The sequence below is a fragment of the Amycolatopsis sp. NPDC104775 genome, assembly GCF_055583325.1.
In genome coordinates this window covers 1855245-1966638 of record NZ_JBVJOE010000001.1, presented here as the reverse complement: position 1 = coordinate 1966638, position 111394 = coordinate 1855245, and the positions used below count along the sequence as shown (strand labels likewise).

The following is a 111394-nucleotide window of genomic DNA, read 5'->3' as shown; positions in this document are numbered from 1 at the left end:
GGGTCGAAACGGTCGCAGCGGAAAATGGAACGGCTGCGCAAGCGGTTCCTCGACGGAGCCGTCGCCAACGGGCTGGACCTGGAGCTGGCGGAGAAGATCTTCCAGAAGCTCAAGGCGTTCGCCAACTTCGGCTTTCCGGAAAGCCATGCGCTGAGCTTCGCGCATCTGGTGTTCGCGAGCGCGTACTTCAAGTACTACCACCCGGACGCGTTCTGCGCGGGCTTGTTGCGGGCGCAGCCGATGGGGTTCTACTCACCGCAGTCGCTGGTGGCGGACGCGCGCCGGCACGGCGTCACCACGCTCGGCCCGGACATCAACCTGAGTCTCCCGCATGCGACCTTGGAAGCGTTGCCGGACAAGGGAAAGCTCCACGCGGTACGCGGCGGCCTCAGCACTGTCCGGATGATCGGCGAAACGCTGGCCAAGGAGATCGTGGCGGAACGGCAAGCGAACGGCCGGTACGAAAGCATGTCCGACCTCGGCAGGCGGGTCCGGCTCACGACGCCGCAGCTGGAAGCGCTGGCCACCGCGGGCGCGTTCAGCGCGTTCGGCCCGGACCGGCGGCAGGCGTTGTGGTCCGCGGGTGCGGTCGCGCAGGACCGGCCGGAGAAACTGCCCGGCACCGGCGTCGGCGTGGACGCGCCGATGCTGCCCGGGATGGACGGGCTCGACCTCGCCGCCGCCGACGTGTGGGCCACCGGGATCTCGCCGGACAGCTATCCGACGGAGTTCATCCGAGACCGGCTCGACGCGCTCGGAGTCGTCACCGCGGACAAACTGCTGGACCGGTCCGACGGGGAGCGAGTGCTCGTCGGGGGAGCGGTCACGCACCGCCAGCGCCCGGCGACCGCTGGCGGGGTCACGTTCCTGAACCTCGAGGACGAGACCGGCATGGTGAACGTGATCTGCACCCTCGGGCTGTGGCAACGGTTCCACCGGATCGCGCGAGGCAGCGCGGCGCTGCTGGTGCACGGGGTGCTCGAAAAAGCGGACGGCGTCGCGAGCGTGCGCGCGCAAAAACTGGAGCAGCTGAGGCTGCGGATCCCCACGAAATCGCGGGACTTCCGATGACCGGCGGACAGTTCGTGGACACACGTCCTCCTGCGGCTCGCAGCCACCCCGTCGAAGAGGCGGCACCGGGGCTGCTGTCATCCTGTCGGGGTGACGGAGACCGGCGAGGACTACACCGAAGCGCGACTTTCCGGCCAGTGGTGGGAAAAACGCCAGTTCGCGGATTGCGATTTCACCGAGGCGGACCTGCGCGACCTGCGCACGCGCGGCTGCACCTTCGACAACTGCGACTTCACCAAGGTCGACCTCGCCGGTTCGCGGCACGACGCGTCGGCGTTCCGCTCGTGCACTTTCGATCGCTCAGTGCTCGCCGACAGCCGCTGGTCGTCGTGCTCGTTGCTTGGTTCGTCCTTTGTGGACTGCCGCTACACCGGGATCGCGCTGACCGAATGCGATCTGTCGCTCGCGTCGTTCGCGCGCGGCCGGCTGCGGAAGCTGGATCTGTCCGGCCTGCGGATGCGGGAAGTGAACCTCAACGAGGCGGATCTGACGGATTCCGACCTGCGCGGCACGGATCTGTCCGGGTCCCGGATGATCGGCACGAAGTTCCCCGGGGCCGACCTTCGCGGCGCGGTGGTCGACGCGAACGGGCTGGTGCAGGCGGATCTGCGCGGCGCGTACGTGGACGTCGAACTGGCGGTGGCGTTCGCCGCGGCCCATGGCCTGGTCGTCAAGTAGCGCGTTTCCGGACAAGGAGAAGGGGCGAAGCCCGCAGGCCCCGCCCCTTCTCCGTGCTCCTGGTGTCCTCAGTCGATCGGCGGTTCGCCCGGGTCGAGTTCGATCAGGTCGCCCTCGGCGAGCAGTTCTTCGATGCTCGCCGGAAGCAGGTACGCCGATCCGCCGCCCGGCTGGTTGAACCACGGGATCGCGACCCCGGCAAGGGTTTCGAGCGGCCGCTGCACGCGGTACACGTGGTAGGGCCGGTTCACCCACTCCGGCACCAGCGAACGCTCCTCGAACGGGGTGCCCGCCGCGTAGGTCAGGTTGCCGTTCGGGCCGCCGAAGCGGTCCAGTTCGCTGCCCGCGGGCAGTTCGCGCAGTTCCTTGCCGCGGAACAGGGTCAGCGGTGGTTCCCCGGACAGCGGCGCGATCGGCCACTGCCCGCTGCCGCCGGTTCCGTTGGCGCGCACCGGTTCCTCGCGCCGCACCGGCGGCTCCCGCCGCGGCGGCGGGCTGACCGGGGGCGCGACCTGGGTGGGCGGTGCGCTGACCGGCGAGGCGATCTGAGTCGGCGGAGCACCCACCGGAGGAGTCACCTGGGTGGGCGGTGCGCTCACCGGTGCCGCGACCTGGGTCGGCGGGGGAGGCGGCGGGGTCTGCCGAGCCGGTGGTTCGTCGTCGGCCAGCAGCTGGTCGGCGGGCGTGAACGCGGTCTGTTCCTGCGACGGCACGTTCTCGCGCGGCCGGACCGGGAACGAGCCCGTCGCGACCTCCGGCGACAACGTCGCCACCACCGGCGGCTTCGGCGCGTCCGCGACTGGCTGCTCAGCCGGTGCGGGGGCTTCCGCCGCGACATACCCGTCGGGGTGGAGCAGCACCTTGCCGAGCATGAACGCCGCGGCGTCCTCGGCGTCGCCGAACACCGCCGGGTTGATCAGCTCGCCGTCGTACCAGCCGACGCGCCAGCCTTCGCCCACCTGCTCGACACTCCACCCGCGTTCGGTGGGGCCGCCGAGCCGGTACGCGGCTTCGGGCACGTTCAGCTCGTCGAGTTTCGCCTGCAGTTCGGCCAGTTCCGGCTGGGCGGGCTGCTCCCGCCGCGCGACCGGGGCCGGTTCCGCCTGCTCCCGGGCCGCGCGCCGCCCGCCGGACGGCGCGGGCACCGGCATCTCCGGCACCGGAAGCCCGCCGGGGATCTCGGACCCCGGCATGATCATCGCGGTGGGCGGGCCCGCGTCGTACTCGGCCCCGCGGCGGTTGTCGTCGTCGTATCCACCGGAGTGCGTGAACAGTTCGGCACGCTGCTCGTCGTCGTCACGGGGCGGTTCGCTGCTGTGCGTGAAGAGCACCGGCTCCTCGTGCTCGGCGTCGACCGGCCGGTGCACGTCGGTGTCGTCCTCGTCGTCCGGATGGCCCGGACCGGCGCCGTTGCGGGAGGGGACGAGGTCGTGGTGGACGTCGGTATGGTCCTCGTCGTCGTAGTGGCCCTCGTCGTAACGCTCGTACTGCGCGCCGTCGAAGTCCTGCTCGAACGGCGGCTCCGCGGGACGCTCCGGCGCGGTGCCATGGCGGCCCTCGGCCTCCTTCTCGCGGCCCCGGCCATGCGCGGCGGCAAGACCCGCCGCGGCCAATCCACCGGCCGCGGCGACTCCGGCCGCAGCCGTGCCGACGTGGCTGCCGTGCTCGTCCGCCTGCTCGGCCGAGCTGTCGGGCTCCGCGCCGCGCCGTCCGCCGTCCTCGGCGTTCAGCCGCACGTCTTCCCGGTGGCTGTCGTCCGCTTCGGCGTCCGGCTGCGCTCGCCGACGGCCGCCCTCTTGATCGCCAGGGCGAGCGTCGTCCGGTGCCGCGCCGCGACGGCCTGCGTCCGGCTCTGCGGTGTGCCGGTTCGAGGCGGCGGGTTCATCGGCGGAGTCGTCCGCGCCGATGAGCCCGTCGGCACCGATGAGGCCATCCGCGCCGACCAGTCCGTCCTCCGCGCTCGGAGCAGCAGGCTGCTCGAACGCCGTGCTCCCGTGCGCGTGCTCGTCGTACCCGTGGGCGTCGTCGTAGTCGGCCGCCGCGGCACGGTCGTCGACGTGATGCGCGGGCTCGTCGTAACCCGCTTGTTCGTGGCCGTGCTGACCGGCGGCTTCGTCGTATCCATGCGGCTCGGCGTAAGTACCGGCCTCGTGGGCGGCGGCGTCCTCGTATCCGTGCTGGTCGGAGTAACCACCCTCGTGGTCGTCGTACTGCTCGGCGTCGTATCCGCGGGCGTCGTGCGAGGCGGATTCGTCGTAGTCGCCGTGGACCGCCGGGTTTCGGTAGCCGTCGTGGCCAGGCTCTTCGTAACCCTCATCGTGCTGGTCGTAGCGCTCGGCGTGGCCTCGCTGGCCTTCCCCGAGGTCTTGCCGGTCGTAGTCCTCGGCGTGGCCGGGCTGGTCATATCCGGCGGCCTGACCGTGCTGGTCGTAGGCGGCGTCGGGGTGAGCCTGCTGGTCGTAGCCGTCGGCGTCGTGCTGGCCGGGTTCGGCGTAACCGGCTTCGTGACCCCGCTCGTCGTAGCCGGACGCGTCGGGGTGCTCGGGGTAACCAGCCTCGTGCGGGTGGCCGGGTTCGGCGTGCGTGCCGTTCACCGCGCCGACGGCTCCGGCTGCTCCTGCTGCGGCAGCGGCTACGCCCAGTCCGTGCGAGCCGCCGGGGCTGTCCGGTCCGGAAACCGGGGCGGAGACGCGCGTGCCCTGCGGACCGCTCGGTGCGCCAGGACCGCCCGCGGAACCCGGAGCAGGCCGTTCGCGATGGTCCGAACCGCCGCGAGCTGGCCCAGCGGGGTCGAAGCGGTCTTCCGAACCGCCGCGGTCGTCGAAGCCGGGTTCGTTCGCCGCGCTGGGCCTGCCGAATTCGTCGGCCGGGTGGAAGTTGTCGGGGGCGTCCGGTCGGCCAGTTGCGTTGGGCCTGCCGGGGTCACGGGGATCGAACTCGTCGGCGGGGGCACGTCGGTCGGGGCCGGGGCCGCCGGGCCTGCCGGAATCGGGGCCGCCGAACTCGTCGGCTGGGTGGAAGTTGTCGGGGGCGTCCGGTCGGCCAGTCGCGTTGGGCCTGCCGGGATCGCGGGGGTCGAAGTCGTCGGGCGAGTGGAAGTTATCGGGGCTGCTCGGCCCACCGGCCGCGCCGAGTGCGGCGGCACCGAGACCGGCTGCGCCGAGTCCCGCTGCTGCGGCTGCGCCAGAACCGGGACCGTCCGCGCCGGGGCCACCGGAGGCAGGCCCGTTGGCATCGAATCCGCCAGCGCCACCGGGACCACCTGGGCCGCCGACGCCGCCGGGACCACCGACGCCGTTGGGGCCGCCAGCGCCAGGCCCGCCTGGTGCACCAGCACCGCCGGGACCACTGGCGTTGCCCGCGCCACTGAGACCGTTAGGCCCACCAGGAGCCCCGGGGCCGCCAGGCCCGCCCGGGCCAGCTGCACCCGGCCCGCCAGGTCCACCAGCCCCCGGCCCTCCAGCCGCACCCGGCCCACCGGGTCCGCCAGCGCCCGGCCCGCCAGGTCCGCCTGGCCCACCAGCACCAGGTCCGCCTCCAGGCGCGGGCCGCTGCTGCGGAGTCTGGCTCCCGCGAGTCAGATACGCCGCCGCGCCCTGCAGGGTCAGCTCGTCCACCTGCGGAAGCTGGAAGCCGTTGGCGCGGATGTGCTCGATCAGATCCGCTTCCGGCGAGACGCCGTACGTGCGGAGGTAGAAGTTCACCGCGGCGGGCCAGATCCAGTGGCCGTCGCTGTGGAAGGCGACCGGCACCGTCGCTTCGGGGGTCTGCGCGAGCCGGTCGATGTCGTAGCCGCGGTCCTGGACCACGACGGGGGCGTGGTCCAGATACTCCAGCAGCCGGTCCTGCTCGTCGACGTCCAGATCGGGACGGTTGATGACCGGGCGGCCCGCCGGGCCGATGGTGTCGAAGATCCGGGCGATGCGGAAGTGCGGTCCGGGCTGTTCCGGGCCGAGGCCGGACATCCGGCGGATCAGCCACTCGGGCACGTTCTCCTCGGTGCGCGGGAACATGCGCAGCTCGTCGGAGTACGCCTGGGGCGGCGGGGCGAGATGCCACGCCGGCTCGTCGCGGTTGTACTCGAGGTTGTAGCTGGAGGGGTGGTCCAGCTGGTAGCGCGCGTTGAACCAGGTGCCGCGGCCGTCGCGGTACATGCCCGCGCGGAGCCTCCCGAACAGGGTCGCGATGTCGTGCGTCGCGATCCATTCCTGGGAGGAGCCGTCCTCGAGCACGATCTCGCCGGTCAGCTCGTGGTACCTGCCGACGGCTCGGTATTCCGCGGAGACTTTGCGCCAGTCGCGGGGGGCGGCGCGCAGCAGGGCCAGTCCGATCTGCTTGACCAGAGTGTCCTGCTCCGTCGCGTTCAGCTGCGTCGTCGGTTGTGCCACAGAGAACATTTTGACTGTTCGCGCGCGCGAACGCACCCCGCATAGGGCTTTTGCCACCCTCGGGCCGGTGGACGTGCCCGCTGACCTCGGCGGACGCGATATGGCACGGGTCACACGCCAGGGTGGGTGGTGCGGTGGAGCCTCCAGCTTAAGACCCGGGACGGCTGTTTCGACGGAAGACGCGCGGGCCGATCGGGTGGTGTCGCGGCCACACAGAGTGCAGAACCCACTCCTGACCGGCGGTCCGCGGCGGCTCTGCGACAATGGCCGCCGTGACGGCGAAGATTCTCGACGGCAAGGCCACGAAGAACGCCATTTTCGCAGAGCTGCGCCCGAGGGTGGCCGCGCTCGCGGAGAAGGGGATCACCCCTGGCCTGGGCACGGTGCTGGTCGGCGACGACCCCGGTTCGCATTCCTACGTGAAGATGAAGCACGCGGACAGCGCGAAGATCGGCGTCAACTCGATCCGCCGCGACCTGCCCGCGGACATCTCGCAGGAGAAGCTCGAAGCCGTCATCGACGAGCTGAACGCCGACCCGGCCTGCCACGGCTACCTCGTCCAGCTGCCGCTGCCGAAGCACCTCGACGCGAACCGCGTCCTGGAGCGCATCGACCCGGAGAAGGACGCCGACGGGCTCGCCCCGATCAGCCTCGGCCGGCTCGTCCTCGGCGAACCGGGAGCGCTGCCGTGCACGCCCTACGGAATCATTGAGCTGCTCAAGCGGCACGGCGTCGAGCTGAACGGCGCGCAGGTCACCGTGGTCGGCCGCGGTATTACCGTCGGCCGCACGCTCGGCCTGCTGCTCACCCGCCGCAGCGAAAACTCCACCGTCACCCTGTGCCACACGGGCACTCGCGACCTTGCCGCCGAGGTGCGCCGCGCGGACATCGTGATCGCCGCGGCGGGCGTGCCCGGGATCATCAAGCCGGACATGGTCAAACCCGGCGCGGCGGTGCTGGACGTCGGCGTCTCGCACGTCGAAGGCAAGCTCACCGGCGACGTCGACCCGGCGGTCGCCGAGGTGGCCGGCTGGCTGTCGCCGAACCCCGGCGGCGTGGGCCCGATGACGCGGGCGATGCTGGTCACCAACGTCGTCGAGGCCGCGGAACGCGCGGCCGCCCGCTGATGGCGATGACCGGGCAACGGCAGCGCAGCGATCGTCCCTGGCTCGTTCACGTGCCGTTCGCGGTGATCATGCTGCTGCTGGTCGTGGCCGTGGTGCGCGCGCTGCAGTACCACTGGCGCGAGGGCGCGGCGCTGGTCGGCGTCGCCCTCTTCGTGGCCGGTGTGCTGCGTGCGGTGCTGCCGGAGGAGCGCGTCGGGCTGCTCGCGATTCGCGGCAAGGCCGTCGACATCCTCACCTACGGCGCGTTGTGCGCCGCGGTGCTCTACATCGCGCTGTCGATCGCCGGCGGCCCGCTCGACGCGTCCTCCTAGGCAAACACTGTCAGGACGCGAGCGCGAGTTCCTTCTCGACCCGCGCCTCGCGCCGGTCCAGCAAGCCGGACACCGCGGCGATCGACACGCCGAGCACGGCCAGCAGCGCGCCGACCCAGTTCGGGGCCAGCAGGCCGAGCCCGCCCGCGATGACCAGGCCGCCGAGGTAGGCGCCGATCGAGTTGGCGATGTTGAACGCCGACTGCACCGCGGCCGAAACCAGCGACGGCGTGCCGCCCGCCTTCTCCATGATCCGCGCCTGCATCATCGGGCCGATCATGAAGCCCGCGACACCCACGAAGAAGATCGTGACGGCCGCACCGACCTTGCCCTGCGCGGTCACGGTGAAGATCGCGAGCACGGTGGCCAGCGCGAGCAGCGCGACGTACAGGCTCGGCATCAGCGCCTTGTCCGCGAGCCGTCCGCCGAGATAGTTGCCGATCGTCATGCCGACGCCGGCCAGCGAAAGCAGCACCGTGACGTTGGCGGGCGAGTATCCGGCGACGTCGGTCAGCATCGGCGCGATGTAGGACATGCAGGCGAACACGCCGCCCAGCCCGAACATCACGATCGCCAGCGCCAGCCACACCTGCGGGCGGCGGAAGGCTCCGAGTTCGCCGCGGATCGACGGGTCGGCCGGGCGGCCCTGGTGCGGCACCAGCTTCGCGATGGCGGCGATCGCGAGCAGGCCGATCACCGCGACCACGCCGAACGTCGCGCGCCAGCCGACCTGCTGGCCGAGCAGCGTGCCGAGCGGGACGCCGATGACGTTCGCCAGCGTCAGGCCCATGAACATCATCGACACGGCCTTCGCGCGCTGCCCCGGCTGCGCGAGGCTGGACGCGACGACCGCGCCCGCTCCGAAGAACGCGCCGTGCGGCAGGCCGGCGAGGAACCGGAACGCGATGCCGAAGTCCTGGTTCGGCGAGAGCGCGAACAGCGCGTTGCCGACCGTGAACAGGCCCATCATCGCCAGCAGCATCGTTTTGCGCGGCAACCGGACGGCCATTGCGGTGAGCAGCGGCGCGCCGATCACGACGCCGAGCGCGTAGGCGGAGATGAAGTAGCCCGCGGACGGGATGTCGATGTGGAAGTCCGCGGCGGTCAGAGGCAGCACACCCATCATCACGAACTCGGTGGTACCGATGCCGAAGGCACCGACGGCGAGCGCGAGCAACGCGACGGGCACGGCTCTCCCTTCCTGAAGAAATCGATTGCTCAGCGCCTGGGACACAGGCTTCTGAAGCGCTTTAGAACGAGGGCAAAAAACTAGACAGCCCCGACGTCGTCGTGCTGTCTCGCTCTAGTGGAACCGATGGAGGGCGGCCTTGTCATCCCGGTATTCGGGTGAGGCCCGCCACGTACCGCGACCGCTCAGCGCGGGGCGGCCAGCACGCCGTCGAGCAGGCCGGGGAACAGCGCGTCGAGATCGTTGCGGCGCAACGAGTTGTACCGGGTGGTGCCTTCCTGGCGGCCGGCGATCACCCCGGCCTGGCGCAGCGTCGCGAGGTGATGGGTGAGTGTGGACTTGGTCACCGGCACCTCGAAACCGCTGCACGAGATCTCCGTTTCGGAGTTCGCCAGCTGCCGGACCATCGCCAGCCGCACCGGGTCGGCCAGTGCGCGCAGCACGGCTTCGACGGTGATCTCGTCGCGCTCGGGATAGGCGAGCGGCGGGAGGGAGGCGTGAGCGGGCATGAGTCCATAGTACGACGGTTCTCGAAATTGTCGTCCGGTCCGTGTACGGTCGTCATCGAACTACGACGTTTGTCGAACTATTCGTTCAGGTCTCATTGGGGGGACATTCATGTCCAGCGTCTCGTCCTCGGCGGCGGCCCGGAACTCGGTGCTGGCGTTCGGGGCCTTCGGCGTCGGCACCAGCGGCTACATCGTGGCCGGGCTGTTGCCAGCGCTGACCTCCGAGCTGCAGATCTCCGCGACGGCCGCGGCGCAGCTCGTCACTTCGTTCGCCATCGCGTACGCGGTCGGCTCGCCGTTGTTCGCCGCCGCCACTGGGCGGTGGGAACGGCGCACGCTGCTGGTCGCCGCGCTCGCCGTGGCCGCGGTCGGAAACATCTTCGCGGCCGTCGCGCCGGGATACGCCACGCTGCTGATCGCGCGGGTCGTCACGGCGATCGGGGCGGCCGTCTACACCCCGGCGGCCACTGCCGTCGCCGCCGAACTGACCACGCCGGAACGTCGCGGGCGAGCTGTTTCGCTGGTCTTCGGCGGTCTCACCATCGCGTTGATCTTCGGTGTCCCGCTGGGCAGCGTGATCTCCCAGCAGTTCGGTTACCAGGGCGCGTTCCTGTTCGTCGGCATCCTCTCGGCGCTCGGCGCGCTCGGGGTGCGGGTCGCGCTGCCGAAGGTCGCGCCGCCGCCGGTCGTCGGGCTCGCCGAGCGGTTCGCCGTCGCGCGGGACAAGCGGGTCGTCGCGCTGCTGGTCACCACCACACTCGCCTGCCTGGCCGCGTTCATGGTCTACACGCTGGTGTCGCCGGTGCTGACCGCCACGGCCGGGGTTTCCGGCGGGACGATCACGGTGCTGCTGTTCTGCTACGGCATCGGCGGCGCGATCGGCAACTTCGCCGGGGGCCGCGCGGCGGACAAGTGGGGACCGCGCAAGCCGCTGCTGATCATCCTCGGCGGGTTCACCGCGGTGATGGTGCTGCTGCCGTTCACCGCGACGACTGTCGTCGGGGCCGGGATCACGTTGTTCGTGTGGGGCTTGGCGAACTGGTCGTTCAGCCCGCCGCTGCAGCACCGGCTCATCGAGCTGTCGCCCGGGCACGCCGGTCTCGCGCTGTCGCTCAACGCGTCGGCGATCTACCTTGGCGTGGGTCTGTCCGGCGTCGTCGGCGGTGCGGTGCTGACCTCGGCCGGGCCGACCGTTCTGCCGGAGATCGCCGCGATCCTGGCCGCCGCGGCGGCGCTGGTGGTCGTGTTCTTCTGGGGCGCGCGGAAGCGGGCTGAGGTCCGCGAGGAGGTCGCGGTCTGAGAAGCTGCCGGACGTGGCGGAGGTACTGGAAACCGTGCCCGGGCGCGGCGGCGAACTGGTGCTGCGGCGCGACGGCGCCGAGTTCGAGGTGATCGAAAACGGGATGTTCCTGATGGACACCCGCAACGGCGAGTCGGAACGGCTGCTCGTGACCGGAGCGGCCGACCGGCTCGCCCCCGGCGCGCGAATGCTGATCGGCGGCCTCGGCGTCGGGTTCTCGCTGCGCGCCGCGCTGGATCATCCTGCGGTCGGCTCGGTGGTGGTCGTCGAACGCGAGCCTGCGGTGATCGCCTGGAACCGCTCCGGTCCGTTGCGCGAAGTCCACGGCGCGGCCTTGGCGGATCCGCGGGTGACGGTGGTCGAGGCGGATCTGCTGGAGTGGCTGCGGACGACCGGCGAGACGTTCGACGCGCTGTGCCTGGACATCGACAACGGTCCAGAGTGGACAGTCACCGAGGGGAATGCCTCGCTGTACGCGGCTTCCGGGTTGGAACGGTTGTCTCGCCTGCTGCGTCCGGGCGGGGTGCTGGCGGTGTGGAGCGCGGGCGCGGCACCGGGGTTCACGGCTCGGTTGCGGGAGAGGTTCGCCGAGGTGGACGTGGTGGAGGTTCCGGTGCCGCGCGGGGAACCGGACGTGGTCTGGTTCGCGCGAGTCAGTTTGCCTTGGCGGCAGCCTTCGCGGCTTTCTTGAACGCGCGCACCTCGCCGAGGGTCTTGGCGTCCGTCACGTCCGCGATGGACCGACGCGAGCCCCGGTCGCCATACGCGCCAGCGGCTTCTCGCCAGCCCTTCGGGGTCACGCCGCGCTGTTTGCCCAGCAATGCCAGGAAGATCTTCGCCTTCTGCTCGCCGAAACCGGGCAGCGCCTTGAGCCGCTTCAACACTTCTTCGCCGTCTGGCTTGGGGCGGCCGTCGAGCCAAATGCCCTCGGTGCGGCCGTCATAGTTTTCGATGATGTGCAGCGCGAGCGCGTGCACCCGGCGCGCCATCGAACCGCCGTAACGGTGGATCGCCGGCGGCACCACGCACATCTCCACGAACGTGTCGACGTCCGTCGCGGCGATCTTGCGCAGGTCGAAGCCGTCCATCCGGTCGGCGATCTTCCGCGGGCCCGCGAAGGCGTGCTCCATCGGGTATTGCTGGTCCAAAAGCATCCCGGTGAGCAGGGCGAACGGGTCGTCGTTGAGCAGCTTGTCGGCCGCCGGGTCGCCGGTCAGGTGCAGTTCGCGCAGCATGGGGTCATCTTCGCACAAACCGCCCGGTCAGCCGCGTGCGAAGCGGGCTGGGGTGGTGCCCAGGTAGCGGCGGAAGTGCCGGGTCAGGTGTGCCTGGTCGGTGAACCCGGCGGTGGTGGCGACGGTCGCGGGAGGGGTGCCGTCGAGCAGGAGGCGGCGGGCGTAGTCGACGCGGCGGCCGGTGACGTACCGGTGCGGCGGCAGTCCGAAGCGGCGGCCGAAGGCGCGGACCAGGTGGACGGGGTGCGCGCCTAGTACTGCGGAGGCGTCGGCGAGCGTCAGCGATTCGGGCAGGCGTTCGTCTAGGAGGTCGCGCAGGTCGTCGGCGAGGCTGCGGTCGGGTGGTGTGGCGTCCGGGCGGCCGAGGTGGGTGCGCAACCGCTGGGCGACCAGGGCGAGGCGGCTTTCGGCTTCCAGCGGTTCGGCGAGCGACTGGTGCAGCTGATGGATTCTGGTGCGCAGCAACGGATCCGGCAGGCTCGGCTGATCGACGGCGGCCCCGATCAGGTCGTCGCCGAGCACGTCGGCGTCGAGGTAGAGCACGCGCTTGCGGAAGCCGTGGCTGGTCGCGGACCGGCCGTCGTGCGCGACGTTCGGCGGGAGCAGCGTGACGGCCGTGCCGAGTGCGCCGTGGTGGTGCCGGTCGAGGTCGTAGCTGATCACGCCGTCGTCGACGATCAGCAGCGTCCAGGTGTCGTGCGTGTGCGCGGGGTAGGCGTGATCGGTGAACTGGGCGTGGAACGCCTCGGCGATCCCAGGCACCGAGGGACGCCAGGCCGACACCGTCATGTTCAAAACGTACAAGACCAGCGCGCGACGCCGAGCCGATGCTGTCTCGCATGAACCGATTCGACACGAAGATCGCCGTGCTGCTGCGAGACGACCTGGCCTCGTGGCAACGGCTGAACGTCACGGCGTTCCTGGTGAGCGGCGTGGCCCACACGACGCCCGAGCTGATCGGCGAGCCCTACCTCGACGCCGACGACACCGAGTACCTGCCGATGTTCCGCCAGCCGGTACTCGTGTTCGCCGGCACCGCCGAGACGCTCGCGCTGGCGCACAGCCGCGCGCTCGCCCGGGATCTGCGCTTCTCGATTTTCACCGACGAGCTGTTCCAGACCGGCAATGACGTCGACAATCGCGCGGCGGTGCGGGCGGTGCCGCGGGAGAAACTGGCGTTGGCGGGGATGGCTGTGCACGGGCCGAAGAACGCGGTGGACAAGATCCTCAAGGGGGCGCGGCTGCACGGCTGAATGGGGGATTTTCCGCCGCGGCGAAGGGAATCCTGCCAAGATCGCAAGCGATCCCAGGGGAGGGAAAAACATGCGAAGAATTTTGGCGGTCGTCGCCGCGGCGGGCATCGCGTGCGGGACGGCGTCGGCCGCATACGCGGACCCGGCGGTCGCGTTCGGCTACAACTCGGACGAAGGCGCGTACCCGTTCCACGGCAGTGCTTCGTGGACAGCCGACGAGGTCACGGTGTGGGAGCACGACGCCGCGGTGAAGGTGAACGCCGAGACACCCGACGGCTGGGACTGGGCTCGGCTCGAACTGAGCGCTCCGGCCGGACAGCAGCTGCATGAGGGAACTTACTCGAACGCCGCTGTCCGGCAGCAGAACGCGCCGCAGCTCGCGACGCCTGGCTTCATCGCGTTTCGCGGAACCCGCGCAGACCCCGTGGGCGCCTGCGCGGCTCCGGACGCGACGGCCGACTTCACCGTCTCCCGCCTCGCCCGCGCGGCCGACGGAGCGGTGACCGACCTCGACGTCACCTTCGTCCTGCACTGCACCTCCGCCGGGGCTACCCGCGGCGAGGCGCACTACCACCGGGTGGCTTAAGCCTCCGCGAACACCGCGAAAACCTGCCGTACCCGGTCGCCCTGATCGAGCGTCACGTGCTGTGCCGTCGCCGAGCTGAACCCGGCGTCGGTGGCCAGTGCGGCGGCTTCCTCCAGGGTGCCGGGGACGCGCAGGTCGCGCGGGATCACCTCGGCGAACTTGCCGGTCGGCTTGAAGCGCTCCGACGACACCATGCTGAACGCCAGCTTGCCGCCCGGGCGCAGGACTCGTCGCCAGTCGGCCAGGGCGCGCGGGCCGAGGAAGTGCAACGCGGACGCGCAGACCACCGCGTCGGCCTCGCCGTCGCCGAGGGGCAGGGGGATCGCGGGGCCGACCTGCCAGGTGATCCGGCCGTCCGGGTCGCGGTCGGCGGACTTGGCGCGGGCGATCTCGATCATCGCGGGGGAGATGTCGATCGCGAACACCGCGGCCGGTTCCAGGCGCAAGGCCGCGAAGGACGCCGCGCCGGTTCCCGCGGCGACGTCGACCAGCAGATCGGGCTTCGGGTCGAGGCCGGCGATCAGCTGCTCGGCCACATACGGATGAAAGGTGTCCTCGTCGTATCCCGCCGCGTCGGCGTCGAAAAGTGTGCTCACCAGGTCACCGTAGTAGGCCTGACCAGTGATTATCCGGGCAAGCGGCGACGGCCGGCGAAACCGAGGTCAGCTCGGTGGTACCAGGACAGCTCGCGGTCGCCCTCGAGCCAGCACAACAGCACGTCGTCGCCGTCGAGCGAGGCCGGGAAGTCCACGAGCAGCGGAGCGAACCCCTTCAGCTCGGCCCCGGTCGCCTGGATCGCGGTCATCAGGTCGTCTAGCCGGGCCTGCGCGGCCTTCCATTCGGGCAGGCCGCCGAGGGTGGTGTCCCGCCCGCCCGGGCGCAGGGACGCGGCGAGCTCGGCGGCGTCGGCGCGGACCCGGATGAGCTCGGCGAGCACGGGAAGCAACCGGGCGAGTTCGGCGCGGGCCTCGGCTACGGTGAACAATCCCATCTGCAAATAGTCTCACCGGCCCCGCGCCGCCTCGCCGCTACCTGCGCCGTCGCGTCAGTGTTGCCGCCAGGCCCGCGCCGACCAGCAGGAATCCGGTGCCGAGCAGCGCGCCGGACACCAGCCAGCCGCCGAATCCGGCCGCCAGTTCGTCGCCCGGCAGCAGGCGCAGCAGGTCGTATCCGGTCCTGGGCGACACGAGCGTGGCCACCCCGGGCAGCACGCCCCAGACCACTCCGCCGACGACCGGCCCGGCCGACGACCACGCGCCGAGCACAGCCACCCCGGCCACCAGCAGAGCGCCGACCGCCATGAGCGTGGTGCCGAGGCTGTCGCCATGTTCGCCGAAGGTCGCGGACACCTGTGCCTGCTGGCGGTAGCCGCCGTAAGCCAGCACGCCGATCGCGACCGGCGTGAGCACGAGGCCGGACAGCCCGCTCAGCACGCGGGCGACGGCGCGGCTGCTCGGCGGAGCTGCCATCGCGGGATAGGGCGCGGGGTACGACATGACGGTGACCTCCCAGGCTGCGGTTACGCGATGGGATGATCGCCGGACCCGTCCGGTTCCCCTGCCCGGGGAGTCCGGATAGTGCCCGGTCGGAGGGCCGGGTCAAGGGTGGTAGAGACTTGATTCCGACCACTTCTGGAACCATCCAGCTCTGTTAAGCAGTACGCTTGTACCGCTATCGGAGAGCGAAGAAGAGAACGCGAAGATCCGCGGAAGGAGCACCGCTGCTCATGGCCAAGATCAAGGTCCAGGGCACCGTTGTCGAACTCGACGGCGACGAGATGACCCGCATCATCTGGCAGTTCATCAAGGACAAGCTGATCCACCCGTACCTGGACGTGAACCTGGACTACTACGACCTGGGCATCGAGGAGCGGGACCGCACCGACGACCAGATCACGATCGACGCCGCCAACGCCATCAAGCAGCACGGCGTCGGCGTCAAGTGCGCCACCATCACGCCGGACGAGGCGCGCGTGGAGGAGTTCGGCCTCAAGAAGATGTGGGTGTCCCCGAACGGGACCATCCGCAACATCCTCGGCGGCGTGATCTTCCGCGAGCCGATCGTCATGCGCAACGTCCCCCGGCTGGTACCCGGCTGGACCAAGCCGATCATCATCGGCCGGCACGCGCACGGCGACCAGTACAAGGCCACCAACTTCAAGGTCCCCGGCCCGGGCACCCTGACGATGACCTACACCCCGGAAGACGGCTCCGAGCCGATGGAGTTCCAGGTCGCGAACTTCCCCGAGGGCGGCGGCGTCGCGATGGGGATGTTCAACTTCCGCAAGTCGATCGAGGACTTCGCGCGCGCGTCGCTGCAGTACGGCCTCGACCGCGAGTACCCGGTCTATCTCTCCACCAAGAACACGATCCTCAAGGCCTACGACGGCATGTTCAAGGACGTGTTCCAGGAGATCTTCGAGACCGAGTTCAAGGCCGACTTCGACGCCAAGGGCATCACCTACGAGCACCGGCTGATCGATGACATGGTCGCCGCGTCGCTCAAGTGGGAGGGCGGCTACGTCTGGGCGTGCAAGAACTACGACGGCGACGTCCAGTCCGACACCGTCGCGCAGGGCTTCGGTTCGCTCGGCCTGATGACCTCGGTGCTGCGCACGCCGGACGGCAAGACCGTCGAGGCCGAGGCCGCGCACGGCACGGTGACCCGGCACTACCGCCAGCACCAGCAGGGCAAGCCGACCTCCACGAACCCGATCGCCTCGATCTACGCGTGGACCCGGGGCCTCGAGCACCGCGGCAAGCTGGACGGCAACTCCGAGCTCATCGGCTTCGCGAACAAGCTGGAGCAGGTCGTCGTCGACACCGTCGAGGGCGGCAAGATGACCAAGGACCTCGCGCTGCTGGTCGGCAAGGACCAGGAATGGCAGACGACCGAGGAGTTCCTCGCGACGCTGGACGAGAACCTGGCCAAGAAGATCGCGCAGGGCTGATCTTTTTTTAGCCGTTTCGAAAGAAGGGCACCTCGGAGGAGTCTTCCGAGGTGCCCTTCTTTTTTGTCACTCTTCGTGTTGTGTCGATGACAGGATTGGCACCTCCGGGTGGAACGGGTGCGGAAACCTGTCCGGGCGCGGTCGGACTGCCTACTCTGGCCGAGGGGTTTTTCGCGACTGAGGAGCGGCCGTGATTCTGGGTTTGCCCAAGAAGACACTGATGATTATCGGCGTCATCGCGGCGGTCGTGGTCATCTACGCGTTCGGTCAGAAAGGCCAGGCCGACGCGCAGGGATCCCCGACCGGCTGCAAGGTCTCGGTGACCGCGGACGTGCTCAACGTGCGGGAAGCCGCCGCGGGCAATGGGAAAGTCGTCGGGAAGTACCTGCACGGCGCGGAATTCGACGCACAACCCGTGGTGCAGAACGGGTTCCGGAAGATCGCCGACGGCAAGTGGGTCGCGGACAGCTTCGTGACGCCGGTGTCCGGAGCCAAGTGCTGAACCCGGTTCGCGCTGACGCCTGGCTGAGGTGCTGAGCGTCCGGCGAGTATCCGCCAGCCCGCGCGAAGTGGCTTGCCGCGCTGGGGTTTCGCGTGGCTGCTGGGTTCGTTGCGTCGTGTGGTTCGCCTGGGACTGAACGGTCACGGAACCTGGCTCGCGGTCGCGTCCGAGGGGGAGCGCAGCCCGGTCGTGGTTCGTCTCATGTGGTGGGACGGCTTAGGTGTGTCCAACCCGGAATGCGGCCGGTTGGATGAGCCGGTGCGTCCGTACGGCTTGGAACGTTCACGATTGCCGGACGCCTTTGTGATGCCGCTCGGCTTGCTCTTTCTGTTTGCCTCGGAGCGAATGCGTTCGGCGGGAAGCCCGGCGATTGTGCGCGGCGGGCGATTATGCGTGATTCAGCATGAGTCCTTCTTCCGCGGCGAGTACTTCCCCGGCGAACTCGGCGCGGGCTTCGGCCACCGAAACCGCTCGGTCGGAACCTGGCCAGAAATGCGTGAGCACCAACGTCCGGACATTCGCCGCGGTGGCGAGCCTGCCTGCTTCCGCGGCGGTCATCAGGTAACGTGGGCCGTCCGGCGGCGCGCCTTGCAGGGTGGCTTCGCAGATCAGGACGTCGGCGTCGCGGGCCAGGTCGGTCAGTTGCGGAGCGGGACCGGTGTCGCCCGTGTAGGCGAGGGTGTAACCGGGTGCGGTGAGCCGGACTCCGTAGTTCGGCACGTGGTGCGGCAGCAGCGCGGTGGTGAGCCGGAACGGGCCGAGGTCGGTCTCCGGGCCGAGATCGTGAAGAGCGAAGATCTCGTCCGGGGCCGGGTTGGGCTCCATCGCGGCGAGCCGGCGCACGGAGCCGGGAGTGCAGTGCAGCGGAAGCCTGCGGTCGGTCGTGTAGTGGCGGGCCCGGCCGAGTGCGCTGACGTCCGCGAGGTGGTCGGGATGTTCGTGCGTCACGACGATCGCGTCGAGCCGGTCGGCGGGGACGTGGCGGAAGAGCTGTGGGGCGGCCGCGTAGCCGAGGTCGATCGCGACGTGGAAGTCCTGGTGGGACAGCAGGAATCCGGCGCAGGCGCGGCCGGGCTCCGGCCACGCGCCGCAGCTGCCGAGGACAGTCAGTCGGGGCATGGCGGTCATTCTGGACCCCGGCGGACCGGCCTTGCCCGGAATTGTCGGACCCGGCGGGTAGCGTGCGCGGGGTGCTGATCGTCTCCACTGTCAACGTCAATGGCCTCCGGGCTGCCGTCAAGAAGGGCTTCGTCGAGTGGCTGGCCGCCACTGAGGCGGATGTCGTCGCGTGCCAGGAAGTGCGGGCCGAGGCCGCGCAGCTGCCCGCGTCCGTCGTCGCGCCGGAGGGGTGGTTCGCCGCGCACGCGCCTTCGGCCGCGAAGGGGCGCAACGGCGTTTCGCTGTACAGCCGGGTCGAGCCGGACGAGGTGCGGACCGGGTTCGGCGAGCCGGAGTTCGAGGACAGCGGCCGGTATCTGGAAATGCACCTGCCCGGCGTGGTGGTGGCGAGCCTGTACCTGCCGAGCGGCGACGTCGGCACCGAGCGGCAGGACGAGAAGGAACGCTTCATGGCCGCGTTCCTGCCGTACCTGGTCGAGCTGCGCGCGAAGGCGGCCGCGGAGGGGCGCGAGGTCGTGGTGGTGGGCGACTGGAACATCGCCTACGACACCGTCGACCTCAAGAACTGGCGTGGCAACCAGAAGAATTCCGGCTTCCTGCCGGAGGAACGCGAGTGGCTCGGCCGCGTCTACGAGGCGGGCTACGTCGACGTCCAGCGCCGTCTCGACCCCGAAGGCCCCGGCCCGTACACGTGGTGGTCCTACCGGGGCAAGGCGTTCGACAACGACTCGGGCTGGCGGATCGACTGCCAGCTGGCGACGCCCGGCCTCGCGGAGAAGGTGAAGTCGGTGGTGGTCGAACGGGCAGAGTCCTACGACCAGCGCTGGTCGGACCACGCGCCGGTCACCGCGACGTACGACGTGCCGTTCCGCGAGTAAGCCCTGATCGTCCTGCTGGTGACCACTGAGTGAAAACCTGCGGAGGGTAGTTCGGCTTTGTGCTGAGGGGTGAGTTTGTCCGGTTCGGCCGGGGCTGAGCACACTGTGCGTGGTTCCGCGCCCGGCGCACGGCGCTGACCACCGACGACACCGAGACAGCAGGGGTGCCCTCGGTTACTCCCCGAGTGGGCGCTAGCCTCGGCACCCGAGTTGATCAGATCCGACAGGTCTTGACACGCTCGGTAGTTTTCTGACCAGTAGCAGGTCGAGGACTCATCCTTACGGGTGAGACGCTCGCTCAGAATAGTCACCTCGCGGGAGGCACTCCGGTGCGCAACCCAGGCCGGTTCGTGACACGGTCCACGCTGGCTTTTGGCCGTCCAGCGCTTCGCTCGTCCGTCGCCCCATCGGTGGTGCCCGGTGCTGGCGCGGCCGAGCGGACCCTGGTCGGCCGCAGCCGTTCCCTAGCGGTCGCGGGCATGCGGGTCCTGACGGTGCTGGCGACGATCCTGGTCACGGCCATGGGCGCGGGTGCGACGGCGTTCGCGGCGGACGGGGTCGTCCGGGCGGAAACGACGTCGACCGGGTTCGGGATGCTCGGTCCGGTCGGGCTGGTCGCGGTGGGCTTCGGCGTCATCGGGATGGCGCTGGGCGTCGTCCGGCAGCGGCGCAAGGCGCGCGCGCAGGCGATCGAGGCGGTGGCTGCCGCCGGGGCCCGGGAAGAGGAGCCGGTCCGGCCGCTGGAACCGGCTCCGGCCGCGCTGAACCTGCGCCAGTCCTAGACGGCTCGCAGGCGGCTGCTCCGGACGAGCCAAGCGGGCTCCGCCACTGCTTCCGCGCTGCCGAATCGACGATCGGCCGCGGCGGTCTGAGTTTCCCACTATCCCCTGACTCCCTCGGGCAATGGCTCCTTCCCGGAAGCAGATACCCGGGCGGGGGCCGTCGAAACGTCCGGTCTGCCCGTCCGCGTCGCCAACCGCGAGGCCCGCGGTGACGCCTCCTTCGCAGCCTGGAAGAATCTCGGCGTGTCCGACGAACAGAACGGGCGCCTGCGGGTGCTTTCCGGGATCCAGCCCACTGCCGACTCCTTCCACCTCGGCAACTACCTCGGTGCCCTGCGCCAATGGGTGCGGCTGCAGGACACCCACGAGACCTTCTACTGCGTCGTCGACCTGCACGCGATCACCGTCGAGCAGGACCCGAAGGTGCTGCTGGAGCGGACGCGACGCTCAGCCGCGCAGCTGCTGGCCATCGGGGTCGACCCGGCGCGCAGCGCGCTGTTCGTGCAGAGCCACGTGCCCGAGCACGCTCAGCTGAGCTGGGTGCTCGAATGCCAGACCGGCTTCGGCGAGGCCGGGCGGATGACCCAGTTCAAGGACAAGGCCGCCAAACAGGGCAGCGACCACGCGAGCGTCGGCCTGTTCACCTACCCGGTGCTGATGGCCGCGGACATCCTGCTCTACCAGACGAACGCGGTGCCGGTCGGCGAGGACCAGCGCCAGCATCTCGAGCTGACTCGCAACCTCGCGCAGCGGTTCAACAGCCGGTTCGGCAAGACGTTCGTCATGCCGGAGCCGTTCATCGTCAAGGACACCGCGAAGATCTACGACCTGCAGGAGCCGACGGCGAAGATGAGCAAGTCGGCGGCGACCGCCAACGGCCTCATCGAACTGCTCGAGGACCCGAAGCGCTCGGCGAAGAAGATCCGTTCCGCGGTCACCGACACCGGCCGCGAGATCCGGTTCGACCGCGAGGAGAAGGCGGGCGTCTCCAACCTGCTCTCGATCTACTCCGCGCTGACCGACCGCACCGTCGCCGACCTCGAAACCGCCTATGAGGGCAAGGGTTACGGCGATCTCAAGAAGGATCTCGCCGAGGTGCTCGTCGACTGGGTCACGCCGCTGCAGGAACGTGTTCAGTCCTATTTGGACGATGTCGCCGAGCTGGACCGGATCCTCGCCGCGGGCGCGCACCGGGCGCGCGAGGTCGCCTCGGCCACGCTCGCGTCGGTCTACGAGCGGATCGGGTTCCTGCCCGCCAGCTGATCGCGACCGGTAACCGGGCGGGCACGCTCGCGTTGCGGCGCCCGGTTGCCGTGGTTAGCGTTTTACGGTGGCGAAAGAGACCGGTGACAAGGAAAAGCTGCTGCCCCGGCTGCGGCGGAAGTACCCGTGGCTGGATCACCTGATCCGCGCCAACGACTCCTTCAACGAAAACTACGGCAACCATTACGCGGCGGCGATCACGTATTTCAGCGTGCTGTCGGTGTTCCCGATCTTCATGGTGGCGTTCGCGGTCGTCGGCATGGTGCTCGGGCACAACGGCGCGGTGATCGACCAGATCACGCACGGGATCGACAGTTCGGTCCCGGAGGGGCTGCGCGGCCTGGTCAAGCAGATCACCGACGCGGCGCTCAAGTCCGGCAGCGGCATCGGGATCTTCGGGCTGTTGCTGGCGGCTTACTCCGGCGTCGGCTGGATGGGCAACCTCCGCGACGCGCTTACCGCGCAGTGGGGGCAGGAGAAGAAGACGGAACCGTTCGTCAACCGGACGATCAAGGACCTGCTGTCGCTGCTCGGGCTCGGGCTCGCGCTGGTCGTGTCGTTCGCGATCACCGCGGCGGGCAGCGGCTTCGGCGAACTGCTGCTGAAACTGGTCGGGCTGGAAGGCCAAGGGTGGGCGAAGTTCCTCCTGCAGCTCGCGACGATCGTGCTCAGCCTGATCGCCAACGCGCTGGTCTTCCTGTGGGTGATCGCCCGGCTGCCGCGGGAGCAGGTCGAGCTGCGCAGCGCGGTCAAGGGCGCGATCATCGCCGCGGTCGGATTCGTGGTCTTGCAGCAGGTGGCGACGGTCTACCTGGCGAGCGTCACGAAGTCCCCGTCGGCAGCGATCTTCGGGCCGGTCATCGGGTTGCTGGTGTTCGCGAACCTGGTGTCGCGGTTCCTGCTGCTGGTGACGGCGTGGACGGCGACCGCACGAGAGAACCAGCGACGCGTGGTCCAGCCGCCTGCTCCGGTGGTGCTGGAGCCCCGGATCACGGTGCAGCACGGGCTGGGGCTCGGCTCCGTGGCGGGCGCGTTCAGTGCTGGCGCGCTGCTGGCCTGGCTAGGCAAACGCAAGAGCTGACACCGAAAAAAGGGCCTCCTTGAGCGAATCAAGGAGGCCCTTTTTTCAATGGCCGCTAAGCGCGGGCGTTGCGCTTGCGCTGATAGCTGATGACGAACCCGGCCACGATGATCAGGAGCACCACCACGGTCAGCACCCAGCCGGTGGTCCCGAACGGGTCCGGCGCCTGTGCCGCCGCGGTGGTCGCGCCCGCCGGCGTGACCTGCTTGTCGGACATCGGGGCGGCGGCGTCGGTGCTCAGCGGCTGGTAGGCGATCTGCCCGACCGGCTGCGCGCCGTTCTTCTCCAGCGCGAAGCCGTAGTCGAGCAGTTTCGCCGCCTGGTCCACCACCTTCGTCGGACGCTGTTCGGCCCGCATCATCACGATCGCGAGGCGGTGCCCGTCGCGTTCCGCGCCGCCGACGTACGTGTGCCGCGCGTCGTCCGTGAAGCCCGTTTTCCCGCCAAGGAAACCGGGATACACCCCGAGCAGCTTGTTGTCGTTGAACACCGGGATCGGCGGTTTCCCGTCGATCGCCGGGATCGTGTACGTCTTCGTCGCGACCGCCTTGGCGAACTCCGGCTGCTTCATCGCGTAGTGGAAGACCAGGCTCAGGTCGTAGGCCGAAGTCGACATGCCCGGTCCGTCGAGGCCCGACGGGGTCGCCGCGCGGGTGTCGGTCGCGCCGATGCGGGTGGCGAGAGCGTTCATCTTGGCGACTGCCGCGTCGACGCCGCCCAGAGCCGTCGCGAAGGCGTGCGCCACGTCGTTGCCCGAGTGCATCAGCAGGCCGTGCAGCAGCTGGTCGACCGTGTAGTGCCCGCCCGCGGCGATGCCGACGCAGGTGCACTCCTGCTCGGCGTCCTCCTTCGTCGGGACGATGACCTGGTCCGGCTTCAGCTCGGTGACCACCACCAGCGCCAGCAGCGTCTTGATCAGCGACGCCGGCCGCTCCCGCGCGTGCGGGTCCTTCGCCGCGACGACCGCGCCGGTGTCGAGATCCTGCAGGACCCACGACGCCGAGGTGTCGCCAGCGGGCAGCGGCGGCGCGCCCGGCGGGAGGATCGGGCCGCAGCCGCCAAGGCGGTCGCCGCCGACCGGCTGAGCGGGCATCGGAAGCGGCGGCGGGACGAGCTGTCCCGGCTTCGGCTTCTCCGAGGTGTCCACCGGCGCCGGCGGCGCGGCGTGCTCGATGCATTGCTCCGCCGCCGCCGGTGCGGCGAGGGCGACGGGCGCGGCGACGGCTACGAGGGCTGCGGCGAGTGTCGCGGCGAACGCTCGCAGCGACCGGGCGAAAGCGGGGTGCACCCACGCAATCTAGCGCCGATGGTCCGGCGGCATACTCGTGACATGCGCATTTCACGAGGTACAGCGATGGCCTTGTTCGCTTTCGGCATCTGGTCCTGGATCATCTGGATCACGTTCGCCAAGAACCTGTGGGCCAGCAACCAGTCGTGGGCGGCCGACGGTTCACCCACCGGGTACTTCATCGTGCACGCGGTGCTGACGGTGGTTTCGTTCGTGCTCGGCACCGCGATCGGGGTGCTCGGCTGGCGCGGCATCCGGGCGACGTCGAAGGAGCGCGCGAACACCTGATCCGGCGAAGCGTCCTTTGGTCGGTGGCGGGGCGCGTCCGGACTGGCTTAGTTTCGGGCGTCCGACCATGGAGGCTGAATGTCCCGTTTACGTCGATTGCTCGTCCCCTTCGCGGTGGCCGGGGTCGCCGCCGGTGCGGTGGCCGTGCCCGCGTCCGCCGCGCCCGCGCCGTCGTGCGACACGACCAGTACGCCCTACACCTACGTCGTGCTCTACCAACCGGGTGAAACACAGCGCTCGGTCGACGCGGAGCTGACCGCCAAATGCGGCAAGCGGATCGCGTACTACCCGGAGATCGGCGTCGCGGTCGCCAGCTCGCGCAACGCGGACTTCGCCGACCGGATCGGGGTGAAGCGGGCGTATTCAGGAGGCAAGGACGTCGCCGCGAAAGCCGCCGCCCGCGCCGGACTTCGCTCGGCGGTCGGGATGCTGGAGCAGACGGAGAGCGTCGCCACCGGTGACGATTTGTCGACTCAGCAATGGGACATGCGGGCGATCCACGCTCCGGAGGCGAACAAGATCAACCCCGGTTCGCGGTCGGTCACCGTCGGAGTGCTGGATTCCGGCATCGACGCCAAACACCCCGCGCTCGCGCACGCGGTAGACCCGCAGTTGTCGACCGGGTGCGTCACCGGCGCTCCGGACGCTTCCGCGTGGACGCCGACGACTTCCGACCACGGCACGCACGTCGCGGGCACCATCGCGGGCAAGGACGCTAAGCGCGGCTTCACCGGCATCGCGCCGGGCGTGCGGCTGGCGTCGGTGAAGGTGGTGAGCGACGGCGGCTACATTTTCCCGGAGTCGGCTGTCTGTGGCTTCGTCTGGGCCGCACAGCACGGTTTCCAGGTGACGAACAACAGCTACTACATCGACCCCGGGATGTTCTACTGCCGCAACGAAGCGGGCGACGCTGCCGCGTACGAAGCCGTACGGCGTGCCGTGACGTACTCGACGCAGCGCGGGACTCTGAATGTCGCTGCGGCGGGCAACTCCGGCTTCGACGTTCGTACGCAGACGGTCGACCCGAACCGTCCACACCAGATTGATTCCTCGTGCGGCATCCTGCCGAAGGCGATCGACGGTGTGGTGACGGTGTCCGCGGTCGGTTACGCCGGGACGAAGGCCTACTACTCCAACTACGGCTCGGTCACCGTCACCGCACCGGGCGGCGATCCCCGGCAGGTTCCGCCTTCCGGCGAGGGCACAGGATGCCCGCTGTCGACGATTTTCAACGGCGCGTACGGGACGAAGTGCGGCACTTCGATGGCCTCACCGCACGTGGCTGGGGTTGCGGCGTTGTTGGCTTCTACGCATCGGAACGCACCGCCGCGCGCTTTGGCGGCTTTGCTTACCGCGAAGGCGGATCCGGTGGCTTGTGATGCGTCGGCGTGCGAGGGGCCGAAGCGGGACAACTCGTATTACGGGCGCGGGCTTGTCAACGCGCTGGACGCGGTTCACTGACGTAGCAACAAAAACGGCCCTCGTCCCGAGTGCTCGGGGCGAGGGCCGCTTTCCTAGCTAAAGATCAGACGCGCTTGAACAGCAGCGCGCGCTTCACTTCCTGGATCGCCTTCGTCACCTGGATGCCGCGCGGGCAGGCGTCGGTGCAGTTGAACGTCGTGCGGCAGCGCCACACGCCTTCGCCGTCGTTCAGGATGTCCAGCCGCTCCTCGGCGCCCTCGTCGCGGGAGTCGAAGATGAAGCGGTGGGCGTTGACGATCGCCGCCGGGCCGAAGTACGAGCCGTCGTTCCAGTACACCGGGCAGGACGACGTGCAGCAGGCGCACAGGATGCACTTGGTGGTGTCGTCGAACCGGTTGCGGTCGGCCTGGGACTGGATCCGCTCGCGGGTCGGCTCGTTGCCGTAGGTGATCAGGTACGGCTTGATCGCCCGGTACGCCTCGAAGAACGGGTCCATGTCGACGTAGAGGTCCTTCAACGTCGTCAGGCCCTTGATCGGGGCGATGGTGATCTCGGTCTTCTTGCCGTTCTTCTCCAGCAGGTCCTTCAACAGCACCTTGCAGGCCAGCCGGTTGATCCCGTTGATCTGCATCGCGTCCGAACCGCACACGCCGTGCGCGCACGAGCGGCGGAAGGCGAACGTGCCGTCGATGTAGTCCTTGACGTAGAACAGCAGGTTCAGCACGCGGTCGGTCGGCTGCGCCGGGACGTCGTAGGTCTCCCAGTGCGGTTCGGAGTCGACCTCCGGGTTGAACCGCAGGATTTTCAGCGCGACCTGGATCGGCGTGTGCTCGTCGGACGCCTTCGAGGAGGGCGCCTCAGGGGTGGCCGTCGTCATCAGTACTTCCGCTCCATCGGTTCGTAGCGGGTGAAGGTGACCGGCTTGTAGTCGAGCCGGATGTCGGCCGACAGCCCCTCGCCCTGCTTGTAGGCCATGGTGTGCCGCATGAAGTTCGTATCGTCGCGGTTCGGGTAGTCCTCGCGGGCGTGGCCGCCGCGGGACTCCTTGCGCGCGATCGCGCCGACGACCAGGACCTCGGCCAGCTCCAGCAGGAAGCCCAGTTCGACAGCCTCGAGCAGGTCGGTGTTGTACCGCTTGCCCTTGTCCGCCACGGTGATCCGCTGGTAGCGCTCCTTGAGCGCCTGGATGTCGGTCAGCGCCTGCTTCAACGTGTCCTCGGTGCGGTACACCGAAGCATGCGAGTCCATCGTCTGCTGCATTTCCTTGCGGATGTCGGCGACGCGCTCGTCGCCGTGCTCCGACAGCAGCAGCTCCAGCTGGTCCTCGACCAGCTGAGTCGGGTTCTCCGGCAGCTCGACGTGGTCGTGCGCCAGCGCGTACTCCGCGGCGGCGATGCCCGCGCGGCGGCCGAACACGTTGATGTCCAGCAGCGAGTTCGTGCCCAGCCGGTTCGAACCGTGCACCGACACGCAGGCCACCTCGCCCGCGGCGTACAGGCCCGGGATGACGTGCTCGTTGTCGCGCAGCGCCTCGCCGTGGACGTTCGTCGGGATGCCGCCCATGACGTAGTGGCACGTCGGGAACACCGGCACCGGCTCCTTGACCGGGTCGACGCCGAGGTAGGTGCGGGAGAACTCGGTGATGTCCGGCAGCTTGGTCTCGAGGACCTCGACCGGGAGGTGGGTCACGTCGAGGACGACGTAGTCCTTGTTCGGCCCGCAGCCGCGGCCCTGCAGCACCTCCTGGACCATCGACCGGGCGACGATGTCGCGCGGCGCGAGGTCCTTGATGGTGGGGGCGTAGCGCTCCATGAACCGCTCGCCGTCGGCGTTGCGGAGGATGCCGCCCTCGCCGCGCACCGCCTCGGAGATCAGGATGCCGAGTCCGGCGAGGCCGGTCGGGTGGAACTGGAAGAACTCCATGTCCTCCAGCGGAAGGCCCTTGCGGAAGATGATGCCGAGGCCGTCGCCGGTGAGGGTGTGCGCGTTCGAGGTGGTCTTGAAGATCTTGCCCGCGCCGCCGGTGGCGAACACGATCGACTTCGCCTGGAACACGTGCAGCTCGCCGGTGGCCAGCTCGTAGGCGACCACGCCGGAGGCGATCGGGTTGCCGTCCTCGCCCTCGGACAGCACCAGGTCGAGCACGTAGAACTCGTTGAAGAACTCGGTGCCGTGCTTGACGCAGTTTTGGTACAGCGTCTGGAGAATCATGTGGCCGGTGCGGTCCGCGGCGTAGCAGGCGCGGCGCACCGCGGCCTTGCCGTGGTCGCGGGTGTGCCCGCCGAACCGGCGCTGGTCGATCTTGCCCTCGGGCGTCCGGTTGAACGGGAGGCCCATCTTCTCCAGGTCGAGGACGGCGTCGATGGCCTCCTTGGCCATGATCTCCGCGGCGTCCTGGTCGACCAGGTAGTCACCGCCCTTGACGGTGTCGAAGGTGTGCCATTCCCAGTTGTCCTCTTCGACGTTCGCCAGCGCGGCGCACATGCCGCCCTGTGCCGCGCCGGTGTGGGACCGGGTCGGGTACAGCTTGGTGAGGACCGCGGTGCGGGCGCGCTGACCGGACTCGATGGCCGCGCGCATGCCGGCGCCGCCCGCGCCGACGATCACCACGTCGTACTTGTGGAACTGCATAGGGAAAGACTCCGCTAGCTAGTGGTGGGTGCGCCCTTAGGAGGCGGGCATCTCGGGGTCGAACGTGAAGATCACCATGGTGCCGACGGCCAGGATGAGCGCCATCGAGACGTAGAGCAGGATCTTCAGCCAGAACCGGGTGGAGTCCTTGCGCGCGTAGTCGTCGATGATCGTGCGCAGGCCGTTGCCGCCGTGGATTTCGGCGAGCCACAGCATCGCGAGGTCCCAGAACTGCCAGAACGGCGAGGCCCAGCGGCCGGCGACGAAGCCCCAGTTGATGCGGTGCACGCCGCCGTCGAGGATGTTCATGATGAACAGGTGGCCCAGCACCAGGATGATCAGCGCGAGCCCGGAAATGCGCATGAACAGCCAGCTGTAGAGCTCGAAGTTGCTGCGCCGGGCGGACGGGCGCCGCGGCGAACGCGGCTTGTCGAGGATCAGAGCGTCGGCCATGGGATCAGGCACCCCCGAAAAGCGTCTCGACGGTGCGCTTCAGCATGAAGAACGCACCCGGAACCATCACGACCACCCACACGACGCCGATGACCCAGAGCATCGTCTTCTGGTACTTCGGGCCCTTGGCCCAGAAGTCGACCAGCAGGACGCGCAGCCCGTTGAGTGCGTGGAACAGCACCGCGCCGACAAGGCCGACCTCGAGCAGGTTCACGATCGGCGTCTTGTACGTCTCGATGACCTGGTCGTAGGTGTTCGGCGACACGCGCACGAGCGCGGTGTCGAGCACGTGCACGAACAGGAAGAAAAAGGTCAGCACGCCGGTGATGCGGTGAAGCACCCAGGACCACATGCCGGGGTCGCCCCGGTAGAAGGTTCCCTGCCGGCGTGAGGCACCCGCCCGATCGCTAGCTCCTGCCCCGCTTTCGGTGGCAGTGCTCGCCGTGGTGGACATCGGTGAACGGCCTCCAACGTCATGACTGTCGTGCCCGGGTGACCGGTGAGGTCCGCACCCGCGGCCGGGGTCGGTCCACTGGGGACAACTCCGGCGACGGTGCCGAGATCAGGGGCCATCGAGCGTGGATGCAGAGGATGCTAGACCCGACCCCAACGCGCGGCTCATCTCCGGGTTCCTCTCTGTGACAGACCAGACACCGGTGACCACGGCAGACCACTCGGACGTGTGGTCTGGAGCACGTCGAAGACGTCTGTGCGAGGAGTTCAGAGGGACTCTGAGTCCGCCAGAGTTCCCTCGCGGGCTCTTCGGGACCACGGTGAGTGAGCGGGGGCGGCCGGGCGGGGCCTGTTGATCACGGTCGGCGCCGGAATGGTCGCGGATCGAGCCTCCGAGTAAACGTTTGTGTTACGTAGCGTGCCGTTCCTATGGCGGTTACCCGGCGGTTGGGTACGGTCTGCCAGTTGAGCCCGGCGACCGTGACCGGGCCGTTCCTGGATCGTCCGCTGGATCAGCGGGGAGGGAGACACACGTTGCGTCGCATGCGTGGAACCGCGCTGGCCGCCGCGACCATGGCCGGGGTGCTTGCTCTGGCCGGGTGCGCGAAGGACACCGGGGGAAGCAACAACAACGCGTCCGGTTCGGACGGCAATTCGGGCTCCAACTGCATCACCGCCCCGAAGCCGCCCGCCGCGCCTGCCGCCGCCACGAGCAGCAGCGCCGCCTCGGGCAAGGTCGACGGCAGCAAGCTCAAGGTCGGCCTGGCCTTCGACGTCGGCGGTCGCGGTGACGCTTCCTTCAACGACGCGGCCGCCGCGGGAACCGACCGGGCGAAGTCCGACCTCGGCGTCCCGACGGTCAACGAGAGCACCGCGAGCGCGAGCGAGAGCGAAGCCGCCAAGCAGCAGCGGCTCGAGCAGATGGCGCAGCAGGGCCTGAACCCGATCGTCGCGGTCGGATTCGCGTACGCGCAGTCGGTGAAGGCCGTCGCCACCAAGTACCCGAACACCAAGTTCGCGATCGTCGACGACGACTCGATCAGCCTGCCGAACGTCACGCCGCTGGTCTTCGCCGAGGAGCAGGGCTCGTTCCTGGCCGGCGTCGCCGCCGCGTACAAGAGCAAGAAGTGCCACGTCGGCTTCGTCGGCGGCGTGAACACCCCGCTGATCCAGAAGTTCGAGGCGGGCTTCCTGCAGGGCGCGAAGGCCGTTTCGAGCAAGATCAAGATCGAGGACGAGTACCTGACGCCGGCCGGCGACTTCTCCGGCTTCCAGGACCCGCCGAAGGGCAACGCGAAGGCGGCGGCCGAGATCTCCCGCGGCGCGGACGTGGTCTACCACGCGGCAGGCGCCTCCGGTAAGGGCGTGTTCGACGCGGCGAAGCAGAACAACGCGCTGGCCATCGGCGTCGACTCCGACCAGTACAACCAGAAGACCGTCGCCGCCGACAAGGACATCATCATCACCTCGATGATCAAGCGCGTCGACGTCGCGGTCTTCGAGTACCTGCAGGCCGTCGCGAAGGGCGACCTGAGCACGGTGCCGAAGCGCTTCGACCTCAAGTCCGACGGTGTCGGCTACTCCACCTCCGGTGGCAAGGTCGACGACATCAAGGACGTGCTCGACGGGTACAAGGCCCAGATCGTCTCCGGCGCCATCACGGTCTCGGACAAGCCGGCCAAGTAACGCTCACGACGCGGCAGGGCTCGGAAGGAATCCTCCTTCCGAGCCCTCACGCGTTTCCGACAGAACGGGATGTCCCCTCCGATGACCGAGATCGAGGCCGAAGCCGTCCCCGACCGGGGCGTGCCGGCCGTCCAGCTGACCGGGATCACCAAACGGTTCCCCGGCGTGGTCGCGAACTCCGACGTCAACCTCACCGTCGCGGCGGGCGAAGTGCACGCGCTGTGCGGGGAGAACGGCGCGGGCAAGTCGACCCTGATGAAGATCCTGTACGGGATGCAGCAGCCCGACGAGGGCAGCATCTCCATCAACGGCGGCGAGGTGAAACTGCGCAATCCGCAGGACGCCATCCGCGCCGGGATCGGCATGGTGCACCAGCACTTCATGCTCGCCGACAACCTGACCGTCGCGGAAAACGTGTTCCTCGGCGCGGAGGCGCTGCACGGCATCGGCCGGGCGGCGCGGGCGCGCTTGGCGGAGCTGTCGAAGCGGACCGGGCTGCACGCGAAGCCGGACGCGCTGCTGGAGGAACTCGGCGTCGCCGACCGGCAGCGCGTCGAGATCGTCAAAGTCCTTTACCGCGGCGCGAAAATCATCATTCTCGACGAGCCGACCGCCGTGCTCGTGCCGCAGGAAGTGGACGCGCTGTTCGCCACCGTCCGCGAGATGCAGGCCGACGGGTACACCTTCCTCTTCATCTCGCACAAGCTCGACGAGGTGCGCGCGATCGCCGACACGGTCACCGTGATCCGGCGCGGCACCACGGTCGGCACCGCGGATCCGAAGAAGATCACCAGCCGTGAACTGGCCGAGATGATGGTCGGCTCGGAGCTGCCGAGCCCGGAGACGCGCGAGTCGACGGTGACCGACCGCGAGGTCCTGCGGGTGCACGAGCTGCGGCTGTCGGCCGAAGGGTCCGAGCGCAACGTGCTCGACCACATTTCCTTCACCGTGCACGCGGGCGAGGTGCTCGGCATCGCGGGCGTCGAGGGCAACGGCCAGACCGAACTGGTCGAGACGATCATGGGGATGCGCAAGGCGAGCGGCGGCCACATCGAGCTGACTCCGCCGGAGGGCGAGACGCGCGACCTGGTCAAAATGGGCACGCTGGCGCGGCGCGAGGCGGGCATCGGCTACATCGCCGAGGACCGCACGCGGCACAGCCTGCTGCTCACGCAGCCGTTGTGGGTCAACCGGATTCTCGGGTACCAGACGCGGGAACCGGTGTCCGGCGGCCAGTTGCTCAACATCGCGGGCGCGCGGGAGGACACCGAGCGGATCGTGCGCGAGTACGACGTCCGCACGCCCGGCATCGACGTCCCGGCCGCCGCGCTGTCCGGCGGGAACCAGCAGAAGCTGATCGTCGGCCGCGAGCTGTCCGGCGACCCGGTGCTGCTGATCGCTTCCCACCCGACGCGCGGGGTCGACGTCGGTGCGCAGGCGTTGATCTGGGAACAGATCCGCCAGGCCCGTGCCGACGGCCTCGCCGTACTGCTGATTTCCGCGGACCTCGACGAGCTGATCGGGCTGTCCGACACCATTCGCGTGATGCTGCGCGGGCGGCTCGTGAGCGAGGCGAACCCGGCCACCGTCACTCCGCAGGAACTCGGTTCCGCCATGACCGGAGCCGAAGAAGGTGAAGACTCATGAGTTCGTGGCGCACGCGGCTTTTGCCGCCTCTGCTCGCGATCGCGTTCGCGGTGATCCTGTCCGCGATCGCGCTCGTCATCTCCGGCGCCGACCCGTTGCAGGCGTACGGGACGATGATCGGCCAGCTGTTCAAGGGTTCCACCGCGGTCGACACGGTGAACCTCGCGACGGTGTACTACCTGTCCGGCCTTGCCGTTGCGATCGGGTTCCAGATGAACCTGTTCAACATCGGCGTCGAGGGCCAGTACCGGTTCGCCGCGGTGGTCGCCGCGATCATCGGCGGGGCACTGCAGCTGCCGCCGGTCATCCACACCATCGTGATCCTGCTGGTGGCCATTGTTTCCGGCGCGCTGTACGCGACGATCCCGGCGGTGCTCAAGGTGACCCGCGGCGTCAGCGAGGTCATCTCGACGATCATGCTGAACTCGATCGTCGCCGGCATCATCGCGTTCCTGATCAACGCCAACCAGTTCGGCGTGCAGACCGGCAACAACATCGGGACCAGGGTGATCGCGCCGTCCGGCCGGATCCCGGGCATCCCGCTCGGCTCGGGCACGCTGTTCGGGTTCGTGTTCATCGCGATCGTGATCGGCGGCGCGTACTGGTTCATGCTGAACCGCACCAGGTTCGGCTTCGAACTGAAGGCGAGCGGCGAGTCCGCGACGGCGGCGGCGGCCGGTGGCGTGAGCGCGAAGAAGATGACGCTCATCGCGATGCTGCTGTCCGGTGCGGTGGCCGGTCTGGTCGCCATGCCGGAACTGCTCGGCCGCGACTACAGCTACGGCATCACCGCGACCCAGATGTACGGCTTCACCGGCATCGCGGTCGCGCTGCTCGGCCGGAACCACCCCGGCGGCATCGCGTTCGGCGCGTTGCTGTGGGCGTTCCTGGACACCTCCGCGGTGTCGCTGGAGCAGATCAACGTGTCCAAGGAAATCGCGACGATCATGCAGGGCGTCATCGTGCTCTCGGTCGTCGTGGCGTACGAGATCGTGCGCCGGGCCGACCTCGCCGCGGAACAGCGCAGGGTGGGCAGGGCGCTCGCGGGCAACGGCCGCAAGGGCGCCTCGGTCTCGGAAGGCGGTGCGGTGTGACCACCACGACGGAGTTCTCCCGGCCGGGCCCGGAATCCGGGACGCCGATGCCGGTCAAGCGCAAGCGGCCGCGGATCCCCGGCTGGCTGCGCGGCGTGATCTGGGCCGTGGTCGCGATCGCGGTCATGTCGACCGCGTCGTACGCCACCGGTGTTTCGGCGCTGACGTCCAGCAACACCGCGTCGACCGCGCTGCGGCTGGCGTTGCCGATCCTGTTGTGTGCGCTGGGCGGTCTCTGGGCCGAGCGCGTGGGCGTGATCAACATCGGCCTCGAAGGCATGATGATCCTCGGCACCTGGGGCGCGGCCTGGGGTGCGTATTACGGCGGCGCGTGGGTCGGCCTGCTGGCCGCGATCGCGTTCGGCGCGCTGGGCGGGCTGCTGCACGCGGTGGCGACGGTGACGTTCAACGTCAACCACATCGTCTCCGGTGTCGCGATCAACCTGCTTGGGCTCGGCGTCGCGAAGTACTTGGCGAACCTCATTTTCGAGCCGCTGTCGGGCAACCCGCGCCAGTCGCCGCCGGTGCCGAAGTTCGACACCTACTCGGCGGCCGGGCTGTCGGACTGGCTGGGGTCGCTGGAAAACCAGCAGCGCGTCGGATTGTCCGATGTCGCGGGCATTCTGCGCGGGCTGGTGACCGGGGTCGCGCCGCTGACCATGATCGCGATCGTGCTGGTCCCGGTGAGCTACTGGGTTCTCTGGCGCACGCGGTTCGGCCTGCGGCTGCGTTCGTGCGGCGAGAACCCGGTCGCGGCGGAGTCGCTCGGCGTGAACGTGTACCGCTACAAGTACGTCGGCGTGCTGATTTCCGGTGGTTTCGCTGGCATGGGCGGTGCCTCGCTGGTGCTGCTCAAGGGCGGCGCGGACTACCTGGAGAACCAGACCAACGGCCGCGGGTACATCGGTCTGGCCGCGATGATTTTCGGCAACTGGCGACCGGGCGGACTGCTCGGCGGTGCGGCGCTGTTCGGGTACTCCGACGGTCTGCAGCTCGCCGGTGGCGGTGACGCGGTGCTGGCGTTGCTGTACGGCGCGGTGATTCTGCTGGCGATCATCGTGATCGTGCAGCTGATCCGGAAGCGCTGGATCGCGGCGGCTCTTGGCGTGATCGGCGCGGGGATTCTGTACGCGATCTACTGGACCAATGACACTCTGCCGAGCGACTTGATCCCGTACACCGCGCACTTCGTGACGCTGATCGTGCTAGCCGTTGCGTCGCAACGACTTCGGCCGCCCAAGGCGGATGGTGCGCAGTACCGGCGAGGTGAGGGCGACTGATGTCCGAAGTGGACTGGGAAGCTTTGCGCGCGGCTGCTGTCGTGGCCGCCTCGCACGCTTACGCGCCTTATTCCGGACTGCACGTCGGTGTCGCGGCCATTGTGGACGATGGTCGGCAGGTGACCGGGTGCAACGTCGAAAACGCTTCGTACGGCTTGGGTTTGTGCGCTGAGTGCACCATGGCCGGACAATTGCGACTGTCCGGCGGCGGCCGGTTGGTCGCGGTCGCTTGCCGCAGCGGCGCGGGTGACCTGCTGATGCCGTGCGGTCGTTGTCGGCAGATTCTCTTTGAACTCGGCGGATCCTCGTGCCTGGTCGACACTCCGCGCGGGGTGCTGCCGATGTCGGAGGTGCTGCCGGACGCGTTCGGGCCGGAGGATCTGCCATGACTTTCACCGCGGTAGACGTCATCCGGACCAAACGCGACGGCGGACGGCTGAGCGATGAACAGATCGACTGGGTCGTCGACGCCTATACCCACGGAGCGGTCGCGGAAGAGCAGATGGCCGCGCTGGCCATGGCGATTTTCTTGCGTGGCATGGACGACGGCGAGATCGCGCGCTGGACCGGCGCGATGATCGACTCGGGTTCGCGGTTGTCGCTGGACGTCGCGCGCCCGACTGTGGACAAGCACTCGACCGGCGGGGTCGGCGACAAGATCACCTTGCCGCTGGCTCCGCTGGTCGCCGCGTGCGGTGCCGCAGTACCTCAGCTGTCCGGTCGCGGCCTTGGCCACACCGGTGGGACGCTGGACAAGCTGGAGTCGATTCCCGGTTGGCGCGCGGCTTTGTCTCTGGACGAGATCGCGGCGCAGCTGAACTCCGTCGGCGCGGTGGTCTGCGCGGCGACCGAGGGGCTGGCTCCGGCGGACAAGAAGCTGTACGCGCTGCGGGATGTCACGTCGACCGTCGAGTCGGTGCCGTTGATCGCCAGCTCGATCATGAGCAAGAAGATCGCCGAGGGTGCTTCGGGGCTCGTGCTGGATGTGAAGGCTGGCTCCGGGGCCTTCATGAAGACCGTGCCCGAGGCGCAGTTGCTCGCGCGGACGCTCGTGGACATCGGAACCGCGCACGGGGTCGCTTGCACGGCGCTGATCACCGACATGAGCACGCCGCTCGGGCGGGCGGTCGGGAACGCGGTCGAGGTCGCGGAGGCAGTTGAGGTCCTTCGCGGCGGTGGCCCGGCGGACGTGGTCTCGTTGACGGTCGCCTTGGCTCGGGAAATGCTGGCGTTGGCGGGCATTTCCGTCGATCCGGCTGAGGTGCTGGCCTCTGGCGAGGCCTACGAGGTGTGGGCTCGGATGATCACTGCCCAGGGCGGGGATCCTTCAGCTGCCCTGCCGCAGCCTTCTTCGGTGCACGTCGTCCCGGCACCTGCTTCGGGGGTGCTGACGTCGCTGGACGCCTACGCGGTGGGCGTCGCGGCTTGGCGGCTCGGGGCTGGCCGGGCGCGGAAGGAAGATCCGGTGCAGGCCGCGGCGGGGATCTTGTGTCACGCGAAGCCTGGTGATCAGGTGGTGGCGGGGGAGCCGTTGCTGGAACTGCACACCGACACTCCGGACGCGATCCCGGCGGCTCTCGCGGCGCTGGAGGGCGGTTTCGAGGTGGGCGCGGAGGCGCCTGCTGCGACGGGGATCGTGCTGGACACTGTTCGGCCCTGAGAGAGTGTTTTGAAACCGCCGTGGTCCGTCGCTGAATCCGTGCGTTTGGCGGCAGCTTGCACGTAACCGCCCGGTGAACGCCGCGCCGCTATCACAGCCAACGCCGACCACACCACCGGGTTTCGAAACACCCTCTGAGGATTTGCCGCGACGGAGCCCCTGCCAGGTTGTCCACACCCTGGCTCAGTTGTGGAGTAGTCGGCCTCTGCGGGCTCGATGCGCCGGTTTCGTCGGGTAGGGCCGGTAGACTGGGCATGGGCAGCCCCCCGAGGAGGGCGGGGGTGGGCTCGGCCGCGGTTGGTGACTTGGAAACGACGAAGCCCCCGTCCAGATTCTCTGGGCGGGGGCTTCGGTCATTCAGCGCTCTCAGTCGGTCGACTCGTCCGCGTCGCCGCCGGCCTTGGCCTTCGCGTCCGCGGCCTTGGGCGCGCGTCCGTTGCGGGAGCTGCGGCGCGGCTGGCGCGGGGCGGGCGGCGGCGGGGCGATCTGCTGCACCGCGGGGCCACCGCCCAGCATCAGTTCCGCGAAGGTCGCCATCGCCTCGTCCAGCTGGCCGCCGATGCGGCGGACCGATTCGTCGTTGCTGCGGCGCACCAGCGAGTCGACCTCGTCGGTGTCCGGCTGCTTCGCCAGCGTGCCCTCGACCTTCGACAGGCCGCTGCGGACCGAGCCGTCCAGGTCGCCGATGCGGCCGGTGACGTCGTCCTCGACCTTGTCGATGCGGGTGGACAGGTCGTCGAGACGCTGGGTGATCGTTTCGAGCTTCGTGCCCACCGAGTCCAGCCGCGCGGCCGGGTCGATCATCTCGCCGGTGTCGGAGACCGCGCTCTTGACGGCGTCGGTCGCGGTGGCGATGCGTTCCTTCGTCGCGCGGTCCAGCTCGTCCACGCGGGAGCGCAGTTCCTGGTCGGTGGTCTCGATCCGCTCGCGCAGCGACGCCTCGGCCATCTCGATCCGGTCGCGGATCGGGCCCTGCGTCGCCTGCGGCAGCGACTCCAGCTTCGCGTCCTGCTTGTCCAGGTGCCCGCCCAGCTCGTCGAGCCTGCGGTGGATGTTCTGCAGCTTGTCCTCGAGCCCGTCCATCCGGCCCGCGACGCCCTCGAACCGTGCCGCCACGCCGTCGAGGCGTCCGTCGAGCTGGGCGAAGGGCTTCGCCAGCTTGTCGACGATGCTCTCCACCGCGTGCGTGAGCGCGGCGATCGCGTTGTCCTGCGATTCCAGCCGCGTCATCGCCTCGTCGAGGCGTTCCGCCAGCACCCCGACCTCGGTCCGGTCCGGCAGTTCCGACAGCCGCTTGCGCACCGCGCCGAGGGAGTCCACCGGGGCGAGCCGGGCGTAGATGTCGTCGAGCGCGTCGAAGATCTGCTGCTGCTCGCTCTCACGAACCTCGGCCGCGCGCACCAGCATGTTGCGCATCCGGTCGAACGACGGTGCGGCAATGTGGTTGTCAGTGGTCACTGCGGTGTCCTTCGTCGGCGGGGAAAATGGAAGGGACTGACCCGAGCTTATCGATGAAGAAAATTGCTGTGCGTATGGCCCCCGGGGAACGCGGATAAGGGGCGCGCCACCCGGATGGCCGATTCCTTGCGCACAGTGCTGAGCAGAGGGTTGTTCCGGTGCTCTCGGTTACGGCCAGGTAGGGGAATGACAGCGAGGCTACCGTTGGAGCATGTCGGACGTAACCCCGTTGAGCGCGGAGATCCTGCGCCGTGCCCCCAAGGTCCTGCTCCACGATCACCTCGACGGCGGCTTGCGCCCGGGGACGGTCGCCGAACTCGCCGAGGATCTCGGCTACCGGGAACTTCCCGCGACGGATCCGGACGAGCTGGGCCGCTGGTTCCGCGCGGCGGCCGACTCCGGTTCGCTCGTGTCGTACCTCGAAACATTCGCCCATACGTGTGGCGTCATGCAAACGGAGGAAGCGCTGGTCAGGGTTGCCGCCGAAGCGGTCGAAGACCTGGCCGCGGACGGGGTGGTCTACGCCGAGCTGCGGTACGCGCCAGAGCTGTTCGTGGAACGCGGCCTGTCACTCGATGCAGTGGTCGAGGCGGTCCAGGAAGGCTTCGCCGAGGGGACGCGGAGGGTAGCCGCGGGCGGCGGCCGGATCCGGGTGCGGACGCTGTTGTGCGGGATGCGCCAGCACGCCCGCGCGCTCGAGATCGCCGAGCTCGCGGTGCGCTACCGCGACGCCGGGGTCGCCGGATTCGACATCGCCGGACCGGAGGACGGATTCCCGCCCACCCGCAATCTGGACGCATTCGACTATTTGCGCCGGAACAATGCGCATTTCACTATTCATGCCGGCGAAGCGTTCGGGCTTCCGTCGATCGGCGAGGCAATCCAGTACTGCGGTGCGGAACGGCTCGGGCACGGCGTCCGGATCATCGACGACATCACCACCGGAGCCGACGGAAATGTCCACCTTGGACGGTTGGCCGCCTACGTAAGGGACCGGCGGATCCCGCTGGAGATCTGCCCGTCGTCGAATGTCCAGACCGGAACCGTGCCGTCGCTGGCCGAACATCCCATCGGCCTGCTCGCCCGGCTGCGCTTCCGCGTCACCGTCAACACCGACAACCGGCTGATGAGCGGCTGCACGATGACCAGTGAATTCGCCGCGCTGGCCGAGACGTTCGGCTTCGGCCTCGACGACTTCCGCTGGTTCACCATCAACGCGATGAAATCCGCGTTCCTCGATTTCGACGAGCGGCTCGAGCTGATCGAGAAGGTCGTCAAACCCGGGTACGCGGCGCTCGGCTGAATCCCGGCGCTCCGGACGCGGCTGCCCCGAAAGGCGGTTGCGTTCGTTAGCCATGCCAACTAACGTTCACCATGTAAGACGTGCTTCTCAAATAATGAGACGGTGGGCGGAATGGCGCAGGTAGAGGCCGGGGAGCAGGTGCGGCAACAAGGCAGTTCGCGACGGTGGCTGATCCTCGCGCTCGGTCTTGCCGCGCAGACCGCCAGCTGCTCGTTCCTTTACGGGCTCCCGTTTCTCGTGCCCGCCATGCGCGAGGCCGACCAGCTGACGCTGGCGCAGGCGGGCACGGTGGTCGCGGCCCCGAGCATCGGCCTGCTGCTGACGCTCATCGCCTGGGGCGCGGCTGCGGACCGTTACGGCGAGCGCCTCATCATGGCGCTGGGCTTGGGCGTATCGGGGCTACTCCTCGTGTATGCCGCCCTCTGGCACCACCCGGTCGGTCTTCTCTTTGGGGTGTTTCTGGTCGCCGGTGCGTGCACGGCCTCGGTGAACGCGGCGAGCGGCCGGGTCGTGATGGGCTGGTTCGCCAAATCCGAGCGCGGCGTCGCGATGGGTATCCGGCAGACGGCGCAGCCGCTCGGCGTCGGAGTGGCCGCGCTCGGGCTGCCGCCGCTGGCCGCGCAGTGGGGATTCCAGGCGGCGATGCTGCTTCCGGCCGCGCTGGCGATCTTGGTGGCGCTGTTGGTCGCGGCGTTCGTCGTGGATCCGCCGCGGCCGCCTCGGCCGGCGAAGGGGGAGCGGCCGCCGTCGCCGTACCGCAAGCCGTGGCTGTGGCGAGTACACGGCGCGAGCGCGCTGTTGGTGGTGCCGCAGTTCGCGGTGTCCGCGTTCGCGCCCGTCTACCTGGTGTCACAGCATCAATGGACCGCCGCGCAGGCCGGGGTGTTCGTCGCGGCGGCTCAGGTGCTTGGCGCGCTCGGACGGCTGGCGTCCGGGTACTGGTCGGACCGGGTCGGCAGCCGGTTGCGGCCGATGCGGCAGCTCGCCGTCGCGAGCGTCGTCGTGATGCTGCTGGTCGCGGTCGGGGACGCGACCTGGCTGTGGCTGGTGCTGGCCGCGCTGGTGCTGGCGGCGGTGATCACGGTGGCGGACAACGGTCTTGGCTTCACCGCGTCGGCCGAGCTGGCAGGCGTCGCGTGGTCGGGGCGGGCGATGGGAACGCAGAACACTGCGCAGAACATCGCCGCGTCGCTGACGCCTCCGTTGCTGGGCTTGGTGATCGGGGACGGCCGCTACGCGCTGGCGTATTGCGTGGCGGCGGTTTTCCCGCTGCTGGCAATAGGGTTGGTGCCGGTGCGGGCGGAGTCCGAAAAGGACTAAGCGCGCAAGCCGTCGAGAAAGAACGCCAAGTGCCGTCGCCAGGTTTCGGGTGATTCGCGGATCAGCTGCGACATCGCGGAGACCAGCGGGGCGAGATCCGCGGGCTCGAAATCAGTGCGCAGCTGACCGGATTCCTTCGCTCGGCCGATAATCCGCGCGGCGTGCTCGAAACCGGCGCGGCACGCGTCTAGCACGGCGGGGCTCAGCGGCATCCGTCGAGCGAGAGCGTCGCTGAGGCCGTGATCCTTGGCCTGCAACGAGAACAGCCCGTCCAGGAATCCAGTGAAACCCTGCCATGGGTCGGGCTCCGCCAGCGCCTTCGCTGCCAGCTCGTCCAGCGCGGCGATTTGCGCGGGCAGGATCGCGTCGATGAAGGCGTCCCGGGTCGGGAAGTGCGCGTACAGCGTGCCGATGCTGACCCCGGCGCTGCGGGCGATCTGCTCCAGCGGGGTGTCGAGGCCGTGCTCGCCGAACGCGCGCGTCGCGGCGGCCAGCAGCTTGTCGCGATTGCGGGCGGCGTCCGCGCGCAACGGCTTCGATCCGGTGGCCATGGGTCCCATCGTACAAAGTCGAGGGTGTCCTCGGCTTTTGTGGTAGCTTGGCGGTCGAAGTCGAGGGCACCCTCGATTTGTCTCTGGGGAAGGAAGCCAAGCCATGACCACTCGCCCGACCGCTGTCGTGCTCGGAGTCGGACCCGGCCTCGGAATGTCGATGGCGCGCCGGTTCGCCGACGAGGGCTACCGCGTCGCGCTCGTTTCGCGTACCGCTGAGCGGCACCCGAGCTATCTGGCTGAACTCGAAAACGCCGAAGCGTTCGTCGGTGATGTCCGCAAGGGGATCGGGGCGACGCTTGACGAAATCACCGAACGGTTCGGCGGTATCGACCTCGCCTACTACGGCCCGGCGGCGATCGAGCCGGACAGCATGCCCACGGACATCGCCGAAACGACCGCGGCGGCCGTCGAGAAGGCGATGAGCTGGGTGTATCCGGCGGTCGAGGTGGTCGGCAAGCTGCTGCCGGGCATGCTGGAGCGCGGCCGCGGCGGATTCCTGTTCGCCGGCGGGCTCAGCGCGGTGCGGCCGATGCCCGCGCTCGGCGCGCTGGCGGTGTCGTCAGCGGCGCTGCGGAACTACGCGCGGACCCTGCACGAGGGGCTGGCCGGAACCGGTGTGTACGCGGGAAGCCTCATCATCGGCGGGCTGATCGAACGCGGCGACATTCACCGGATGGTCGTCGCACAGCGGGAAAAATACGGCGACGCCGGCGGTCACACCCTGGATCCGGATGCGATCGCCGGCGTCGCCTGGAAGATGTTCTCCGCGGGTGACCCGGCCGAGAGCGTGTTCGACGCCCTCTAGCAGGTTCAGACCACTGTGAGGCGGTTCTCGAAGTCCTCCACCAGCTTGCGCCACGCGCTCTGCTCGGCGTCGAACGGAGCGCTCGGCTCGAGCCGGCTCGGGTCCGGCCGCAGCACGAACGACACCAGCCAGCCGAGGCTTTCGTTGGCCGCCAGCGCGGTCTCGACGGTGTCGTCGCCCGCCCATTCGGCGGCGTCGGTGATCAGCTCGACCGCCAGCTCCAGCTGGTTCGGGTCGATCGACTCCGGGCCCTCGGCGATGTCCTCGTCGAGGCCGGGGAACACGTAGGTGTTCTCGGGGTCGACCTCGATCTCCAGCTCGCCCGCCGCGGCCTTCTCGCGCACCTCGTCCCAAGTGGACACCCCGGCGAGGTCGGTGTCGGCGAGCTCGTCGCCCTCCTTGATCGCCTTGAGCAGCGCCTTCGGCGAGCTGAACACGTCGATCTCGCCCTCGTTGCCGAGGAACACCGGCTTGTCGTCGAGGTAGCAGCGCAGCGTGTAGTACTCCGCGCCGGAGGTGACGATCTTGATCGGGTCGATGCCGACCTCGCCCCAGAAGCCGACCGGCTCGTCCTCGGCGTCCTCGTCCTCGGTGTCGACCGCTTCGAGGTCCTCCGGGCCGCCGTCCTCTTCCCCGGCCTCCGCCTCGGCGGACTCCTCGTGGAAGGCGGCCAGCTCTTCGGCGGTCTGCTCCAGCACCGCGGCGTCGACGTCCGGCACCGTCACCAGGTTGTCGATCGCGTCGAGCACGGTGTCCCACTTCTCGGAGACGGCCTTCGACAGGTCGTTCCACAGCGCTTCGCCCTCGCGCCCGGTGAACGGCAGCCGGCCCTGCTCCAGCAGCGAGAAGCCCTCGTAGGCGTCGAGCACCTCGTGCACCTCGTCCAGCTCGCACACGTCGGCGAGCGAACGCACGATGCCGACGATCTCGGCCAGCTCGCCGATCGTCCACGAGTCCGGCTCTTCGGCGACCAGCTCGGGCACGCCGACGAGGTCGTAGGAGTGGTCGTCGTCGGGGATCAGCTCGGGCACGTTCAGCGCGGGCACCGCGTCCCACGCCGGGTGGTCGAGCAGGTCGTGCTGCTCGGACGTGCGCACGAAAGCGGCCAGGTGGGCGGCGTCCGGGAAGGCGTACAGGTCGTCCTCGTCGCCGAGGAACGCTTCCCACTCCTCGCCGTCCTCCCGCCACCGCGGGGCCCAGAGGGTGACCACGTCGCCCTGCGGCAGCCCGAGCTCGATCGGGATGATGTCCTGTGCCATTGCCGAATCCTCCGCGAGTACCGCCCGTGTGCGCGCCCGCCTTTCCGTTCCCCTCCGGCAGCGCGCGGTACCGGAAGCCTACGGGTTAGGGCAAGCACCCGCGATCTCCCCTGCACCTGCGGGCGGGGCCGGGATGGCACGATAGGTGCCGCGATGACTCTTACTGACCTCCTGCCAGCGGATCCCGACGCAGATGCCCTGTTCGAAGCCTTCACGATGTGGACGGCGGAGCGGGGCATCGAGTTGTACCCGGCGCAGGAGGAGGCGGTGATCGAGGTCGTCTCCGGGGCCAACGTCATCCTGTCGACGCCGACCGGATCCGGCAAAAGCCTCGTGGCGGTCGGCGCCCACTTCACCGCGCTCGCGCACGGCAAACGCAGTTTTTACACCGCGCCGATCAAAGCGCTGGTTTCGGAGAAGTTCTTCCAGCTCATCGAGATCTTCGGGGCCGATCAGGTCGGCATGATGACCGGAGATTCGAGCGTCAACGCCGACGCGCCGATCATCTGCTGCACCGCGGAAATCTTGGCGAACATCGCGTTGCGCGACGGCGCCGACGCCCCGGTCGGCCAAGTCGTCGCCGACGAGTTCCACTTCTATTCCGAGCCCGACCGCGGCTGGGCGTGGCAGGTCCCGCTGATCGAGCTGCCGAACGCGCAGTTCGTCCTCATGTCGGCCACGCTCGGCGACGTTTCGTTCTTCGAAAAGGACCTGACCCGGCGGACCGGACGGCCGACCGCGGTGGTCACTTCGGCGCAGCGGCCGGTGCCGCTCACCTTCCGCTACGCGCTCACGCCGCTGCACGAGACGATGTCCGAGCTGCTCAACGGCGGCCAGGCACCGGTGTATGTGGTGCATTTCTCGCAGGCGGCGGCCATCGAACGGGCGCAGACGCTGATGAGCATCAACGTCACGACTCGCGCCGAGAAAGACGCGATCGCCGACCTGCTCGGCGACTTCCGGTTTTCCGCCGGGTTCGGCAAGACGCTCTCGCGGCTCGTGCGGCACGGCATCGGCGTGCACCACGCGGGCATGCTGCCGAAGTACCGCCGCCTGGTCGAAACGCTCGCGCAGTCCGGGCTGCTGAAAGTGATCTGCGGGACGGACACGCTCGGCGTCGGCATCAACGTGCCGATCCGGACCGTGGTGTTCTCGGCGCTGACGAAATACGACGGCGTGCGGCAGCGGCATTTGAAGGCGCGCGAGTTCCACCAGATCGCCGGACGCGCGGGCCGGGCCGGGTACGACACCGATGGGTACGTGGTCGTGCAGGCCCCGGATCACGTGGTGGAGAACGCGAAGGCGCTGGAGAAGGCGGGCGACGACCCGAAGAAGAAAAAGAAGATCGTCCGGAAGAAAGCGCCGGAGGGTTTCGTCAACTGGACCGAAAGCACGTTCGACCGGCTGATCGCGGCCGACCCGGAGCCGCTCACGTCCAGCTTCCAGGTCAGCCACTCGATGCTGCTGAACGTGATTTCCCGGCCGGGCAACGCTTTCGACGCGATGCGGCATCTGCTGGAAGACAACCATTCGGACCGTCCGACACAGCGGAAGCTGATCCTGCGGGCGATCGAAATCTACCGTTCGCTGCTCGCCGCGGGCGTGGTGGAAAAGCTGCCCGAACCGGATGCCGAGGGCCGCATTGTTCGCCTCACGGTGGACCTCCAGTTCGATTTCGCGTTGAATCAGCCGCTTTCGCCGTTCGCGCTGGCGGCCATCGAACTGCTGGACATCGAGTCGCCGTCGTACGCGCTGGACGTAGTGTCCATTGTGGAATCCACAGTAGACAATCCGCGGCCAGTGCTGTCGCAGCAGCAGTTCAAGGCTCGCGGCGAAGCCGTGCAAGCGATGAAGGCCGACGGCATCGAGTACGACGAACGGATGGAGCTTCTCGAATCCGTCACGTACCCGAAACCGTTGGAGGAACTGCTCAACGCGGCGTATCAGTCGTATCGCGCGGGACATCCGTGGGTGGCGGATTACGAGCTCTCGCCCAAGTCGGTCGTGCGCGATATGTACGAGCGCGCGATGAACTTCGTGGAATACGTGGGCTTCTATCAGCTCGCGCGTTCTGAGGGACTGGTGCTGCGCTACCTCGCCGACACCTACGACGCGTTGCGCCACACCGTGCCGGACGAGGCGAAAACCGAGGCGCTGCAGGACCTCATCGAATGGCTCGGCGAACTGGTGCGCCAGGTCGACTCGAGTCTGCTGGACGAGTGGGAAGCCCTGCGGCATCCGGACGAGGAAGGCCCGGTGTCGCACCGGCCGCCGCCCGAGCCGCCCGCGGTTACGCGCAACGAGCGGGCGTTCCGGGTGCTGGTGCGCAACGAGCTGTTCCGCCGGGTGGAGCTGGCTTCGCGCCGGGCGTGCGACGAACTGGGCGCACTGGACGCCGCCGCCGGCTGGGACGCGGACGCGTGGGAAGACGCGATCGAGGACTACTTCGACGAACACGATTCCCTCGGCATCGGCCCGGACGCGCGGGGCCCGGCTTTGCTGCTGATCGAGCAGGAGCCGGACGTGTGGCGGGTCCGGCAGATCTTCGACGACCCGGCTGGCGACCATGACTGGGGGATCAGCGCGGAGGTCGATTTGCGCGCTTCGGACGAGGTGGGCAGCGCGGTGGTGCGGATCGTGGACGTCAACCAGCTCTGAGCGGTCCGGGCTTGGGGCCGTCGGACGAGCAGACAAGGACAGTGCGGACAACGGGGTTCGCGACCACGGTTCGGCGGTCGCCGATCAGACCTGGCACGCTAGGCCGCTCGCCATGAGCGCACTGCCCGCGGCCTGCTGCCAGACTGGATTGGCGGTCGCCGCGGCCTCGGTGAGCGCGGGGGGTGCCAGCAGCACGGTGCCGAGATGTTTGGCCGTGGTCATCGTCGGGCCGGGTTGTTCTCCGGAGAACGCGACCAGTGTCAGCACGAGGAGAGCGAGGCCTGGCTGATCCCCGTGACGGAGGAGACTGCGTGGAGCCACATCAATCTGCCGTCCCTGCGGGGAAACCGTAGTCGCCGGGCTAGTTTCCCGGCGGTTTGAGCGGTAGACATTCGGCAAAACTACCCAATTGTCTCTGAGATCAGCGCCGTCGGCGGCTACTCATGATTCGTGACTCGACGTCTTGGACGAGCCGGTGGGGGAGATCGAAGACGGCGTCCGCGCCTGCTGTCCGTGCTGCTGCCGCAGCGCTGGAGTTAGCGTTTCCGGTGTAAACCAGGACTGGAATCCGATTTCCTGCGGCCCGAAGCTCCTGGATGAACCGGATGCCAGCCTCGGGGTCGCCGTCGCGCTCGAGGTCGGTCACGACGGCAGCGAAGTCCATTCCACTGAGGTAGATGCGCGCGGCCGCGCTCGAGGTCGCCACGGTGACGAGCTTCCCGAGGCGTTGCAGCGCGAGGGTCTCGTAAACATTGTTGTCCGGTCGGTCGTCGACCCAGAGGACCCGGGCCAGCGCGCTCGTCGCTCCCAGGTCGGACAGCGTGCCCGAGGAGTGTTGCGGATCTTTGCTCTTCTCGGCCTTTCGCACATCTTCCTCGGCCTGCGCCGCATTCTGCGGGGACAACGACAGGTCCATCTTGAAGATGTCGGACAGGGAGAGTTTGAGAGTGCTCGGCCGGGTGCCTTTCTGCCCCCGCCACAACAGCACTAGGACGCCGACCACTATGAGCACGCCGAGGACCAGGATGACGGTGTTCGTGTCCACTTCCGGCTACTCCAGATCGTTCGAGTTCGGTCGTATCAGGGATAACCCCAGGTCCAGCGGTATACGGGCGAGCGGATCGAGGGAGCCGACCTCGGCGAACATGTCTTCCATCATCGAGGGACCGAACCGCTGTGCGGACAACACAGTCAGGCCGGAGATGTCGAGGTCGGCGACATCGACCGGGGCCGAGGCATTCTTCCACAGATACTCGTTGGACCGAGCGAGCGCCATCGTTTCGCTGTACACCCGGCACATTGAGTAGAGAACCCTGGCGATGGCGAACGCGTCCTCAGGTCCACCGTTGAGAAGGTGGCGAGCGATTGACCAATACTTGGTGATCGGTGCACCCAAGCTGCCAACGGGGATGACGCCGGAGCGATGGGGTGAACGGCTCACGGCGATCTGGGTGATTTCTCGGGCGGTCTTTGTTCTGAGGCTGCTCGCGGTAACGATCAGATAGGCTTGCTGCTGCGGCGGGTATGCCCGAATGTCAGGGCCCCCGAAGCTTGAGCCGTGCGAACGTTCACCGGTCAGTTCGGCGAACAGCGCATACATCAGGTCGGTGACCCGACGCGGGTCTTGCCTGTCGAGGGTGTCAGTGATCGATTTCAGGTAGTACCCGTACGGCTGGCCGAGCTCTTGGAAGAGAGCGCCAGCTCGGCCGAGGAGAGCTAGCGCGCTCGGGGGATTCAGGAGAAGTCGCCATTGAGCAGCCTCGCGCAGCGCACTGGCCGCGTTCGCTCGAAGCATGAGCCTGATGTTGTTCAGGCGCTCTTGGCCCGCAGATTCGGAGCCACGTGCGATCGCGTTCGATTCTGCGAGCGCGGTCTCCGCGCAGGATTCGTGAAACGTCGCTGCGTTGCGCACTTGTTGGGCGGAAAGACCGAGCTCTCGCAGCTGCTCATCGGTCATTCAGATCAGCTCCCGGACATTGCTCAGCGCCTCGGGCTCGGTGAAGCGTGGATTCGGATGAACCCATACCCTGCGGAATGCCTTCTTCGAGCGGTTCAGTTGCCACTTCTCGCACGATTTGATCTGGTTGTCCGGAACGAGGACTTTGGCGGTCACTTCGCCTTCAGTCTGATACGCGGAGTATCGCCGGTAGGCGTTGAGATCACGTACCTCCTCGGCGACTCCTTCAACTTCCACCGCCGGTCTCGGCGCGAGCAACACCCAGCACGTGTACAGATAGGCGAAATCATGGTCGCCGTACCTGGTGCCGAACCATAAGGCGGTATCCCGTGCCAGTCGCACGTGGTTCGTGGCTGCGAAGACATCTCGCTCCACGGTGCCGCAAGTGAGCGAGATGAATGGAGTGTCCTCACTGAAAGGAGCTTCGGTGATCGGATCGATTTCGTCGAAGTGATTGATGTGCCGGTCGAGTGCAGTTGCTGTCAGCTTGTCCCTGACTTGAGGCGTACTGATCCTGCCCACTTTCCGCCACCAGTTGCAGAGGAGGCCGCTGTGGTTGTCGATCAGTTCTCTCGCCTTCTTGTCGCTCTCCAGGTGCAGCCCTTTCACACACCACTGGACGATCATCCTATGCAGGTCCTTTCGCCGTTTCTTCCGGTCAGGTTCAGGAATGCAGGTGCGGCGGCCGCCAACGGGTGTAGCGCAGCATCGACCGAGCCATCAGCGACGTCGGCATGGCCCGCATCGCCAGGTTCCGCAGCGCGATCCCCGCCGGGTTGGTCAGCTGCTGGCCCATCCGGCCGGTCTGCCGGGCGGCGCGAGCGATGGCCTGGCTGCGCGGGCGGCGTTCCGCGTCGAATCGGGTGAGCGCGGTGTCGATGTCGGCCGACGACAGCGCGTGAGCCAGTGTCACGGCGTCTTCCAGCGCCTGGCAGGCACCCTGGCCGAGATTCGGCTGCATCGCATGGGCGGCGTCGCCGAGGAAGGCAATCCGACCGGACACATAGGACGGCAGCGGGGTCACCAGTTCGTATACATCATGGTGCAGCACAGCTTTCGGGTCGGTCGCGTCGAGCAACGCGGCGATCGGTTCGTGCCAGGAGCCGAAGCGGCGGCGCATTTCGGCTATCGGGTCGGAATAGCGAGTGTCTGCCGGGATGGACAGCACTGCGTGCCATTCGGCTCGGCCGTCCGCCAGGACGATGTGGCCGAACTCGACTCCCCGGCCCCAGGTGAGATTGAAGTCCGAAGAGGACAGTGCGAACGGCTCGGCGGTGATGGCGCGCAGGACGGAAGATCCACTGTAGACAGACCCGGGATGTGCGGGGAAGAACTGCTTGCGCAGTCGGCTGTTCACCCCGTCGGCGGCGACGATCACGTCGGCTTCGTGGCGGCCGGACGCGGTGACCACGGTAGCGCCCTCGACGGCGGTGACTTCTTCCCGCACCACCGGCGAGGGCAGCAGCGCACGCAGCAACCGATGCAGTTCGTAACGCGCGATGCCGACGATCGGAGTCCCGGCGACGCGTTCGAGTTCGGTCCCGTCGAGGCGCGCCAGCCAAGTTCCGCGCGGGGTTCGGGTGCTGACTGTGCGCTGGAAGCAGCCGGCGGCGCGGAGTGCGTCGCCGGCTCCCAATGCGTCCAGGGCCTGAACGCCGTTGGCGGCCAGGGAAATCCCGGAACCGGCGTCGTCCAGTTCGCCGGGCAGCCGCTCGAAGACGGTGACCTGCCAGCCGACTCGGGACAATCCGATCGCCGCGGCCAGGCCGCCGATTCCCCCGCCGACGACTATCGCTGTTCCGGACACCAGTCCAGGATAGGGCGATTCAGGCGCTCATGAGCATGGAACGCGCGTCCAGGCCGTCAAACCACAAGCCGATCGCCAGCCCAGCGGCGGCTTCCAGCAGAGCAGCTCGGTCCAACCCACCGGCGGGCAGGGGAGTGCAGCCCACGTCTCGGACCAGCTCGGTGGCCACGGCGACCGCTTCCGGGGAGCCGCACAGCGGGACGCCGAGCGGGCGGCCTTCGAACAGTGGCGGGGTCATCCGCCAGACGTCCACGTGGGCGAGGTTGAACGCCTTCACCACCTCAGCGCCCGGTGCGTACTCGGCGATCCGCGCGGCCACGGGTTCGCCGGTCCCGCCGGGAGTGTTGGTGCAGTCGATGAGGACTTTCCCGGCCAGGTCGAGCGGGGTGAGCAGGGCTTCGAGCGCGGTGGTGGGGACGGCCAGCAGGATGGCGTCCGCTCGGGCGGCGGCGTCGGCCCAGTCCACCGCCTCAGCGCCGAGTTCGGCGGCCAGTGCGGCGGCGCGCGAAGAAGAACGGCCGGACACGGTCAGGTCGTGCCGGGTCCATTGGCCGCCGAGGGCGGATGCCATTCCGCCGGTGCCGAAGAGGGCGATACGCATGGGAAGGTCTCCTGTCGTCGCGTGGTTGTACGGAAACGACGTTAGAAACCCCGGCAGGAACCGAAAGGTAACCATGGAATTCATCGCCGACTGCCGCACCCGGCTCGCGTTCGATCTGGTGGCGAACACCTGGCATCCGGTCGTGGTGTGGGCGTTGAAGAACGGCCCGCTGCGGCACGGCGAGCTGCGCACGCGCATCGGCGGGATCAGCGCGAAGGTGCTCACCGAAGCGGTGCGCAGGCTGGAACGCGACGGGCTCGTCGAGCGCGTGGCGGGGGCATATCAGCTCACGGAGCTAGGGGTGAGTTTCTTAGGGCCGATCGAGGGATTCGGGCGCTGGGCAGCGGAGTTCGGCGACCAGGTGGTGGAGGCACAGCTCGCTCACGAGGGCAGTGGCCTGGCCCGCGCCAGCTCCAGCAGCGGTACCGCCGCCGCGGCGTCGGTGACCAGCGTCGACACCAGCCCAGAGCGCAGCACCGCGTCCACCGCCTCGGCTTTCGGCCGGCTGTAACCGATCGCGATCACCTCGGGGACCGCCATCAGTTCCTCGTGGCTGATCGCCAGCACGTGGTGCGCCAGGCCGGTGCCGAGCGAGTTGCCGTCGGCGTCGAACAGGCGCGCGGCGACCTCGGCGGTCGCTCCCCGGGCCGCGATGGCGGCGCGTTCGGCCTCGTCCAGCGCGTCGTAGACGGTGGACTCCCCGGCCTCCCACGAACCGATGCTCACCACGGCCTTGGTGAGTTTCCCGAACTGCGCGAAGGTTTCCGCGATGCCCGGCTGGTGCCGCAGGATCTCGGTGGTCCGCCGGTCGGGCAGGACGAGCGGGCCGAAAATCGGGTAGGAATCGCCGCCGGACACCGACGTCACGCGGCTGACCGTCTCCACCGAACGGCCACGCATGTCCATCCCCGCCTGCACCCCGCACAGCTGCACGATCGGGCAGCGCGGCAGGGTCCGGATCGCCTCGGTCATCGCGTTGACCGACCGCGCCCAGGCCAGCCCGATGACGTCGTCCGGGGTCGCGATCTCCTCCAGCAGCCGGGCGGCGAGCGCGCCGACCTGCTTGCGGACGATCTCCCTCGGCTCCTTCTCGGCCGCTCGTTCGAGCACGAGCACGCGGTCCAGCCGGTAGGCGCGGCGGATGTCGTCGGACAGTTCGACGTCGATCGGCGCGGGCAGGTCGAATTCGATCCGCACCAGCCCGGACTCGAGTGCCGTGTCCAGCATCCGCGCGACCTTGAACCGGCTCATGCCGAACTCGTCGGCGATCTCCAGCTTCGAGGCGCCCTGCACGTAGAACCGCCTGGCCATGGTCGCCAGCAGCAGCGTCTCGGTTAGCGGTAGTGGCCCCTTTTTCCTGCTCACATGAGCAGGATAGCGCAAAAATGAGCTTTGCTGGTTGACGGATCCGCAGGCAGGGGCCTCTAATGCCTACGCATGTTACCGACGGCATAAGTCAAAATCGCTCAAACGAGCATCTTGGAAGGTGATGACGCATGCGCGCCGCGATCGTGGACCGGCCCGGGGAGATCCGGGTCGGCGAGGTTCCCGATCCGAAGCCCGGGGAGCGCCAGGTCGTCGTGAAGGTGGGTGCCTGCGGGATCTGCGGCACGGACCTGCACATCGCCGACGGGCATTTCCCGCCGACCCCGTATCCCATCGTCCCCGGCCACGAGTTCTCCGGGGAGATCGTCGAACTCGGCGCGGACGTGCCCGCCGAATGGAAGGTCGGCGACCGGGTCGCGGTCGACCCGTCGATCTACTGCGGATACTGCACCCCGTGCCGGTCCGGGCACGGCAACCTCTGCGCGAACTGGAACGCCACCGGCGACACGGTCAACGGCGCTTTCGCCGAGTACGTCGCGGTGCCCGCGGACACCTGCTACCGGATGCCGGATGCGATGAGCTGGGAGCAGGGTGCGCTGGTCGAACCCGTTTCCTGCGCGGTGCACGGCGTGCGCCGGATCGGCGTGGAGGCGGGCGAACGCTTCCTCGTGGTCGGCGCGGGCACGATGGGCCTGATCATGCAGCAACTCCTGCTGCGCGCGGGCGCGCACGTGACGATGGTCGACCGCAACGCCGCACGCCTGCCGCGCGCGACTGACCTCGGAGCAGCCGCGGTGGCCTCCGATGTGTCCGAATTGGACGATGAACGCTTCGACGCCGCCGTGGACTGCACCGGCGCGGCACCCGCGATCGAGGCGGCTTTCAACGCCCTGCACCGCGGTGGCCGGTTGCTGGTGTTCGGTGTCGCCCCCGCCGAAGCACGCGTCGCGCTTTCGCCGTTCCGCATCTACAACGACGAAATCACCATCGTCGGCTCGATGGCCGTGCTGAACAGCTACGGCAACGCGCTCGACCTCGTCGCGAACGGCTACATCGACACCGAAGCGCTGATCACCGACACCCTGCCGCTGGAGCAGTACCCCGAGGCGCTGGCGAAGATGCGCAGCGGGTCCGGCCTCAAGATCCAGGTGCTGCCCGGAGGTGGCGGCCGTGCGTAAACTCCTGTGCCTCCTTGCCGCGACAGCGTTGTTAGTGACGGGATGCGCCGGAGCCGGGGCGCTCGGCACCGGCGGGCGGACACTGGTCGTCGCGATCGTGTCCAATCCGCAGATGAAGGACGCCATCTCGCTCAAGGGCGAGTTCGAGCAGGCCAACCCCGGGATCAAGCTCAAATTCGTCTCCCTGCCGGAAAACGAGGCCAGGGCGAAGATCACCGCGTCCACCGCCACCCAGGGCGGCGAGTTCGACGTGGTGATGATCAGCAACTACGAGGCGCCGCAATGGGCGGCCAACGGCTGGCTGGAAAACCTCGAACCGCACATGAAGGCGACGCCGGGGTACGACGAGGCCGACTTCATTCCGAGCATCCGGCAGTCGCTCTCGTACGAGAACCAGATGTACGCGGTGCCGTTCTACGGCGAATCGTCCTTTGTGGTCTATCGCAAGGACCTGTTCCAGAAGGCCGGGCTGAACATGCCCGCGCATCCGACGTGGCAGCAGATCGCCGATTTCGCCGCGAAACTTGACGACAAGCAGGCTGGCGTCGCCGGAATCTGCCTGCGCGGCAAGCCGGGCTGGGGCGAGAGCCTCGCGCCGTTCACCACGATGGCGAACACCTTTGGCGCGCAATGGTTCGACAAGGACTGGAACGCGAAGCTGACCAGCCCGGAATTCACCCAGGCGGCGAACTTCTACGTGAACCTGCTGCGTGAACACGGCGAGGTCGGCGCCTCCAGTGCCGGATTCACCGAATGCGGAACGAAATACGCGCAGGGGAACGCCGCGATGTGGTACGACGCCACGTCGATGACCGGTACCACCGAAGACCCGAAGACCAGCCACGTCGTCGGCAAGAACGGCTACGCCGCCGCGCCGGTGGAGAAGACCCAGGCGAGCGGCTGGCTTTACACCTGGGCGCTGGGCATCCCGAAGGTCGGCAAGAACAAGGACGACGCCTGGAAGTTCATGGCGTGGATGACGAACAAGGAGTACGCGAAGAAGGTCGGCGAGACTTACGGCTGGAACCGGGTTCCGCCGGGCACGCGCAAGTCGACCTATGAGATCCCGCAGTACAAGGAAGCCGCGAAGGCCTACGCCCAGCCGACGCTGGACGGCATCGCCGCGGCCAACCAGCAGAAGACGATGGTGAACCCGGTGCCGTATCCGGGCATCCAGTTCGTCGGGATCCCGGAGTTCCAGGACCTCGGCACGCGGGTGAGCCAGCAGCTGTCCGCCGCGATCGCCGGTCAGACCTCCGTCGCCGACGCGCTCGCGCAGTCGCAGAAATACGCGGAATCCGTCGGAAAGTCCTATCAGGAGGTGCAGCGATGAGCACCCTCTCCGTCCCCGCCGGAACCGCGCCGGCGACCGCGAAGCCCGCCGCGAAGAAGGCGACCGGCTCGGCCGGGAAACGCAGGCTGCCGCTGCTGCCCGCGTTGACCTTCGTGATCGCGGTGACGCAGATTCCCTTCCTGCTCACCGTGTTCTACTCGTTCCAGTCGTGGAACCTGGTGCGCCCGGGGTCGCGGCATTTCGTCGGTTTCCGCAACTACGTCGACGTCTTCACCGACACGACGTTCCTCGGCGCGCTGCTGAACACGGTGGTGCTCACCGTGGTCTGCGTGTTCCTTTCGCTGCTGCTCGGGCTCGGACTCGCGGTGCTGCTCGACCGCAAGTTCTTCGGTCGCGGATTCGTGCGCACGCTGCTGATCACTCCGTTCCTGATTCTCCCGGCGGCCGGCGCGCTGCTGTGGAAGACGACGGTGTTCGACCCGACGTACGGCCTGCTGCATTTCGTGTTCGGCACCGACACCGACTGGCTTTCGCAATTCCCGCTGGCCGCGGTGATGGCGCAGATCATCTGGCAGTGGACGCCGTTCATGACGCTGCTGATCCTCGCCGGGCTGCAGAGCCAGTCGAAGGAGGTGCTGGAGGCGGCGTCGGTGGACGGCGCGAGCCGCTGGCGCACCTTCGTGTCGATCACGCTGCCGCACCTGTCGCGATTCCTGCAGCTGGCCACGCTGCTCGGCGCGATCTACATCGTGAACAGCTTCGACGCGATTTTCCTGATGACGCAAGGCGGTCCGGGCACAGCTAGCACGAACCTGCCGTTCTACATCTACCAGCGCGCGTTCGAAGGCTTCGACATCGGACAGTCGTCCGCGATGGGTGTGGTGGTGGTCATCCTGACGATGATCGTCGCGACCTTCGCACTGCGGCTGATGTTCCGCGCGTTCTCCGTGGACGGAGGAGTCAAGTGAGCACCGCAACCGCTACCGCCTCGCCCGCCGCCACCGAAACCGCGCCGCCGCCGCGCCGCCGGACCAAACGCCGCTACGGACCGGGCACGCTGACCGTCGCGACCTGGCTCATCGCGATCTTGTTCGTTTTCCCGTTGCTGTGGATGATTCTCACCGCGTTCAAACAGGAAAACGACGCGTACACCGATCCGCCGAAGCTGTTCTTCACCCCGACGTTCGACCAGATCTCGAACGTCCTCAACAGCGGTTTCCTGCCGTATCTGGGAAATTCGGCGTTCGTCACGGTGGTTTCGACGCTGCTCGTGCTGCTGCTGGGAATCCCGGCCGCGTACGCGCTGTCGCTGGCTCCGGTCAAAGGCACGAAGAACGCGCTGGGTTTCTTCCTGTCGACCAAAATGCTGCCGATCGTCGCGGCGATCATCCCGCTGTACGTGATCTCGCAGAATACCAATCTGCTGGACACCGTGTGGGCGCTGATCATCCTGTACACCGCGATGAACCTGCCGCTGGCGATCTGGATGATGCGGTCGTTCTTCCTGGAAGTCCCCGGCGAAATGATCGAGGCGGCCCGGATCGACGGGGCGAACCTGCCGACGCTGCTGCGCAAGATCATCATGCCGGTGGTCGCGCCCGGAATCGCCGCGACCGCGCTGATCTGCGTGATCTTCTCCTGGACGGAGTTCTTCTACGCGGTCAACCTCACCGCCGCCCGGGCCGGAACGGTGCCGGTGTTCCTGGTCGGCTTCATCACCAGCGAGGGCCTGTACTGGGCTCAGCTGTCCGCCGCCGCGCTGCTGGCCTCGCTGCCGGTGATGATCGTGGGCTGGATCGCGCAGAACCACCTGGTGCGCGGGCTGTCCATGGGCGCTGTGAAGTAAGGGAGAACGCAGATGTCCGCTGAAGTGATTTACGACCAGGCGTCGCGTATCTACCCCGGCGACCCGGGCGTCCGCGCGGTCGACCAGCTGAGCCTCGAAGTGCCGGACGGAGAATTTCTCGTGCTCGTCGGCCCGTCCGGGTCGGGCAAGTCCACCGCGCTGCGGATGCTCGCCGGACTGGAAGACGTCAACGAGGGCGCGATCCGGATCGGCGACCGGGACGTGACGGACCTGCCGCCGAAGGACCGGGACATCGCGATGGTGTTCCAGTCCTACGCGCTGTACCCGCACATGACGGTCGCCGACAACATGGGTTTCGCGTTGAAATTGCGCGGATTCTCGTCGGCCGACATCAAGAAGCGGGTCGACGAGGCCGCCAAGATGCTCGATCTGACCCGCTTTCTCGACCGCAAGCCGAAGGCGTTGTCCGGCGGGCAGCGACAGCGCGTCGCGATGGGCCGGGCGATCGTGCGCGAGCCGAGTGTGTTCCTGATGGACGAACCACTGTCCAATCTGGACGCGAAATTGCGCGTGGAAACCCGGGCCAACATCGCGAAACTCCAGCAACGCCTTGGCACGACGACCATCTACGTCACGCACGACCAGGTCGAGGCCATGACGATGGGCGATCGGGTGGCCGTGCTGAAGGACGGCGTGCTGCAGCAATGCGCTTCGCCGCGGTCGCTGTACGACAAGCCGGCGAACTCGTTCGTGGCCGGATTCATCGGATCCCCGGCGATGAACCTGGCGACGCTGCCGCTGTCCGACGGCGGAGTGCGGCTGGGCGACCTGGTGGTGCCGCTGCCCGCCGAAGTCCGGACCGCGGCGGCTGGGCTTTCGGAGATCGTCTTCGGGATCCGGCCGGAGTCGCTGCGCCTGGTCGGCGAGGCGGACGAGGGTTTCGAACTGGTGGTGGAGCTGGTCGAGGAACTGGGCGCGGACGCGTACCTGCACGGCAAGGTCGGCGACGACCGGTTCGTGGTCCGGGTCGACGGACGGACGCCGCCGCGGATCGGCGACAACGTGCGGGTGGCGTTGCGCGGCGAGGGCGAGACGCACGCGTTCGATCCGAAGACGACGCTGCGGTTGGGCTGAACGGCTCGTGAGTGTTCCTGCCGGTTCTAACCGGCAGGAACACTCACGACCCCATCTCGCTCTCGCGGGGGAGCCGCTTCACTCTGGCGTCCGATCCGTTCCGGCGCGGTCCGGACGACGCTTGACGCATGACGTCGAAGCAAGCCGAGCTGAGCAAATGGCCAGGTTACGTCGCCGCGGCCTGGGGGCTGGCGTTCGCGATCCCCAGTTTCGCCTGGGCGACCGGCAGCACCTTCGGTGCGCAGTCGACGGTCTCGCCGCCGCTGGTGAAGCTCGCGCAGGACCGGGTGCCGTGGTTTGTGGCCGTCCTGGTCATCACCGGTCTGCTGAAGGTTTTCGGTGCGGTGATCGGCGTCAGCCTGACGCAGCCGCGCGGCCAGTGGCTCAGCCGGACAATGGTCTTTTGCGGTGGTGGGGCCGCGGTTTTGCTGACCTGGCACGGCGGGCTGTTCGTCGTGCAGGGCGTACTGGCCAGGACCGGGTTCGCCGCCGTCGATCCAGCGTTGTCCGGCTTGATCAATTGGTATCTCTACCTCTGGGGGCCGTGGTTCATCGCTGGCGGTCTCGCGTTCGCCGGGACTGTCGCGCACTATGTCCGGCACCGCGAGGACCGGCGCACGCTGACTCGGTACGGAGTGGTCGGTGCGCTCGGTGCCTTGGCACTGTCGGTGGCCGCGGTCGCGGTGGGCATTGGGTGAGTCAGCGGAGGGCTCCGGCGAGGACGGTGCTCGTCATCTGGCGGACGGCTTCCTCACTGGGCGGTTCGCCGGTGCGGTCGGCGAAGAGCAGATGACCGGCCCCGATGAGTGTTGGGGCGAGGGTCTGCACGTCGGCGTCCGGGACGAGCCGACCGAGATCTCGTTCTGCGGCAAGGTAATTCGCGAGCACGTTCGCCGCGTCGGTCGCCAACGGAATTCCCGCGCCCGGCCGGGCTGCCCGGAGCCGGTGGCGGAGTTCGTCGCGGAAGGTGATCAGGGCGACGATCGACACCGCGACCGAGGAGAAGACCTCGGTGAGCACCTCGGCCACCGTCTCGACTACGTCACCGGTTCCGGCCACCAGCTCATCTCCGCGAGCTTCGAGCCGGTGGATCCGGTCGAGCACCAGCGCGGCGAGGAACGCGTCGAAATCCTCGAAATGCCGGTGCAACACGCCCTTCGCGCAATCCGCTTCGGTGGTGACGGCACGGCTGGTCAGACCACTTGGGCCGTCGCGCAGCAAAACCCGTTCCGCGGCGTCGAAAAGCTGGGCGCGGACGTCGCGGAGATGGATCCCGGTGGGCAACTTGAGGGTCCTTCCTAGCCATAGTGGGCGCTTGCCCACTATGGTGGGCACATGCCCACTTTACCCCGTCCCGAACCGCACCAGCACCGGACGATGGCGGAGTCGTTCGGTGTCGATCCCGAACGCTACGACCGGGCTCGCCCGCGTTACCCGGACGAACTGGTGACCGCAGTCCTCGCAGCGAGCCCGGGGAAGGAATTTCTCGACGTCGGCTGCGGAACCGGCATCGAGGGGCGGCAATTCCGCGACCGCGGCGCCGTGGTGCTCGGCGTGGAGCCGGACGCGCGGATGGCGGAGTTCGCGCGCCGGGATTTCCCGGTCGAGGTCGCGAAATTCGAGGATTGGGACCCGGCCGGGCGAACGTTCGACGCGCTGGTGTCCGGGCAAGCGTGGCATTGGGTCGACCCGGCCGCGGGAGCCGCGAAGGCCGCGCGAGTGCTCCGCCCCGGCGGCCGGTTCGTCGCGTTCTGGCACGTGTTCATGCCGCCGGAGGAAATTTCGCACGCACTGGCGGACGCGTTGCGGCGGGCGATGCCGGACTCGCCGTTCAGCGGGAACTACCTGAAAAGCCCCAGCGCCGACGCGTATCAGCCGATGCTCGACCGGGCCGCGGACGGCTTGGCCGGAACCGGTGCGTTCGCCGAAACGGAGTACTGGCACTACGAATGGACGCAAGACTACAGCCGCGACGAATGGCTGGACCTGCTCGCTACGCAGGGCGGCGTCACCGTCGCGACGCCGGAGCAGCGCGACCAGATCTTGGCTGAGGTCGGCACCGCGATCGATGCGCGCGGCGGCCACCTGACGACGAAGTACTCGACCGCCGCGGTGACCGCCGTCCGCTCGTCGGTCACTCCTTCAGCGAAAGCGCTTGGCTAGGGCAGATGTTCACGGCCTCGCGCGCCTTCTCGACCAGCTCGCCGCTCGGAGTGTCGTTGAGGACGATGACCGTGCCGTCGTCCTCGCTCTGGTCGAACAGCGCGGGCTCGGTGAGCACGCACTGGCCCGCGCCGACGCACTTGCCGGTGTCCGCGATGATCTTCATGATGGCCTCTTCCTGGCTTGTGGTGGGAGCACTCTGATCTCTACCAGGTCACCGGCAACTGGTACAGGCCAAAGATCGTGGCGTCCTTCTTCACGGGCAACTGGTCTGCCGGGAGCGTGCACGTGAGCGTCGGGACGCGGCGGAAGAGCGTGTCGAACACGATCTGCAGTTCCATCCGCGCCAGGTTCTGCCCGAGGCACTGGTGCGGCCCGAAACCGAACGCGACGTGGTGGCGCGCGCCGCGTTCGAGATCGAGTTTTTCTGGGCTTTCGAACGCGTCTGGGTCCCAGTTCGCGGCGTAGCCCAGCACGAGCACGCCCTCGCCCTCCTTGATCGTGACGCCGCCGATCTCCACGTCCTCGGTCGCGACCCGCGCGGTCGCGCCCTCGACGATCGTGAAGTAGCGCAGCAGTTCCTCGACCGCGAGAAGCGTCTTGCCCGGATCGGCCTCGATCGTCGCGCGCTGCCCGGGGTTTTCCAGCAGCCCGATGGTGCCGAGCGAGATCATGTTCGCAGTGGTCTCGTGCCCGGCGACCAGCAGCAGGAACGCCAGCCCGATCATCGCGTCGTGATCGTAAGTGCCTTCCTCGCGGCGCTTGACGATCTGCCTGCCGAGCAGGTCGTCGGTCGGGTCCTTCTCCTTCGCCGCGACCAGCCCGCCGAGGTAGTCGCGCAGTTCCTCGGACGCCTTCTTGCGGTCCTCGACGCTGGTGCTGCGCCGGATGAGCGCCATCGTGCGTTCTTGGAAGTAGTCGTGGTCGGCGTACGGGACACCGAGCAGTTCGCAGATCACCAGCGACGGCACCGGCAGCGACAGCTTTTCCACCAGGTCCGCCGGTTTCGGCCCGGCGAGCAGGTCGTCGATCAGGCCGTCGGCGATCTCCTGGATCCGCGGCCGCATCGCCTCGACCCGCTTGACGGTGAACTCGCCGAGCACCTCCCGGCGAGCCTCGCCGTGCTCGGGCGCGTCCATCCCGATCATGGCTTTCTGCTTCGCGTTGGTGAGGATCGCCGCCCCGCCCTCGGCAAGGAACGGGAAGTTGGGCAGGAACCGGTCGGACGAAAACCGCCGGTCGCCGAGGATCTGCCGGGCTTCCGCGTGCCGCGCGGCGACCCAGGCCTGTTTTCCGCCAGGGATCTGCACCCGGGTGAGCGCGGCGTCCTCGCGCATCCGGACGTACTGCTCCGGCTGCGAGAACGGGCAGGTGCGGGCGACCGGCATGCGAAGTTCTTCGGTGGCAGTCATCGTTTCCCCTTCACCAGGTCACCGGGAGGCAGTACAGCCCGAAGACGCCGGAGTCGTGTTTGAACGGCAACTGATCGACCGGCGCGGCGAGACGCAGCGTCGGGATGCGGCGGAAGAGCGTGTCGAAGACGATCTGCAGTTCCATCCGCGCGAGGTTCTGGCCGAGGCACTGGTGCGCGCCGAAGCCGAACGCCACGTGGTGCCTGCCGCCGCGGGTGATGTCGAATCGTTCGGGCTCGGGAAAGACGTCGGAGTCGAAGTTGGCCGCGTAGCTCAGGCCGAGCACGCCTTCTCCGGCCTTGATGGTGACGCCCGCGATGTCCACGTCTTCGAGCGCGACGCGGGTGGTGGCGAACTCCGCGATGGTGAAGTAGCGCAGCAATTCCTCGACGGCGTCGAGGGTTTTGCCCGGATCCTCCTTGATCGCGGCCAGCGCGTCCGGGTTCTCCAGCAGCGCGACGGTGCCGAGCGAAATCATGTTCGCGGTGGTTTCGTGCCCGGCGATGAGCAGCAGGAAGGCCAGCGACACAAGGTCGTCGTGGTCATAGCTGCCCTCCTCGCGCTTCTTCGCGATCTGGCGGCTGAGCAGATCGTCCGCCGGTTCGGCTTCCTTCTTCGAAACCAGGTCGGACAGATAATTCTGCATCGCTTCGACCGACTTGCCGCGTTCCTCGAATCCGGTTTCCCGGTTGAGGAGCCGCGAGCTGTGCGTCTGGAAGAAGTCGTGGTCGGAGTACGGGACGCCGAGCTGTTCGCAGATCACCAGCGACGGCACCGGAAGCGAGAGCGCGGACACCAGGTCGGCGGGCTTGTCGCCGGCCAGCATCGCGTCGAGGTGCTGGTCCACGATCTCCTGGATGCGCGGCTGCAGCGCCTTCATGCGCTTGACGGTGAACTCGCCGACGACGCTGCGCCGGGCCGGGCCGTGCTCCGGCGCGTCCATCGCGATCAGCGACGGACGCAGCCTCGGTCGGCGCTGCTGACCGTCCTTGAACAGGACCGGGAAGCCGGGGTGGAAGCGGTTCGAGCTGAACCGCGGGTCGTTCAGCATCGCCCGCAGGTCCTCGTGCCGGTTGAGCACCCAGGCCCGCTGGCCGGTGTGCTCGAGTTCGACGTAGTGCGCGCGAGCGTCGCGGAACTGGTCGTACTCCGGCGGCGGCGCGAACGGGCACGTGCGCTTCATCGGGAAAGCGGCCTGCTTCGGCTGGGTGCGGCTGGGCTGGGCGACTTCGGTCATCTGAACCCCCTGTGGTGGGTTTGCCCCATTACGGAATGCATGTGGAGGATTACATTCCGGTTCACTGCCCAAGGTACCGAAGTGGAGGATGGCCGTCCACTAGCAACGGGGTGACAATCGCTGTCCGGCCGCGATCGCCGGCACGTTTGCGCAGTTAGCCCGGCATGCGAGAATGCGCGCCAACCGGGAAGAAAGAAGGCCGGGCATGAGTGCAGACCCCGAGACGCCGCTGCGGGCGGACGCGCAACGCAACCGCGACCAGATCATCGCCGCGGCTCGCGCGATCTTCGCCAGCCATGGTCCCGAGGTCCCGATGGAGGAGATCGCGCGCGCGGCGGGCGTCGGCGTCGGCACGCTCTACCGGCGTTTCCCGGACCGCGACGCGCTCATCCGAGCGGTGGCTGTGGACAACTTCGCGGGCGTGCTGGACCACGCGAGGCGGCTGTCCGTGGAAGCGCCGACGGCGTGGGAAGCGTTGGTGCAGCTGCTCTACCACGGCGCGGAACTGCAGCTGTCGATGCAGCTGGCGATGCTGTCGCAGCGGGCGCACGAAATTCTCAAGGACGACCCCGAGGTGGCGCACCTGCGCGAAGCGGTGCTGCTCGAGGTCGAAACGCTGGTCGACCGGGCGCAGGCCGAGGGGACGCTGCGCACGGACGTGGGCGCGGGAGACGTCGCGGTGCTGTTCGCCCGCCTCATCCGCCAGCTGCCCGCGCACCGGTTGAAATCGCCGGAGATGGCGACGGCCCGCAACATCGCCATCATGATCGACGGCCTGCGCGCCGGCCCGGCGACGACGCTGCCGGGGCGGCCGATCGGCAAGGAAGACTTGCTCTGACCGCTTTTTCAGACGCGGCGGGCCGTCTGGGGTTGCTCCGCCGGGAGTGATCTCACAACGGGCCATCGTGTTCCGGGCGGAGACGTCTTATCTCGTGAAAGCCGGTAACCGCCGGGAAGCACGAGAGGAGACGAACATGAAGAACATCCGCCGAATCGCCGTTGCTGTCGCTGTTGCCGGGGGCGCGTCCGCGCTCTTCGCCGGGACAGCCGGTGCGACGACCGCGAGTGCGGACTCGTCGGCGTTGCAGTGCACGGCGAATCAGTTCAGCACCAAGCTCGTCTACGGCGGGGCGGGCGCGGGCCAGCGCCACGCGGCAGTGCAGTTCACCGCGAACCAGGGCGAGCGGTGCCTGCTGCCCGGCCGGGCGGCCGTCGACCTGGTCGGCGCGCACGACGTCCTGGTCAACAACGAGGCTCCGGCCGACGCGCCGCCGGTGCTGATCGCGAACGGTTCGTCGGCGTACGTGCCGCTGCACTGGACCGCGATCGGCGCGGAGGACGAGCAGCAGACGCCGAACGCGCTGACCGTGACCGCGCCGACGGACACCAACCCGCGCGGGGACTACATCAACCCGAACGTCACGATGGACTGGGTCTTTGGTGCGGTGGACGCCTTCCAGGACAGCCACTCCATCGACGTCGGCCAGCTGACCGCGGGCGAAGCGCCTGCGGCGTAAGGGGTCAGCCGTCCCGGGTGAGCGCTTCGAGCACCCGCAGCAGCACCGCCCGGGCGGCGTCGCCCTCGGCCGCGACTGTCCACAGTAGATCCGCGACCTCGTGGTACGGGTCGACGTCGCTCGCGATGTGCTCGCCCTCCGGGGTTTCGACCATCGCGACGTCGTCGACCACCCAGAAGTCCGCGGTGACCGGGTAGGGCAGGACGACGTCCTCGGGGATGATCCCGAAGCGGATGTTGGGGGTGCCGAGCAGTGCGAGCAGCTTGTGCACCTGGGCGATCATCACTTCCCGCGGCGCGTTCGGGTAGCGCAGCGCGGCCTCGGAGGTGAGCAGTTCGATCGTCCGGCCGGGTTCGTAGAGGATCTGCTGGCGCTGCATCCGCGCCCGGACCGCCTCGGTGATGTCCTGCGCACCGCCGTGGATCCGGGCGTGGGCTAGCAGCGTATGCCGGGCGTACTCCGGAGTTTGCAGTAATCCGGAGACAATTCGCAGATCTACTGCACGAATTCGTAGCGCTCTGGCCTCTCGGGCAATGGATTCCTCTTGTCTGGCCCGGTGTCCCTCGCGGACTTTGTCTTTCCAGCTGGCGTGCGCGTCGCGGACCTCGACGAGCTGTTCCCGCAGTTGCGCGGCCAGATCCGGAGGCCCGCCGACAGCGGCGACCCAGGCGTCGAGGTCGTCGTCGCCGACGGTCTGCCTGCCGTTCTCGATCTTGCTGACCTTGGGCGCGTTCCAGCCGATGGCCTTGGCGAAATCCTTTCCAGTCTCGTATCCCGCGTCGACCCGGAGCCGGCGCAGGCGGTCGCCAAGCTCTGCCCGGCGTTTCTCGAAACTGGTAGGCACTCGCCCTCGCTATCGCATGCGGAATTCCTCGAACCCGATGGCATCTTCCCACACCTGGGGTCGAGTTTCGAGAAATCCTGCGCGGCTAGTGCGTCTGAATCGCCGAGATGCCCTTGCCTCGCCTGCGCCGTCCGTGGTGCTCAGGCTTCCTGCGGGAAGAACTTGAGCAGGCCGGCGGGGATTTCGACGGCCGTCTCGGTGTCCGGCATGCCGCGTTCGTGCAGTTGCCGCAACGCCTGCTCGTCGGTGACCCGGTAACCCTGGACGACGTACGTGCCGCGGTTGGTGCGATAAGCGTTGGGGCAGTTGCCGCCCGCGCTGGTGGTGCCGAGGAACTCGAGGGCGAGCGCTTCTTCGGGCTGAGCGGGATGCGGGATCATGCGGAGTCCTCCTGACGTGCTGGCGGCGTCTGTACCGGACACGGGGCGTCGAAATTTCCCCAATGGCACATGTTGGCAGAGAATTTCGCGAAAGGATAGAGTTGTGGCGCGAAATGTTGGTGTCCGGTGGGGGGCTCGCTCAGGCGAGTTCGGCGAGCGTCAGCGCCAGCGCGTCGACGAGATGGGAGCGGGTGCCCGAGTACACGTTGATCTGCGGCCCGCCGGTGTCGTCGGGGCTGACGAAGGTGAGCACGCGTCCGCGGCCGGTGAGGTCGATCGCGGACAGCGGAGTGCTGTGCGTCCGGCTGCCATCCTGCCCGCGGACGGCGACGTGCATCAGGTGCACCGCGTCGCGCCGGGCCCGCATCAGATGCCGCACTGCGTCCGCGCTGGCCGACCATTCGGCGAGCGGATCGGCGGCGGCGCTGTCGTAATAGTCCTTGGGCACCTTGAGCGGCCGCAGCTTCGCCGGATCGCAGCAAGGCAGCAGATCGACCAGACTGCCGCTGATGTCGCGCGGCGAAACGGGTTCAAGCTGCACGGACCGGTTGTCCGTCACGAGCCGCACGGCTTCCCGCCCGGCCGCCGCCACGAGAATCGCCCCGTTGTCCCCGCGGCGGGCCCCGAAATCGCTCCAGGAATACACCTCGCGCCGCGCCTCGGCGAGAAGTTCGAGAGTGTCGCGCAACCGCGGGCTGGGCGCGCCGCTCGCCGCGAGCCCGACCCGCGCCAGCAGCCCGTACGACTGGATCCGGAGCTTCTCGGCGAACTCGTCGGTCATGAACACCGGCGCGTGCTCGACCACAACGGGCGGATCGCCGAGTTTCTCGTGCCCCCACACGGCGAGAAACGCCAACCGCGGCATCCGGACGGGTCTCTCGAGAATCGGCATCGCGGCGGCCTTTCAGCCGCCGATGGTCGGCGGCGTCGGCGGCAAACCGGTGCGGGGGTCGACGGTGCGTTCGCCGTCGTCGTCGGTGAGGGAGAAGGCGGAGTCGCTGTCGAGGCCGTATTTGCGTTGGTGTTCTTGGGATTTCTCGTCTTTGCCGCGGGTAGGGGCCATCCCGCCTACGCCGGGGGCGCCTCGGGAGCCGGGGCTGCCTGGAGCGTTGCGGACCGGGGTGGTGGGGCGGCTTCCTTCGCCTGTGCCGGTGCCTGGCTGGGAGGTGCGGCCGCGCGCTTCTTGGCCTGCGCCGGTGCCTGGCTGGGGTGTACGGCCGCGCGCTTCTTCGCTGGTTCCTCCACCGGTGCCCGGCCAGGGAAAGCCGCCGGTTCGGCCGAGGACTTCGGATTTCCCGCCGGTGCGGCCGATTTCCCCGCTCGAGTTTCCGCCCGGGGGCGGAGGCCATCCGGTGCCTCTGACGACGTAGTGCTGCCGCTCCCGGATCCGCCGGAGTAGGGCGCGGTGGTGGGCGGGGCCTTGGTCTTTGCCGGGTCCGGCGTCCATCCGGCGGTTGTCGTCTGATCAGCGGTTCTCGGCGGTGCCATGCTCGGCCCGGGGCTTTCGCCGTGCCCTTGCGTTGGCGGTGCGGACGGTCCGCTCACCGGTGGCGCGGGAGCGTCCGGCGGATGCCAAGCGCTTCGGGGTTTCGGGAAATGCGGTGCCTCGTCCGGTCCTTGGCGTGCCTTCATTTGGGCACCGGCGGTGTCGCTCCGGCCGCCGAAATCGTCGAGCCTGCCGTAGTCGGTTTGCAGTTGCTGGCTGCCTGTACGGGAGTGCTGGACGTACGCCTGGTAGCGGTCGATGTTCTGCTGTGCCACCGCGTTGTAGTGGTTGATCTCCTTCTCCGCGTCGGTTTCCCACGGGGAAATACGATCGAGAAAGGTCAAGTGCGGAGGCTGGTCCGGCATCGGCTGCAGAGAGGTTTTCATAGCGTCGAAGCCGTGCGCGACGTCGGATAAGTTGGCCCCGTTGGTGGTGTAAATAGCTGCGGACACGGACGCGATCTCCGCCAGTGCCCGAATCCGGGTCTGCGCGGCATCCGCGGCCCGGCCGGTCCAGGCGGACTCCAGCCCGGTGCTCATGCGGGAAACCAGGTCGCTGGCCTCGTGGTGCTGGTTGCCGAGCCGGACTGCTTGGTCCGCGCCCTGGTGCCAAACGGAGGTCCCCGGCCCTTCGAGCACCTTCCGGGCCAGTTCGGGTGCGGGCACGGCCTCAGTGCCGGTGTTGCCGTGGAGAGCCGCGGAATAGAACTTGCCGAGATCGTCGATACGCTCGCCGACCCAGTGGCCGACGTCCTCGGCAATCTCCAAGAAACCCATCACGAACCCGCTCGCTGCCGAAGGTTCATGACGACCATGTCGGCAACCTTCGCCGTCAGCTCGCACGGATCGGCTCTGCCTGCTTTGCCGCGGCCGAGGTTCAGCGCCGCATCGACGGTGTAGTCGTCCGCGATACCCACGCTGACATCGCAAGAATCATCGATGCCGATACCTGGGTAGATCGTCCAAGCGACCGCGGGCAGCCCGTGGATCGGCGGGAGTTCCCGCCACTTGGTCGTCTTGGGTTTGGTGTTCTGATAGACCGAACTGAGGCCCCGACGCGTCCGGATGTCGTAGAAAATGTTCAATCCGGCACCGGAGTCGAGGTTTCCCCATCGGCAGGATGGTCCGGTGGCGGAGATGTCTTCGGGTTTGGGCGGGGTCGTGGTGCCCAGGATTTCCTTGATCTGCTCCTGAGTCAGCGCGTCTTGGCAAGGGTTGCCGGACAAGACCGAGGGCGGCAGGGGCTCGCCGACCTTTGGTGCTCCCGCGTAGGGCAGCGAGGCCGCGGCTGGCGATGGCATCGTGGATGCGGGCGGCGTGGATGCGGGCGATGTGGGGGCGTTGCCGCCTGAGCAGCCCGCGGTGATGCCGATGGCTGCTAGCAGCGGCACCAGCGACCGCCGGTTCATCCGGCGAGCCCAGTCGTCGGTGCCTCGGTGCCCGCGGCTTTTACGTCTCCGGCTGCGGTTTCGTCTGAACTTTCCGTAATTCCGAGTGCTTGCTGCAGTTTCCGGACAAGCTCGTCTGCATACACGTACATCCGGGTGACGTTCACCAGTCCGGCGTCGAACGCGCCGTCGCCGGATCCGGTGCCGGTCAGCCGCCGGTTGTATTCGGTGCTTGCCGGCTCGTTCGCGGGCGGAGTCAGCTTGGTCAAGTACCTGGCGACGTTGCGCATGTCGCCGAACCGGTTACGGGCCTCTTCGGCCAGGGTGAGCATGCTCCTGGCGTCGTCGCGGCTCATCGTGAAGCCCGGCCCGGGTGGAGTTCCGGTGCCGTCTTTGATGGTGAAAGTGAAGTCTGGCAACCAGTTCTTACCTGCGTCAGCGGCAGGCTGGTCCATGTCCTCGCCCTCCCCACGGCACGGCGGACATTTCGCGCGACGATCGGTTCGGTGCCTCACGGCGGTATTCACCGTAACTGACGAAGCACGGTAAGTCGCGGGGGTGGCGCACATTTGAAGGAAATCGCTAGAGACTGCAAGAAATTGCGCGAATTTGGCCGTTTGACAAGGAAGTATCTGCGGGAAACTCGGGCTGGTAAATGGAGTAATCGACTTACTGAACGCAGAGCAATTCACGGTGGTCCTTTCAGGTTAGCCGCCCACCTTAATGGCGTAAACCCGATCACCGCACGCTTGTCTGCGAGCATAAAACAATGCCCTCCCTCCGGGTGACAGACCCGGAGGAAGGGCATTGGCGAACTCGAGTGTCAGACGCCCATGGGATGCCAGACGGTCTTCGCTTCCAGGTATCGCCGGAGGCGGGACAGGTCGGGTTCGGCGGTCCAGTCCGGTTCGGTGTCGGGGACGGACAGGACGCGTTTCACGGTTCCGGCGGCTTCCTGGGCCAGGGTGACCCGGTCGGCGGGGGTGGCGCCGGTCGGGTCCAGTGCGTTGACGTCTCCGTGCGAGGCCAGCCAGGGACCCAGTTCCGCGGCGCGGCCGGTGAGGATGTTCGCGACGCCGCCGGGGACGTCGGAGGTGGCCAGGACCTCGGAGAGGGTGATGGCGGGCAGGGGGCGGTCCGCGCTGGAGACCAGGACTGCTGTGGAGCCGGTGGCCAGTACGGGGGCCAGGACGGTGACTAGGCCCAGCAAGGAGGACTCCTGCGGGGCGAGTACGCCGACGACGCCAGTGGGCTCGGGGGTGGTGAAGGAGAAGTACGGGCCGGCTACCGGGTTGGCGGCGCCCAGGACTGACGCGATCTTGTCGGTCCAGCCCGCGTACCAGACCCAGCGGTCGATGGCTGCGTCCACAAGGGACTCGGCCTTCTTCGCGGCGACGCCTTCGCAGGCGGCCACCTCGGCGGCGAACTGCGCGCGGCGGCCTTCCATCACCTCGGCGACGCGGTACAGCACCTGGCCTCGGTTGTATGCAGTTGCCGACGACCAACCGGGGAACGCCTTGCGGGCGGCGGACACCGCGTCGCGCAGGTCCTTGCGCGACGCGTGGGCCGCGTTGGCGAGGAAGGCGCCCTGGGAATCGGTGACCGGGTAGACCCGGCCTGATTCCGAGCGGGGGAATTTGCCGCCGAGGTAGAGCTTGTAGGTTTTGGCGACGGAAATCCGGTCAGACATTGAGGTAGGCCTCCAAACCGGTGCGTCCGCCTTCGCGGCCGAAACCGGACTCCTGGTAGCCGCCGAACGGGGCGGCCGGGTCGAAGCGATTGAACGTGTTGGCCCAGACAACGCCTGCCCGGAGCTGGTTCGCCATCCACAGAATGCGCGAACCCTTCTCGGTCCAGATGCCCGCGGACAGCCCGTACGGCGTGTTGTTCGCCTTCGCCACGGCCTCTTCCGGGGTGCGGAAGGTGAGCACCGATAGCACCGGCCCGAAGATCTCCTCGCGAGCGATCCGCATCGACTGATGGACTTCGGAGAACACTGTCGGGGCGAAGAAGAATCCGCGGTCGGGCACCGGGCACGGGCTGGTCCAGCGTTGCGCGCCTTCCGCGTCACCGGATTCGACCAGGCCGCGGATCTTGGCCAGTTGCTCGGCCGAGTTGATGGCTCCGATGTCGGTGTTCTTGTCCAGTGGATCGCCGAGGCGCAGCGTGGAAACCCGGTAGCGGAGTTTCTCCATGACTTCCTCGGCCACCGATTCCTGCACCAGCAGCCGCGAACCCGCGCAGCAGACGTGGCCCTGGTTGAAGAAGATCCCGTTGACGATCCCCTCCACCGCCTGGTCCAGCGGGGCGTCGTCGAACACCACGTTCGCCGCCTTGCCGCCGAGTTCCAGGGTCAGCTTCTTGCGGGTGCCCGCGACCGTGCGCTGAATCAGCTTGCCGACCTCGGTGGAGCCGGTGAACGCGATCTTGTCGACGCCCGGATGCTCCACAATGGACGCTCCGATGTCGCCCGCGCCGGGCAGGATGTTCACCACGCCCGGCGGCAGCTCCGCCTGCTGGCAGATCTCGGCGAACACCAGCGCGCTCAGCGGCGTGGTCTCGGCGGGCTTGAGCACCACGGTGTTGCCGGTGGCCAGTGCCGGGGCGATTTTCCACGCCAGCATCAGCAGCGGGAAGTTCCACGGGATCACCTGGCCCGCGACGCCGAGCGGCTTCGGATCCGGGCCGTAGCCCGCGTAGCCGAGCTTGTCCGCCCAGCCCGCGTGGTAGAAGAAATGCGCGGCCGCGGTGGGCACGTCGGAGTCGCGCGATTCCTTGATCGGCTTTCCGTTGTCCAGCGTCTCCAGCACCGCCAGCTCGCGCGAGCGTTCCTGGATCAGCCGCGCGATGCGGAACAGGTACTTCGCCCGCTCCGTGCCCGGCATTTTCGACCAGACCGACGTGTACGCCTTGCGCGCGGCCTTCACCGCGGTGTCCACATCGGACTCCGACGCGGTGCCGACCTCGGCGAGGGTTTCCTCGGTGGCCGGGTTGATCGTCTTGAGCGGCTCGCCCGAACCGTCGACGAATTCGCCGTTGATGAACGGCTTGTAGTGCTCTTTCAGATTGGCCAGAGCGCGAGATTCCGGAGCGGGCGCGTATTCGAAGATGCCCATGTCAGTCCACCGTCACGTAGTCAGGGCCGCTGTAGTGGCCGTCCACCTGGGTGCGCCGCTGCAGCAGCAGGTCGTTGAGCAGGCTCGACGCGCCGAACCGGAACAGCTCCGGCGTGAGCCACTGCTCGCCCGCGACCTCGTGCACGGCGACGAGGTACTTGATCGCGTCCTTCGTCGTCCGGATCCCGCCCGCGGGCTTGACGCCGCGCAGCTCGCCGGTGCGCTCGTGCCAGTCGTGCACCGCCCGGAGCATCACGTGCGTGACCGGCAGCGTCGCGGCCGGCGACACCTTGCCGGTGGACGTCTTGATGAAGTCCCCGCCGGCCAGCAACGCGAGCCAGGACGCGCGGCGCACGTTGTCATACGTCGCCAGCTCGCCCGTTTCGAGGATCACCTTCAGATGCGCCGAGCCGCAGGCTTCTTTGATCGCGCGGATCTCCTCGAAGACCTCCAGGTAGCGGCCTTCGAGGAAAGCACCGCGGTCGATCACCATGTCGATCTCGTCCGCGCCCGCCTCGACGGCCAGCCGGGTGTCGGCCAGCTTCACCTCGCGGCTCGTGCGGCCCGCCGGGAAGCCGGTGGCGACACTCGCCACCCGCACCCCGCTGCCCGCGAGCGCTTCGACGGCCGTCTCCACCAGGTCCGGGTACACGCACACGGCCGCGACGCGCGGGCAGTCCTGCCGTTCGGGGTCCGGCCGCATCGCCTTCGCGGCGAGGCCGCGGACCTTGCCGCGCGTGTCGGCTCCCTCGAGCGTGGTCAGGTCGACCATCGACACCGCGGTGTCGATCGCCCACCGCTTGGCTTCCTTCTTGATGCTCCGGGTCGCGAGTCCCGCCGCACGCTGCTCGACGCCGACCTGGTCGACACCGGGCAGCCCGTGCAGGAACCGCCGCAGGCTCGCTTCGTCGCGAGTGACGTCCGTCAGCGGCGACGGGGTGTCCGGCGCTGCTGACGGGCTGGTGGTAGCTGTCATACCGCTGAGTGTAGGTGCGCGACAGCAGGCGCCGGAGCGCTCACCGAAATCTGTGGACAGCTGGTCAGCGGCTTGCGGTTGTCCACAGCCGCGCGGTGCGGGCGGCGGTTTTTGTCGGTGTCGTGTGCAGTCGGGTTCAGGGCTCGATCTGCGGAGCGTTCACGTCCTTGGCCGGTTTGCGGTAGACGACCACGCCGCCCCAGAAGCCGAGACCGTTGATCGTCACGGTCGGGGCGGTCGGCGGCGCGGGCGGTGCGCCGGACTTGTCCTCCAGCATGAACGCGCCCATGAAGCCGATGCCGGTGACGTTCACGTTGATGTCGTCGGGCACGGTGATCTCGATCCCGCCCATGATCGCGATGGCGGTGATCGTGCACGATTTCTCCGCGAACCGGGCGCTGCGCAGGTCGATTTCCGCACCGCCCCAGAACGCGAAGGTCGTGTGCTGCTGCGGCAGAACCCAGCTGCCTTTGCGCACGGCCCCGGACATCACGCCGATCGACATGGCCGAACCGGGATGCCCGCCGACGCGGTTGTCCGGCAGCCCGAGCGCGCGCGAGGGGGCGGCCTGCAAGGAAGCCGACGCGGTGGTGGCGACAGCGGCGCTGCCGGGCAGATCGGCGGTCACCGGTTTCAGATCGGCGAACGTTTTCGCGGAGTAGACGCTGGAGAGCCGTTCCTCCAGTTCGTTGATCGTGATGCGGCCTTCGGACAGGGCCTGGTGCAGCACCTGCGCGACCTGCTCCCGATCGGCGTCCGACACGCGCATCTGGTCCGGGCCCGGCGTGGCTGGGTCTTCACTCACCTGGGGCAGCCTAGTCCTGTCGGGTCGGCCTCGGGTCCATCTAACGGTGGATAGGGGGATCATGGCGTGATGGGTTCTGCGTTGATGGGGGCTTTGGTGCTTCCGGATGGGGCTGTGGTGCGGGGGCGCGGGCTGGGGAAGCCGAAGCCGGAGGGGGCTGAGCCGGAGTTCGGGTTGTATTTGGGGTCGCGGCGGATGCGGGCCAAGTACGACGGCGGGTTGGGGTGGGAGCGGCGGTGGGTGTTGTGGCCGGACTTTTGGCTGCCTAGGGATTGGGAGGGGGCTCGGCGGGAGATTGTGGGGGTGCATCGGCGGGCTGTTGCTGGGGAGGCGGTTGAGGTGGGTTGCCTGGGCGGGGTGGGGCGGACGGGGACTGTGCTGGCTTGTTTGGCGACGTTGGGCGGGGTGGGGGCTGGGGAGGCTGTGGAGTGGGTGCGGAGGGAGCATCATCCGCGGGCGGTGGAGACGCCTTGGCAGCGGTGGTGGGTTCGGTGGTTCGCTGAGCGGGGGTAGTGGGGGGCGGCTCGTCGCCTGGCGGCGACATTGCGGGGTGTTCTGCTTGGGGGCACCCCGAAGCCCAGTGTGCTGGGGGTGGGGGGGTGTTGGCAGGGGGGGGAAGGCCCCCCCCACCCCCCCCCCCGAACCGCAGGGAAGGCTTCGTATCGGGGTGCAGGGCGGGGGCTGGGTGCGCTGGTTGGTTGGGTGCGCGGGCTGCGGGTTTGTGGGTGGGGTGGGCGGCTTGGTGTCTGGGCGGGTTGTTTGGGCGGGCGCTGAGCCGCCGGGGGCCGGGGGCTGTGAAGGGGTTCTTGAGGGAATCCAAGTTCGTGAAGGTGGCCCTCACGGACGGTGGGGGCTGTGAGGGGAACCCTGGGGGAATCAGGGTCTGTGAGGGTGTCCCTCACGGGGGTAACGGGGCACACGGAAGGTGCGGGGAATGGGTGGCGGGCCTGAGTTGGGCGGCTAAGTTGTGCGGCATGGATGTGCATGTCGTCGACCACCCGCTGGCCAAGGCTCGTCTTTCGACCATGCGGGACGCTCGGACGGACAGTGCTGCGTTCCGGGCCGCGCTGCATGAGTTGACTGTCATGCTCGTTTATGAAGCCACGCGGGACGCGCCGGTGCGGACTGAGCGGATTCATACTCCGGTTGCGCGTACCGATGCTTATCGGCTGGCCAGTCCGCCGTTGCTGGTGCCGGTTTTGCGGGCTGGGCTGGGGATGGCTGACCAGGCGCACAAGCTGATTCCGGACGCGCAGATGGGGTTCGTCGGGCTCGCTCGCGACGAGGAGACGCTCCAGCCGACTCCGTACCTGGAGTCGCTGCCGGAGTCGCTCGCGGATCGGCCGGTTCTGGTGCTTGATCCGATGCTCGCTACTGGTGGGTCGATGGAGTACACGATTCGGTTGCTGACCGATCGCGGGGCTACTGACGTCACCGCGATCTGTGCGCTCGCCGCGCCGGAGGGGCTCGCGCATCTGGAGCAGACTGGGCTGCCGGTCCGGGTCGTCACCTCCAGTATTGACGAACGGCTCAACGACTCCGGGTTCATCGTGCCGGGGCTCGGCGATGCGGGGGATCGGCAGTACGGCGCTAGGTGAGCCAGCCGGAAGCGTTGGCGTGCAAGGCTTTTTCGTACGCCTCGGCGACGCTGAATCCGTCCGGCAGGCGACCGGACAGTTCCAGGGACACCAGTCCGTGCACGAAACCCCACAGGCTGACCGTGATCAGTTCCGGCGCTACGTCCTGGAACTGGCCGGACGCCACCGCTGCTCGGACGACCCCCATCAGCGGGGCGAGTGTGGCTTGGGCGACCTCGTCGGCCTCGGCGTTCGGTTCGAAGCCGGGCACGGAGCGGCTGAACATGATGGCGTACAGGTGCGGGTCGGCCAGTGCGCTTTCGCGGTAGGCGATGCCCAGGCGCACGAGGTCGGTTACCGGGTCGCCGGATAGCGGGACCGTGGCCAGGCGGGTGCCGAAGCGGCGGAAGCCTTCCACGTACAGCGCGTTCACCAGGTCCGGTTTGCTGCCGAACAGCGAGTACACCGCGGTCGTCGACGTGCCCGAGTCGGCGGCCAGTTTTCGCAGCGACAGGGCCTTGGGACCGTCGGCGGAGATCAGTTCGCCTGCCCGGTCCAGGAGTTTCAGCCGGAGCGATTCGTCGTGCGTACGGGGGCGAGGCATGCACCCAGCGTAACGCAACGATGTTATAAAACGCGACCGCGCCCCTCGTTTTAGGATTTGACCTGGAGTGCACTCCAGGTCGTACTGTCAAGCGCATGAGCTACTCGATAGCGGAAGCGGCACGACGTAGCGGGCTGTCGATCGACACCCTCCGGTACTACGAACGGATCAAGCTTCTCGAACCGCCCGCTCGCGATTCGGCGGGGCGGCGCGCCTACTCCGACGAGGACCTGAACTGGCTCGGCTTCCTCACGAAGCTGCGGCTCACCGGGATGCCGATCAAGAGCATGCGCGAGTACGCCTCCCTGCGCAGGCACGGGGTGGCCAGCGCCGGACGGCGCAAGGCGATCCTCGTGGAGCAGCGCCAGTCGGTCGCCGACCGGATCGCCGAGCTGCAGGGATGTCTGGACATTTTGGACTACAAGATCGCCAACTACGAGCAGATCGAGCGCAAGGCCTTCGGCGTCGCGCCCGAGATGGAGGGAATTTCCGCGTGATCGGTACAAGGAAGCTCGGTGCACTGGAGGTCGGGGCGCAGGGCCTCGGCTGCATGGGGATGAGCGCGGCCTACGGGGTGCGCGACAACGAGGGCGAGTCGATCGCCACCGTGCACCGGGCGCTGGAGCTTGGAGTGACCCTGCTCGACACGGCCAACGTGTACGGCGCGGGGGAGAACGAGAAGCTCGTCGGCAAGGCGATCGCCGACCGTCGCGACCAGGTCGTGCTCGCGACGAAGTTCGGCATCGTGCACACCGACGAGGGCATGACCGCGCGTGGTGACGCCGCGTATGTGAAGCAGTGCTGCGACGAATCGCTGCAGCGGCTCGGGGTCGACCACATCGACCTTTACTACCAGCACCGCGTCGACCCGAGTGTCCCGATCGAGGAGACCTGGGGCGCGCTCGCCGAGCTGGTTCAGGCGGGGAAGATCCGTTACGCCGGGATCTCCGAGGCGGGCGCGGAGACCATCCGCCGGGCGCACGCCGTGCATCCGGTCACCGCGTTGCAGAGTGAATGGTCCCTGTGGACGCGCGGCATCGAGGACGAGATCCTCGGCACCTGCCGCGAGCTGGGGATCGGGATCGTGCCGTTCTCGCCGCTGGGCCGCGGATTCCTGACCGGCGCGGTCACCTCGGTGCGGGAGCTGCCCGAGGGTGACATGCGCCGTGGCCTGCCGCGGTTCGCCGAGGACAACTTCGAGCGCAACATGGCGATCGTCGAGGCGCTGCGCGCGCTGGCCGCCGACAAGGGCGTCACGGCGGGACAGCTGGCGCTCGCCTGGGTGCAGGCCAAGGGCCCCGACGTTGTGCCGATCCCGGGCACGAAGCGGCGGAAGTACCTGGAAGAGAACGTCGGCGCGGCCGAGCTGGAACTGTCCGAAGAGGACATCGCGGCGATCGAGAAGGTCGCTCCGGCCGACGCTGTCGCGGGGGAGCGCTACCCGGAGGCGCTCGCGCGCGTGACGGGCAGGTAGCAGCTCCGACCGGCCGCCCCCATGCCGCGTTGGGGCGGCCGGTGTCCCAGGGACCGGGTACGTTCTGAGGGATTTCTGAGATCTTCCGACCACTCTGATCGCCGTTAGATCAAGGCGACGCGGGAGGTCGGTGTCACATGGCGGACGTGCTGGACTACCTAGTGGTCGGAGCCGGGCCGGCGGGATTGCAGCTCGGGCGGCAGCTGGGCGGGGCCGGGCGCAGCTACCTGGTCCTGGAGCGCGGGTCCGTGCCCGCCGCGTTCTTCACGCGTTTTCCCCGGCACCGCACGCTCATCTCGGTCAACAAGAAGTACACCGGCTGGACCGACCCCGAGCTGAACCTCCGGGTCGACTGGAACTCGCTGCTCGACGACGGCCCCGACCCGCTCCTCTTCACCGACTACAGCGCCGAGATGTTCCCGCCGGCCGAAGCGCTCCTCCGCTACACCGCCGATTACGCGGCGAAACACGACCTCAAAATCCGGTACGACACCGAGGTCGCGCGAATTTCGCGCGCGGACGAACTCTTCACGGTCACCGCCGCGGACGGGGAAACGTTCAGCGCGCGCCGGTTGATCATGGCGACCGGGGTGACCAAGCCGTATGTCCCGGACGTGCCGGGCATGGAACTGGTCGACCAGTACTCCGACTACGACACCGACCCGGAGCAGTTCATCAACCAGCGCGTTCTCGTGCTGGGCAAGGGAAACTCCGCGTTCGAGACCGCCGACAGCATCAACGCCTACGCCGCGGTGCTGCACGTGGCTGGTCCGCGGCCGGTCAAGCTCGCGTGGCGGACGCACTTCGTCGGACACCTCCGTGCGTTCAACGCTGGCGTGCTCGACATGTACCAGCTCAAGCTGCAGCACGCGATTCTCGACGGCGACGTCCGCGAGATCACCAAGGACGCCGACGGTTATCATGTCAAGTTCGCCTTCGCGCGCGCCGATGAACTGGTCAAGGAAATCCGTTACGACCGGGTTATCGCGGCGACCGGATTCCGCTTCGACGCCTCGGTGTTCGACGAGGACTGCCGTCCGGAGATGATGATCAACGACCGGTTCCCGGCGCAGACGTCGTCCTGGGAGTCGGTGAACGTGCCGGGGCTCTACTTCGCTGGGACGATCACTCAGGCCCGCGATTTCAAGAAAGCCACCAGCGCGTTCATTCACGGCTTCCGCTACGGGGTCCGCGCGCTTTCCAAGGTACTCGACGAGCGTTACCACGACACCGAATGGCCGCACACCGTGGTGGCCAATAAAACCAGTGAGCTGGTTGATGCCGTTATCGGCCGGATCAATCGCACTTCCGCGTTGTATCAGCAGTTCGGCTTCCTTGCCGACGTCCTCGTGGTCGACGGCGATCAGGCCCGCTACTACGAGGAAATGCCGGTAGACCGGTTCGCGGACACGGAAATCGGGCAAAGCGCCGACGCGTTCGTGATCACTCTCGACTACGGTCCGGACCACGACAAGGTCGATCCGTTCGACTTCACCGTCACCCGCGCGAGTCAGGACGTCGCGAACGATTCCGGCGAAGGGCATTACTTGCATCCGATCGTCCGGCATTACCAGCGCGGGAAACTGGTCGCGACCCACCACGTCACTGAGAACCTCGAAAACGAGTGGAACCGCCCGGTGCACGTGGACGCCCTGACGGCCTTCTTCACCAAGCAGCTCTGACATGCGCACGATCGCGGAGCTGGAAGCCATCGCGCGGGAACGGATGGAACCAGCACACTACGATTACTACGCCGGTGGCGCGGGCAGGGAAGACACCTTGCTCGCCAACGAAGAGGAATTCCGCCGCCGGCTCCTCGTGCCGCGGGCACTGCGCGGAGTCGGCGAACGCGAGCTGGCGGTGGAGATCGCCGGATCTCCGTTGTCGATGCCGATTCTCGTGTGTCCGACGGCTTTCCACCGGCTTGCGCATCCGGACGGAGAACTCGCGACCGCGCAAGCCACCGCGGAAGCAGGCACCGTCTTCGTGTGCAGTATGGCCTCGACGACGGCTGTCGAGGATGTCGCCAAGGTCGCGGACGTGCTGTGGTTCCAGTTGTATGTGCAGTCAGACCGGGAATTCACCGAAGCGGTCATCAGCCGGGCGGAGAACGCGGGCGCGCGAGCGTTGGTGGTAACGGTCGATTCCGCGATCCGCGGCCGACGAGAACGCGAATTCCGCCATGCGTTCCACGATCTCCCGCCTGGGCTGGCTGCGGAGAACATGCGCGACGCCACCGGCCGCGTGCGCAATATCGAAATGCCCGTCGACCTGACCTGGGAAGACCTGGACTGGCTGCGCGCGGCGACGAAAATGCCGTTGCTGCTCAAGGGCGTGCTGCATCCGGAAGACGCCCGTCGTGCGGTGGCGGCCGGGATCGACGGGATTTTCGTGTCCAATCACGGCGGCCGACAGCTCGACGGCGCGATTTCGAGCCTGGCCGCGCTCCCGGAAATCGTGTCCGTTGTGGACGGTCAACTGCCGGTGATCCTCGACGGCGGTGTGCGAAGCGGTGCGGATGTCGTCAAGGCGCTCGCCCTTGGCGCGGACGCGGTCGGGGTCGGCAGGCCGGTGCTGTGGGGGCTCGCCGCAGCGGGGCAGGAAGGGGTCGCCGAAGTGCTGGAACGGTTGCGGGAGGAAACGGACACCGCACTCGGGCTGTGCGGGGCACGGACGCCTGGGGAGCTGACCGCGGACCTGGTCCGATGAAACGTCTCGTGCTCGCCGGAGCGGCCGCGCTGGTCGCGACCCTGCCGAGGTGGCTGCCGGGCCGGGTCGTCGCGCTGCGGAACCGGATTTTCGCGCTGGTCAACGGAGACGAGGGCTATCAGGTGCCGGTCGAGGACTTCCGCCGGGTGTACGCCGATCCGGCCGCCGACGGACGCAGTGAAGGCGCCGCGCTGTCCGACCTGTTCTGGTACTGGCTCGCGCCCGGACCGCAGGTGCACCAGGAACATCTGGAACCGGGCCCGCGCTACGACGAGGTCGCCAAAACGACCCGGAACATCCTGGTCAAGCCGAAAGCCGAAGCGCAGGCGCTGACCGAACGGGTCGCCGCGCGCGTGCTCGACCGGATCGAAACCGGGCCGGGACGGCTGATCCGGCTGCGCGACGAGATGATGCCGGTCTGGGCCGAGCTGTACTACGAGCTGGTGTTCGGCGAACCGTGCCCGCCGGAGGCGCGGGACCTGATCGTCGGGCACGCCGACGACGTCGTGTCCGCGCTGAAATGCGTGCGCCCGCGCAACATGCGCCGTCGCGCCCGGCTCACCGAGTACCTGCGCCGCCGGCTCGACGACATCCCGCATCCGCTTCCGTCCCGGCTCACCCGCGAGGAGCAGGTCTTCTACCTGCAAGGGACGTTCTTCAACACCGCCATCGTGCAGATGTCCGAGGCGATGGCGCACCTGCTGATGGTGCTCGCCGAACATCCGGGGGTACAGCGCAGGCTGGCGGAAAACCCGGACGACGACGAGTATTTCGACCGCGTGCTGGACGAATGCCTGCGCACCTACCCGCTGTTCGGCATCGCGCACCGCATCGCCACCGGCGACATCGAGCTGGCCGACCGGACCATCGACGCGGGCACCGTGCTGCTGTTCAGCTACCCGGAATTCCACCACGCCGGAGTGGACCGCCCGGACGAGTTCGACCCGGAGCGCTGGTCCGGTTGCCCCGCGCACCAGCAGAGAAATTTCCTGCCGTTCGGCGTCTCGCAGAACCGGCCGTGCCCGGCGCGCGGGCTCGCCCCGGTGACGATGCGCGTGGTCACCAGGGAATTCCTGCGCCGATTCACCCTCGTCACGAGCGCCGCGCACACCCGCTCGATCCCCAATCGCGGACCGGTTTTCGTCACCCCGCGCGGATCGCGGCGAAATCCCCGTACCGCGCTGGCCTATCTGGCGGTGCGCGATCGCTGGGAGGACGTGTGGCGCAGCCTCGCGCAGCTGGTCTTCGGCACCTACATGGTTCTTGACGCGCGGCGGCTCCGGTTGTGCACCAAACACTTCCAAGGAGGAACCCGATGAGTGCCGTTGAAGCCGCACCCGCGTTTTTCCTGGCGGCCGTGGTGATCCTGGCGGCCTGCCGGGCAGTCAACGCGCTCGCCGTGCGGCTCGGGCAGCCGCCGGTGGTGGGCGAGATGGTCACTGGCGTGCTGCTCGGCCCGTCGCTGCTCGGGCTTCTACTGCCGGGCGTGCAGGCATGGCTGTTCCCCGATTCGGTGCGCACGCTGCTGTACCTCGGCGGCCAGATCGGGCTTGTCATCTACATGTTCGGCGCGGGTTACGAATTTCGGCTGAGTGCGCTGAAGGAAGGCCGGAAAACCGTCGCTGCGGTCTCCGCCGCGGGGACCGTCGTGCCGCTCGTACTCGGAGCAGGGGTGAGCGTGCTCGGCGCGAGCTGGGCCGGAATCCTGAAACCCGGGGTGTCGCTGGTGGTCTCGGCGGCGTTCGTCGCGGTGGCGCTCGCCATCACGGCGTTCCCGATGATGGCCCGGATCATCACTGAACGCGGGTTGGGCAGTACGAGGTTCGGCTCGCTCGCGCTGGCCTGCGGCGCCCTCGACGACGTCCTCGCCTGGATCCTGCTGGCCGTCGTGCTCGGCATGCACGCCGGTACGGCCGGTCCGATCGCGACGGCCATTGGGGGCGGGGTGCTGTTCGTGCTGCTGGTGTGGCTGGTCGTCCGCCGGATCGTGGCGCGGGTGATGGACAACCCGCGTGTGTCGGTGGACCAGCGGATGCTCGTCACCGCGATGTTCCTGTTCGGGGCCGCGTGGTTCACCGACGTCATCGGCCTGTACGCGGTGTTCGGCGCGTTCATGCTCGGGCTGGTCTTTCCGCGCGGCGAGGCCGCCGACGCGGTGCTCGCGCGGATCATGCCGGTCGGCCGGGTCGTGTTCCTGCCACTGTTCTTCACTTATTCCGGCCTCAACACCCGATTCGCCCTGCTCGCCGACCCGAAGCTGCTGCTGTTCGCGCTGATCTGCATCGCGGTCGCGGTGGTGGGCAAGCTCGGCGCCTCGTGGGGCGCGGCGCGGCTGACCGGCGAACCGCAACCGGTCGCGCTGCGGATCGGAGTACTGGTGAACGCGCGCGGACTGATGCAATTGATCGCACTGAACGTGGGCCTGTCCGCCGGAATCGTTTCGCCCGCGCTGTTCACCGTGCTGGTGCTCGTCGCGCTCGTCACCACGATCATGACCTCGCCCGTGCTCGGCTGGCTCGACAAACGCGACGCTCGCCGGTACGCCGACGGAGAAATGCCCGAATTTCTCCTGACTGGGCGCAGCTAGCCGATTGCCTACGAAAGTCGAGGGTCGGATGGCCGGATCACTGCGAGTATGGACCTGTGCACGATGAGGCAGAGACCCCGGCGGCTTCCCGGGTGCTCCTGGTCGAGGACGATCGCGACCTCGCCGGGATGCTCGTCGAATTGCTCGCCGGAGAAGGTTACGAGACCGAAGTGGCCCACGACGGACAGCGCGGCCTGCACCTCGGGCTCACCGGAAGGCACGCGGTGGTGATTCTCGACCGGCGGCTGCCGGTGGTCGACGGCCTTTCGGTGCTGGCCCAGCTGCGCCGCCGGGCCGTGCCCGCGCGCGTGCTGGTGCTGTCCGCGCTGGGCGAGCTGGCCGACCGGGTGCACGGCCTCGACACCGGGGCCGACGACTACCTGGTGAAACCGTTCGAGACCGACGAACTGCTCGCCCGGGTGCGGGCGTTGTGCCGTCGCGACGCGGAGCACGCCGAATCGCTCCCGCTCGGCGCGGCGGCGCTCGACCTGCAGCGGCACGAGGTCGTGCTGCCGCGCGGCGAGCGGGTGACGCTGTCCGGACGCGAGTTCGAGCTGTTGCGCACGCTCGCCCAGCGGCCCAAGGCGATCCATCCGCGTGCTTCGCTGCGCGCCGGGGTGTTCACCGAGTCCGCTGCGGAGTCCATTGTGGACACCTATGTGTACTACCTGCGGCGGAAGCTCGGCCGGGGCGTGGTGAAGACGGTGCACGGCCTCGGCTACCAGATCGGGGCGGTGTGACCACCGTCGTCGCCCCGGAGGCGCGGGCGCTGCGGCGCGCGCGGCGGACCATCGCGGGCCAGATCGCCGTGGTGATCACGATGGTCGTGCTCGCCGCGGGCGTGATCGCGTACTGGGTGCTGCTGCGCGGGCAGGCAGCGGAGACCGAACGGCAGCTGGGATTCGCGCTGGGAAACGGGCTTTCGGCGACCCCGCCCGGCTGCACCTACCTGGTGACGCCGCAGGGGCACGCGCCCGCCGGGCGGCTGCCGTTCACGCTCCCGCCGGTTCCCCCGGTGCCGCACGACGGCGACGTGGTGACGGAAGAACGTGTGCTCGACGGGGCGACGTACACGATCCGCACGGTCAACCGCGGCGGCGAAGTCTGGCAGGCGTACTTCAACGAGCATTACCTGATCTCGGACCGCGAGCACCTGTTGCTGGGGCTCGGGGTGGCCGAGCTGGTGGTGCTGATCGTGTCCGTGCTCAGCGGGTATCTGCTGGCTGGGCGGGCGATCCGGCCGCTGGGCGAGGCGTTGCGCCGGCAGCGGACGTTCGTCGCCGACGCGTCCCACGAGCTGCGCGCGCCGCTGACCCGGCTGCACACCCGCACGCAACTGCTGGCCCGGCGCGGCGGCGCGGGACCGGCCGAGCTGGAAACCCTGGTCTCGGGCACCCGCGAACTGGGTGCGGTGGTCGACGATTTGCTGTTGTCCGCGCAGGCCTGTGCCGAGCGGCCGCGGCTGGAGCCGGTGCAGCTGGCGGTGCTCGCGGAACAGGCCGTGGCGGCGGAATCGGTCCGCGCGAACGACCGGCAGGTGGACCTCCGGCTGAGTCGTTCGCCGGGGCTGGAGGACGTGGTGCCGGGCGTCCCGACGGCGTTGCGCCGAGTGCTGTCCGCCTTGCTGGACAACGCGATCGGGCATACGCCGCCGGGCGGGTCGATCGAGGTGATTCTCGCCAATCCGGATGCCCGGCACGTCGAACTGCGCGTATGCGACACCGGGATCGGCTTTCCGCAGCACGAAGCGGAACGGCTATTCGAGCGGTTCGCGCACGGGCCGCACGGCGAGGGCCGCCGGTTTGGGCTGGGGCTGGCGTTGGTGCAGGAGGTCGTGACGGGTCACGGCGGAACGATCGCCGCGGTCGGGAAGCCCGGGGCCGGGGCGACGTTCACGCTGCGCTTTCAACGGGCTTGAGCTTCCGGGCCTGGAACTTCTTGTACAGGAAGAAATACAGCTTGATGTACTGACCGACCAGGACGGCGTTGATGATCGTGCCCTCCCGGATGAAATGCGGTCCGCCAAGGAAGAGCAACCCGATGCTCGCGGAGACGGCGAGCAGCGTGCAGTCGAAGACGGTCTTGATGTTGCCCCATTTGCGACCGGTCTTCTTCTGCAGGGTGTTGACGAACAGGTCGATCGGCATCAACACCAGATTGGCCCGGATCATCAGGAACAGCCCGAACGCCAGCATCGCGTCGGCGAGGAACAGCAACGCGAGGTTCGCCGCGTAGGGGGCCAGCGAGATCCACTTCGTCGCCATCAGGTTGAAGTCGAGCAGTGCGGCCAGAATCAGCGCCGGAACCAGCGAGAACAGGTTTTGGAGCTTGAACGCCCTTGGCAGCACTAGGAAAGTCAGGATCAGCATGAGCACTTCGAGCATGAGGTTGAAGGTGCCCTGGCTGAGCGGCGGGAGCACGAGCGTCATCGTGCGGGTCAGGCTGCTTTGCGGGGAGATGCCGATCCCGGCCCGGATGGCCAGGCCGAGACCGAGCGTCAGCAGGTAGATGCCGGCGATGTAGGTGATCCAGCGCCGCACTACGTTTCCGTTGTCGATTACGCCCGCGTCTTTGTCGTAAGGCACGACCGTGACCTCCTCGTTGAGGTTTCTTCGAGTTACTTCATGAATCCGAAACGGTCGAGCGAGATGAACAGGGTCAGGAGTTTGTTGACGACGGGCTCGCCCTCGTTGCGGTTGCCCAGCTTTTCGAGGGCGGCGTCGACCGAGCGGGTCGCGTCAACGAGTTCGGCGAGGTTCATGTCCGCCATCACGCCGTAGAACTCCAGCGGCAGACAGGCTTTCGTCTCGCCATCCTCGGTGACGACGCAGCCGCCGACAAGAGTGTCCAACTGCTTGAGGTTGGCGCACATCTCCGCGCTCTCGCTGCCAACGCTCACGAAATAGGCCGACGGTGCGGGCCAGAACGTCGACACCGCGCCGCGGTCGATCGACACGCCCTTGAACAGCCCGGTGACAATGTGTCGGTCGCCGGTGGAATACCGCTGCACGACCGAAATCCGGTTGAGTCGCTCGCCTTCGTATTCAGGTACGACCGCGCCGTCGCGGAACGGCACCCAGATCTCTTGGGCGAACTTGAGATGTCCGCGCCCGTAGACGTCGAACAGCAGCACCTTCGCCTGGTCACCGTCCGGGGAAACTTCCAGCGGCGTCAGGTCGAGTTGCTCGGGCGTCAGGTCGGCGAGTCCTGGCTTCGGTTCCTTGGCCAGGCTGGAGTAGTCGATGCCGACCCGGTTGAGCAATTTTCGGTCGCGGGCCACCAATTCGCCGCCCTTGAACACGTAGCGCGGGTTGATCTTGGCGAGAGAATCGGTGAGGACGATGTCCGCGAACCGGCCCGGGCTGAGCGAGCCGAGGTCGCGGTCCTTGCGGAACGAGCGGGCGGCGTACAGCGTGCCCATCTTGATCGCCTTGATCGGCGGCAGGCCCATTTCGATCGCCAGCGAGATCACCCAGTCGATATGACCTTGCCGCAGGACGCGGTCCACCGAGATGTTGTCGGCGCAGAGCTGGAAATTCTCCGCGGGCCAGCGCCGTTTCACGATGGCGCGCAACATGTTCCGGATGACCTCGGGACTTCCAACGCCGAACTTGATTTGCGTGTTCAGGCCGTAGCGGACGCTCTTCTCGATGTCGTCCTCGTTCCAGACGTCGTGGTTGTTGTCGACGCCGATCGCGGGCATGTAGTTCAGCAGCATGTCCGACAACGCCGTGACGCCCCAATGGCAGTTCACGAAGCCGGAATTCGCGCGGCCCAGCGCGGATTTGCGGAAGTCGTCGGCGTCCCCGGTCATGTAGGACAGGTGGGCCAGTTCGCCGAGCCCGATCACCGGGTCCATCTTCAACATGGCCTCGGTGACGTCCGTCGAGGTCTTTTTCCCCGGCGCGAACGCGTAAAGCCGATAAGGCAGTTTTTCGTGGTCGGCGAACAAAGTCTGGACCGCCTCCACCGCCTCGTCCCCGGCGGCGCTGGCGAAATCCAGGGTTTCCCCGAAGACCGTGGTCGTTCCACTCGGGACGATCGCCTCGCCGAACGCCGCCGGATGCGCGAGCTGGGACTCGAAATGCAGATGCGCGTCGATCAGGCCGGGGATCGCGTAAAGCCCTTCGCCGTCGAAAACCTCGCGCACCCGGACGATCGACTCGTCGGGGTTCAGCGCGACGATCCGCTGCCGGTAAACGAGAAGCGAGCCGGGATAGACACTTTCCGTGTGCACGTCGACGATGTTGAGATTGCGCAGCAGCAGGTCCGCTTCCTGCTTGCCCTCGAGAATGTCGAAGACCGTCCGCACGTGATCTTCTTGCGCGGCAACGTCTTCTGCCGGGAGCGGGGGATGGGTCGGCGATTCCAGCACGGTGTCCTCACTTCGATGTCGGTGGTGCACTGATAGAACCTGGCGCACACCGTTGCTGACAAGCATTCATTTTCGTACGACGTGTACTCTTTTTTCGTACGCTTAGGAGGTCCGCCCGTGCTCCACTCCCGGTTGCTGCAGTACATCGACGAAGTGGCGCGCCTCGGCTCCATCCGCGCGGCCGGTGCGCGGCTGCACGTCGCGCCGTCGGCGATCAACCGGCAGATCCTGCTGCTGGAAGCGGAACTCGGCGAGCAGTTGTTCGACCGCCTGCCGCGCGGGATGCGTCCGACGCCAGCCGGGGAAGCGCTGCTCGCGCACGTCCGGCGCACGTTGCAGCAGTACCGCGAGACCGTCGCGGACATCCGTGACCTGCACGCGCTCGGCAGCGGCGAAGTCGTGATCGCCACGATGACCGGACTGGCCAGCAGCGTCGTCGCCACCGCCGCGGCCGCGTTCCGCGGGCGGCATCCGCGAGTCCGGATCTCCATCCGCACGATGACGACACAGGACATCCTGCGTGCCGTCGAAGCCAGCGAAGCCGACCTCGGGCTTGGCTTCAACGTTCCGCCGTCCGCGCATCTCGAGGTCTGCTGGCAGATGAACACCCGGCTCGGCGTCGTCGTCGCGCCGCACCATCCGCTCGCCGGCGCGGACCCGATCCCGCTAGCGCAGTGCCCGCCCTATCCGCTGATCTTCGCCGATCGGTCCATGGTCATCCACGGCATCGTCGCGGAAGCCTTCGCCAAAGCCGGTCTCGACATCGAACCGGCGTTCCACACCAACTCGATCGAGACGATGAAACGGCTCGCGGCGTCCGGCGACGCCATCGCGTTCCTCAGCGAATTCGACATCGCCGAGGAGATCCGGGACGGCCGCCTCGTCTTCCGGCCGGTGCGCGACGCGTTCAGCAACAACGTGGTTTCGTTGGTGCGCCGGGAAAAACACGGCCATGGCTTGGCGAGTCTCTTGCTGGCCGAGGACATCGTCGGCGCGCTCACGCACACGCAGACACCGCGGCCGTAACGGCTAATCGGTGAGACTGTCCGTCGGCAGCAACGCTCGCAGCCGCCGGGTCGTCGCCTCGTATTCGACATACGCGCGGGAATTCTCCGGCCCGCCGGCGGCCATCAGCTCGTCGTGGGCGATCGCCTGCTCCGCGATCACTGACGCGAGCAGCACCAGGAATCGCGCCGACCGTTCGGAGCGGACCGCCATCTCGGCGGAACCGGGAAAGCCGCGTTCGGCGAACCCCTCGAACACGGCGGTGTTCTCGCGCTGCTTCTCCGCCAGCAACCGGCAGGTCGCCGATTGCTGGCGGAGCTGGTCGGCATAAGCCAACGCGACGTCCTGCGGCGAAGCGGCATCCCCGGGCTGACTCACGCCCGACATGATGCCCGTTCTCCGCCGCGGACACCTACCGGATCGGTTCCTAGAGCACGACGACTGTGAAGACCGCGGAGACAGCGGCGGTGAACAGGGCGGATTCCGGGTGGTAGACCCGCAGTGTCAGGCTTTCGGACACATTCAGCTGGACGCCAAGGTCGAAGTCGTGGTCGGGCGCGCATGAGGTGGAGGTGAGGTTCACCCAGGCCCCCGCCTTGGTTTGCTGCTGCAGATACAGCATTCCAACATCGTCGCTGCGGCCCGCCGGTCCGGTCGCGAAGTGTCCGTGGACCCGGAGCTGCTCGCCCTTGTGGACCTTGGACTTGACCGGTCCGGCCTTGAGGTGGACCGGCGTCTTCTTCGCGGCCTGGTGCGCGGCCGGAGTGCTGGCCTGCTGGACATCCGCCTGCGCGGGGGCAGTCAGGCTGAGGCCGCCGAGAACGAGAGACAAGGCGAGACCAGCCCATCGGGCGCGTCGCCGCATCGAGGTCGTAGTCATGAACCCCAGCGCAGTGCACCGCCGCTCGCTCCGCTTCCCGGATCCCTCGACCGTCGGGGGACAGCCACCGGCAAGGGGGACAGCGTGACCGCCGCGAGAAGTTTCGTGACAGTGTTTTAAAACGGTGTTATGGTCGCTTCGCACCCCAAGGAGGCGACCATGCACGGCCCAGTCCAGTTGTTCACCGTCATCGCGCTCGTATCGCTGCCCACCGTGATGTACGGCGGCTACGCGCTCAGCGGCGTCCTGCGCCGCGGCGATCTCACCGAAAAGCAGCGCGGGTTGTTCCGCGCCGGACACGCACACGCCGGCGTGCTGCTCGTGCTCACGCTCGCCGCGTTGCAGCTGGTCGAGCACGGCGGTCTCGGCGACACCGCGCGCTGGATCGTCTGCTTCCTGCTGCTGTTCGGCGTGCTCGCGCAGTCCGGCGGATTCTTCCTCGCGATGCTGCGCACCCGCGTTGGAATGAGCGTCACGACCGCCGGCGCGGTGCTGCTCGGCGCGGCCATGCTGCTCACCGCCTACGGCGTCGCGTTCCCCTGACAAATCGGCTGGCGCCGGGTCGTTAAGCTGAATGACGTGCCTGAATACCTGTCAACCGCGCCTGTCAAGGGGACCCGAGACTTCCTCCCCGCCGAAATGTCCGTCCGTACGCAGGTGTTCGGCCATCTCTACGACGTGCTGGAGCGCTACGGCTACCTCCGCTACGACGGCCCGATCCTGGAGCAGGCGGAGGTCTACGAGCGGAAGTCCGGCCAGGAGATCGCCGACCAGCAGCTGTACACGCTGACCACGCGCGGCGGCGAGCGGCTCGCGCTGCGCCCGGAGATGACACCGTCGGTGGCCCGGATGATCGCCGGCCACGCGAAATCGCTGTCGTTCCCAGTGCGCTGGTACAGCCACCCGAACTGCCACCGCTACGAGCGTCCGCAGCGCGGCCGCGTGCGCGAGCACTGGCAGATCAACGCCGACATTTTCGGTTCGGAAAGCGCGAACTGCGAGATCGAGATGTTCGAGCTGATCCACGATCTGATGGGTGCGGTCGGCGCGACCCCGGACATGTTCGCGGTGCGGGTGAACGACCGGAACCTGCTGTCGTCGGCGCTGACCGACGTGGTCGGCATCTCGCCGGACCACCTGCCGCAGGTGTTCGCGCTCGTCGACCGGTGGGAGAAGACCTCGGAAGAGGACCACGCGGCGAGCGCCGCCGAGATCGGGTTGTCGGACAAGCAGTACGAGAAGCTCGCCGAGACCCTCGGCGCCGGCCCGGCGCTGCTCGACGAGCTGCCCGAGGCGGTCAAGGCCGAGTCGAACCTGGTCAAGGTGCTCTCCAGCAGCGCGGCGAGCCTGGTCCGGTACGAGCCGCTGATCGTGCGCGGGCTGGCGTACTACACGTCGACCGTGTTCGAGGTCTTCGACACCTCGCCGCAGAACCGCCGCGCGCTGTTCGGCGGCGGCCGGTACAGCAACCTCGCCTCGATGTTCACCAAGGAGCAGATCTCCGGCATCGGGTTCGGCATGGGCGACGTGACGCTGATGGACTTCCTCGAGACGCACGGCCTCCGGCCGCAGCCGCGCAGCGAGGTCGACGTCACGGTCATCCCGGTCACCGAGGACCTGGCGGACCCGGCCCGCGACGTCGCGACGGCGCTGCGCAAGGCGGGGCTGCGCACGTCGACCCCGCTGGAACTGCGCAAACTGGGCAAGGAGCTCACCCGCGCGGACAAAGCGGGCGCGGTCGCGGTCGTCATCGTGGGCGAGGAGGACTGGGCGGCCGGCCGGGTGACCGTCCGGAGCCTGGCCACGCGCGAACAGGAGCAGGTCGCGGTGGCCGACGTTCCGGCGACGGTCCGGGCGATGGTCTCGCCTGCCTGATTTCCGGGGCGGGCGTCGGTCTCCGGACTGACGCCCGCCTTCTTCGCCGCCAAGCGGCGGGCGCGGTGCGGTTTCGTCACCCACCGCAGTCGGCGGTCGATGAATCAGCCGCCGGGCCCGTCGGTCCACAATGGACACTCCGGGGCCGGTCCGTTGGGCCGGACGGGGCGGGGGTGGTCCGCTGACTGGGACGCGAGCGGTCCGGAATCCAGGTTTCTCACGCTGGGCGGCCCTGGTCGGCGCCCTCGGGGTTGAATCGAGCACGCTTGGTTGTCATTGCAGGGTCGTCATGATCCGTTCTTTGTAGTACCCTTGCGTAGTCGAGGTTGATCGCCTTCGTTGCGAACCCTTGACCTGGCCTGTTGCCGGAGGTCGACCCCCAGGGCTTCCGGTGACAGGCCTCTTTACTTTCCCTGGTAAGGCTTTCGAGCCCGCTCGGCGGAGCGGGCACCGCTCACATGAGCGTCGCGGCGAGAGTTCCGCCGAGTTCGGTCACCGCTTCCAGTGCCGCCTTGTCCGGTTCGCCCGTCACGAGCACGGGCTCGGCCACCCGGGTCCAGCCGAGTCCGGTCGTGATCGCGTCGAGTTGCCGCACGGTCCCGGACGTGTCGTTGTTGCCGTGCACGTACGCCCCGAACGGACGGCCTTTCGTCGCGTCCAGACACGGGTAGTACACGGTGTCGAAGAAGTGCTTCAATGCTCCGCTCATGCTGCCGAGGTTCGCCGGAGTGCCCAGCAGGTAGCCGTCCGCGGCCAGCACGTCGGCCACCGTCGCGCCGAGCGCGGGACGGCGGACGACGTCGACGCCTTCGATGTCCGGGTGCTTCGCGCCGGCGAGCGCGGCCTCGAACATCGCCTGCATCGACGGCGACGGCGTGTGGTGCACGATCAGCAACGTTGGCATGGTTCTCCCGTCAGCGCAGCAGCGCGGTGATCTCCTCGCGGACCGCGTCGAGAACTTCCGTCGCGCTTTGCCGCGCCTCGGCGAGTTCGCCGGTTACCGGAGTCACCACTTGCAGATACGCCTTCAGTTTCGGTTCAGTGCCGGACGGCCGCACGACGACCCGTACGCCGTCGCCGCTCAGCCGCAGCACGTCGGCGTCCGGCAGGAGGTCCTCAAGCGTCACCGCCGCCCCGCCGAGCGTGGCCGGCGGGTTCGAGCGGAGCGCCGCCATCAGGCGTCCGCGCACGGAAAGGTCGGTGACCCGCAACGACACTTGATCGGTGAGGTGCACGCCGTGCCGGGTCGCGATGTCGTCGAGGACGTCCAGCAGCGTGCGGCCTTCGGCCTTGAGCGTGGCGGCCAGGTCCGCGCCCGCGACCGCGGCGGCGATGCCGTCCTTGTCGCGGACAAAGCCCGGGTTCACGCAGAGGCCGAGCGCTTCCTCATACGCGAACACCAGGCCCTCGCCAGCGCGGACCAGCCACTTGAACCCGGTGAGCGTCTCCGCGTAGCGCGCGCCTTTTTCCTTCGCTACCTCGCCGAGCAGCGACGAGGACACGATCGTGGTGGCCACCAACGGATCTGGATTGTCCGTTGTGGACAGAAGATGCGACCCGAGCAGGACGCCGGTCTCGTCGCCGCGCAGCATCCGCCAGCCGTCCGGGCCGCGAACGCCGAGCGCGCACCGGTCGGCGTCCGGGTCGAGCGCCACCGCCAGGTCGGCGTCCACTTCGGACGCCAGTGCCAGCAGGAGATCGGTCGCGCCGGGTTCCTCGGGGTTGGGGAACGAGACGGTGGGGAAGTCGGCGTCCGGTTCGGACTGGGCGGAAACCAGGTGTGCGTCGGTGAATCCGGCCCGGGACAGCGCGGCCTGGAGGGTCTCCGCGCCGACCCCGTGCAGCGCCGTCGCGGCGATCCGCAGCTCGCGCGCCGTGCCATGCGGCAGCGCGCCGACCGCGGCGAGGTACGCCTCGCGCGGGTCGACGACCTCGGCTCCAGGCGTGCGCGGAATGCTCCGGGTGGCCGGGGCCGACTGGATCGCGCGCTCGATTTCGCCGTCGGACGGTGGCACGATCTGTCCGCCGGTGGCGTCGTAAAGCTTGTATCCGTTGTCCGCGGGCGGGTTGTGCGACGCGGTGATCTGGATCCCGGCGACCGCGCCGTAGTGCAGCACGGAGAACGCCAGCAACGGCGTCGGCAACGGCTGCGGCAGCACCTTCACCGCGAACCCGGCGGCCGTCAGCACTTCGGCCGCGGCGGTGGCGAAGGCTTCCGAACCGTGCCGCGCGTCGCGGCCGATCACGACCACGCCGCCCGCCTGCCCCTGCGCGGCGAGCCAGGCCGCGACGCCCGCGGTGGTCCTCGTGACGACTGCGACGTTCATCCCGTTCGGCCCCGCGCGTACCGGCCCGCGCAGGCCAGCGGTGCCGAACTCCAGCGGCCCGGCCATCCGGTCGGCGATGTCCTCGGCCGCTCCGGGCTCCTTGCCCATCGCGCGGGCGAGGGCGGCGGTCAGTTCCTCGCGCGAGGCGGGATCCGGGTCGTCGGCGATCCAGCGGTAGACGGAATCGCGAAGGCGGGAATCGAGGCTGTCGGACACCCGGGCCAGCTTACGCGGATCCCGAAACTCGGTGGTGGCTGGCGATACGCTCGCCTGGTGCGCATTCTTTTCACTTCCCTCGCGTCTTACGGGCACCTCTATCCGTTGCTGCCGCTCGCCGTCGCCGCTCGGGACGCCGGCCACGACGTGGTTTTCGCGACCGCACCCGACTTCCACCCGAGCATCGAAAAAGCCGGGCTCGAACCCGCCTCCGCCGGGCTGACGCTGCAGGAAGCGTTCGGCCAGGTCTTCGCCGGAGACACCCGCGACCGGCACGAGGTTCCGCAGGCCGAGCTGAACGAGGCGATCGGCAAGACGTTCGGCCGGTTGCTGCCGGACCGGTTCACGACCGATCTCGCCCCGCTGCTCGCTGAGCGGAAACCGGACCTGGTCGTGTACGAAATGGGCAATCCGGGTGGAGCTTTCGCGGCGCACCGGGCGGGAATTCCCGCGATCGGCCACGGATTCGGCCGGGTGTCCTCCGGTGGTCTGGTAGACCACATCAGCGAGCAGATCGACGCCTTCGCCAGCGAGGTCGGTCTCGACGGCAACGGCAGGTTCTTCTGGGGCCATCCGTTCGTGGACATCTGCCCGCCGTCGGTGCAGGCGCCGGAGTTCGTCTCCGGGGCCCGGCGGGTCCCGCTGCGCCCGGTCGGCTGGAGCGAACCGGGCGAACTGCCGTCCGGCGTCGAAGGCCGCGACCGCGGCCGCCCGCTGGTGTATCTGACGCTCGGCACCACCGGTGCCAGCCAGGCGCACCTGCTGACCTCGGCGTTGCAGGGCTTGGCCTCGCTCGACGTCGACGTGCTGGTGGCCACCGGCCCGGCGGTCGACGTCGCGGCGCTCGGCGAGGTGCCGTCGAACGTGCAGCTGGAGGCGTGGGTGCCGCAGTCGGAACTGCTGCCGCACGTCGATCTGGTGGTGCATCACGGTGGCAGCGGAACCACACTGGGCGCGTTCGGCGCGGGCGCCGCGCAGCTGGTGTTGCCGCAGGGCGCTGATCAGTTCACCAACGCTGACGCAGTGGTCGAAGTCGGTGCTGGCGCGAAGCTAGTCGGCGACGAGCTGACGACGGACGCGGTCCGCGAGACGGCCGGTCGGTTGCTGGCTGACAGTACGGTGGCGGATGCCGTACGCGCGCTGGCCGCGGAGGTCGCGGCGATGCCTTCGCCGGAGGAAGTGGCCGCGCAGCTGCCGCAGTACGCCTGAGCGAGTGTTGGCGCCGGTTCCGCACCGGCGCCAACACCCAGCGAAACTCACGCGCGGGTGACGAGTTCCTTCAACAGCGAGCCCATCCGCGTCGCCGACTGCCGCCCGGCCTCGAGCACTTCCTCGTGGTTGAGCGGTTCGCCGGTCATGCCCGCGGCCAGGTTCGTGACCAAGGACAGCCCGAACACTTCGAGCCCGGCCGCGCGGGCGGCGATCGCCTCCAGCACGGTCGACATGCCGACCAGATCCGCGCCCATGTTGCGCAGCATCCGGATCTCGGCGGGCGTCTCGAAGTGCGGTCCGGGCAGGCCCGCGTACACGCCTTCCTCCAGCGAATCGTCGATCTCCCGCGCCAGGTCGCGCAAGCGCTGGGCGTAGAGGTCGGTGAGGTCGACGAAGTTCGCGCCGACGATCGGGGAACGCGCGGTCAGGTTGAGGTGGTCGGAGATCAGCACCGGCTGCCCGACGTTCATGCCCGCGCGCAGCCCGCCCGCCGCGTTGGTGAGCAGCACGGTCCGTGCGCCCGCCGCCGCTGCCGTGCGCACGTTCTGCACGACCGGGTCGATGCCCTTGCCCTCGTAGAAATGCGTACGGCCGAGCAGGACCAGCGCACGCTTGTCGCCGATCCGCAGGGACCGCACCGTGCCGCCGTGGCCGACGGCTCCGGGCGGGGTGAAGCCCGGCAGCTCGCCGAACGGGATCTCCGCGTCGGCGGTTCCGATCACGTCCGCGGCCGGGCGCCAGCCCGAGCCGAGCACCACGGCGATGTCGTGTTTCTCGACGCCGGTGCGCTCGGCGATGACGGCCGCGGCCGCCTCCTCCAGGTTGCTCATGCCGCCGAGCGTAACCGGGCGCCGCGCACGGCCAGGAAAGCGACCAGGCCGAACGGCGACAGGAAGATCGTCAGCAGAAGCAGCGGGCTGAGCACCCACCACGGGATCCGGTGCGTGCGCGCCTCGAAGAACATCCACCGCCCGATGAACAGGTCGAACGCGATGAGCTGCGCCCAGACTAGCGCGGCCCCGTACGACGTGCCCAGAAATCCTTGCAGCACACCGAGATCCGGCCGCTGCATCGCGTGCCACAGCTCGCCGAAATGCGGGATCGCCAGCACGAAATACCAGATCAGCGGCAGCAGCGGCACCCACGGCGAGGCCAGGATCCGGCGGGTGCCGCGCCAGCCGGGCACGAAGATCATCAGCGCCCAGAACGGAACCGCGACCGGGAACGTCCAGGCGAAGACGGTCAAGTCGCTCACCGGACCGCCTTCCGGACCGGCGCCAGCACCGACGCCGCGACAGCCGCCGCGACCACGCCGACGAGCAGACCGGCCGCTGCCAGCGTCGTGCCGCTCGGGTGGATGAGCGGTTCACCGCGTTCCGCCTGCCACAGGACCAAGCCCACGAGAGCCGCGTAACCGAGCGAACCCGTCCACACCAGCCGCACGCGGACCGCGCTCTCGCGCAGCCGGGGCAGTCGCGTCGCGAGCACGGCGAGCCCGAACGCCAGGAGCGGCAAGGCTTGCAGCGCGTGCAATCCGATGAAATGCGGGATGCGCAGGTCGCCGCCGGTGGTGCTCCAGCCGAGCAGCGGGAGGCCGGGGCCGCCGTCTTCGACGCCGACGCTGTGCGCGCCGATCAGGTCGGAGTGCCCGGTGGCATTGATCGCGGCCAGTTCCTGCGGCGTGGGCCCGGTCATCAGCACGGCCAGCCCTGCGCCGATCAGCGCGACGACCGCACCGGTGCGCACCGCCCAGTACACCGCGCGGTCCTCGATCCGGGTGAACATGAGCAGCACGGTGCCGACGAGCGTGGCGAGCCAGAGCCCCGCCACCATCGCGCCCATGACCTGGAACAGTGCGGCGTCGAACGGGGAAGTGTTCGCGAAGTGGCTCGGTCTGCCACGGACCGCCTGAATGGTCATCGCCACGTACTCGCCGGCGAACAGCACGACGGCGACAGTCGTGGCCGCGCTCGCGACCTTGCGCAACCGTCCGCGCAGCAGCGAGACGAGCCAGCTCCAAGTGAAGAAGTAGAGCCCGCCGGAGACGGCGAACTTGACCAGCTTCGCCCACACTGGCGCGCCCAGCAGAGTTCGGCGGTCGATCAGCATCGCAGCGATGGTCAGCACGGTCGCGACGGCCATCGCCGCGGCGAACCACAGCGACGGGCGATGCCAGGTTCGCATTTTCGCGGTGTTCAGCGTCGCGGGCGGATCGATGGTCGTGGTCATGAGGTCCTCCCAGGATGGATAGTCGTACTCTCCGTTATGGGAAGTTAAACTATCCATGCTGAGAAGTCCTCAGGGTTTTTCCCGGAAGTAGGGTCGAACGGGTGCGGATGGCAGAGCTGAGCGCCGAGTCCGGGATCCCGGTGGCGACGATCAAGTACTACCTGCGGGAGGGGCTGCTTCCGGCCGGGGAACGGACCAGTCCGAATCAGGCGCGCTACGGCGAGGAGCACGTGCGGCGGTTGAAGCTGATCCGGGCGCTGGTCGAGGTCGGCGGGCTGTCAGTGGCGACGGTGCGGGAGGTCGTGGCCGCGGTGGATTCCGATCGGACGGCTTACAACGTGCTGGGGGTGATGCAGCGGGCGTTGGCTCAGTCCGTCGTGGAGGTGGGGGAAGAGGATCGGGAGTGGGCGCTGGGGATGTTGTCCGAGATTGCCCGGGGGCACGGGTGGAAGTTCGAGGCTGATGATCCGGTGGTGGGGTTGTTGGTGGGGACTGTTTGTACCGTTCGGGCGTTGGGGCATCAGGCGTTGCTTGATCAGGTGGGGCGGTATGCGGATATTGCCGATCTGATCGCTGGGGTGGATTTGGATACGGTGGACGCGGTGGGGTCTATGGATCGGATTGTTGAGGCGGCGGTGGTGGGGACGGTATTGGGGGATCGGTTGTTTGAGGGGTTTCGGAGGATGGCTCAGGCTGCGGAGACTCGGCGGCGGTATTTGGATATGTGAGCGGCTCGTCGCCCTGGGGGGCGACATTGCTATGGGGTGAGTTTGGGGGCACCCCGAAGCTAATTGTGCTGACGGTTCGGGGGTGGTTGTCAAGGCGGGAAAGATGCCTTGACAACCACCCCCGAACCGCAGAGAAGGCTTCGTATCGGGGTGCAGGGCCGGGTGTGGCTGCCTGGGTTGGGGTGGTTTTAGGAGCTTGCTGGGAAAGATAGTGTTGGTGCTATTTGGTTGAAGGTTGCGGAGGCGGTGTCTTCTTGTTCTGCTGGGACTGTCAGGGACAGTAGCCAGAGGGTGCTTTGGGATTGTTTGATCAGGGCGTAGGTTGCGCGGGTGATTACGGCGTCTGGGTTTGCGGAGTTGCTTTGTGCGCGTTCTACTGCGCGGAACATGATTTCTACGCCGTTGGGGGTTTGCGCGGGGTCGCGGGTGAAGGTGAAGGAATCCGGGGAACCTGACGAGCGCAGTGCGGCGATAGCGTCGTGTTCGGAATACTTCTCGTAGAAGTTCGGGATTCGTTCCAGGCGCAGGGATTGGCGGCCGTCCGGGGAAATGTACTGGACTACCGTTGAGGTGCCGAAGCTGGATTTTCTCGAGGCGATGAAGCGTTGCCATCCCTCGGGTACCGAGAGCGTGTATTCGCTGTCGCGCGAGACGTTTGCCGTGGCGCTCGCGTTGGCGTGCTGGGGGACCAGTTTCAGGGGCTCCGAGGAGCCTTCGACGGTGCCCAGGGTGGCCAGGACGCCGGTTTCCGGGGTTTGCGGGGGCAGCAAGTTTTGGCCGCTCACGACGCGGGCCAGTGCGAAACCGCCGCCGCAGGCTAGGGCGAACAGGACCATTGAGGCGACTGCCAGCAGGGCCGTGGCTTTGCTGCTGCGGCGTGGGGGTGGCGGCGGCAGTGGGGCGGGCAACGGCGGTGGGGCGGGCAGGGCGGGAGCGGGGGTGAAGGCGGGGGCGGCGCCGGTGTTGCCCGTACGCATGAAGGGCAGCGGGCCGGGGTCCGCGGCCAGGGCGGCGGGTTGTTCGGGGGAGTCTGGTTTCGGGGCTACGGTTTTGATCACCTGGGTGTCGGTGGCGTCCAGGTGGGCGGCCGTTTTTTTGCCATCCGGCGTGCGGAACAGTTCGGGGCCGAACAGGTCCACCGTGGCCTTAGTCTGCTTCGGGTACAGCCGGTGACGCACCTCGCGCAGCGAGATTCGCTTCTCCGGCTCCTTCTTCATCAACGCCGTGATGACGTCGGCCAGCGGGCCCGGCTTCGGGCGCGGGACCTTGCCGTTGACGACCTTGCCGACGGTTTCCAGCGGGTCGCCGTCCGCGTCGTAGGGAGGTGCGCCTTCGACTGCGGCGAACAGCGTCGCGCCGAGGCCCCACAGGTCGGCGCTGGGCGTGACCGGGCCGCCGGAAGCGACTTCCGGGGAGATGTAGGCGGGCGAACCCAGCATGATGCCGGTGCGCGTCATGGTGGCTTCGGAGACATTGCGGGCGATGCCGAAGTCCGTCAGTTTGATCCGGCCGTCGCTGGCGACCAGGACGTTTCCGGGCTTTACGTCGCGGTGCGTGATGCCTGCGTCGTGGGCCGCTTCGAGGGCGGCGGCTACCGCGATGCCGACCGCCGCGGCCTGTTCGACCGTCAGCGGGCCGTGGTCGCGCAGGAGGTGCGCGAGGCTGCGCGACGGCAGCAGCTCCATCACGACGAACGGGGCGTCGTTCTCGCGCGCGACGTCGTGCAGCGTGATGACGTTCGGATGCGACAGCACCGCGATCGCCCGTGCCTCGCGCAGCGTGCGCTCGCGGAGTTCGTCCGCCTGTTCGGCCGGGATGCCCGGCGGCACCTTCATCTCCTTGACCGCGACCGGGCGGTGCAGGAACTCGTCGTAAGCCGACCAGACCGTGCCCATCGACCCCGACCCCAGAACCGAGCGCAGCCGGTAGCGCCCCGCGACTACCCGCGGCTGGTCGCCGCCGGTCGACGGCTGGGCGTTCGCCGAGCCGGTGCTGTCGGTGTTGCCGGGCTGGTCCGTCTCGCTGTTCTCCGAGGGCACCCCATGATTGTGGCCCACCCGGCCGACACTCTTCGACCCAGCACCGCTACCCCTGAGTTCACCCGTACGGGGGGCGAGCAGAGTCACAGGTGCGGGTGGTGGCCTGCCTCTACCATCACTGGGTATGACGAACGTGGCTGGTCCGGAGTCGGCGCCGACCTCCGAGCCCCGGCTCGCTCTCGCGGCGGAGTTTCCGGCCGCGGACCGCGCCCAGTGGCAGGAGCTGGTGGCGGGAGTGCTGCGCAAGAGCGGCAGGCTCCCGGAGGATTTCGCGGGTGCGCCGGAGAGCAAGCTCGTCTCGCGCACCTACGACGGCATCGAGATCCAGCCCCTTTACACCGCCGAGGACGGGAACGGCGACCTCGGCTTCCCGGGACTGCCGCCGTTCGTGCGCGGTGCGCGGCCGGAGGGCGTGGTCGGCACTGGATGGGACATCCGAGTCCGCCACCAGCGCGAAGACGCCCGCGCGGCGAACGCGGCGATCCTCGCTGACCTCGAAGGCGGCGCGTCTTCGGTGTGGCTGCGCCTCGGCGAGGGTTCGCTCCCGATCTCCGCGCTCGCGGACGCGCTGAACGAGGTGTACATCGGCCTCGCGCCGGTGGTCCTCGACGCTGGCGCGGAGTACGAAACCGCTGCTCAATCACTGCTTGACCTCTTCGCCGAGCGCGAGATCCCGGCCAGCGAAGCCGTCGGCACGCTCGGTGCGGACCCGCTCGGCACCTCGGCTCGGACCGGCCGGGCACTCCCGCTCGGCCCGGCCGCCGACCTGGCCGTGAAGGTTGCCCCTAAGTACCCCAAGGTGCGCACGATCGTCGCCGACGGACTGCCGTTTCACGAAGCAGGCGGCTCCGACGCGCAGGAACTCGGCGCGACCATCGCGTCCGGCGTCGCTTATCTGCGTGCGCTCACCGAGGCGGGCTTGGACGTCGCCGCGGCGGCCGCGCAGCTCGAGTTCCGGCTCGCCGCGACCGCGGACCAGTTCCTCACCATCGCCAAGTTCCGCGCCGCGCGCCGGCTGTGGGACCGGGTCCTCGAAGTTTCCGGCGCGGCCGCGGAAGCGCGCGGCATGCACCAGCACGCGGTCACGTCGCCGTCGATGTTCACCCAGCGCGACCCGTGGGTGAACATGCTGCGCACCACCGTCGCCTGTTTCGCGGCCGGGGTCGGCGGCGCGGACGCGGTCACCGTGCTGCCGTTCGACGCGGCGATCGGCCTGCCGGACGCGTTTTCCTCGCGGATCGCCCGCAACACCAACGCGATCCTCATCGAAGAGTCGAAGCTGGGCAGCGTGATCGACCCGGCGGGCGGCTCCTGGTACGTCGAGAAACTGACCGGCGAACTCGCCGAAGCCGCGTGGCGCGAGTTCACCGCGATCGAAGCGGCGGGCGGCATCGAGGCCGAGCTGGCGTCCGGCGCTCTGGCCGGACGGCTCGCGCAGACCTGGGAAAAGCGCGCGAGCCGCCTCGCCACCCGGCGCGATCCGCTCACCGGGGTCAGCGAGTTTCCGAATCTGGACGAAAAGCCGGTCACCCGAGACCCGTTGCCGTCCACTGTGGACGGCGGGCTGCCGAGGCACCGGTACGCCGAGGAATACGAGAAACTGCGCGACGCGTCCGACGCTTACCTAGCCAAGCACGGCGAGCGGCCGAAGGTTTTCCTGGCCACGCTGGGTCCGGTCGCCGCGCACACTGCTCGTGCTTCGTTCGCCACGAACTTGTTGCAGGCAGGCGGGATCGAGGCGGTGAATCCCGGTGCCACCGACGATCTGCCCGGTGCGTTCCGCGAGAGCGGCGCGAAGATCGCGTGCGTCTGCGGCACTGACGCGGCGTACGAAGAACAGGCCGCGTCCGTCGCGGCGTCGCTCGGCGCGGACAGCGTTCTGTTGGCGGGTAAGGGAACTCACGATGGAATCAGCGGCAATCTGTACGCCGGGTGCGACGCGCTCGAAATTCTGACCAGCCTCCACGCACAGCTGGGAGTCTCCGCATGAGCATCCCCAACTTCGCCGACATCCCCCTCGGCACGCCGGAACCGGGCGACCGCGCAGCGTGGGCACAGGCCGTGCAGGACGCCACCGGCAAGGGCCCGGACGCGCTGGCCTGGGAAACCCCCGAGGGCATCGGCGTGAAACCGGTCTACACCGCCGCCGATCTGTCCGATGTGGACTTCCTCGGCACGTACCCGGGCATCGCGCCCTACCTGCGCGGGCCGTACCCGACGATGTACGTAAACCAGCCGTGGACGATCCGCCAGTACGCCGGGTTCTCCACCGCGCAGGAGTCGAACGCCTTCTACCGCCGCAACCTCGCGGCCGGGCAGAAAGGCCTGTCGGTCGCGTTCGACCTGGCCACGCACCGCGGCTACGACTCCGACCACCCGCGCGTGTCCGGCGACGTCGGCATGGCCGGCGTGGCGATCGACTCGATCTACGACATGCGCCAGCTGTTTGACGGCATCCCGCTGGACAAGATGTCCGTCTCGATGACGATGAACGGCGCGGTGCTGCCGGTGCTCGCGCTCTACGTGGTCGCGGCCGAGGAACAGGGGGTGAAGCCGGAGCAGCTCGCGGGGACCATCCAGAACGACATCCTCAAGGAGTTCATGGTCCGCAACACCTACATTTACCCGCCGCAGCCGTCGATGCGGATCATTTCCGACATCTTCGCCTACACCTCGCAGCACATGCCGAAGTACAACTCGATCTCGATCTCCGGCTACCACATGCAGGAGGCCGGAGCGACCGCCGACCTGGAGCTGGCGTACACGCTCGCGGACGGCGTCGAGTACATCCGCGCGGGCGTCGAAGCCGGGCTGGACGTCGACAAGTTCGCGCCGCGGCTGTCGTTCTTCTGGGCCATCGGCATGAACTTCTTCATGGAGGTCGCGAAGCTGCGCGCCGCGCGGCTGTTGTGGGCGAAGCTGGTGAAGCAGTTCGACCCGAAGTCACAGAAGTCGCTGTCGCTGCGTACGCACTCTCAGACGTCGGGTTGGTCGCTCACCGCGCAGGACGTCTTCAACAACGTCACGCGTACGTGCGTCGAGGCGATGGCCGCCACCCAGGGCCACACGCAGTCGTTGCACACCAACGCTCTTGACGAAGCGCTGGCGCTGCCCACCGACTTCTCCGCGCGGATCGCGCGCAACACACAGCTGTTGCTGCAGCAGGAATCCGGCACCACGCGCGTCATTGACCCGTGGGGCGGCAGCGCGTTCGTCGAAAAGCTCACCTACGACCTCGCGCGCAAGGCGTGGGGTCACATCACCGAAGTCGAGGGCGCGGGCGGCATGGCGCGCGCGATTGACGAAGGCATCCCGAAGCTGCGTATCGAAGAGGCGGCCGCGCGTACGCAGGCGCGCATCGACTCGGGACGACAGCCGGTCATCGGCGTGAACAAGTACCAGGTCACCGACGACGAGCAGATCGACGTGCTCAAGGTCGACAACGCGGGCGTACGCGCGCAGCAGTTGGAGAAGCTGCGTCGGCTGCGCGAAGAACGCGACCCGCAGGCCACCGAGGACGCGCTGCGCCGCCTCACCGAAGGCGCGCAGAACAACGGCAACCTGCTGGAGCTGGCCATCAACGCCGCGCGCGCAAAGGCCACCGTCGGCGAGATCTCCGACGCCCTGGAGAAGAACTGGGGCCGCCACTCCGGCCAGATCCGCACGATCTCCGGCGTGTACCGGGAAGAGGTGGGGAAGTCGGACAACGTCGAGAAGGCCCGCGAGCTGGTCGACAAATTCGCCGAGGAAGAAGGCCGCCGCCCGCGCATCCTCGTCGCGAAGATGGGCCAGGACGGCCACGACCGCGGCCAGAAGGTGATCGCCACCGGCTTCGCCGATCTCGGCTTCGACGTCGATGTTGGCCCGCTGTTCTCCACCCCGGCCGAGGTCGCGCGCCAGGCGTCCGAAGCGGACGTGCACGTGATCGGCGTGTCCTCGCTGGCCGCCGGGCACCTGTCGCTGGTGCCCGCGCTGCGTCACGAGCTGGCCGAGCTGGGCCGCGAGGACATCATGGTCGTGGTCGGCGGCGTGATCCCGCCGCAGGACTACCCCGAGCTGCGCGAAGCCGGAGCGGCGGCGATCTTCGGCCCGGGCACGGTGCTCGCGGACGCGGCGATCGACCTGCTCCAGCAGCTGGCCGCGCAGGAGTCCTGAACCTTGCCGCGGCGGATCGACGTCGGCGAATACGCCAAGGGCGTGCTCGCCGGCGACCGGGGGACCTTGTCCAAGGCCATCACGCTGGTCGAATCGCATCGCGAGGATCACCGGCGGCAGGCCCAAGAGCTGCTGGTCGAGCTGCTCCCGCACGCGGGCGGCGCGAAGCGCGTCGGCATCACCGGCGTGCCCGGTGTCGGCAAGTCGACATTTATCGACCAGCTCGGCACCGACCTCACCTCGGCCGGGCACCGGGTCGCGGTGCTGGCCGTCGACCCGTCCTCGACCCGCACCGGCGGCTCGATCCTCGGCGACAAGACCCGGATGGCGCGGCTGGCGGTCGATCCGAAGGCGTTCATCCGGCCGTCGCCGACGTCCGGCACGCTCGGCGGCGTCGCCCGCGCCACCCGCGAGACGATCGTGCTGATGGAAGCGGCCGGCTTCGACGTCGTGCTGGTGGAGACGGTCGGGGTCGGGCAGTCCGAGGTGACCGTGGCGAACATGGTCGACTGCTTTCTCTTCCTGACCCTGGCGCGCACCGGCGACCAGCTGCAGGGCATCAAGAAGGGCGTGCTGGAGCTCGCCGACGTCATCGCCGTGAACAAGGCCGACGGCCCGCACGAGCGCGACGCCAAGCGGGCCGCGCGCGAGCTGCAGGGCGCGCTGCGGATGATCTACGGCAAGGACGCGCTCTGGACACCGCCGGTGCTCACGTGCAGCGGGCTCGAAGGAAGCGGCCTCGACGAGGTGTGGGCGGCGATCGGGAAGCACCGCGAGCTGCTCACCGAATCGGGTGATCTTGCGGAACGGCGCAAGCGCCAGCAGGTCGACTGGACCTGGTCGATGGTCCGCGAGCAGCTGCTCGACCGGCTCACCGCGCATCCCGCGGTCCGCGCGCAGGTCGCGGACGTGGAACGAGCGGTGCGCGACGGGGAGCTCACCGCCACGCTGGCCGCGCAGCGGATCTTGGCCGCGTTCACCGAGCCCTCTTCTTGAACATCGTCCAAGAAGAGAAAACCCTCTGCGCACAAGTGCCTTTTGGCCGTCCCAGGGGCTCATTGCGCCCGGCGGTCGTCGGCATGGGGCGAGCGGCCCCGGCTCCACCGCGTGGCGGCTGACGCGCCCGCGCTCCGGCGGGCACAATGCACGGTGACGGCGTAGAAGGGAAGTCATGGCGAAGGTGCGGGGACTGCTGCTGGCCGGTCTGCTCGGCGTGCTGCTCACCGGAGTGCCGCCGGTGGCGGCGTCCGCGGCGACCTCGGCTCCGGCCGCGGCGACGGTGGCGGCTGAGACGGCGATCACGCAGGTGAACGCGCTCCGCCAAGCCCCTCCCGGGCCGGTGCTGGACCCGACGCAGACCGACAAGGCCAACGCCGACAAGACGAAGAAGAACCTCATCGCCGGCGGGGCCGCGGTGGTGCTGCTCGCCATCGTGTTCTTCGGCCGCCGCCACCGCATCAAGCGCCGCAAGGCACAGGGCGGCTGAGCTTTCCGGCGTTCACCCACGCCGAACTTCGTCAGCCGTTCGCCGCAGATCTTCTACCGGCCGTCTAGGCCGGACGGCAGCGCACCGCCGCTTGCCACCTGCATGGTGCACGATCGACTGCAATGCGTAAGACAGATCGATCGGCACGTTGCGTGTTCCCCTGCGCTCGTGTTGCGGGAGGAGGTGCGGCGTGACGGTGCTGGACTCACGGCCGGACGTTCCAGGTGACCACAACCCGATCGCGGCGCCCGGCGCGCTGCTCACCGACGCCGGCGTCAGCATGGCTCCGGTGGAAGACCTTGGCGCGGGCCGCGGCCCGTTCTGGCTGGACGACTGGCTGCGCGCGAACGCGACTGACGTGCTCGCGTGGCGGCGGCACATCCATGCCCACCCCGAGTTGTCGCGCAACGAGTTCGCGACCACCGAGCTGATCGTCTCGCTGTTGCGTCGCGTGGGCCTCAAGCCGTGGGTGCTGCCCGGCGGCACCGGCGTGGTGTGCGACATCGGCAAGGGCGAGCGCTGCGTCGCGCTGCGCGCGGACATCGACGCGCTGCCGCTGACCGAGGACACCGGCCTGCCCTACAGCTCCACCGTCGAGGGCGCGGCGCACATGTGCGGCCACGACGCGCACACCGCGATCCTGCTCGGAGCCGGCCGTGCCCTCGCCGGTGCGCCCGAGCTGCCTGGCCGCGTGCGGCTGATCTTCCAGCCCGCGGAGGAGGTCATGCCCGGCGGCGCGCTGGACATGATCGCGGCGGGAGCGCTGGAGGGCGTCGAGCGGATCTACGGCCTGCACTGCGACCCGCGGCTCGAAGCGGGCAAGGTCGGCACCCGGGTCGGAGCGCTGACGTCCGCCGCGGACCTGATCGAACTGCGCCTCACCTCGCCCGGCGGGCACACTTCGCGGCCGCATCTGACCGCGGACCTGGTGTACGCGCTCGGCACGGTCATCACGTCGCTGCCGTCGGTGCTATCCCGGCGCGTCGACCCCCGGTCCGGCACGGTGCTGGTGTGGGGCGCGGTGCACGCCGGACAGGCCGCGAACGCGGTCCCGCAGGACGGGGTCCTGCGCGGCACGCTGCGGACCGCCGAGCACGAGGTGTGGAAGTCGCTGGAGCCGCTCGTCGCGTCCTCGGTGGAATCGCTGCTGGCCCCGACCGGCGTCGGCTTCTCGCTCGACTACCGGCGCGGCGTGCCGCCCGTGGTGTCCGACGCGGAGTCGACCGCGCTGATGCGCGCGGGCGTCGAGGCGGCGGTCGGGGAATCCGGGCTCGCCGGGACGGAACAGTCGTCCGGCGGCGAGGACTTCGGCTGGTACCTGGAGCACGTCAGCGGGGCCTTCGCCCGGCTGGGCGTGTGGTCCGGTCCGCCCGCTCCGCAGGCCGACATCCACCGCCCGACGTTCGTCCTCGACGAGCGCGCGCTGCTCGTCGGCGTGCGCACTTTGGTGCACACCGCACTGGCCTCGCTGGCCTGAGTTATCCACAGGCGTCGCGCCGATGTGGATAACTCAGGCGGGTGAGAGGTACCCCTCGTGCGGGGGTGTCAGCGGGGGATTACACGGCGTGGTCTAGACCGCCGAAGCTATGGTGCGTCTGTTTACCGAGAGTCATTTCGGACTTTCGGGCTGCCCGGTTTCGGCGGTGAGCCGCCGGTTGCTGACTGTGGTTTTCGTGTTGTGCGGCAACGGCTTTGGCGGAATCTGCGGCTCATGGCGGGGTGCCGCTGCCCTGATTTTTGCCGTCATCTTCGGTGACTCACTGCGATTTTTCCTGCGCAGTGAGGTGCTGGATGCCCGTGTGGGTGAGCCTCTGCCGTGTGGTATTGGGCGGCTGTCCGGCGAGGTTGTGGATCATCCGGTCGCCTAGAGTTATCCACAGGGCGAGGTCGCTGGGGACAACTTTCGGGGTCCCGCTGGGGACCGACCGCACAGGCTGTGGATGACTCGGAAACCGAGCATTTCCCCGCGGCCGAACCGGCGCTCGCGGGACGGTGTGGTTCGCCTCTCGAACGGCTGAAAGTCCGTGAGGGGAACCCTGGGGGAATCAGCGTCCGTGAAGGTGGCCCTCACGGACGGTCAAGGCGCCAGCGTCAGCCGCTGATCCCGGTGCACGGCCGGGTGCGCAGATCGTCCACGTAGTCCGCCGGGGCCCCGGCCGCCTCCGCGGCGTCCGCCAGCACCCCGAGATACCGCGCCGAGGGCAGGCCGCCCTCGTAGGCGTCCAGGACGTACAGCCAGGCCAGCACCGAGCCGTCCATCGTCTGGACCCGCAGCCGGATCTTCGTGTGCATCCCCAGCTCGCCGCCTTCCCAGCGGTCGAGGCGTTCCTCGTCGAGCGCGGTCACGTCGTACAGCACCACGAACACCCGCGACGACGGGTCCTCGACGATGGTGGCCAGCGCGCCTTCCCACCCGATGTCCTCGCCGCCGAAGGTCAGCCGCCAGCCTTCCAGCCAGCCGGTGCCCGCCATGGGCGAGTGCGGGGCGCGCTCCAGCATCTGGGCGGGCTCCATGTTGGATCCGTAAGCGGCATACAACGGCACGCGGCACAGCCTAGCGACCCATCCGCGCCCCGATGGGATGCACATGCCGTGTCCCGGGCACTTCGCCTACCGGTCAGGTTCGCCGCGTAGGGTCAGGACCACCGCCAAGCACGCGTACATAGGAGGACACCGGTGACCAGGATCGTGATCATGGGTGGCGGCCCGGCGGGCTACGAAGCCGCCTTGGTCGCGGCGCAGCACGGCGCCGACGTGACGATCGTCGAGCGGGACGGCCTGGGCGGCGCCTGTGTCCTTTACGACTGCGTGCCCTCGAAGACGTTCATCGCCTCGTCCGGCGCGCTCGCGAAGATGCACGACCTCGGCGAGCTCGGCATCAACACCGATATGGCGGACACCACCGTCGACTTGCCGACTGTCCACGGACGAGTGAAAGGCCTCGCGCTCGCGCAGTCGGCCGACATCCGTGCCCGCGTGCAGCGCGAGGGCGTCCGCGTGATCACCGCCGAAGCCCGGTTCGCCGACGACGAGCCGGGTCTGGCCACCCACACGGTGGAGGTCACGCACTCCGACGGGACAGTCGAATCGCTGTCCGCCGACGTCGTGCTGATCGCCACCGGAGCCACCCCGCGCGTGCTGCCCGGCGCGGTGCCGGACGGCGAGCGGATCCTGGACTGGCGGCAGCTGTACGACCTCACTGAGCTGCCCGAGCACCTCGCGGTGATCGGATCCGGCGTCACCGGTGCCGAATTCGCCTCCGCGTACACCGAGATGGGTGTGAAGGTCACCGTCGTGTCCAGCCGCGACCGCGTGCTGCCGCACGAGGACGCCGACGCCGCCGCGGTGCTCGAAGAGGTCTTCACCCAGCGCGGTACGACGGTGGCCAAGCAGGCCCGGGCGGAACGCGTCGAGCGCACGGAGAAGGGCGTCGAAGTCCACCTGGCCGACGGTCGCGTGATCGAGGCGAGCCATGCGCTGATGACCGTCGGGTCCATCCCGAACACCGCCGACATCGGCCTCGACCGCGTCGGCATCGAGCCCGGCCCCGGCGGGTTCATCGCGGTGGACCGGGTGTCGCGCACGAGCGTCCCCGGCGTCTACGCGGCGGGCGACTGCACCGGCGTGCTGATGCTCGCGTCCGTGGCGAGCATGCAGGGCCGCATCGCGATGTGGCACGCGCTGGGCGAGGGCGTCGCACCGATCAAGCTCAAGACCGTCGCGGCGAACGTTTTTACCCACCCGGAAATCGCCACCGTCGGCATCAGCCAGCAGGCGATCGACTCCGGCGAGGTGCCCGCGCGCACGATCATGCTGCCGCTGGCCACCAACGCGCGCGCGAAGATGGAAGGCCTGCGCCGCGGTTTCGTGAAGCTGTTCTGCCGTCCCGCCACCGGCGTGGTGGTCGGCGGCGTGGTGGTCGCTCCGTCGGCGAGCGAGCTGATCCTGCCGATCGCGCTGGCCGTGCAGAACCAGCTGACGGTGGACCATCTGGCGCTGACGTTCTCGGTGTACCCGTCGCTGTCCGGATCGATCACCGAAGCGGGCCGTCAGCTCATGCGGCACGACGATCTGGACTGATTTTTCCCGGCCGGGCAACCCCGTGCCGCACACCGCGTCTAGCGGGTTGAGGACGTGTGGCACGGGGAAGGAACAAGGGTGCGCAAGAGCGCGATTTTCGCGGTGGTGGCGGCGATCGGACTGGCTGGGACCGCAGTCCCGGCAATGGCGGCGAGCGGGCCGGCTCCCGATCCGGTGACGGTGCAGCTGAACCAGGACACCGCGGTGCTGCACGGCCAAGTGAACGCCTACCAGCGCGGCTCGGACCCGAACATGGCGTTCGCGTACTGCCCGGGTGCCAAGGCGGGCACGGCGGAGTTCAGCTCGCCCGCGCTGCGGTTCTCTCAGTACTTCTACGGCGAGATGGTCGGAGTGAAGGCCACGATGAGCGCTCGCGCGAGCCTGCTTCCGGGCGTCAAACCCGGCAGCTATCCGCTCACCGTCACGTGTGACGGGAAGCAGTACAACGCGACGTTCACCGTGCCCGCCGCGCAGGTTTCGCGGGTGCCCCAGGGCGCGGCGAAAGCGGGCGACGGAAGCCTCGCCAGCTAATCGTCCATCCTCGCCAAAAACCGCCGGAAATTGTTTCCGGCGGTTTTTTCGTTCCCGGGGCAACCCCGCGACGGGTGGAGACGTCTTGGTGGTGTCGGAACGAAAACGCCCGGGCCGCAGGGGGAACTGCCGGACGGGCGCGGATTCGCCGCCGTTTAGCGCGGCGGGAATCGCATTTTCATCAAGGGGAGTGTCATGAAGCGTACCGTTGTTTTCTCCACCCTGGTCGCCGCCGGAATGCTTTCGGCCGCACCGGCTTTCGCCGCCGAAGCGCCCAGCACGCCGCCCGCGACGAGCACCGCCTCCGCGCCGACTTCCGCGCCCGCCGCGGACGAGCCGGCTGACGACAACGCTGGCGTGCCCAAGGCGTTCATCCGGGTGCTGCCGTCCTCCGGTCACGCCGGGGACCGCGTCACGGTGCGCGTCGGCTGCGAGGCCTCGGAAATCAAGAGTCTGAACTCGGCGGCGCTGCAGTTCGGCAAGCTGCACCCAGTCGGCACGCAGAACGACCCGGCGAAGGCCCCGGTCTCGCAGGGCACCGCGACCGTCCGCAACGGCGTGAAGCCCGGGGCGTACCAGGTTTCGTTCTCCTGCGGCAGCGCCGACATCACCACGAAGTTCACCGTCCTGGGCGCGAAACCCGCCCCCAAGCCGACGCCCGCGCCGAAGCAGGTCAGCAAGGTCCCGTCCGGCGCACCGCAGACCGGCGGCACGGACGGCCCGGTCGTGGACGACCAGTCGAACCTCGGCCTGCCGATCGCGGCCGGCGCGATGGGCGTCCTCGCCCTCGGCGGCACCGGCCTCGTGGTGGCGCGTCGTCGCCAGCGTGGCTGACTAGTCTCCTGGGCCTGGCTGCTTTTATGGCGGCCAGGCCTGGGCGGATCGGGGGAAAAATGATCAGGAAGACACTCGCCGCGGCGACCGTCGGGCTCGCCGCGCTGCTGGCCGGATGCTCCGTCGGTTCGACGACCGCGGCACCCTCTTCCAGCGCCGCGTCCGCTTCGTCGGCGGGAATGCCGAAATCGGAGCCGGTCTCGCTGGACATCCCGAGCATCGACGCGCATTCCAGTCTGGTGCCGCTCGGCCTCAATCCCGACAATTCGGTACAGGTCCCGCCGGTCAGCAAGCCGTTGCAGGCAGGCTGGTACGAAAACGGCCCGACACCCGGCGAGGTCGGCCCCGCGGTTGTGCTCGGACATGTGGACGGGAACAAGCAAAAAGGGATCTTCTACCGGCTCAAGGAAATGAAGCCGGGAGACGACGTCGACATCGCCCGCCGCGACGGCACCACCGCGCACTTCGAGGTGACCAAAGTGGACCAGGTGCCCAAGGACGTCTTCCCGACCGACGCGGTCTACGGGGATACTTCGGACCCGGAATTGCGCTTGATCACCTGTGGCGGCGCGTTCGACCGGGCCGAGCACAGCTATGTGGACAACATCATCGTGTACGCCCACCTGGTGAACAGCGGGCGTTGAACAAGACGCCCCCGATTTTGTCGGTCCCCGGTGCGACACTGTGGCGGTCGGCACAATTCTGGGAGGCATCGCATGATCACCAGGACAGAACCGTGGCCCGCGGGCACCCCGTGCTGGGGCGACTTGATGGTGCCTGACCGCGACAAGGCGGTCACGTTCTACGAGTCGCTGCTCGGCTGGACAGTCGAATCCGGCGGCCCGGAGACCGGCTTTTACGGAATGGCACAGGTAGCGGGCAAACCGGTGGCGGGCATCGGGCAGATCCCGCCGGAGCAGGCAGGCATGCCGCCGGTGTGGACGACGTACCTGTCAGTGTCCGATGTGGACAAAACCGTAGCCGCGATCACCGAGGCCGGCGGGCAGGTCATCGCCCCGCCGATGGACGTCCTGACCGAGGGCCGGATGGCCATCGCGACCGACCCGGCCGGGGCGACGTTCGGCCTGTGGCAGGCGGGCAGGCATTCCGGCACGCAGGCCACGCTCACGCCAGGAGCGCCCGCGTGGAACGAATGCATGACCCGGGATTTCGCCGCGGCCAAGCGGTTTTACGGGGACGTGTTCGGATACGGCTTCGGTGATATGTCCGGGCCGGGCTTCACGTACGCGACACTGGACGTCGACGGCAGGCCGGTCGGCGGCCTCGGCGAGCTGCCCGCGGACAGCCCAGCGCAACCCGGGTGGGTGACGTACTTCTGGACGTCGGACGCGGACGGGGCGGCTGCGCGTATTCCGGAACTGGGCGGGACGGTGGTGAGCCCACCGGCGGACACGCCGCACGGCCGGTTGGTGGTCGCGGTGGACGACCAGGGGGCGGGGTTTTCGCTGATGGCGCCCAACGCCCAGTCGGGGACGCAGGACGGGTGGGGGTGAGGTTGGGGATCGGGTGTTTTAGGGATCCCGGGCTGGCTGGGGAGAGCCGGCTGGGCGGTGAAGTGTGGTTGGGCCGAGTGGTGCCGGGCGTGGTGCCTGGGGCGCTGGGAATGGTGGGCTGCGCGTCCAGGTGTCGCTGGCCGGACTGTGCCGGGCGCGGTGCCGAGGCGCGCTGAAACGGTTGGTTGAGCAGGGAGGTGGCGAGCCGGGCATTGCTGGAGTGGTGCCGGGCTGAGCTGAGCGGGGTGCGCTCGGGCGAGGTACTGGTTGAGCTGAGAGCTGCTGAGCAGGCCAACCTTGCTGCGGGCTGATCTGAGGAGGGTGCGATCAGACGGGTGTTGGCCTGAGCTGAGCTGGGAGGTGCCGGAAAGGCCAACTCGGGCTGTGCCGGGGCGAGCTGGTGCCCGAGCCGCTCGGCGCGGCTTCGTGCTGGCGTGCGGCAACCAGTGTCGCTCGGCGCGGCCTCGTGCTGGTGCGTGGCGGAGGGCTGTGTCTGCGTGGTGGTGGGGTGGGGAGAGCTCGACGCCACGGAGCGCGTCCTCGATTCGCGTCGTGCTTCGGCGGGCTGAGCCAGTGTCGCTTGGCGCGGCTTCGTGCTGGTGCGTGGCGGAGGGTCGTGTCTGCGTGGTGGTGGGGTGGGGAGAGCTCGACGCCACGGAGCGCGTCCTCGATTCGCGTCGTGCTTCGGCGGGCTGAGCCCGCGCCGCTCGGCGCGGCCTCGCGCAGGCGTGCGGCAGATGGCTGTGTCTGCGTGGTGGCGGCTGTGCGGGGCATGGACCGTGGCCCTGCTTCGCGTCATGCTGCGACGGGCTGAGCCAGTGCCGCTTGGCGCGGTGCGCGGCAGAGGGCCGTGTCTGCGTCGTGGTGGGCCGTGCGGAGAGCCCAGCACATGGAACGCGGCCCTACCTCGCGTCGTCATGCGACGGCTGTAGCGAGTCGCCCGGCCTGTGTGGTTGCCGCGTCAGGCAAATCACCCACCGTCGGCCGCGCCATGTTGGGCGCGAACCAAGCCGCTCGGCATCGAGCCGGAAAGACGGCGATCGTGCCGC

Annotated in this window: 112 protein-coding genes and 1 pseudogene (1 of these 113 running past the window's edge); 62 read left to right on the top strand and 51 right to left on the bottom strand. The window is 68.4% G+C overall.

Translation table 11 applies throughout. The features are described from left to right. Together ACZ63D_RS08825 and ACZ63D_RS08820 are read left to right on the top strand one after the other, a co-directional pair. On the top strand, positions 1–1071 hold the 3' end of the coding sequence (locus ACZ63D_RS08825) for an error-prone DNA polymerase (RefSeq protein WP_465353658.1). 2262 nt of this gene lie to the left of the window's left edge; only the last 1071 of its 3333 coding nucleotides appear in the window; its start codon lies off the left edge, out of view; the stop codon is at positions 1069–1071. Positions 1072–1161: 90 nt separating this feature from the next. After that, entirely contained in the window at positions 1162–1749 is a 588-nt protein-coding gene (locus ACZ63D_RS08820) for a pentapeptide repeat-containing protein (RefSeq protein WP_465353657.1), read from the top strand. Between the two features lie 68 nt (positions 1750–1817). On the opposite strand, the gene ACZ63D_RS08815 is transcribed toward ACZ63D_RS08820, so the two are convergent. After that, on the bottom strand, positions 1818–6146 hold the full coding sequence (locus ACZ63D_RS08815) for a glycohydrolase toxin TNT-related protein (RefSeq protein ID WP_465353656.1): 4329 nt from the start codon (positions 6144–6146) through the stop codon (positions 1818–1820). 263 nt (positions 6147–6409) lie between these two features. Here ACZ63D_RS08815 and ACZ63D_RS08810 point away from each other — a divergent pair, with 263 nt between their 5' ends. Together ACZ63D_RS08810 and ACZ63D_RS08805 are read left to right on the top strand one after the other, a co-directional pair. Further along, positions 6410–7264, top strand: coding sequence for a bifunctional methylenetetrahydrofolate dehydrogenase/methenyltetrahydrofolate cyclohydrolase (locus ACZ63D_RS08810; RefSeq protein ID WP_037716482.1), 855 nt, complete (start codon positions 6410–6412; stop codon positions 7262–7264). Further along, complete coding sequence (locus ACZ63D_RS08805) at positions 7264–7575, top strand: DUF3017 domain-containing protein (protein ID WP_465353655.1); 312 nt, start codon at positions 7264–7266, stop codon at positions 7573–7575. Before ACZ63D_RS08810 ends, ACZ63D_RS08805 begins: the two co-directional genes overlap by 1 nt. Before the next feature lie 10 nt (positions 7576–7585). Here ACZ63D_RS08805 and ACZ63D_RS08800 read toward each other — a convergent pair whose 3' ends face one another. Together ACZ63D_RS08800 and ACZ63D_RS08795 are read right to left on the bottom strand one after the other, a co-directional pair. Continuing rightward, positions 7586–8764 carry an MFS transporter gene (locus ACZ63D_RS08800; RefSeq protein WP_465353654.1) on the bottom strand — a complete coding sequence of 393 codons (1179 nt, stop codon included), beginning with the start codon at positions 8762–8764 and terminating at the stop codon, positions 7586–7588. Positions 8765–8949: 185 nt separating this feature from the next. Beyond that, a complete protein-coding gene (locus tag ACZ63D_RS08795; protein WP_465353653.1) occupies positions 8950–9273 on the bottom strand; it encodes an ArsR/SmtB family transcription factor in 324 nt (107 codons plus the stop codon). Between the two features lie 109 nt (positions 9274–9382). On the opposite strand from ACZ63D_RS08795, the gene ACZ63D_RS08790 reads away from it, so the two are divergent. Both ACZ63D_RS08790 and ACZ63D_RS08785 read left to right on the top strand, forming a co-directional pair. Then, positions 9383–10573: an MFS transporter gene (locus tag ACZ63D_RS08790; RefSeq protein WP_465353652.1), complete on the top strand. Its 1191-nt coding sequence runs from the start codon at positions 9383–9385 to the stop codon at positions 10571–10573. A gap of 13 nt (positions 10574–10586) precedes the next feature. Continuing rightward, the gene (locus ACZ63D_RS08785; protein ID WP_465353651.1) at positions 10587–11264 is read left to right on the top strand and encodes a spermine/spermidine synthase domain-containing protein; all 678 of its coding nucleotides are present in this window, start codon (positions 10587–10589) and stop codon (positions 11262–11264) included. On the opposite strand, the gene ACZ63D_RS08780 is transcribed toward ACZ63D_RS08785, so the two are convergent. Next, a complete protein-coding gene (locus tag ACZ63D_RS08780; RefSeq protein ID WP_465353650.1) occupies positions 11227–11808 on the bottom strand; it encodes an HhH-GPD-type base excision DNA repair protein in 582 nt (193 codons plus the stop codon). The genes ACZ63D_RS08785 and ACZ63D_RS08780 overlap by 38 nt on opposite strands. A 27-nt stretch (positions 11809–11835) precedes the next feature. Continuing rightward, positions 11836–12597 (bottom strand): AraC family transcriptional regulator, encoded by a 762-nt coding sequence (locus ACZ63D_RS08775; RefSeq protein ID WP_465353649.1) that lies wholly within the window; start codon positions 12595–12597, stop codon positions 11836–11838. A gap of 50 nt (positions 12598–12647) precedes the next feature. Here ACZ63D_RS08775 and ACZ63D_RS08770 point away from each other — a divergent pair, with 50 nt between their 5' ends. Both ACZ63D_RS08770 and ACZ63D_RS08765 read left to right on the top strand, forming a co-directional pair. Beyond that, the gene (locus ACZ63D_RS08770; RefSeq protein ID WP_465353648.1) at positions 12648–13061 is read left to right on the top strand and encodes a DUF2000 family protein; all 414 of its coding nucleotides are present in this window, start codon (positions 12648–12650) and stop codon (positions 13059–13061) included. Between the two features lie 70 nt (positions 13062–13131). Then, on the top strand, positions 13132–13647 hold the full coding sequence (locus tag ACZ63D_RS08765) for a hypothetical protein (protein ID WP_465353647.1): 516 nt from the start codon (positions 13132–13134) through the stop codon (positions 13645–13647). Here ACZ63D_RS08765 and ACZ63D_RS08760 read toward each other — a convergent pair. From ACZ63D_RS08760 to ACZ63D_RS08750, 3 genes are read right to left on the bottom strand one after another with little or no spacing between them, the layout of a single operon-like run. Next, the gene (locus ACZ63D_RS08760; protein ID WP_465353646.1) at positions 13644–14243 is read right to left on the bottom strand and encodes a class I SAM-dependent methyltransferase; all 600 of its coding nucleotides are present in this window, start codon (positions 14241–14243) and stop codon (positions 13644–13646) included. The genes ACZ63D_RS08765 and ACZ63D_RS08760 overlap by 4 nt on opposite strands. A 29-nt stretch (positions 14244–14272) precedes the next feature. Further along, complete coding sequence (locus tag ACZ63D_RS08755) at positions 14273–14638, bottom strand: DUF2203 family protein (protein WP_465353645.1); 366 nt, start codon at positions 14636–14638, stop codon at positions 14273–14275. 37 nt (positions 14639–14675) lie between these two features. Beyond that, a complete protein-coding gene (locus tag ACZ63D_RS08750) occupies positions 14676–15143 on the bottom strand; it encodes a hypothetical protein (RefSeq protein ID WP_465353644.1) in 468 nt (155 codons plus the stop codon). Between the two features lie 230 nt (positions 15144–15373). On the opposite strand from ACZ63D_RS08750, the gene ACZ63D_RS08745 reads away from it, so the two are divergent. Next, positions 15374–16597, top strand: a complete 1224-nt coding sequence (locus tag ACZ63D_RS08745) for an NADP-dependent isocitrate dehydrogenase (protein ID WP_009072524.1) — start codon at positions 15374–15376, stop codon at positions 16595–16597. Between the two features lie 190 nt (positions 16598–16787). Further along, the gene (locus ACZ63D_RS08740) at positions 16788–17099 is read left to right on the top strand and encodes an SH3 domain-containing protein (RefSeq protein WP_465353643.1); all 312 of its coding nucleotides are present in this window, start codon (positions 16788–16790) and stop codon (positions 17097–17099) included. 387 nt (positions 17100–17486) lie between these two features. Here ACZ63D_RS08740 and ACZ63D_RS08735 read toward each other — a convergent pair whose 3' ends face one another. Beyond that, positions 17487–18218 carry an MBL fold metallo-hydrolase gene (locus ACZ63D_RS08735; protein ID WP_465353642.1) on the bottom strand — a complete coding sequence of 244 codons (732 nt, stop codon included), beginning with the start codon at positions 18216–18218 and terminating at the stop codon, positions 17487–17489. Between the two features lie 62 nt (positions 18219–18280). On the opposite strand from ACZ63D_RS08735, the gene ACZ63D_RS08730 reads away from it, so the two are divergent. The 4 genes from ACZ63D_RS08730 (at position 18281) to yhjD (ending at position 22222) form a co-directional block, all read left to right on the top strand. After that, on the top strand, positions 18281–19096 hold the full coding sequence (locus ACZ63D_RS08730) for an exodeoxyribonuclease III (protein WP_465353641.1): 816 nt from the start codon (positions 18281–18283) through the stop codon (positions 19094–19096). 479 nt (positions 19097–19575) lie between these two features. Continuing rightward, complete coding sequence (locus ACZ63D_RS08725) at positions 19576–19878, top strand: hypothetical protein (protein ID WP_465353640.1); 303 nt, start codon at positions 19576–19578, stop codon at positions 19876–19878. A 243-nt stretch (positions 19879–20121) separates the two neighbouring features. Further along, complete coding sequence (gene trpS, locus ACZ63D_RS08720) at positions 20122–21141, top strand: tryptophan--tRNA ligase (RefSeq protein WP_465353639.1); 1020 nt, start codon at positions 20122–20124, stop codon at positions 21139–21141. Between the two features lie 67 nt (positions 21142–21208). Then, positions 21209–22222: an inner membrane protein YhjD gene (gene yhjD / locus ACZ63D_RS08715; RefSeq protein ID WP_465353638.1), complete on the top strand. Its 1014-nt coding sequence runs from the start codon at positions 21209–21211 to the stop codon at positions 22220–22222. A 55-nt stretch (positions 22223–22277) separates the two neighbouring features. Here the strand turns inward: yhjD and ACZ63D_RS08710 are convergent, their stop codons facing one another. Next, on the bottom strand, positions 22278–23510 hold the full coding sequence (locus ACZ63D_RS08710; RefSeq protein ID WP_465353637.1) for a D-alanyl-D-alanine carboxypeptidase family protein: 1233 nt from the start codon (positions 23508–23510) through the stop codon (positions 22278–22280). 42 nt (positions 23511–23552) lie between these two features. Here ACZ63D_RS08710 and ACZ63D_RS08705 point away from each other — a divergent pair, with 42 nt between their 5' ends. Together ACZ63D_RS08705 and ACZ63D_RS08700 are read left to right on the top strand one after the other, a co-directional pair. After that, on the top strand, positions 23553–23798 hold the full coding sequence (locus ACZ63D_RS08705) for an SCO4848 family membrane protein (protein WP_093575906.1): 246 nt from the start codon (positions 23553–23555) through the stop codon (positions 23796–23798). Between the two features lie 78 nt (positions 23799–23876). Beyond that, positions 23877–25259 (top strand): S8 family peptidase, encoded by a 1383-nt coding sequence (locus ACZ63D_RS08700; protein WP_465353636.1) that lies wholly within the window; start codon positions 23877–23879, stop codon positions 25257–25259. Between the two features lie 64 nt (positions 25260–25323). Here the strand turns inward: ACZ63D_RS08700 and ACZ63D_RS08695 are convergent, their stop codons facing one another. The 4 genes from ACZ63D_RS08695 to sdhC are packed head-to-tail and all read right to left on the bottom strand — an operon-like array spanning position 25324 to position 28758. After that, entirely contained in the window at positions 25324–26097 is a 774-nt protein-coding gene (locus tag ACZ63D_RS08695) for a succinate dehydrogenase iron-sulfur subunit (RefSeq protein ID WP_465353635.1), read from the bottom strand. Continuing rightward, the gene (gene sdhA, locus ACZ63D_RS08690) at positions 26097–27851 is read right to left on the bottom strand and encodes a succinate dehydrogenase flavoprotein subunit (RefSeq protein ID WP_465353634.1); all 1755 of its coding nucleotides are present in this window, start codon (positions 27849–27851) and stop codon (positions 26097–26099) included. The genes ACZ63D_RS08695 and sdhA overlap by 1 nt, the downstream gene beginning before the upstream one ends. Positions 27852–27887: 36 nt before the next feature. Next, positions 27888–28304 carry a succinate dehydrogenase hydrophobic membrane anchor subunit gene (locus ACZ63D_RS08685; protein WP_037712346.1) on the bottom strand — a complete coding sequence of 139 codons (417 nt, stop codon included), beginning with the start codon at positions 28302–28304 and terminating at the stop codon, positions 27888–27890. A 4-nt stretch (positions 28305–28308) separates the two neighbouring features. Next, on the bottom strand, positions 28309–28758 hold the full coding sequence (gene sdhC, locus ACZ63D_RS08680) for a succinate dehydrogenase, cytochrome b556 subunit (RefSeq protein WP_078870582.1): 450 nt from the start codon (positions 28756–28758) through the stop codon (positions 28309–28311). 542 nt (positions 28759–29300) lie between these two features. Between sdhC and ACZ63D_RS08675 the strand changes: the two genes are divergently transcribed. The 6 genes from ACZ63D_RS08675 (at position 29301) to ACZ63D_RS08650 (ending at position 36124) form a co-directional block, all read left to right on the top strand. Next, positions 29301–30443, top strand: coding sequence for a BMP family lipoprotein (locus ACZ63D_RS08675; protein ID WP_465353633.1), 1143 nt, complete (start codon positions 29301–29303; stop codon positions 30441–30443). 81 nt (positions 30444–30524) lie between these two features. Next, positions 30525–32090 carry an ABC transporter ATP-binding protein gene (locus ACZ63D_RS08670; RefSeq protein WP_465353632.1) on the top strand — a complete coding sequence of 522 codons (1566 nt, stop codon included), beginning with the start codon at positions 30525–30527 and terminating at the stop codon, positions 32088–32090. After that, positions 32087–33184: an ABC transporter permease gene (locus tag ACZ63D_RS08665; protein WP_465353631.1), complete on the top strand. Its 1098-nt coding sequence runs from the start codon at positions 32087–32089 to the stop codon at positions 33182–33184. The genes ACZ63D_RS08670 and ACZ63D_RS08665 overlap by 4 nt, the downstream gene beginning before the upstream one ends. Before the next feature lie 47 nt (positions 33185–33231). Further along, positions 33232–34464, top strand: a complete 1233-nt coding sequence (locus ACZ63D_RS08660) for an ABC transporter permease (RefSeq protein ID WP_465353733.1) — start codon at positions 33232–33234, stop codon at positions 34462–34464. Next, entirely contained in the window at positions 34464–34853 is a 390-nt protein-coding gene (locus tag ACZ63D_RS08655; RefSeq protein ID WP_465353630.1) for a cytidine deaminase, read from the top strand. The genes ACZ63D_RS08660 and ACZ63D_RS08655 overlap by 1 nt, the downstream gene beginning before the upstream one ends. Beyond that, positions 34850–36124, top strand: a complete 1275-nt coding sequence (locus ACZ63D_RS08650; RefSeq protein ID WP_465353629.1) for a thymidine phosphorylase — start codon at positions 34850–34852, stop codon at positions 36122–36124. Before ACZ63D_RS08655 ends, ACZ63D_RS08650 begins: the two co-directional genes overlap by 4 nt. A 366-nt stretch (positions 36125–36490) precedes the next feature. Here ACZ63D_RS08650 and ACZ63D_RS08645 read toward each other — a convergent pair whose 3' ends face one another. Continuing rightward, positions 36491–37582, bottom strand: a complete 1092-nt coding sequence (locus ACZ63D_RS08645) for a PA containing protein (protein WP_465353628.1) — start codon at positions 37580–37582, stop codon at positions 36491–36493. A gap of 211 nt (positions 37583–37793) precedes the next feature. Here ACZ63D_RS08645 and ACZ63D_RS08640 point away from each other — a divergent pair, with 211 nt between their 5' ends. Together ACZ63D_RS08640 and ACZ63D_RS08635 are read left to right on the top strand one after the other, a co-directional pair. Beyond that, a complete protein-coding gene (locus tag ACZ63D_RS08640) occupies positions 37794–38885 on the top strand; it encodes an adenosine deaminase (protein ID WP_465353627.1) in 1092 nt (363 codons plus the stop codon). A 111-nt stretch (positions 38886–38996) separates the two neighbouring features. Continuing rightward, positions 38997–40205, top strand: coding sequence for an MFS transporter (locus ACZ63D_RS08635; protein WP_465353626.1), 1209 nt, complete (start codon positions 38997–38999; stop codon positions 40203–40205). On the opposite strand, the gene ACZ63D_RS08630 is transcribed toward ACZ63D_RS08635, so the two are convergent. Further along, positions 40202–40756, bottom strand: coding sequence for a TetR/AcrR family transcriptional regulator (locus ACZ63D_RS08630; protein WP_465353625.1), 555 nt, complete (start codon positions 40754–40756; stop codon positions 40202–40204). The two genes, ACZ63D_RS08635 and ACZ63D_RS08630, sit on opposite strands and share 4 nt — an antisense overlap. 103 nt (positions 40757–40859) lie before the next feature. Here ACZ63D_RS08630 and ACZ63D_RS08625 point away from each other — a divergent pair, with 103 nt between their 5' ends. Further along, positions 40860–41564: an SDR family NAD(P)-dependent oxidoreductase gene (locus ACZ63D_RS08625; RefSeq protein WP_465353624.1), complete on the top strand. Its 705-nt coding sequence runs from the start codon at positions 40860–40862 to the stop codon at positions 41562–41564. Positions 41565–41569: 5 nt separating this feature from the next. Here the strand turns inward: ACZ63D_RS08625 and ACZ63D_RS08620 are convergent, their stop codons facing one another. Beyond that, positions 41570–42823, bottom strand: a complete 1254-nt coding sequence (locus tag ACZ63D_RS08620) for a primosomal protein (protein ID WP_465353623.1) — start codon at positions 42821–42823, stop codon at positions 41570–41572. 153 nt (positions 42824–42976) lie between these two features. Between ACZ63D_RS08620 and ACZ63D_RS08615 the strand changes: the two genes are divergently transcribed. Beyond that, positions 42977–45481: a DEAD/DEAH box helicase gene (locus ACZ63D_RS08615; protein ID WP_465353622.1), complete on the top strand. Its 2505-nt coding sequence runs from the start codon at positions 42977–42979 to the stop codon at positions 45479–45481. 84 nt (positions 45482–45565) lie between these two features. Here ACZ63D_RS08615 and ACZ63D_RS08610 read toward each other — a convergent pair whose 3' ends face one another. The 6 genes from ACZ63D_RS08610 to ACZ63D_RS08585 form a co-directional block, all read right to left on the bottom strand. Beyond that, complete coding sequence (locus ACZ63D_RS08610; RefSeq protein WP_465353621.1) at positions 45566–45748, bottom strand: hypothetical protein; 183 nt, start codon at positions 45746–45748, stop codon at positions 45566–45568. A 154-nt stretch (positions 45749–45902) separates the two neighbouring features. Continuing rightward, positions 45903–46526, bottom strand: coding sequence for a response regulator (locus ACZ63D_RS08605; protein WP_465353620.1), 624 nt, complete (start codon positions 46524–46526; stop codon positions 45903–45905). 6 nt (positions 46527–46532) lie between these two features. Further along, positions 46533–47438, bottom strand: coding sequence for a hypothetical protein (locus tag ACZ63D_RS08600; RefSeq protein WP_465353619.1), 906 nt, complete (start codon positions 47436–47438; stop codon positions 46533–46535). Beyond that, positions 47439–48065, bottom strand: coding sequence for a hypothetical protein (locus tag ACZ63D_RS08595; RefSeq protein ID WP_465353618.1), 627 nt, complete (start codon positions 48063–48065; stop codon positions 47439–47441). Between the two features lie 37 nt (positions 48066–48102). Continuing rightward, the gene (locus tag ACZ63D_RS08590) at positions 48103–49245 is read right to left on the bottom strand and encodes an FAD-dependent monooxygenase (protein ID WP_465353617.1); all 1143 of its coding nucleotides are present in this window, start codon (positions 49243–49245) and stop codon (positions 48103–48105) included. A 19-nt stretch (positions 49246–49264) separates the two neighbouring features. Beyond that, on the bottom strand, positions 49265–49846 hold the full coding sequence (locus tag ACZ63D_RS08585) for an NADPH-dependent F420 reductase (protein ID WP_465353616.1): 582 nt from the start codon (positions 49844–49846) through the stop codon (positions 49265–49267). A gap of 73 nt (positions 49847–49919) precedes the next feature. Between ACZ63D_RS08585 and ACZ63D_RS08580 the strand changes: the two are divergent. Further along, positions 49920–50222 (top strand): annotated as a pseudogene (locus ACZ63D_RS08580) (winged helix-turn-helix transcriptional regulator); the annotation flags it as partial. Between the two features lie 5 nt (positions 50223–50227). On the opposite strand, the gene ACZ63D_RS08575 reads toward ACZ63D_RS08580, so the two are convergent. Next, the gene (locus ACZ63D_RS08575) at positions 50228–51157 is read right to left on the bottom strand and encodes a sugar-binding transcriptional regulator (RefSeq protein WP_465353732.1); all 930 of its coding nucleotides are present in this window, start codon (positions 51155–51157) and stop codon (positions 50228–50230) included. Between the two features lie 185 nt (positions 51158–51342). Here ACZ63D_RS08575 and ACZ63D_RS08570 point away from each other — a divergent pair, with 185 nt between their 5' ends. The 6 genes from ACZ63D_RS08570 (at position 51343) to ACZ63D_RS08545 (ending at position 57283) form a co-directional block, all read left to right on the top strand. Continuing rightward, positions 51343–52350, top strand: a complete 1008-nt coding sequence (locus ACZ63D_RS08570) for a zinc-dependent alcohol dehydrogenase family protein (protein ID WP_465353615.1) — start codon at positions 51343–51345, stop codon at positions 52348–52350. After that, entirely contained in the window at positions 52343–53683 is a 1341-nt protein-coding gene (locus ACZ63D_RS08565; protein WP_465353614.1) for an ABC transporter substrate-binding protein, read from the top strand. Before ACZ63D_RS08570 ends, ACZ63D_RS08565 begins: the two co-directional genes overlap by 8 nt. Next, a complete protein-coding gene (locus ACZ63D_RS08560) occupies positions 53680–54612 on the top strand; it encodes a carbohydrate ABC transporter permease (protein ID WP_465353613.1) in 933 nt (310 codons plus the stop codon). Before ACZ63D_RS08565 ends, ACZ63D_RS08560 begins: the two co-directional genes overlap by 4 nt. 89 nt (positions 54613–54701) lie before the next feature. Then, a complete protein-coding gene (locus ACZ63D_RS08555; protein ID WP_465353731.1) occupies positions 54702–55490 on the top strand; it encodes a carbohydrate ABC transporter permease in 789 nt (262 codons plus the stop codon). A 12-nt stretch (positions 55491–55502) separates the two neighbouring features. After that, complete coding sequence (locus ACZ63D_RS08550) at positions 55503–56585, top strand: ABC transporter ATP-binding protein (RefSeq protein WP_465353612.1); 1083 nt, start codon at positions 55503–55505, stop codon at positions 56583–56585. 128 nt (positions 56586–56713) lie between these two features. Continuing rightward, entirely contained in the window at positions 56714–57283 is a 570-nt protein-coding gene (locus tag ACZ63D_RS08545) for a DUF3995 domain-containing protein (protein WP_465353611.1), read from the top strand. A gap of 1 nt (position 57284) precedes the next feature. Here ACZ63D_RS08545 and ACZ63D_RS08540 read toward each other — a convergent pair whose 3' ends face one another. Continuing rightward, complete coding sequence (locus ACZ63D_RS08540; protein ID WP_465353610.1) at positions 57285–57869, bottom strand: TetR family transcriptional regulator; 585 nt, start codon at positions 57867–57869, stop codon at positions 57285–57287. Positions 57870–57920: 51 nt separating this feature from the next. On the opposite strand from ACZ63D_RS08540, the gene ACZ63D_RS08535 reads away from it, so the two are divergent. Next, the gene (locus tag ACZ63D_RS08535) at positions 57921–58748 is read left to right on the top strand and encodes a class I SAM-dependent methyltransferase (protein ID WP_465353609.1); all 828 of its coding nucleotides are present in this window, start codon (positions 57921–57923) and stop codon (positions 58746–58748) included. Here the strand turns inward: ACZ63D_RS08535 and ACZ63D_RS08530 are convergent. The 3 genes from ACZ63D_RS08530 to ACZ63D_RS08520 are packed head-to-tail and all read right to left on the bottom strand — an operon-like array spanning position 58720 to position 61397. Then, complete coding sequence (locus ACZ63D_RS08530; RefSeq protein ID WP_465353608.1) at positions 58720–58914, bottom strand: ferredoxin; 195 nt, start codon at positions 58912–58914, stop codon at positions 58720–58722. The genes ACZ63D_RS08535 and ACZ63D_RS08530 overlap by 29 nt on opposite strands. 40 nt (positions 58915–58954) lie before the next feature. Further along, positions 58955–60160 carry a cytochrome P450 gene (locus ACZ63D_RS08525; RefSeq protein WP_465353607.1) on the bottom strand — a complete coding sequence of 402 codons (1206 nt, stop codon included), beginning with the start codon at positions 60158–60160 and terminating at the stop codon, positions 58955–58957. A gap of 10 nt (positions 60161–60170) precedes the next feature. Next, positions 60171–61397, bottom strand: coding sequence for a cytochrome P450 (locus ACZ63D_RS08520; RefSeq protein ID WP_465353606.1), 1227 nt, complete (start codon positions 61395–61397; stop codon positions 60171–60173). 205 nt (positions 61398–61602) lie between these two features. On the opposite strand from ACZ63D_RS08520, the gene ACZ63D_RS08515 reads away from it, so the two are divergent. Continuing rightward, entirely contained in the window at positions 61603–62235 is a 633-nt protein-coding gene (locus ACZ63D_RS08515) for a TetR/AcrR family transcriptional regulator (protein WP_465353605.1), read from the top strand. A 136-nt stretch (positions 62236–62371) separates the two neighbouring features. Next, positions 62372–62914: a DUF4232 domain-containing protein gene (locus ACZ63D_RS08510; RefSeq protein ID WP_465353604.1), complete on the top strand. Its 543-nt coding sequence runs from the start codon at positions 62372–62374 to the stop codon at positions 62912–62914. A gap of 4 nt (positions 62915–62918) precedes the next feature. On the opposite strand, the gene ACZ63D_RS08505 is transcribed toward ACZ63D_RS08510, so the two are convergent. The 11 genes from ACZ63D_RS08505 to ACZ63D_RS08455 all read right to left on the bottom strand — a co-directional run bounded on the left by ACZ63D_RS08505 (position 62919) and on the right by ACZ63D_RS08455 (position 71872). Next, positions 62919–63758, bottom strand: coding sequence for a helix-turn-helix domain-containing protein (locus ACZ63D_RS08505; RefSeq protein WP_465353603.1), 840 nt, complete (start codon positions 63756–63758; stop codon positions 62919–62921). Positions 63759–63898: 140 nt separating this feature from the next. Beyond that, complete coding sequence (locus tag ACZ63D_RS08500; RefSeq protein ID WP_465353602.1) at positions 63899–64138, bottom strand: hypothetical protein; 240 nt, start codon at positions 64136–64138, stop codon at positions 63899–63901. A gap of 139 nt (positions 64139–64277) precedes the next feature. Next, positions 64278–65030, bottom strand: coding sequence for an ESX secretion-associated protein EspG (locus ACZ63D_RS08495; protein ID WP_465353601.1), 753 nt, complete (start codon positions 65028–65030; stop codon positions 64278–64280). A gap of 12 nt (positions 65031–65042) precedes the next feature. Next, positions 65043–65201: a hypothetical protein gene (locus ACZ63D_RS08490; RefSeq protein ID WP_465353600.1), complete on the bottom strand. Its 159-nt coding sequence runs from the start codon at positions 65199–65201 to the stop codon at positions 65043–65045. Between the two features lie 5 nt (positions 65202–65206). Then, a complete protein-coding gene (locus ACZ63D_RS08485) occupies positions 65207–66400 on the bottom strand; it encodes a hypothetical protein (RefSeq protein ID WP_465353599.1) in 1194 nt (397 codons plus the stop codon). Further along, a complete protein-coding gene (locus ACZ63D_RS08480) occupies positions 66400–67032 on the bottom strand; it encodes a DUF3558 domain-containing protein (RefSeq protein ID WP_465353598.1) in 633 nt (210 codons plus the stop codon). The genes ACZ63D_RS08485 and ACZ63D_RS08480 overlap by 1 nt, the downstream gene beginning before the upstream one ends. Beyond that, positions 67029–67466 (bottom strand): hypothetical protein, encoded by a 438-nt coding sequence (locus ACZ63D_RS08475; protein WP_465353597.1) that lies wholly within the window; start codon positions 67464–67466, stop codon positions 67029–67031. Before ACZ63D_RS08475 ends, ACZ63D_RS08480 begins: the two co-directional genes overlap by 4 nt. Before the next feature lie 368 nt (positions 67467–67834). Next, a complete protein-coding gene (locus ACZ63D_RS08470) occupies positions 67835–68701 on the bottom strand; it encodes an aldehyde dehydrogenase family protein (protein WP_465353596.1) in 867 nt (288 codons plus the stop codon). Continuing rightward, complete coding sequence (locus ACZ63D_RS08465; RefSeq protein WP_465353595.1) at positions 68694–70127, bottom strand: aldehyde dehydrogenase family protein; 1434 nt, start codon at positions 70125–70127, stop codon at positions 68694–68696. Before ACZ63D_RS08465 ends, ACZ63D_RS08470 begins: the two co-directional genes overlap by 8 nt. Position 70128: 1 nt before the next feature. Then, a complete protein-coding gene (deoC, locus tag ACZ63D_RS08460) occupies positions 70129–71103 on the bottom strand; it encodes a deoxyribose-phosphate aldolase (protein WP_465353594.1) in 975 nt (324 codons plus the stop codon). Positions 71104–71239: 136 nt separating this feature from the next. Further along, the gene (locus ACZ63D_RS08455; RefSeq protein WP_465353730.1) at positions 71240–71872 is read right to left on the bottom strand and encodes a DUF1707 SHOCT-like domain-containing protein; all 633 of its coding nucleotides are present in this window, start codon (positions 71870–71872) and stop codon (positions 71240–71242) included. A gap of 105 nt (positions 71873–71977) precedes the next feature. Here ACZ63D_RS08455 and ACZ63D_RS08450 point away from each other — a divergent pair, with 105 nt between their 5' ends. Beyond that, complete coding sequence (locus ACZ63D_RS08450; protein ID WP_465353593.1) at positions 71978–72421, top strand: protein-tyrosine phosphatase family protein; 444 nt, start codon at positions 71978–71980, stop codon at positions 72419–72421. A 461-nt stretch (positions 72422–72882) separates the two neighbouring features. Continuing rightward, a complete protein-coding gene (upp, locus tag ACZ63D_RS08445) occupies positions 72883–73506 on the top strand; it encodes a uracil phosphoribosyltransferase (protein ID WP_409183333.1) in 624 nt (207 codons plus the stop codon). Here upp and ACZ63D_RS08440 read toward each other — a convergent pair. After that, complete coding sequence (locus ACZ63D_RS08440; protein ID WP_465353592.1) at positions 73499–74089, bottom strand: TetR/AcrR family transcriptional regulator; 591 nt, start codon at positions 74087–74089, stop codon at positions 73499–73501. The two genes, upp and ACZ63D_RS08440, sit on opposite strands and share 8 nt — an antisense overlap. Positions 74090–74184: 95 nt before the next feature. Here ACZ63D_RS08440 and ACZ63D_RS08435 point away from each other — a divergent pair, with 95 nt between their 5' ends. The 8 genes from ACZ63D_RS08435 (at position 74185) to ACZ63D_RS08400 (ending at position 82777) form a co-directional block, all read left to right on the top strand. Continuing rightward, positions 74185–74586: a MerR family transcriptional regulator gene (locus ACZ63D_RS08435; protein ID WP_009072633.1), complete on the top strand. Its 402-nt coding sequence runs from the start codon at positions 74185–74187 to the stop codon at positions 74584–74586. Next, the gene (locus ACZ63D_RS08430; protein ID WP_465353591.1) at positions 74583–75563 is read left to right on the top strand and encodes an aldo/keto reductase; all 981 of its coding nucleotides are present in this window, start codon (positions 74583–74585) and stop codon (positions 75561–75563) included. The genes ACZ63D_RS08435 and ACZ63D_RS08430 overlap by 4 nt, the downstream gene beginning before the upstream one ends. Before the next feature lie 137 nt (positions 75564–75700). Continuing rightward, a complete protein-coding gene (locus ACZ63D_RS08425; protein ID WP_465353590.1) occupies positions 75701–77245 on the top strand; it encodes an NAD(P)-binding domain-containing protein in 1545 nt (514 codons plus the stop codon). A gap of 1 nt (position 77246) precedes the next feature. Continuing rightward, complete coding sequence (locus ACZ63D_RS08420; protein WP_465353589.1) at positions 77247–78272, top strand: alpha-hydroxy acid oxidase; 1026 nt, start codon at positions 77247–77249, stop codon at positions 78270–78272. Beyond that, on the top strand, positions 78269–79591 hold the full coding sequence (locus ACZ63D_RS08415) for a cytochrome P450 (protein ID WP_465353588.1): 1323 nt from the start codon (positions 78269–78271) through the stop codon (positions 79589–79591). The genes ACZ63D_RS08420 and ACZ63D_RS08415 overlap by 4 nt, the downstream gene beginning before the upstream one ends. Beyond that, positions 79588–80859: a cation:proton antiporter gene (locus ACZ63D_RS08410; RefSeq protein ID WP_465353587.1), complete on the top strand. Its 1272-nt coding sequence runs from the start codon at positions 79588–79590 to the stop codon at positions 80857–80859. Before ACZ63D_RS08415 ends, ACZ63D_RS08410 begins: the two co-directional genes overlap by 4 nt. 92 nt (positions 80860–80951) lie before the next feature. Further along, the gene (locus ACZ63D_RS08405; protein ID WP_037816092.1) at positions 80952–81599 is read left to right on the top strand and encodes a response regulator transcription factor; all 648 of its coding nucleotides are present in this window, start codon (positions 80952–80954) and stop codon (positions 81597–81599) included. Further along, positions 81596–82777, top strand: coding sequence for a sensor histidine kinase (locus ACZ63D_RS08400; RefSeq protein WP_465353586.1), 1182 nt, complete (start codon positions 81596–81598; stop codon positions 82775–82777). Before ACZ63D_RS08405 ends, ACZ63D_RS08400 begins: the two co-directional genes overlap by 4 nt. On the opposite strand, the gene ACZ63D_RS08395 is transcribed toward ACZ63D_RS08400, so the two are convergent. Both ACZ63D_RS08395 and ACZ63D_RS08390 read right to left on the bottom strand, forming a co-directional pair. Further along, positions 82752–83444 (bottom strand): YczE/YyaS/YitT family protein, encoded by a 693-nt coding sequence (locus ACZ63D_RS08395; RefSeq protein ID WP_465353585.1) that lies wholly within the window; start codon positions 83442–83444, stop codon positions 82752–82754. The genes ACZ63D_RS08400 and ACZ63D_RS08395 overlap by 26 nt on opposite strands. 32 nt (positions 83445–83476) lie before the next feature. Beyond that, positions 83477–85300 (bottom strand): adenine deaminase C-terminal domain-containing protein, encoded by a 1824-nt coding sequence (locus tag ACZ63D_RS08390; RefSeq protein ID WP_465353584.1) that lies wholly within the window; start codon positions 85298–85300, stop codon positions 83477–83479. A 51-nt stretch (positions 85301–85351) separates the two neighbouring features. Between ACZ63D_RS08390 and ACZ63D_RS08385 the strand changes: the two genes are divergently transcribed. Beyond that, positions 85352–86260, top strand: a complete 909-nt coding sequence (locus tag ACZ63D_RS08385) for a LysR family transcriptional regulator (RefSeq protein WP_465353583.1) — start codon at positions 85352–85354, stop codon at positions 86258–86260. Between the two features lie 3 nt (positions 86261–86263). On the opposite strand, the gene ACZ63D_RS08380 is transcribed toward ACZ63D_RS08385, so the two are convergent. Then, entirely contained in the window at positions 86264–86626 is a 363-nt protein-coding gene (locus tag ACZ63D_RS08380) for a hypothetical protein (RefSeq protein WP_465353582.1), read from the bottom strand. A gap of 40 nt (positions 86627–86666) precedes the next feature. Further along, positions 86667–87119: a hypothetical protein gene (locus tag ACZ63D_RS08375; protein WP_465353581.1), complete on the bottom strand. Its 453-nt coding sequence runs from the start codon at positions 87117–87119 to the stop codon at positions 86667–86669. 159 nt (positions 87120–87278) lie between these two features. Between ACZ63D_RS08375 and ACZ63D_RS08370 the strand changes: the two genes are divergently transcribed. Next, positions 87279–87662 (top strand): hypothetical protein, encoded by a 384-nt coding sequence (locus tag ACZ63D_RS08370; RefSeq protein WP_465353580.1) that lies wholly within the window; start codon positions 87279–87281, stop codon positions 87660–87662. A gap of 36 nt (positions 87663–87698) precedes the next feature. Beyond that, the gene (gene hisS, locus ACZ63D_RS08365) at positions 87699–88994 is read left to right on the top strand and encodes a histidine--tRNA ligase (RefSeq protein ID WP_465353579.1); all 1296 of its coding nucleotides are present in this window, start codon (positions 87699–87701) and stop codon (positions 88992–88994) included. A gap of 454 nt (positions 88995–89448) precedes the next feature. Here hisS and ACZ63D_RS08360 read toward each other — a convergent pair whose 3' ends face one another. Together ACZ63D_RS08360 and ACZ63D_RS08355 are read right to left on the bottom strand one after the other, a co-directional pair. Then, entirely contained in the window at positions 89449–89898 is a 450-nt protein-coding gene (locus ACZ63D_RS08360; RefSeq protein WP_009072659.1) for a flavodoxin family protein, read from the bottom strand. Between the two features lie 10 nt (positions 89899–89908). Next, positions 89909–91537: a phospho-sugar mutase gene (locus tag ACZ63D_RS08355; RefSeq protein WP_465353578.1), complete on the bottom strand. Its 1629-nt coding sequence runs from the start codon at positions 91535–91537 to the stop codon at positions 89909–89911. Positions 91538–91594: 57 nt separating this feature from the next. Between ACZ63D_RS08355 and ACZ63D_RS08350 the strand changes: the two genes are divergently transcribed. Beyond that, entirely contained in the window at positions 91595–92746 is a 1152-nt protein-coding gene (locus ACZ63D_RS08350; RefSeq protein ID WP_465353577.1) for a glycosyltransferase, read from the top strand. 47 nt (positions 92747–92793) lie between these two features. On the opposite strand, the gene ACZ63D_RS08345 is transcribed toward ACZ63D_RS08350, so the two are convergent. Genes ACZ63D_RS08345 through ACZ63D_RS08335 form a run of 3 tightly spaced genes read right to left on the bottom strand, consistent with a single transcriptional unit; the run spans position 92794 to position 94978 of the window. After that, positions 92794–93579 (bottom strand): purine-nucleoside phosphorylase, encoded by a 786-nt coding sequence (locus tag ACZ63D_RS08345; RefSeq protein WP_465353576.1) that lies wholly within the window; start codon positions 93577–93579, stop codon positions 92794–92796. Then, entirely contained in the window at positions 93576–94004 is a 429-nt protein-coding gene (locus tag ACZ63D_RS08340; protein WP_465353575.1) for an ABA4-like family protein, read from the bottom strand. The genes ACZ63D_RS08345 and ACZ63D_RS08340 overlap by 4 nt, the downstream gene beginning before the upstream one ends. Then, on the bottom strand, positions 94001–94978 hold the full coding sequence (locus ACZ63D_RS08335) for a hypothetical protein (protein ID WP_465353574.1): 978 nt from the start codon (positions 94976–94978) through the stop codon (positions 94001–94003). The genes ACZ63D_RS08340 and ACZ63D_RS08335 overlap by 4 nt, the downstream gene beginning before the upstream one ends. A 107-nt stretch (positions 94979–95085) precedes the next feature. Between ACZ63D_RS08335 and ACZ63D_RS08330 the strand changes: the two genes are divergently transcribed. Further along, complete coding sequence (locus ACZ63D_RS08330) at positions 95086–95706, top strand: MerR family transcriptional regulator (RefSeq protein ID WP_465353729.1); 621 nt, start codon at positions 95086–95088, stop codon at positions 95704–95706. A gap of 188 nt (positions 95707–95894) precedes the next feature. Here ACZ63D_RS08330 and ACZ63D_RS08325 read toward each other — a convergent pair whose 3' ends face one another. Next, entirely contained in the window at positions 95895–97628 is a 1734-nt protein-coding gene (locus ACZ63D_RS08325) for a serine/threonine-protein kinase (RefSeq protein ID WP_465353728.1), read from the bottom strand. Positions 97629–97869: 241 nt separating this feature from the next. On the opposite strand from ACZ63D_RS08325, the gene ACZ63D_RS08320 reads away from it, so the two are divergent. From ACZ63D_RS08320 to ACZ63D_RS08295, 6 genes are all read left to right on the top strand, one after another. Further along, a complete protein-coding gene (locus ACZ63D_RS08320) occupies positions 97870–99735 on the top strand; it encodes a methylmalonyl-CoA mutase family protein (protein ID WP_465353573.1) in 1866 nt (621 codons plus the stop codon). After that, on the top strand, positions 99732–101900 hold the full coding sequence (gene scpA / locus ACZ63D_RS08315; protein ID WP_009072675.1) for a methylmalonyl-CoA mutase: 2169 nt from the start codon (positions 99732–99734) through the stop codon (positions 101898–101900). Before ACZ63D_RS08320 ends, scpA begins: the two co-directional genes overlap by 4 nt. A 3-nt stretch (positions 101901–101903) precedes the next feature. Continuing rightward, a complete protein-coding gene (meaB, locus tag ACZ63D_RS08310; RefSeq protein ID WP_465353572.1) occupies positions 101904–102896 on the top strand; it encodes a methylmalonyl Co-A mutase-associated GTPase MeaB in 993 nt (330 codons plus the stop codon). 175 nt (positions 102897–103071) lie between these two features. Continuing rightward, positions 103072–103386, top strand: coding sequence for a hypothetical protein (locus ACZ63D_RS08305; RefSeq protein WP_465353571.1), 315 nt, complete (start codon positions 103072–103074; stop codon positions 103384–103386). Positions 103387–103576: 190 nt separating this feature from the next. Next, on the top strand, positions 103577–104863 hold the full coding sequence (locus ACZ63D_RS08300) for an amidohydrolase (RefSeq protein ID WP_465353570.1): 1287 nt from the start codon (positions 103577–103579) through the stop codon (positions 104861–104863). Positions 104864–104972: 109 nt separating this feature from the next. Continuing rightward, the gene (locus tag ACZ63D_RS08295; protein WP_465353569.1) at positions 104973–105254 is read left to right on the top strand and encodes a hypothetical protein; all 282 of its coding nucleotides are present in this window, start codon (positions 104973–104975) and stop codon (positions 105252–105254) included. Positions 105255–105477: 223 nt separating this feature from the next. On the opposite strand, the gene ACZ63D_RS08290 is transcribed toward ACZ63D_RS08295, so the two are convergent. Then, entirely contained in the window at positions 105478–105930 is a 453-nt protein-coding gene (locus ACZ63D_RS08290) for a gamma-glutamylcyclotransferase family protein (RefSeq protein WP_183124553.1), read from the bottom strand. 132 nt (positions 105931–106062) lie between these two features. Between ACZ63D_RS08290 and ACZ63D_RS08285 the strand changes: the two genes are divergently transcribed. The 5 genes from ACZ63D_RS08285 to ACZ63D_RS08265 all read left to right on the top strand — a co-directional run bounded on the left by ACZ63D_RS08285 (position 106063) and on the right by ACZ63D_RS08265 (position 110345). Continuing rightward, positions 106063–107466, top strand: coding sequence for an NAD(P)H-quinone dehydrogenase (locus ACZ63D_RS08285; protein ID WP_037816072.1), 1404 nt, complete (start codon positions 106063–106065; stop codon positions 107464–107466). 78 nt (positions 107467–107544) lie between these two features. Next, a complete protein-coding gene (locus ACZ63D_RS08280; RefSeq protein WP_465353568.1) occupies positions 107545–107997 on the top strand; it encodes a hypothetical protein in 453 nt (150 codons plus the stop codon). 195 nt (positions 107998–108192) lie between these two features. Beyond that, entirely contained in the window at positions 108193–108831 is a 639-nt protein-coding gene (locus ACZ63D_RS08275) for a hypothetical protein (protein ID WP_465353567.1), read from the top strand. Between the two features lie 59 nt (positions 108832–108890). Beyond that, positions 108891–109475, top strand: a complete 585-nt coding sequence (locus tag ACZ63D_RS08270; RefSeq protein ID WP_465353566.1) for a class F sortase — start codon at positions 108891–108893, stop codon at positions 109473–109475. 72 nt (positions 109476–109547) lie between these two features. Beyond that, positions 109548–110345, top strand: a complete 798-nt coding sequence (locus ACZ63D_RS08265; RefSeq protein ID WP_465353565.1) for a VOC family protein — start codon at positions 109548–109550, stop codon at positions 110343–110345. The last annotated feature ends 1049 nt before the right edge of the window (positions 110346–111394 follow it).

Bases quoted from the DNA above. Each gene is read 5' to 3' on its own strand.
- ACZ63D_RS08650 (WP_465353629.1), top strand. From the start codon at position 34,850: ATGACTTTCACCGCGGTAGACGTCATCCGGACCAAACGCGACGGCGGA.
- ACZ63D_RS08550 (WP_465353612.1), top strand. From the start codon at position 55,503: ATGTCCGCTGAAGTGATTTACGACCAGGCGTCGCGTATCTACCCCGGC.
- ACZ63D_RS08510 (WP_465353604.1), top strand. From the start codon at position 62,372: ATGAAGAACATCCGCCGAATCGCCGTTGCTGTCGCTGTTGCCGGGGGC.
- ACZ63D_RS08495 (WP_465353601.1), bottom strand. From the start codon at position 65,030: ATGCCGATTCTCGAGAGACCCGTCCGGATGCCGCGGTTGGCGTTTCTC.
- ACZ63D_RS08705 (WP_093575906.1), top strand. From the start codon at position 23,553: ATGCGCATTTCACGAGGTACAGCGATGGCCTTGTTCGCTTTCGGCATC.
- ACZ63D_RS08535 (WP_465353609.1), top strand. From the start codon at position 57,921: ATGCCCACTTTACCCCGTCCCGAACCGCACCAGCACCGGACGATGGCG.
- ACZ63D_RS08560 (WP_465353613.1), top strand. From the start codon at position 53,680: ATGAGCACCCTCTCCGTCCCCGCCGGAACCGCGCCGGCGACCGCGAAG.
- ACZ63D_RS08500 (WP_465353602.1), bottom strand. From the start codon at position 64,138: ATGATCCCGCATCCCGCTCAGCCCGAAGAAGCGCTCGCCCTCGAGTTC.
- ACZ63D_RS08425 (WP_465353590.1), top strand. From the start codon at position 75,701: ATGGCGGACGTGCTGGACTACCTAGTGGTCGGAGCCGGGCCGGCGGGA.
- ACZ63D_RS08525 (WP_465353607.1), bottom strand. From the start codon at position 60,160: ATGACTGCCACCGAAGAACTTCGCATGCCGGTCGCCCGCACCTGCCCG.
- ACZ63D_RS08275 (WP_465353567.1), top strand. From the start codon at position 108,193: ATGAAGCGTACCGTTGTTTTCTCCACCCTGGTCGCCGCCGGAATGCTT.
- ACZ63D_RS08655 (WP_465353630.1), top strand. From the start codon at position 34,464: ATGTCCGAAGTGGACTGGGAAGCTTTGCGCGCGGCTGCTGTCGTGGCC.
- ACZ63D_RS08390 (WP_465353584.1), bottom strand. From the start codon at position 85,300: ATGCTTGTCAGCAACGGTGTGCGCCAGGTTCTATCAGTGCACCACCGA.
- ACZ63D_RS08410 (WP_465353587.1), top strand. From the start codon at position 79,588: ATGAGTGCCGTTGAAGCCGCACCCGCGTTTTTCCTGGCGGCCGTGGTG.
- ACZ63D_RS08305 (WP_465353571.1), top strand. From the start codon at position 103,072: ATGGCGAAGGTGCGGGGACTGCTGCTGGCCGGTCTGCTCGGCGTGCTG.
- upp (WP_409183333.1), top strand. From the start codon at position 72,883: ATGGATGTGCATGTCGTCGACCACCCGCTGGCCAAGGCTCGTCTTTCG.
- sdhC (WP_078870582.1), bottom strand. From the start codon at position 28,758: ATGTCCACCACGGCGAGCACTGCCACCGAAAGCGGGGCAGGAGCTAGC.
- ACZ63D_RS08780 (WP_465353650.1), bottom strand. From the start codon at position 11,808: ATGCTGCGCGAACTGCACCTGACCGGCGACCCGGCGGCCGACAAGCTG.
- ACZ63D_RS08585 (WP_465353616.1), bottom strand. From the start codon at position 49,846: ATGCGTATCGCCCTCTTCGGCACCGGCGGAATGGCATCCGCCCTCGGC.
- ACZ63D_RS08485 (WP_465353599.1), bottom strand. From the start codon at position 66,400: ATGGGTTTCTTGGAGATTGCCGAGGACGTCGGCCACTGGGTCGGCGAG.
- ACZ63D_RS08375 (WP_465353581.1), bottom strand. From the start codon at position 87,119: ATGACTACGACCTCGATGCGGCGACGCGCCCGATGGGCTGGTCTCGCC.
- ACZ63D_RS08695 (WP_465353635.1), bottom strand. From the start codon at position 26,097: ATGACGACGGCCACCCCTGAGGCGCCCTCCTCGAAGGCGTCCGACGAG.
- ACZ63D_RS08665 (WP_465353631.1), top strand. From the start codon at position 32,087: ATGAGTTCGTGGCGCACGCGGCTTTTGCCGCCTCTGCTCGCGATCGCG.
- ACZ63D_RS08475 (WP_465353597.1), bottom strand. From the start codon at position 67,466: ATGGACCAGCCTGCCGCTGACGCAGGTAAGAACTGGTTGCCAGACTTC.
- ACZ63D_RS08295 (WP_465353569.1), top strand. From the start codon at position 104,973: ATGGTGCGTCTGTTTACCGAGAGTCATTTCGGACTTTCGGGCTGCCCG.
- ACZ63D_RS08515 (WP_465353605.1), top strand. From the start codon at position 61,603: ATGAGTGCAGACCCCGAGACGCCGCTGCGGGCGGACGCGCAACGCAAC.
- ACZ63D_RS08465 (WP_465353595.1), bottom strand. From the start codon at position 70,127: ATGGGCATCTTCGAATACGCGCCCGCTCCGGAATCTCGCGCTCTGGCC.
- ACZ63D_RS08640 (WP_465353627.1), top strand. From the start codon at position 37,794: ATGTCGGACGTAACCCCGTTGAGCGCGGAGATCCTGCGCCGTGCCCCC.
- ACZ63D_RS08600 (WP_465353619.1), bottom strand. From the start codon at position 47,438: ATGACCGATGAGCAGCTGCGAGAGCTCGGTCTTTCCGCCCAACAAGTG.
- ACZ63D_RS08750 (WP_465353644.1), bottom strand. From the start codon at position 15,143: ATGTCGTACCCCGCGCCCTATCCCGCGATGGCAGCTCCGCCGAGCAGC.
- ACZ63D_RS08265 (WP_465353565.1), top strand. From the start codon at position 109,548: ATGATCACCAGGACAGAACCGTGGCCCGCGGGCACCCCGTGCTGGGGC.
- ACZ63D_RS08620 (WP_465353623.1), bottom strand. From the start codon at position 42,823: ATGGCACAGGACATCATCCCGATCGAGCTCGGGCTGCCGCAGGGCGAC.
- ACZ63D_RS08575 (WP_465353732.1), bottom strand. From the start codon at position 51,157: ATGGCCAGGCGGTTCTACGTGCAGGGCGCCTCGAAGCTGGAGATCGCC.
- deoC (WP_465353594.1), bottom strand. From the start codon at position 71,103: ATGACAGCTACCACCAGCCCGTCAGCAGCGCCGGACACCCCGTCGCCG.
- ACZ63D_RS08735 (WP_465353642.1), bottom strand. From the start codon at position 18,218: ATGCCCCGACTGACTGTCCTCGGCAGCTGCGGCGCGTGGCCGGAGCCC.
- ACZ63D_RS08490 (WP_465353600.1), bottom strand. From the start codon at position 65,201: ATGGCCCCTACCCGCGGCAAAGACGAGAAATCCCAAGAACACCAACGC.
- ACZ63D_RS08570 (WP_465353615.1), top strand. From the start codon at position 51,343: ATGCGCGCCGCGATCGTGGACCGGCCCGGGGAGATCCGGGTCGGCGAG.
- ACZ63D_RS08700 (WP_465353636.1), top strand. From the start codon at position 23,877: ATGTCCCGTTTACGTCGATTGCTCGTCCCCTTCGCGGTGGCCGGGGTC.
- ACZ63D_RS08530 (WP_465353608.1), bottom strand. From the start codon at position 58,914: ATGAAGATCATCGCGGACACCGGCAAGTGCGTCGGCGCGGGCCAGTGC.
- ACZ63D_RS08450 (WP_465353593.1), top strand. From the start codon at position 71,978: ATGGGTTCTGCGTTGATGGGGGCTTTGGTGCTTCCGGATGGGGCTGTG.
- ACZ63D_RS08455 (WP_465353730.1), bottom strand. From the start codon at position 71,872: ATGCGCGTGTCGGACGCCGATCGGGAGCAGGTCGCGCAGGTGCTGCAC.
- ACZ63D_RS08335 (WP_465353574.1), bottom strand. From the start codon at position 94,978: ATGACCACGACCATCGATCCGCCCGCGACGCTGAACACCGCGAAAATG.
- ACZ63D_RS08635 (WP_465353626.1), top strand. From the start codon at position 38,997: ATGGCGCAGGTAGAGGCCGGGGAGCAGGTGCGGCAACAAGGCAGTTCG.
- ACZ63D_RS08545 (WP_465353611.1), top strand. From the start codon at position 56,714: ATGACGTCGAAGCAAGCCGAGCTGAGCAAATGGCCAGGTTACGTCGCC.
- ACZ63D_RS08670 (WP_465353632.1), top strand. From the start codon at position 30,525: ATGACCGAGATCGAGGCCGAAGCCGTCCCCGACCGGGGCGTGCCGGCC.
- ACZ63D_RS08520 (WP_465353606.1), bottom strand. From the start codon at position 61,397: ATGACCGAAGTCGCCCAGCCCAGCCGCACCCAGCCGAAGCAGGCCGCT.
- ACZ63D_RS08470 (WP_465353596.1), bottom strand. From the start codon at position 68,701: ATGTCTGACCGGATTTCCGTCGCCAAAACCTACAAGCTCTACCTCGGC.
- ACZ63D_RS08755 (WP_465353645.1), bottom strand. From the start codon at position 14,638: ATGGGATTGTTCACCGTAGCCGAGGCCCGCGCCGAACTCGCCCGGTTG.
- ACZ63D_RS08320 (WP_465353573.1), top strand. From the start codon at position 97,870: ATGACGAACGTGGCTGGTCCGGAGTCGGCGCCGACCTCCGAGCCCCGG.
- ACZ63D_RS08805 (WP_465353655.1), top strand. From the start codon at position 7,264: ATGGCGATGACCGGGCAACGGCAGCGCAGCGATCGTCCCTGGCTCGTT.
- ACZ63D_RS08345 (WP_465353576.1), bottom strand. From the start codon at position 93,579: ATGAGCAACCTGGAGGAGGCGGCCGCGGCCGTCATCGCCGAGCGCACC.
- ACZ63D_RS08770 (WP_465353648.1), top strand. From the start codon at position 12,648: ATGAACCGATTCGACACGAAGATCGCCGTGCTGCTGCGAGACGACCTG.
- ACZ63D_RS08725 (WP_465353640.1), top strand. From the start codon at position 19,576: ATGCGGGTCCTGACGGTGCTGGCGACGATCCTGGTCACGGCCATGGGC.
- ACZ63D_RS08435 (WP_009072633.1), top strand. From the start codon at position 74,185: ATGAGCTACTCGATAGCGGAAGCGGCACGACGTAGCGGGCTGTCGATC.
- ACZ63D_RS08420 (WP_465353589.1), top strand. From the start codon at position 77,247: ATGCGCACGATCGCGGAGCTGGAAGCCATCGCGCGGGAACGGATGGAA.
- ACZ63D_RS08815 (WP_465353656.1), bottom strand. From the start codon at position 6,146: ATGTTCTCTGTGGCACAACCGACGACGCAGCTGAACGCGACGGAGCAG.
- ACZ63D_RS08330 (WP_465353729.1), top strand. From the start codon at position 95,086: ATGGCAGAGCTGAGCGCCGAGTCCGGGATCCCGGTGGCGACGATCAAG.
- ACZ63D_RS08415 (WP_465353588.1), top strand. From the start codon at position 78,269: ATGAAACGTCTCGTGCTCGCCGGAGCGGCCGCGCTGGTCGCGACCCTG.
- sdhA (WP_465353634.1), bottom strand. From the start codon at position 27,851: ATGCAGTTCCACAAGTACGACGTGGTGATCGTCGGCGCGGGCGGCGCC.
- ACZ63D_RS08745 (WP_009072524.1), top strand. From the start codon at position 15,374: ATGGCCAAGATCAAGGTCCAGGGCACCGTTGTCGAACTCGACGGCGAC.
- ACZ63D_RS08615 (WP_465353622.1), top strand. From the start codon at position 42,977: ATGACTCTTACTGACCTCCTGCCAGCGGATCCCGACGCAGATGCCCTG.
- ACZ63D_RS08380 (WP_465353582.1), bottom strand. From the start codon at position 86,626: ATGTCGGGCGTGAGTCAGCCCGGGGATGCCGCTTCGCCGCAGGACGTC.
- ACZ63D_RS08480 (WP_465353598.1), bottom strand. From the start codon at position 67,032: ATGAACCGGCGGTCGCTGGTGCCGCTGCTAGCAGCCATCGGCATCACC.
- scpA (WP_009072675.1), top strand. From the start codon at position 99,732: ATGAGCATCCCCAACTTCGCCGACATCCCCCTCGGCACGCCGGAACCG.
- ACZ63D_RS08440 (WP_465353592.1), bottom strand. From the start codon at position 74,089: ATGCCTCGCCCCCGTACGCACGACGAATCGCTCCGGCTGAAACTCCTG.
- ACZ63D_RS08765 (WP_465353647.1), top strand. From the start codon at position 13,132: ATGCGAAGAATTTTGGCGGTCGTCGCCGCGGCGGGCATCGCGTGCGGG.
- ACZ63D_RS08360 (WP_009072659.1), bottom strand. From the start codon at position 89,898: ATGCCAACGTTGCTGATCGTGCACCACACGCCGTCGCCGTCGATGCAG.
- ACZ63D_RS08625 (WP_465353624.1), top strand. From the start codon at position 40,860: ATGACCACTCGCCCGACCGCTGTCGTGCTCGGAGTCGGACCCGGCCTC.
- ACZ63D_RS08370 (WP_465353580.1), top strand. From the start codon at position 87,279: ATGCACGGCCCAGTCCAGTTGTTCACCGTCATCGCGCTCGTATCGCTG.
- ACZ63D_RS08595 (WP_465353618.1), bottom strand. From the start codon at position 48,065: ATGATCGTCCAGTGGTGTGTGAAAGGGCTGCACCTGGAGAGCGACAAG.
- ACZ63D_RS08685 (WP_037712346.1), bottom strand. From the start codon at position 28,304: ATGGCCGACGCTCTGATCCTCGACAAGCCGCGTTCGCCGCGGCGCCCG.
- ACZ63D_RS08790 (WP_465353652.1), top strand. From the start codon at position 9,383: ATGTCCAGCGTCTCGTCCTCGGCGGCGGCCCGGAACTCGGTGCTGGCG.
- ACZ63D_RS08795 (WP_465353653.1), bottom strand. From the start codon at position 9,273: ATGCCCGCTCACGCCTCCCTCCCGCCGCTCGCCTATCCCGAGCGCGAC.
- ACZ63D_RS08775 (WP_465353649.1), bottom strand. From the start codon at position 12,597: ATGACGGTGTCGGCCTGGCGTCCCTCGGTGCCTGGGATCGCCGAGGCG.
- ACZ63D_RS08270 (WP_465353566.1), top strand. From the start codon at position 108,891: ATGATCAGGAAGACACTCGCCGCGGCGACCGTCGGGCTCGCCGCGCTG.
- ACZ63D_RS08660 (WP_465353733.1), top strand. From the start codon at position 33,232: ATGCCGGTCAAGCGCAAGCGGCCGCGGATCCCCGGCTGGCTGCGCGGC.
- ACZ63D_RS08630 (WP_465353625.1), bottom strand. From the start codon at position 40,756: ATGGCCACCGGATCGAAGCCGTTGCGCGCGGACGCCGCCCGCAATCGC.
- ACZ63D_RS08675 (WP_465353633.1), top strand. From the start codon at position 29,301: ATGCGTGGAACCGCGCTGGCCGCCGCGACCATGGCCGGGGTGCTTGCT.